Genomic DNA, 115,343 nt, shown 5'->3' with positions numbered 1-115,343 from the left:
CTGGCTGATGGAACAGCCCTGCCCCTCGTAGCTCACGTCCTTGATGGTGTCGCCGTCAAGCCGCACCCGCAGCGTGATCTCGTCGCCGCAGGTGGGGTTGGTGTGATGTACCTCTGCGTCGCCGTTCCTCAACCCCCGGCCATGGGGGTTCTTGTAGTGGTCCAGGATCACGTCCTGGTACATCGAATCCAGCTTCACGCGGCACGCCCCTACCCGAAGAAGTTCCGTACATGCTCCAGGCCCTCCACCAAGGCATCGACCTCGGCCGGCGTGGAGTACAGATAGAACGACGCTCGGGTGGTCGCCGGAATTCCGTAGCGCAGGCATACGGGGCGGGCGCAGTGGTGACCGACCCGGACCGCGATCCCCTGCTCGTCCAGCACCTGGCCCACATCGTGGGGGTGGATGTCACCGAGCGTGAAGGAGATCGTGGCACCGCGCTCCTCGGCCGTGGTGGGGCCGATGATGCGCAGGTCCGGCACCTCCAGGAGCCTGCCGACCGCGTACTGAGTAAGGGCGTGCTCATGGCGGGCGATGTTGTCCATGCCGATCGAGGTGAGGTAGTCCACGGCCGCGCCGAGGCCGACGGCCTGGGCGATCGGGGGCGTACCGGCCTCGAACTTGTGCGGCGCCGGGGCGTAGGTGGACGAGTGCATCGAGACGGTCTCGATCATCTCGCCGCCGCCGAGGAACGGAGGCAGGTCCTCCAGCAGCTCGTGGCGGCCCCACAGCACCCCGATACCGGTCGGCCCGCACATCTTGTGGCCGGTGAAGGCCACGAAGTCGGCCTGGAGCGCCTGTACGTCCAGCGCCATGTGCGGGGCGGCCTGGGAGGCGTCGATCACCACGAGGGCGCCGACGTCCTGGGCGCGGCGGACGATCGCCTCGACCGGGTTGACCGTGCCGAGGATGTTGGAGACCAGCACGAACGAGACGACCTTGGTCTTCTCGGTGATGATCTGCTCTATCTCCGACAGGTCGAGGCGGCCGTCCTCGGTGAGGCCGAACCACTTCAGCTTCGCTCCGGTGCGCTGCGAGAGCAGCTGCCACGGAACGATGTTGGAGTGGTGCTCCATCTCGGTGATGACGATCTCGGTGTCCTGGTCCACCCGGTAGGGCTCATCGGCCCAGCCGAGCATGTTGGCGACCAGGTTCAGCGACTCCGACGCGTTCTTGGTGAAGATCACCTCGTCGCGGCTGGGAGCGTTGATGAAGGCGGCGACCTTGTCGCGGGCGCCCTCGTACAGCGCCGTGGCCTCCTCGGCGAGCACATGGACGCCCCGGTGCACATTGGCGTTGGAGCGCTCGTAGTAGTCGTTCAGCACGTCCAGCACCTGGCGCGGCTTCTGCGAGGTCGCCGCGTTGTCCAGGTAGACGAGCCGCTGGCCGTCGTGGACGACCCGGTCCAGGATCGGGAAGTCCTTGCGGATCGCCTCGGTGTCGAGGAGGCCCGGCAACTGTGTCACTCGGACGCGCCTCCCTTCACGTACTCCTCGTAGCCCTCTTCCTCCAGCTTGTCGGCGAGCTCGGGACCGCCGGACTCGGCGATCCGGCCCGCCGCGAAGACGTGGACGTGGTCGGGCTTGATGTACCGCAGGATGCGGGTGTAGTGGGTGATCAGCAGGGTGCCCACCTGGCCGGACTCGCGGACCCGGTTGACGCCCTCGGAGACCACCCGCAGCGCGTCCACGTCGAGGCCGGAGTCGGTCTCGTCGAGGATCGCGATGGCCGGCTTCAGCAGCTCCAGCTGGAGGATCTCGTGGCGCTTCTTCTCACCGCCGGAGAAGCCCTCGTTCACATTCCGCTCGGCGAAGGAGGGGTCGATGTGGAGGCGCTCCATGGCCTCCTTGACCTCCTTCACCCAGGTGCGCAGCTTGGGCGCCTCGCCGCGGATCGCGGTCGCGGAGGTACGCAGGAAGTTGGAGACCGAGACGCCGGGGACCTCGACCGGGTACTGCATGGCGAGGAAGACACCGGCGCGGGCGCGCTCGTCGACGGACATCGCGAGCACGTCCTCGCCGTCCAGCGTCACGGTGCCGCCGGTGACCGTGTACTTCGGGTGACCGGCGAGCGAGTAGGCCAGGGTGGACTTGCCGGAGCCGTTGGGGCCCATGATGGCGTGCGTCTCGCCCTGCTTCACGGTCAGGTCGACACCGCGCAGGATCTCGCGGGGGCCGCCCTCGGCGTCGACGGAAACGTGCAGGTCGTGGATCTCAAGCGTGGCCATGGGTGCCTCAGGACTCCTGGGTGACGGAGACGAGCACATCGTCCCCTTCGATCTTTACGGGGTATACGGGGATCGGGCGCGTCGCGGGGAGGCCGGACGGCTTGCCGGAGCGCAGGTCGAAGCTGGAGCCGTGCAGCCAGCACTCGATCTGGCAGTCCTCCACCTCGCCCTCGGACAGCGAGACGTTCGCGTGCGAGCAGATGTCGTTGACCGCGAACACCTCGCCCTCGGTGCGCACAAGAGCGACGGGCACGCCCTCGAGCTCGACCCGCTTGGGGGTGTCTTCCTCGAGTTCGTCCAGCGCACAGACGCGTACGAAGGTCGGGGTCATCCTACGGACGCCTCCAGCTCGGCCTCGATCTTGTCGATGAGCCGCTCCTCCAGCTCGGGGATCCCGATCTGCTGGACGAGCTCGGCGAAGAAGCCGCGGACCACCAGACGGCGGGCCTCATCGGCCGGGATGCCGCGCGCCATCAGGTAGAACAGCTGCTCGTCCTCGAAGCGGCCGGTCGCGCTCGCGTGACCGGCGCCGACGATCTCACCGGTCTCGATCTCCAGGTTCGGCACCGAGTCGACGCGGGCGCCGTCGGTGAGGACCAGGTTGCGGTTGAGCTCGTAGGTGTCGGTGCCCTCCGCGGCGGCCCGGATCAGCACGTCGCCGATCCACACCGCGTGCGCCTCCGCGCCCTGCAGCGCGCCCTTGTAGGCCACGTTGCTGCGGCAGTGCGGGGTGTCGTGGTCGATGAAGAGCCGGTGCTCCTGGTGCTGGCCGTTGTCGGTGAAGTACAGGCCGTAGAGCTCGGCCTCACCGCCCGGGGCGCCGTAGACGACCCGCGGGTGGAGCCGCACCAGATCGCCGCCGAAGGTGACGACCACGGACTTGAAGGTGGCGTCCCGGCCGACCAGCGCGGTGTGCTGACCGGCGTGGACCGCGGTGTCGTCCCAGTCCTGGACCGAGACCACGGTGAGCTTGGCGCCGTCGCCGATCAGGTACTCCACATTGGCGGCGACCGTGGCGTCACCGGTGTGGTCGATGACCACGACCGCCTCGGCGAAGGCGCCGATCTCGACCACCTGGTGGCCGAAGGCGGTGCCACCCTCGCCGTGCACGGCGATCCGCACCGGCTCGGTGAGCACCGTCTCCTTGGGCACCGAGACGATCGACGCCTTCTCGAAGGAGCTGTACGCCTGGGCCGCCACCCGGTCCACCGGCTTGCCGGCCTTCCCCAGGCGCGCGTCGTCACGGCCCACGGTCTCGACCGTGACGCCCTCCGGGGCGGTCACCTCGACCCTGACACCGCCGTCGGCGACGGCCGTGCCGTCGTGGAGACCGCGCAGCCGCTCCAGGGGGGTGAACCGCCACTCCTCCTCGCGGCCAAGGGGCACCGGGAAGTCGGCCACGTCGTACGACGCGAGCGCGCTGACCCGGGCATCGGTGGGCTGGCCCACCTGGATGACGCCGTCCGTGGTGGATCCGGCCGGGATGGTTTCAGCCATGGCTGTCGTACTGCTCTCTTTCTGCCTGATGGGCCTGAATGGGGTGCCCGGACGGAGGACCTCGGCCCCCGCCGGGCGGGGAGGGGGGTGGCGTCAGCCGACCGCGCCCTCCATCTGCAGCTCGATCAGCCGGTTGAGCTCCAGCGCGTACTCCATGGGCAGCTCGCGCGCGATCGGCTCGACGAAGCCGCGCACGATCATCGCCATGGCCTCGTCCTCGGACAGACCGCGGCTCATCAGGTAGAAGAGCTGGTCGTCGCTGACCTTGGAGACGGTCGCCTCATGGCCCATGGACACGTCGTCCTCGCGGACGTCCACATACGGGTAGGTGTCCGAGCGGGAGATCGTGTCGACGAGCAGGGCGTCGCACAGCACATTGGACTTGGAGCCCTCGGCACCCTCGCCGATCTCGATCAGACCGCGGTAGGAGGTGCGGCCACCGCCGCGCGCCACCGACTTGGAGACGATGTTCGACGAGGTGTGCGGGGCCATGTGGACCATCTTGGCGCCGGCGTCCTGGTGCTGGCCCTCGCCCGCGAAGGCGATGGACAGGGTCTCGCCCTTGGCGTGCTCGCCCATCAGGTAGACGGCGGGGTACTTCATGGTCACCTTGGAGCCGATGTTGCCGTCGACCCACTCCATGGTCGCGCCCTCGTAGGCCACGGCGCGCTTGGTGACCAGGTTGTAGACGTTGTTCGACCAGTTCTGGATGGTCGTGTAGCGGCAGCGGGCGCCCTTCTTGACGATGATCTCGACGACCGCGGAGTGCAGCGAGTCCGACTTGTAGATCGGCGCGGTGCAGCCCTCGACGTAGTGGACGTAGGCGTCCTCGTCGACGATGATCAGCGTCCGCTCGAACTGGCCCATGTTCTCGGTGTTGATGCGGAAGTACGCCTGCAGCGGGATCTCCACGTGCACGCCCTTCGGCACGTAGATGAACGAGCCGCCGGACCAGACCGCCGTGTTCAGCGAGGCGAACTTGTTGTCGCCCGCCGGGATCACGGTGCCGAAGTACTCCTTGAAGAGCTCCGGGTGCTCCTTGAGCGCGGTGTCGGTGTCCAGGAAGATGACGCCCTGCTCCTCCAGGTCCTCACGGATCTGGTGGTAGACGACCTCGGACTCGTACTGGGCCGCGACACCCGCGACGAGGCGCTGCTTCTCGGCCTCCGGGATGCCCAGCTTGTCGTACGTGTTCTTGATGTCCTCGGGCAGGTCCTCCCAGGAGGCGGCCTGCTGCTCGGTGGAGCGGACGAAGTACTTGATGTTGTCGAAGTCGATACCCGACAGGTCCGAGCCCCAGGTGGGCATGGGCTTCTTGTCGAAGAGCCGCAGGCCCTTCAGACGGAGCTTGAGCATCCACTCCGGCTCGGACTTCTTCGCCGAGATGTCGCGTACGACCTCCTCGGAGAGGCCGCGCTTGGCCGAGGCGCCGGCCACGTCGGAGTCGGCCCAGCCGTACTCGTAGTTGCCCAGGCCCTCGAGCTCGGGGTGAGCGGTCTCCGTGGGGAGAGTCATTCGGGGTTCCTCCCGGCCGTGCTGGCAGATGCGGTGGTGGTCTTGGTGGTGCTGGTGTCGGTCTTCTCGACCTTGCCGGTCTTCGGAACGAACGTCGTGCACACCCCATCGCCATGGGCGATGGTGGCCAGACGCTGCACATGGGTTCCGAGCAGCTGGGAGAAGACCTCGGTCTCCGCCTCACACAGCTGCGGATATCGCTCGGCTGCGTGGGCGACCGGGCAGTGGTGCTGGCAGAGCTGTTCGCCGACCGGCGCGCTGCGCGCCGTAGCAGCGTACCCGTCCGCGGAGAGTGCTCCGGCGAGCGCTTCGGTGCGGCTGCCGGGGGCGGCGGCCTCGACGGCGCCGCGGTACCCCTCCGCCTGGGCGGCGAGCCTGGCGCGGGCGAACGCCGCGACCGCGGCACGCCCCGCCTCGCCGCCCCCGGCGCTCTGCTCGATCCAGCGGAGAGCGTCGACGGCGAGCTTGTCGTAGGCCTGGTCGAAGGCGTCACGACCGCAGTCGGTGAGCGCGAAGACCTTGGCCGGGCGGCCGCGCCCCCGCGCCCCGTACACCCTCTTCTCTCGGGGCTCGACGACGCCGTCGGCGACGAGGGTGTCCAGGTGACGGCGGACGGCCGCCTGGGTCAGCTCCAGCCGCAGGGCGAGCTCCGCCGCGGTGGAGGGACCGTGGTCGAGGATGGAGCGCGCCACCCGGTTGCGGGTGCCGTGCTGCTCTTCCGGAGCGGACGCGGGCGTGCCGGACCGCGCGGCCGCTTCGGCCGCGCGTTCGTTCGGAGCCTCGCTCGCGTATTTCACAACGCCATTGTTGCGTAATTCTCCGGCGATCCACAAGCGAGGAGTTCGCCGGTTCCGGTGGGTTACATCACTTAGGTCTGCCTAAGTCCGAGACCGGGGCTCACCTGCGGCGACGCGTCCGGGCCCGCATGGCGGGCGCCACGGCTTTCGGCCCTGCCGCCCACGGACGGCCCGGCGATTCGTAGACTGCCGGGCATGCGAGAAGAGCCCGCGGTCGACATCGTCGGCCTGGTCAAGCGGTACGGCCCGAAGACCGCGGTCGACGGGCTCGATCTGTCCGTCGGCCGGGGAACCGTGACCGCCGTACTGGGCCCCAACGGAGCCGGTAAGACCACCACCGTCGAGACCTGCGAGGGGTACCGCCGCCCCGACGCCGGGACGGTCCGGATATTCGGGCTCGACCCGGTCGCGGACGCCCCGGCGCTGCGCCCCCGGGTCGGGGTGATGCTCCAGTCCGGAGGCGTTTATTCCGGCGCACGCGCAGAAGAGATGCTGCGCCACACCGCCTCCCTGCACGCGCATCCGGTGGAGGTGACTCTGCTGATCGAGCGGCTCGGCCTCGGCTCCTGCGGCCGGACCACCTACCGGCGGCTCTCCGGGGGCCAGCAGCAGCGGCTCGCGCTCGCCATGGCCGTCGTCGGCCGCCCCGAGCTGGTCTTCCTCGACGAGCCGACCGCCGGACTCGATCCGCAGGCCCGCCGCGCCACCTGGGACCTCATCCGCGATCTGCGGGACGACGGGGTCACCGTGATGCTGACGACCCACTACATGGACGAGGCCGAGCAGCTCGCCGACGACGTGGCGATCATCGACGGCGGCAAGGTGATCGCCCGGGGCACCCCGGAGGAGCTGTGCCGGGGCGGCGCCGAGAACACCCTCCGCTTCGTCGGCCGCCCCGCGCTCGACCTGGCCTCGCTGCTCAAGGCGCTGCCCGCCGACTCAACGGCCGCCGAGCTGACGCCCGGCTCGTACCGCGTCACCGGCAAGGTCAACCCCCAGATGCTGGCCACCGTCACCTCGTGGTGCGCGCAGAACGGGGTGATGCCGGACCGGATCTCGGTCGAGCAGCACACCCTCGAGGACGTCTTCCTGGAGCTCACCGGTAAGGAGCTGCGAGCGTGACCGCCACGGGCACTTTTCTCCCCAAGCCGGGGGCGGCCCCGCTGCCGCGGATGATCCGGGCGCAGGCCGCGCTGGAGACCCGGATGCTGCTGCGCAACGGTGAGCAGCTGCTGCTGACCGTCGTCATCCCGTCCCTGGTGCTGGTGCTCTTCAGCACCGTCGACATCGTCGACACCGGTGCCGACGGCAGCACCGTGGACTTCCTGGCGCCCGGTGTGCTGGCGCTCGCCGTGCTGTCCACGGCGTTCACCGGACAGGCCATCGCCACCGGCTTCGAGCGGCGCTACGGCGTGCTCAAGCGGCTCGCGGTCTCACCGCTGCCGCGGTGGGGGCTGATGGCCGCCAAGACCTGCGCGGTGCTGGTCACCGAGGTGATGCAGATCGTGCTGCTGACCGCGATCGCGCTGGCGCTCGGCTGGTCGCCGCACGGCGACCCGCTCTCCGTGGCGCTGCTGCTGATCCTCGGCACCGCGGCGTTCTCCGGCCTCGGGCTGCTGATGGCGGGCACCCTGAAGGCCGAGGCGACCCTGGCCGCCGCCAATCTGGTCTTCCTGCTGCTGCTCGTGGCCGGTGGCGTCATCGTGTCGCTGGACAAGTTCCCGGGCGGCGTGCGGAGCGCGCTGGAGCTGCTGCCGATCTCGGCGCTCTCCGGCGGGCTGCGGAACGTCCTCCAGGACGGGGCCGGGATGCCGTGGCGGGATCTGGGGATCCTGGCGGTCTGGGCGGTGCTGGGGCTGGGCGCGGCGGCCCGCTTCTTCCGCTGGGAGTAACCGGTCGAGCCCCGGACCTGCGGCTTTACCGAAACACAACCCCTCGTGAAAAGCTGCACAAGCGGCGGCCTACGATGGGCGGGTGCCGAATTCGCTGAATCCGTTCGAGCTGATCGCCCGGCGCTGGCAGCCCTCCGCGCGCTTCGTGGAGCGGGCCGCGCTGGCCACCGTGGTGATGGCCGTGGTCATCGTGGTGACCGGGGGCGCGGTCCGGCTCACCCAGTCCGGCCTGGGCTGTGACACCTGGCCCAAGTGCACCCCGTCCAGCCTGACGCCCACCGCCGACATGGGCATCAACGGCGTCATCGAGTTCACCAACCGCATGCTGACGTACGTCCTGTGCGTCTTCGTCGGTGTGCTGATCATCGCCGCTCGGGCCCGCACGCCGGTCCGCCGCTCCCTCACCCGGCTGGGCTGGGCCCAGTTCTGGATCGTGATGGGCAACGCCGTCGTCGGGGGCATCGTGGTCCTCACCGGACTCAACCCGTACATCGTCAGCTCGCACTTCCTGCTGTCCTCCGCGCTCCTCACGGTCGCGATGGTGGTCTGGCAGCGGGCCCGCGAGGGTGACGGCGAGCCACGCGACCTCATCGCCCGACCGGTACGCCAGCTGACCTGGCTGCTGGTCGGCGCGGCCCTGGCGCTGATCCTGATCGGCACGGTGGTCACCGGCGCGGGCCCGCACGCCGGTGACGCCCGTAAGGTGCACCGCATCCCGCTGAACTGGCAGGAGATCACCCAGCTGCACGTGGACTTCGTCTACATCGTGCTGGGCCTCACCGTCGCCCTGTGGTTCACCCTGCGGGCCGTGAAGGCCCCCGCCGCCCAGCGCCGTACGGTCCTGGAGCTCCTGGTCGTGCTGCTCGCCCAGGGCGTGGTCGGGTACGTGCAGTACTTCACCCATCTGCCCGAGGTCGTCGTCGGCATCCATATGCTCGGCTCCTGCCTGGTGTGGATCGCGGTGCTGCGGGTGCTGCTCGCCCAGCGCGAGCGCGCCGCGCTCCCGGCGGCCGTGCCCGCCCCCAGCGGCGACCACGAGACCGTTCAGCCCGAGCCGGCCGCGTCCAGCCGGTAGACCCGGCGCGCGGTCCCGGCCGCGACCAGCCCGGCGATCCGCTGGGCCTCGGGCCGGGTGCAGATCCCCTCGCCGACCCACTCCTCCGCCAGCCGGGCCATGGCCTGGCCGAACAGCCGGGCCGCGGTCACATACAGCTCGGGCAGCGCCCGCGCGCCCGTCGAGAACAGCAGCTTGCCGAACGGCGCCTCGCCCAGGGTCTCCCCGGGCCGCGGCCCGGCGTCCGCGTAGACGTGCGGGAAGGCCGCGGCGAGCTGGGCCGCCCGCCGGTGGTGCGGCCGGTCCGGCAACAGCACCAAATCGGTGCCGAACCCCGCCGTGGCACGCAGGAAGCCGACGAGCGACTGCGGATCGGCGCAGTGCAGCTGCACCGGAAGGCCGGTCGCCACGGCGCTCCACAGCAGATGCTGGGCGAGCGCGGGGTCGGGGGCGCGGTCCCGGGCCGGGCGGACGGTGAGCGCGAGCCAGCGGGCGGCGGCGCGCCGCACCTCGCGCGGGTCGGGCGGGATCTCGTCGCAGAAGGCGATCCCCATGGCGAAGGCGGTCGCGTGCTGGGCCGCCGCGTACAGCGCCTCCGCGGTGTTGCCGATGAAGGCGTCGACCGTGCCGGAGGTGTCGGCGACCTGCTCGGCCAGCGGCTCCAGGCGTACCACCTCGAGGACCGTGCCGTCGGCGGCCGCGGCCAGTTCGTCCGGGGTGCTGAGGTCGTCCCGGGCGCCGGACTCCAGCAGGAAGGTGCCGATGCCGGCGCCGCGCAGCAGCAGCCGCGCGGCGCGGTAGGCGCCCAGCTCACGGCGGCGGGCGAGATAGCTGACGGGCGCGCAGTGGGGCTCCATGCCCAGCAGCGGGGGGCACCAGCGGCGTACCGCGAGGCCGGTCCAGCTGTCGAAGAAGGTGGTGCCGGCCGGGGCCGCGCCCGACCCGGCGGCCGCCGCCAGATGGGTCTCGAACGAGCCCACTCCCAGCTCGCCGTCCACCGTGCCGTGGCTGTGCTGGTCGACCAGCGGCGGCAGGGTGATCGGCCCCGCCGCCGCCGGCCCGTCACGGGGGACCGGGCCGGTCGGCGGGCCCACGGTGTCCGGGGAGTCCGTCGCCTCGTGCATCGCCGCCGCCCTCCTCGCCCTCCGGCATCGACGGGCTTAACGGACGGAAGGGGCACGAGGTGTCGCCGGACCCGTTCTCAGGCGTTCTACGAGGCGGCTGCCGGAGGGTTGCCGGGTCCGCCGAGCTGGATGCCCGCCATGCGCGTCCACTCGTAAGGACCGGTGCGGACCTTGGCGGCGAGCTCGCCGTCGAAGTCGTCCTGGAGGGTCAGCCCGGCGAGCTCGGCGGCGCGCCGCGCGCCGTCCCGGGAGGGGGCCACCAGGACGCCCCATTCGCCGTCGGCGCCGACGAGGGCGATCCGGACGGCGCCGCGCCCGATGTGGGCGATCTGCCCCTCGGCGCCGCCGTGGCTCCCGGCGAAGGCCGTGATCTGGCGGGCCAGCCGCTCGGCCCGCTTCTCGTCCTTGGAGGGCTTGGACGGCTTGGACGGCTTGGACGGCTTGGACGGCTTGGGTGGCTTGGACAGCTCGGACGGCTTCTCGGACGGCTTCGAGGATGCTTCCGGCGCGGAGGACTGGGCGGCCGACTCGCCGCTCTCGGGCGTCTCCGGCTGGGTGGTGTCTGCCATACGGCCGATGCTACCCGCCGGTAATCACCGCAGGAAGGGGTCCACGGCCACGGCGACGAACAGCAGCGACACATAGGTGATCGACCAGTGGAACAGCCGCATCTCCTTGAGCTTCGCGCCCGTGATCCCGGCCCTGGCGCGGGCCTGGAGACCGTGCGCCTCCTTGAGCCAGAACCCGCCCAGCACGGCCGCGACGACGGGGTAGAACCAGCCGGTGTAGCCCAGCGGCCACAGCAGCAGCGAGACGCCGACCATGGCCCAGCTGTAGAGGACGATCTGGCGCGCGACCACCTTGTTGCCCGCGATCACCGGCAGCATCGGCACACTGGCCCGCTCGTAGTCGTCCTTGACCTTCATCGACAGCGGCCAGTAGTGCGGCGGCGTCCAGAAGAAGATGACGAGGAAGAGGATGACGGCGGCCCAGGAGACCTCGTTGGTCACCGAGGACCAGCCGATGAGCACGGGCATGCAGCCGGCGATGCCGCCCCAGACGATGTTCTGCGAGGTGCGGCGCTTGAGCAACATCGTGTAGACGACGACGTAGAAGGCCAGCGCACCGAGCGACAGCATCGCGGACAGCGGGTTGACCAGCGCCCAGAACCAGGCCGTCGACCCCGCGGCGAGCGCGAAGGCGAAGACGAGGCATTCGCGCGGCGAGACCATGCCGGTCACGAGCGGGCGCTGCGCCGTGCGCTCCATCAGCGCGTCGATGTCCCGGTCGTAATACATGTTGAACGCGGCGGCGCCACCGGCCGACAGATAACCGCCGACGCAGGTGGCGACCACCAGCCACAGATCCGGGACGCCCTGGGCGGCCAGGAACATGACCGGCACTGTCGTCATCAGCAGCAGTTCGATGACGCGCGGCTTCGTCAGCGCCACGAACGCCCCGACACGGGCCCCGAACGGCCGGTGACCGGAGCTCGTTTCGCTCGTCTCGAGCACCCCCGCAGGACGGGATTCGACGGCCGTCACGCACACCCCTGGTGGAAGCAAGAACAAGCAAGCACCGGACATGAAGAGCCGGTAAAGACTTGCGCGTACCACGCCACTCTAGACGTAGCGGATACGCCGCCCGCCGCCGGGGTCCCTCGTGTTGTAGGGACGCGGCACGGCGCCCGTAAGGCGGCCACGCCCGGGGGACGGCGGGCCCGGCAGAGCCCGGAACGGCGCCTTCCGTAGGACTCGGGACGCCCTCCGGACGGGCCCCGGGGGGAATGCGGCAACCTCGGAATTCGTTCCTTATCCCGTTGAGTGGAACTCGAAAAGATGACCGTTGTAGCAGGGGTAGGCTCGACATCGCCGGTGTACATACGGTCACCGGATTTCGACATTGTGGAGAGGAGCCCTGACTCAGGGTGAGCACCAAGCCGACTACCACAGACCTCGAGTGGACCGATCTGGACCGGCGAGCCGTCGACACGGCCCGGGTCCTGGCCATGGACTCCGTACAGAAGGTCGGTAACGGCCACCCTGGCACGGCCATGAGCCTCGCGCCCGCCGCGTACCTGCTCTTCCAAAAGCTGATGCGGCACGACCCCTCCGACGCCGGCTGGGCGGGCCGCGACCGCTTCGTCCTCTCCCCCGGGCACACCAGCCTGACCCTCTACGTCCAGCTGTACCTGGCGGGCTTCGGTCTCGAACTCGACGATCTGCGGTCGTTCCGCACCTGGGGCAGCAAGACCCCGGGCCACCCCGAGTTCGGCCACACCACCGGTGTCGAGACCACCACCGGCCCGCTGGGCCAGGGCATCGCCAACGCGGTGGGCATGGCGATGGCCGCCCGCTACGAGCGTGGCCTGTTCGACCCGGAGGCGCCCGAGGGCGCCTCTCCGTTCGACCACACCATCTGGGCGATCGTCTCCGACGGCGACCTGGAGGAGGGCATCTCCGCCGAGGCGTCCTCGCTGGCCGGCCACCAGAGGCTGGGCAACATCGTCGCCCTGTACGACGACAACCACATCTCGATCGAGGGCGACACCGCCACCGCGCTCTCCGAGGACGTGCTGAAGCGCTACGAGGCGTACGGCTGGCACGTCCAGCGCATCGAGCAGGCCGAGAACGGTGACTTCGACGTCCACGCGCTGTACGCGGCGCTCAAGGCGGCGCAGGCCGAGACCGAGCGCCCCTCGATCATCGCGGCCCGCACGATCATCGCCTGGCCCGCCCCGAACGCGCAGAACACCGAGGCGTCCCACGGCTCTGCGCTCGGCGCCGACGAGGTCGCCGCCACCAAGCGCGTCCTCGGCTTCGACCCCGAGCAGCACTTCGCGATCGACACGGACGTCATCAACCACACCCGCGCCCTGGTCGAGCGCGGCCGCGAGGCCCACGCCGCCTGGGACAAGAAGCTCCAGGAGTGGCGGAACGCCAACGCCGAGCGGGCCGCCCTGTTCGACCGGATCACCGCGGGCGAGCTGCCCGAGGGCTGGGAGAGCACGGTGCCGGTCTTCGAGCCGGGCAAGGACGTCGCCACCCGTAAGGCGTCCGGCCAGGTGCTCAAGGCGCTCGGCGGGGTGCTCCCCGAGCTGTGGGGCGGCTCCGCCGACCTCGCGGGCTCCAACAACACCACGATCGACGCGTCCTCGTCCTTCCTCCCGAAGGGCAACCCGCTGCCGGAGGCCGACCCGTACGGCCGCACGATCCACTTCGGCATCCGCGAGCACGCCATGGGCTCGACCATGAACGGCATCGCGCTGCACGGCAACACCCGGGTCTACGGCGGTACCTTCCTGGTCTTCTCCGACTACATGCGGCCGGCCGTCCGGCTCGCCGCGCTGATGAAGCTGCCGGTCACCTACGTGTGGACGCACGACTCCATCGGCCTCGGCGAGGACGGCCCGACCCACCAGCCGGTGGAGCACCTGTCCGCGCTGCGCGCCATCCCGGGCCTGAACGTGGTCCGCCCGGCCGACGCCAACGAGACGGCCATCGCCTGGCGGGAGATCACCCGCCGCCACACCGCGAACCCGGCCCCGCACGGCCTGGCGCTGACCCGGCAGAACGTGCCGACCTACGAGGCCGACGAGAACGCCGCCAAGGGCGGCTACGTCCTCTTCGAGGCCGAGGGCGGCGAGCCGCGGGTGATCCTCATCGGCACCGGTTCCGAGGTGCACCTCGCCGTGGAGGCGCGCGAGCAGCTCCAGGCCGCCGGGATTCCCACCCGCGTTGTGTCGATGCCCTCGGTCGAGTGGTTCGAGGAGCAGGACAAGGGGTACCGGGAGACAGTGCTGCCGCCGTCCGTCAAGGCTCGTGTGGCCGTCGAGGCGGGTATCGGCCTGACCTGGTACCGCTTCGTCGGCGAGGCCGGCCGCATCGTCTCGCTGGAGCACTTCGGCGCCTCGGCCGACTACAAGGTGCTCTTCCGGGAGTTCGGCCTCACCGCCGAGGCCGTGGTCACCGCCGCCCGCGAGTCCCTCGACGCCGCCGGGCGCTGACCCCCACAGACGACGTAAGTGCGACGAGTAGGAGAACACACCCCATGACAGACGCACTCAAGCGGCTGGCCGACGAAGGCGTCGCGATCTGGCTCGACGACCTCTCCCGCAAGAGGATCACCTCCGGCAACCTGGCCGAGCTGATCGACCAGCAGCATGTCGTAGGCGTCACCACCAACCCGTCGATCTTCCAGAAGGCGATCTCCGGCGGCGACGGCTACCAGCAGCAGGTGGCCGACCTCGCGGTCCGCCGGCTCACCGTCGAGGAAGCCGTCCGCATGATCACCACGGCGGACGTCCGCGACGCGGCCGACATCCTCCGGCCGGTGTACGACGCGACAGGCGGCCAGGACGGCCGGGTCTCCATCGAGGTCGACCCGCGCCTGGCCCACAACACGGCGGCCACCATCGCCGAAGCCAAGCAGCTGGCCTGGCTGGTGGACCGGCCCAACACCTTCATCAAGATCCCGGCGACCGAGGCGGGGCTGCCCGCGATCACCGAGGTGATCGGCCTGGGCATCAGCGTCAATGTCACGCTGATCTTCTCCCTGGAGCGGTACCGCGCGGTCATGGACGCCTTCCTGGCGGGTCTGGAGAAGGCCAAGGCCGCGGGTCTCGACCTGCAGAAGATCCACTCGGTGGCGTCCTTCTTCGTCTCCCGCGTGGACACCGAGATCGACAAGCGCATCGACAAGATCGGCACCGATGAGGCCAAGGCGCTGCGCGGCAAGGCCGCCGTCGCCAACGCCCGCCTCGCCTACCAGGCGTACGAGGAGGTCTTCAGCTCCGACCGCTGGGCCGTCCTGGACCGGGCGAACGCCAACAAGCAGCGTCCGCTGTGGGCCTCGACCGGTGTGAAGGACCCGGCGTACAAGGACACCCTGTACGTCGTGGACCTGGTCGCCCCCGGCACCGTCAACACCATGCCGGAGGCCACCCTGGAGGCGGTCGCCGACCACGGCGAGATCAGCGGCGACACCGTGCGCGGCACGTACGAGCAGGCCAAGGCCGACCTCGACGCGCTGGCCGGAATCGGGATCTCCTACGACGACGTCGTCCGGGTGCTGGAGGACGAGGGCGTCGAGAAGTTCGAGTCCTCGTGGAACGACCTGCTGAAGTCCACCGAGGCGGAGCTCAAGCGCCTCGCACCCTCGGAGGCGTGAAACGTGAGCAGCAGCAATCCGCTGCGTGACCCACGAGACCGACGGCTCCCGCGCATCGCGGGGCCGTCCGGCCTCGTGATCTTCGGCGTCACGGGCGACCTGTCCCGTAAGAAGCTGATGCCGGCCATCTACGACCTGGCCAACCGCGGGCTGCTGCCCCCGGGCTTCTCGCTCGTCGGCTTCGCCCGCCGCGACTGGGAGAACGAGGACTTCGCCCAGGTCGTGCACGACGCGGTCAAGGAACACGCGCGGACCCCGTTCCGCGAGGAGGTCTGGCAGCAGCTGGCCGAGGGGTTCCGCTTCGTCTCCGGCGTGTTCGACGACGACGAGGCGTTCGTCCAGCTTCGGGCGACCATAGAGGAGCTCGACAAGGCCCGCGGCACCGGCGGCAACTTCGCCTTCTATCTGTCGGTCCCGCCGAAGTTCTTCCCCACCGTCGTCCAGCAGCTCAAGAAGCACGGGCTGTCGGACGGGCAGGGCGACTCCTGGCGGCGCGCGGTCATCGAGAAGCCCTTCGGGCACGACCTGAAGAGCGCCCAGGATCTCAACCAGGTCGTCCACGAGGTCTTCCGGCCCAGTGACGTCTTCCGGATCGACCACTACCTGGGCAAGGAGACGGTCCAGAACATCCTGGCGCTGCGCTTCGCCAACACGATGTTCGAGCCGATCTGGAACCGGTCGTACGTCGACCATGTACAGATCACCATGGCCGAGGACATCGGCATCGGCGGGCGCGCGGGCTACTACGACGGCATCGGCGCGGCCCGCGACGTCATCCAGAACCACCTGCTGCAGCTGCTCGCGCTGACCGCCATGGAGGAGCCCGCCTCCTTCGACGCGTCCTCCCTGGTCACCGAGAAGCTGAAGGCACTCAGGGCGGTCAGGCTGCCCAAGGACCTGGACAAGCACACGGTGCGCGCCCAGTACGCCTCCGGCTGGCAGGGCGGCGAGGAGGTGCACGGCTACCTCGAGGAGGAGGGCATCGACCCCCACTCGAAGACCGACACCTACGCCGCGATCAAGCTGGAGATCGACAACCGCCGCTGGGCGGGTGTCCCCTTCTATCTGCGCACCGGCAAGCGGCTGGGGCGGCGGGTCACCGAGATCGCGGTGGTCTTCCAGCGCGCCCCGCACTCCCCCTTCGACGCCACCGACACCCAGGAGCTGGGGCAGAACGCCCTGGTCATCCGGGTGCAGCCGGACGAGGGCGTCACCATCCGGTTCGGCTCCAAGGTGCCCGGCACCTCCATGGAGATCCGGGACGTGACGATGGACTTCCAGTACGGCGAGTCCTTCACCGAGTCCAGCCCCGAGGCGTACGAGCGGCTGCTGCTGGACGTCCTGCTCGGCGAGGCCAACCTCTTCCCCCGCCATGAGGAGGTCGAGCAGTCCTGGCGGATCCTGGACCCGATCGAGGAGTTCTGGGACCAGCACGGCAGGCCCGAGCAGTACACCTCCGGGACCTGGGGGCCGAAAGCCGCGGACGAGATGCTCGCACGAGACGGACGGAGCTGGCGGCGGCCATGAACATCGATCTCACGGACACCACGTCCAGCCGGATCAACTCCGCTCTGGTCCAGGCACGCCGGGCCACCGGTACCCCGGCCGTGGGCATGGTGCTCACCCTCGTCATCGTCACCGACGAGGGCAACCACTACGACGCGCTGCGGGCGGCGAGCGAGGCGTCCAAGGAGCACCCCTCGCGCACCCTGGTCGTCATCAAGCGTCCGGGCCGGTCGCCGCGCGACCGCAAGATGGCCCGGATGGACGCCGAGGTGCGGGTCGGCGGCGAGACCGGCACCGGCGAGACGGTGCTGCTGCGGCTGCACGGCGAGCTCGCCAACCACGCCTACTCGGTGGTCCTGCCGCTGCTGCTGCCGGACGCCCCGGTGGTGGTGTGGTGGCCGGAGGACGCCCCGGAGCACCCGGCCGAGGATCTGCTCGGGCAGCTGGCCCAGCGCCGGATCACCGACGCCCAGGCCACCGAGGACCCGGTGGCGGCCCTCGGGCTGCGGGCCGCCACGTACACCCCGGGCGACACCGATCTGGCGTGGACCCGGATCACCCCGTGGCGCAGCGTCCTGGCCGCGGCCCTGGACCAGCGGCACTCCCCGATCACCTCCGCGGTCGTCGAGGGCGAGGCGTACAACCCGAGCAGCGAACTGCTCGCGCTGTGGCTCGCCCAGCGGCTGGGGGTGCCGGTGGACCGGCAGGTCTCGGAGGGCCCCGGGCTGACCGCGGTGCGGCTGGAGACGGCCGACGGCGTGATCTGCCTGGACCGGGCGAACGGCTCACTGGCCGAGCTGGCCATGCCGGGCCAGCCCGACCGGCATGTGGCGCTGCAGCGGCGTGAGATGTCGGAGCTGATCGCCGAGGAACTGCGCCGGCTGGACCCCGACGAGAGCTACGAGTCGTCGGTGAAGTTCGGCGTCAGCAAGCTGGGCAAGGGCGGCGTGGGGACGCTGGAGCGGGACGCCAAGGCCGCCCCGGCGACCAAGGTGGTGCCGCCCGGGGCGGACCTGCCGCCGCTGCCGACCCGGGATCCGGAGACGCCGTCGGAGCACGCTCCGGGCGCGCCGAAGAACCCGCCGCAGGCACCGGCACAGCCGCCGGTTCCCAAGCCCCACCCCCCGAAGTCCCAGGAACAGAAGTCCCAGGGGCAGAAGGCGGACAGGAAGGCGGACACATGACCGCACCACAGGTGGTCGTCCACCGCGACAAGGAGCTGATGGCCCAGGCCGCGGCGGCACGGCTGATCACGAAGATCGTGGACGCCCAGGCCGCCCGTGGCTCGGCCTCGGTCGTCCTGACCGGCGGGCGCAACGGCAACGGCCTGCTGGCCGCGCTCGGCGCCTCCCCAGCGCGCGACGCGGTCGACTGGTCGCGGCTGGACCTGTGGTGGGGCGATGAGCGCTTCCTGCCCGACGGCCATGCGGACCGCAATGTCACCCAGGCCCGCGAGGCGCTGCTGGACGCGGTGGAGCTGGACCCGGCGCGGGTGCACGCGATGCCCGCGTCGGACGGGCCACACGGCGGCGATGTGGACGCGGCGGCCGAGGCGTACGCGGCCGAGCTGGCCGGGGCCGCGTGGCCGGAGAACCACGGCGCGGTGCCGTCGTTCGACGTGCTGCTGCTCGGCGTCGGCCCGGACACCCATGTGGCCTCGCTCTTCCCCGAGCTGCCCGCCGTCCGGGAGACCGAGCGGATGGTGGTCGGGGTGCGCGGCGCGCCCAAGCCGCCGCCGGTACGGATCTCGCTGACCCTGCCGGCGATCCGCGCGGCGCGGGAGGTGTGGCTGCTGGCGGCCGGTGAGGACAAGGCGAAGGCGGTCACGATAGCGCTGTCGGGCGCCGGGGAGCTGCAGGCTCCGGCGGCGGGCGCACGCGGCCGGAGCCGGACGCTGTGGCTGCTGGACCGGGCCGCGGCGGCGGGGCTGCCGCGCGAGCTGTACCCCCCGGCCTCGCCGTAACCCTCGTATCGCACAACCCTCGTATCGCACAGGAACGATCCCCCGGGCGCCCGAAGCGCCCGGGGGATCGTTCCTATGCGCGTCGAGGACCTCAGCGGCCGCGCAGCGAGCGGTAGGTGGCGACCAGGTGCTCGGTGGAGGCGTCCAGACCGGGCACCTCGGCGCCCTCGGTCAGGGCGGGCTCCACGCGCTTGGCGAGCACCTTGCCCAGCTCCACTCCCCACTGGTCGAAGGAGTCGATGTTCCACACCGCGCCCTGGACGAACACCTTGTGCTCATAGAGGGCGACCAGCTGGCCCAGCACCGACGGGGTCAGCTCATGGGCGAGGATCGTGGTGGTGGGGCGGTTGCCGTCGAAGGTCTTGTGCGGCACCAGCTCCTCGGGCACTCCCTCGGCGGCGACCTCCTCGGCGGTCTTGCCGAAGGCCAGCGCCTGGCCCTGGGCGAAGAGGTTGGCCATCAGCAGGTCGTGGTGGGACTCCAGGCCGGGCGGCAGATCCTTCACGGGCCGCGCGAAGCCGATCAGATCGGCCGGGACCAGCTTGGTGCCCTGGTGGAGCAGCTGGTAGTAGGCGTGCTGGCCGTTGGTGCCGGGGGTGCCCCAGACGATGGGGCCGGTCTGCCAGCCGACGCGATTGCCGTCCCGGTCCACATGCTTGCCGTTGGACTCCATGTCCAACTGCTGCAGATAGTCGGTGAACCGCGAGAGATAGTGGCTGTACGGCAGGACGGCATGCGCCTGGGCGCCATGGAAGTTGTCGTACCAGATGCCCAGCAGGCCCATCAGCAGCGGGACATTCCGCTCCGGCGGGGCGGTGGAGAAGTGCTCGTCGACCAGGTGGAAACCGGCCAGCATCTCGCGGAAGCAGTCCGGGCCGATGGCGACCATCAGGGAGAGGCCGATGGCCGAGTCGTAGGAGTAACGCCCGCCGACCCAGTCCCAGAACCCGAACATGTTGTCCGTGTCGATGCCGAACTCGGCGACCTTCTCGGCGTTGGTCGACACCGCCACGAAGTGCTTGGCGACGGCCTCCTGACCGGCCCGGAGCCCGGTCAGCAGCCAGTTGCGGGCGGAGACGGCGTTGGTGATGGTCTCGATGGTGGTGAAGGTCTTGGAGGCGACGATGAACAGCGTCTCGGCCGGGTCCAGGTCGCGCACCGCCTCGTGCAGATCCGCGCCGTCCACATTGGAGACGAACCGGAATGTCATCGAGCGGTCGCTGTAGGAACGCAGCGCCTCGTACGCCATCTTCGGGCCCAGATCGGAGCCGCCGATGCCGATGTTGACGACGTTCTTGATCTGCTTGCCGGTGTGGCCGGTCCAGTCGCCGGACCGGACGCGGTCGGCGAAGACGGCCATCTTGGCGAGCACGGCGTGCACTTCGCCGACGACGTCCTGGCCGTCCGCCTTGATCTCCGCGGAGTGCGGTGCGCGCAGCGCGATGTGCAGCACCGAGCGGTCCTCGGTGGTGTTGATCCGCTCGCCGCGGAACATGGCGTCGCGCAACTCGGCCACCTGGGTGACGCGCGCCAGTTCGCGCAGCAGCCGCAGGGTCTCGTCGGTCACCAGGTGCTTGGAGTAGTCGACGTGGAGATCGCCGACCTGAAGGGTGAGGCGGCTCCCGCGCTCCGGGTCGCCCGCGAACAGGTCGCGCAGATGCGCGTCGCCCAGCTCCTTGCGGTGTGCGGCCAGCGCATGCCATTCCGGCAGCTGGTCCAGCCTGGTGCGGCCTTCCATGTTCATCTCGGACATCAGCCCACTTCTCGTCGGTACCTGGCCCCCGTGGCCACCAACCTAATTGATGACGGACCGCATTCCCGGAACGAGGGCCACCACCCCGCAGACAAAGAGCGCGGCGGCCCCCAGCGCGGGGGTGTTGAGCCCCCATGCCTGGGCCATCACCCCGCCCAGCAGCGCGCCGAGCGGGGCGCCCGCGACCGACAGGGTGCGGAAGGCGGCGCTCACCCGCCCGAGCGCCCCGTCGGGGCTGCGCTGCTGCATCATCGTCACCTCGGTGACGTTCCAGACGATCCCCGCGAAGCCGAAGAGGCCCATGGCGGCGACCGCGACCGGCAGGCTCCGTATCGCCCCGAGGGCGGCCAGGGCGCCGATCTGCGCGGTGCCGCACACCACGAGGGCGCGGGCACGCCCCAGCTTCTCGGTGAGCCGGGCGGCCACCAGACCCCCGGCCACGCTGCCGATCCCGTAGACGGTGATGACGGCCGCGTAGCCGGTGTTCCCGGCGTCCAGCCAGCCGGTGATGTGCAGCACCAGGGTGGCGATGAGCGCGCCGATGCCGATGTTGCACAGCGTGGTGGAGGCGCACAGCGCCCGGAGCGTGCGGTCCCGCCACAGCACGGCCAGGCCCTCGGTGATATCGCGCCGCAGCGACCCGCCCGGCGGGCGCGGGGCCCGCTCGGGGGGTGCCGCCCCCAGCGAGGCGACCAGCACGGCGGCGGCGAGATAGGTGACCGCGTCCGCCGCGTACGGCATCGCGGCGCCGAGACCGAGCAGCACCGGCACCAGCGGGGCGCCCACGAACCGGCCCATGACCTCCTGCCCGGTCATCAGCCGGGCGTTGGCCCGGCCCAGCGCCTGCTGCCCCACCACGGACGGCAGCAGCGCCGTGGCCGCGTTGTCGAACAGGGTCTGCAGCGTGGTGAGGGCGAAGGCGAGGGCGAGCAGCAGCCCGATGGTGGCCAGGTCCAGCCACACCGCGACGGCGAACCCCGCCATCAGGGCCGCCCGCACGCCGTCCACCGCCCACATCGCCCGCCGCTGGTCCACCCGGTCCGCGATCGCCCCGCCGATCAGCCCGAACAGCAGCCAGGGCAGGAAGCCGCAGGCGGTCACGAGCGAGACCAGCACCGGCGAATCGGTCAGCGAGACGGCCAGCAGCGGCAGCGCCGCACCCCGCAGCGCGTCCCCGAACCGGGAGACGACCGCGGCCGCCCACAGCCGCCCGAACCCCCCGCGCCACGCGGGCCCCGCCGGTTTCCCGGCGCCCAGCTCACCGGCGTCCACCGCGGCCATGACGATCCCCCTCCGCCCCGTGCGCCGGCCCCCATCCGGCGGGACGGCTTCCCCCGGTGATCCAGCACCCCACGACCGTAGCCCGCACCACTGACAACGGCCCGGCCGCGCACCCCTCGCAGGAGGTGCCCGGCCGGGCCGTCGTACCGCGTTGTGTGTCTAGATCTCGCCCCGGAGCTTGGCGAGTGCCTCGGCGAGGATCGCCTCGCCGTCGGCGTCGCTGCGCCGCTCCCGTACGTACGCCAGGTGCGTCTTGTACGGCTCGGTGCGCGGCGGGTCCGGCGGGTTGTCCCGGTCCTTGCCGGCCGGGAAGCCGCAGCGGGGGCAGTCCCACGTGTCAGGGATCTGCGCGTCGCTGGCGAAGCTCGGCACGGTCTCATGCCCGTTCGAGCACCAGAAGGAGATGCGCAGGCGCGGCGCCGATTCGCCTCGCTCGGCTTCTCCCATCGGCCCCGCCCCGACCCGACTTCCACGGATCGCGTTGCCACTTGCCACGGTCGTAACTCCCTGCGTGATGGTGCCGCGAAGCCTCGATTGTCAGCTTCGCCGCCCGGCGCCCCAGTCTACGTAAGGCCCAACGCGCGTCCAGTGAGAGGAGTTACACCCGTCACCGAGGACGCCATGCCATCATAGGCCGCATATGGGCCCCGCTGACGACGGTACGTCAGTTATCGGGCGTCAGCCGGGCCCCGGACGGGCCCCGCCGGCGGACCCTCAGTCGAGCTTCATCAGCAGCCCGAGCACGACGATGCAGACGAACCACAGCAGCCCGACCACCACGGTGATGCGGTCCAGGTTGCGCTCGGCGACCGAGGAGCCGCCCACCGAGGACTGCATGCCGCCACCGAACATGTCGGACAGGCCGCCGCCCTTCCCCTTGTGCATGAGCACCAACATCATCAACAGGAGGCTGAAGATGATGAGGGCGATCGAGAACCCCATGATCACAGCTGGACCAACCTTCTCGGGCTTGTACGGACGTCGGGGGCCGGACGGTGCGATTTCCACCGCCCCGACCCCCGACAGGGTACGACGACGCGTGCGCTAGGGCCTACTCACTGGTCGCGAAAACGAACGATCTTGACGAATTCGTCCGCGTCCAGCGAGGCACCGCCGATCAGCGCGCCGTCCACATCCTGCTTGGCCATGATCGCGGCGACGTTCCCGGACTTCACCGAGCCGCCGTACTGGATCCTGACCTTGTCGGCGACCTCCTGGCCGTAGAGCTCGGCGAGCCGGCCGCGGATGGCCCCGCAGACCTCCTGGGCGTCCTCGGGGGTCGCCACCTCGCCGGTGCCGATCGCCCAGACCGGCTCGTAGGCGATCACGATGGTCTCGGCCTGCTCGGCCGGGACGTCCTTCAGGCCCCCGTCCACCTGGGCGAGGGTGTGCGCGACCTGGTTGCCCGCCTTACGGACGTCGAGGCCCTCGCCGACGCACAGGATCGGGGTGAGGTCGTTGCGGAAGGCCGCCTTGACCTTGGCGTTGCACAGCTCGTCGGTCTCGTCGTGGTACTGGCGCCGCTCCGAGTGCCCGACGACCACGTAGGCGCACCTGAGCTTGGCCAGCATCGGGCCGGAGATCTCGCCGGTGTAGGCCCCGGAGTCATGCGCCGAGATGTCCTGGGCGCCGTACTTGATCTTCAGCTTGTCGCCGTCGACCAGGGTCTGCACGGACCGCAGATCGATGAAGGGCGGCAGCACCGCGACCTCCACGGCCTCGTAGTCCTTGTCGGCGAGCCCGAAGGCGAGCTTCTGGACGTGGGCGATGGCCTCGAGGTGGTTGAGGTTCATCTTCCAGTTGCCCGCCATCAGCGGCATACGGTCACTCACGGTGTTCAGTCCTCCAGTGCGGCGAGGCCGGGGAGCGTCTTGCCCTCGAGGTATTCGAGGCTCGCTCCACCGCCGGTCGAGATGTGGCCGAAAGCGTTCTCGTCGAAGCCCAGGATGCGTACGGCCGCGGCGGAGTCGCCGCCGCCGACCACGGTGAAGGCCGGGCTGTCCAGCAGCGCCTGGGCCACGGCCCGGGTGCCCTCGGCGTAGTCGGGGTGCTCGAAGACGCCCATGGGGCCGTTCCAGAAGACGGTGGCCGCGTCGGCCAGCTTCGAGGCGTACAGCTTGCGGGTCTCCGGGCCGATGTCCAGGCCCTGGAGGTCGGCCGGGATCGCGTCCGCGGGGACGAGCCGCGGGTTCGTGGGGGCCTTGGCCTTCAGGTCCGGGAATTCGGGCGCGGCCGTGACATCGACCGGGAGCACGAACTCCACACCGCGCTCCTTGGCCCGGCGCAGATAGTCCTGGACCGCCGGGACCTGGTCCTCCTGCAGCAGCGAGCCGCCGACCTCGTGGCCCTGGGCCTTGAGGAAGGTATAGGCCATGCCGCCGCCGATCAGGATGCGGTCGGCCTTCTCCAGGAGGTGGTCGATCACGCCGAGCTTGTCGGAGACCTTGGCGCCGCCGAGGACCACCGCGTAGGGCCGCTTGACGTCCTCGGTGAGCTTCTTCAGGACGGTGAGCTCGGCGGCGATCAGGTCGCCCGCGGCGTGCGGCAGCCGCGCCGGGAGGTCGTACACGGAGGCGTGCTTGCGGTGGACCGCGCCGAAGCCGTCGCCCACGTAGAGGTCGGCGAGGGCGGCGAGCCGGTCGGCGAAGGCACCGCGCTCGGTGTCGTCCTTACTGGTCTCACCGGCGTTGAAGCGCAGGTTCTCCAGCAGCGCGAGCTCGCCGTCGCCGAGCCCCGCCACGGTGGCCCGGGCGTTCTCGTCCACGGTGTCGGTCGCGAAGACGACCTGCTTGCCGAGGAGTTCGCCGAGCCGCCGGGCGACCGGGGCGAGCGAGTACTGGGGCTCCGGGGCGCCCTTGGGACGGCCCAGGTGCGAGGCGACGATCACCTTGGCGCCCCGGTCCAGGAGCTTGGTGATCGTCGGCACGGCGGCGCGGATCCGGCCGTCGTCGGTGATCGTCTCGCCGTCGAGCGGGACGTTCAGATCGGCGCGGACGAAGACCCGCTGCCCGGCGACCTGAAGATCGTCAATCGTCTTCACAGGGATGACTCCTTGATCATGGATCGGGGCCCGTTACGACGGCGTCGTAGCGGGCCCCGTTTCCCAGCTCATCGGGACAGCGGTCAGAGCCGGCCGCCGACGAAGACGGTCAGGTCGACGAGGCGGTTGGAGTAGCCCCACTCGTTGTCGTACCAGCCGACGACCTTGACCTGCTTGCCCTGGACCATGGTCAGGGAGGAGTCGAAGGTGCAGGACGCGGGCCAGTTGACGATGTCGGAGGAGACGATCGGGTCCTCGGTGTACTCGAGGATGCCCTTGAGCTGACCCTCGGCGGCCTTCTGGAAGGCGGTGTTGATCTCGTCCTTGGTGACCTCGCGGTCGAGCTCCAGGACGAGGTCGGTGACCGAGCCGGTCGGGACCGGGACGCGCATCGCGATGCCGTCCAGCTTGCCCTTGAGCTGCGGGAGGACCAGCGCGGTGGCCTTGGCGGCACCGGTGGAGGTCGGGATGATGTTCTCGGCCGCCGCGCGGGCGCGACGCAGGTCCTTGTGCGGGAAGTCCAGGATGCGCTGGTCGTTGGTGTACGCGTGGACCGTCGTCATCATGCCCTTGACGATGCCGAAGCTCTCGTCGAGGACCTTGGCCATCGGCGCCACACAGTTGGTGGTGCAGGAGGCGTTGGAGATGACGTGGTGGTTCGCCGGGTCGTACTTGTCCTGGTTGACGCCCATCACGATGGTGATGTCCTCGTTCTTGGCGGGCGCGGAGATCAGGACCTTCTTGGCGCCGGCGGCGAGGTGCTTGGCGGCGTCCTCGCGCTTGGTGAAGATGCCGGTGGACTCCACCACGATGTCGGCGCCGAGCTCGCCCCACGGAAGGGCGGCCGGGTCGCGCTCGGCCATCGTCTTGAAGGTCTGGTTGCCCACCGTGATGGTGTCCTCGGTGTGGCTGACCTCATGCTTCAGCCGACCGAGGATGGAGTCGTACTTGAGCAGGTGGACCAAGGTGGCATTGTCGGTCAGGTCGTTGACACCGACGATCTCGATGTCCGCGCCCTGCTCAAGGAGCGCGCGGAAGTAGTTGCGACCGATGCGGCCGAAGCCGTTGATGCCTACGCGGATCGTCACGAACCGATCTCCTCGTTGGTGTGCCGGTCTGGACGCCGGCGAACGTGTATGGGATGTCCCCGACCGCCTCCGACCCTACCGCTATCACGGGGCGTACGTGACATTGGCATCGGCGGCCCATGACCACCGGAAAGTGGTACGGACCGCCGATTCAGTCACGATATGTCACGCACTGTCAACGACGCAGCGCACGGAGCGCGTCGCCCACCAGCCGAGCCCTCTGGGCGGCGTCCGGGACGTGCTCCAGTCCGAATCCCAGCAGCACGGTGTCCCGGGTGGTGACGCCCGCGACGGTGTGGAAGAGCTCCCGGGAGCGGGACCAGTCCCCGGCGTTCGCCGGGCTGCCCTCCGGCGCCCCCGGCACCGACCACGGGCCGAGCGCGGTCTCGAAGCCCTCGGAGTCCTTGGCGGCGCCGCCGACGGTGAGCTCGGTGCCGTCCACGAAGGCGCCCCGGCCGCCGGTGCCCGGGTCCGTGACGTAGGAGAGCGCCAGCTCGACCCTCTTGCCCGCGTAGCCGCTCAGGTCCAGCGAGACCGGCCGCCATCCCTCGGAGGAGCCCGTCAGGCTGTTCCAGGAGCCCGTGCCGCCCTTCGCCGTGCAGCCGTCGTCGCCCGGGGTCAGGTAGTGCTTGAGGAACGGGTGCAGATTGAGCAGGAAGCCCGCCTCGCACTCGGTGGGCACCTTGGTGGAGGAGCCGCCGTTGGCGTCGGGGAGCGTGGTCCAGTCGTCCTGGCCCGCGGTGTGCGCCTCGATGATCACATGGTCGTATCCGGGCTCGGTGTCATAGCTGAGCCGGAAGTCCAGGGCCGGTTCGTCGGCGGCGGACACACCGGTGAGGTCGACCGTGCGGGACAGCCGCATCCAGGAGCTGTCACGGTGGCCGGCGGCCGCCATCCAGTCGCCCTCATAAGGCTGGTACGGAGTACGCGTGTTCGGGTACCCCCCCGCGCCCGCGCTGCGGAACTGGGGGAAGTCCTCGGGCGGCAGCACATCGGAGGTGACGGTGTAGGCGCCCGCGGCGTCCAGCGGGTTGCCGGGGGCGTCGCCGAGGTTCGCGCCGGTGTCCGCGAGCGCGCCGGCGCCCTGGAAGGCGGTGGGCGACTTCAGGGTGAGCCGGCTGTCGGCACCCAGGTAGTACTGGCTGAAGTCGTCGGTGTCGGCCGGCCCCACCTCGGAGCTGCCGCCCGCCCGTTCACCGGTGGTGATCAGCTTGCCGCCCTCGTTGAGGAAGTCGCGCACCGCGAGCAGGGTGGGGCCGCCGGGCCGCTCGGCCCCGGTGTACCAGAGCACGGTCTTGAAGTGGCTCAGCACGCCGAGCGCGGACGGCGCCCCTTGGGTGGCCACGTCCCAGACGGCCGCCTTACGGTCGTTGTCGGCCAACGCCCGGGTGTACGCGGCGGTGTGCCGGGCCGGGGAGGTGCCACCCTCCTCGGCGATCACCAGCGTGTCGGCACGGGGCCGCTCGGCGACGGTGAAGGTGAACGACTCACTGGCGGTCCGCTTGCCGCTCTCCGTACGGCCGGTGAACCAGACCTCGACCTTCCGCCCCGGGTTCGCGCCCTTGACGGCGGCGCGGTACTGGTCGAAGCGGATGTTGTCCTCGCCGCCGTAGGTCTCGCCGCCCCGCCATGGCTTCAGCGTGGCGGTGCGGGTACGACCGCCGTCCACGCGGTAGTTGAGCTTCTTGTCGCGAACGCTCTTGCGGGCGGTCACCGAGACGTCCTGGTCGCCGCCGCGCGCGTACGACGTGCCGAAGGCGTCCGGGGTGAAGTCCCGCGCGCTCATACCGACCGACGACGAGGGCCGGTCGGGGTGTTCCGCGGTCTCGGCGACGGAGAGCGCGAACGGGATGTTCTTGGTGAACTCCTGTGCGATCAGCTTCTCGTCGTCCGGGAAGGTGAAGACGGACGCGCAGTCGCGCGGCTGCCAGGCGTCGTCCGGGTCGACGTTGGAGGCGGTCTGGCACGTCGACATCTCCGGGGTGAACATCATCATCCCGTTGACGTTCGCCGCGTGGCCGTCTGCCTCGCCGTTGGTGGTGTACAACTCGGAGGAGACCTGCGGGTGGTAGCCGGGGATCGCGGAGTGCTCCGGGGTGCCGGCGAGGGACTTGTAGAGGACGTCGTCGGGGGTCGGGGTGGCGACCTGCCAGCCGACGCCGTAGAGCAGCAGTTCGGCGGCCGAGTGGTAGTTGATGCCGTAGGTGAAGCCGATGCGCTTCTCGAAGGCGTCCAGCGCCCTGGTCTCCGGCTCGGAGGCGGGCGCCGGGCCCCGGTAGGTCTCATCGGCCGGGTCGGCGGACGAACCCTCGTTGTCGTAGCCCCACTTGTACCCGAAGTTGCGATTGAGGTCGACGCCGTCGCCCGAGGTGATCTTGCCGTCGCCGTTGTTGTCGCGCAGGTTCTTGCGCCACTGGCGGTTGGCCGGGCTCTGATGCGTGTAGTCGTAGCCGTCCGGGTTGGCCGACAGCACGAACCACAGCTCCGTACGGTCCACGATCCTGGTGACGCGGTCGTCCTTGCCGTAGTTGTCGAGGTAGTAGTGCATCAGCCGGCGGGTCATCTCGGGCGTGATCCACTCACGAGCGTGCTGATTGGACATGTAGAGCACCGACGGCTTGCTGCCGTCGCGGCTCTTCGCGGCGCCCTTGCTCAGCTTGAGGGCGAGGATGTCCTTGCCCTGGCCGGTTTTGCCGATGCTGACGACCTTGGTGAGGCCGGGGTGCGCCCGGCCGGTCTCGACGATCTCCTGCTTCAGCCCGCCGTCGCCGCTGTAGGGGCGGAAGACGCCGTCGCCCGCGGCCTTCAGCCGGTCGCGGCTCTGTGCGGAGATCTTCTTCTCGCCGAGCCGCACGCCCTTGCCGCGCAGCTCGGCGGCCTGCTTGGCGGTGAGGTAGAGCTCGACCGGGCCGGTGCCCTTCTCGGGGACCTGCCGCCCCAGTTCGGTGCCGTCCGCTCCGGCACGGAGCAGCAGCGGAATCTGATCCTTCGTGACCTGGGCGGTCCATACGGAGAGCCCGTCGCCGGCAGCGTCCGCCGGCGGTTGTGCGGTGGCCGCGGGTGCCGCGGCCAGTCCCCCCAGGAGCAGCGCGGCAAGTCCCACCACCGCGCCGCCCGATCTCACCGTGCGCCTGAATCTCACCGTGCGTCTGAGCTTCATGAGCCCCCCTGGCTGTCGTGTGCGGACACGCGCGGGTGCGCAGCGCTCCAGACTTGTCACGACACATGGCCATGTCAACAGCGGCGCGCGGAACCGCCGTCGCATGACCCGGGACGCACCACGCCCCCGGATCGCCCATGTGATCCGGGGGCGTGGGGGCGGCTCTCGTACGGCTTCTCGGGCCGTCAGCTGATGGGGGTCGTCAGCTGATGGGAGTCGTCAGCTCGCGAGGCGGTCGGCTCGTAGGACCGTCAGCTGATGGGCCCGTCAGTTCGCGGGGCCCGGCTCGTGCGGCCGTCAGCTCGTATGGCCGTCAGTTCGCGGGGCCCGGCTCGTGCGGCCGTCAGTTCGCGCGGCCATCAGTTCGTACGGCGGTGAGCTCGCGCCGCCGTCACGCGCCGCCGTCACGCGCCGCCGTCAGTTCGCGCCGCCGTCAGCCCGTAGGGCCGGTCAGCCGACCATGCCGTCGGCCATCTCCTCCGTAAGGCTGGACTCGGTGCCGGGGATGCCCAGGTCCTGGGCGCGCTTGTCGGCCATGGCCAGCAGCCGGCGGATACGGCCCGCGACCGCGTCCTTGGTCAGCGGCGGGTCGGCGAGGGCGCCCAGCTCCTCCAGGGACGCCTGCTTGTGCTCCATGCGCAGCCGCCCGGCCGCGGCGAGGTGCTCGGGCACCTCCTCGCCAAGGATCTCCAGGGCGCGCTGCACCCGGGCCCCGGCGGCGACGGCGGCGCGGGCCGAACGGCGCAGGTTGGCGTCGTCGAAGTTGGCGAGGCGGTTGGCGGTGGCCCGCACCTCGCGGCGCATCCGCCGCTCCTCCCAGGCGAGGACCGACTCATGCGCCCCCAGCCGCGTCAACAGCGCGCCGATGGCATCACCGTCCCGGACGACCACCCGGTCCACCCCGCGCACCTCGCGCGCCTTGGCGGCGATCTGCAGCCGGCGGGCGGCGCCGACCAGGGCGAGCGCGGCCTCCGGACCGGGGCAGGTCACCTCCAGGGAGGACGAGCGGCCGGGCTCGGTGAGCGAGCCATGGGCGAGGAAGGCCCCGCGCCAGGCGGCCTCGGCGTCGCAGGTGGCGCCGGAGACGACCTGCGGCGGCAGCCCGCGGATCGGCCGGCCGCGGCCGTCGACCAGGCCGGTCTGCCGCGCCAGCTGGTCACCGCCCGCCACCACCCGCACCACGTACCGGCTGCCGCGGCGCAGCCCGCCCGGGGCCATCACCACCAGATCCGAGGAGTGGCCGAAGATCTCCAGGATGTCCTTGCGGACTCTGCGTGCCGCGATCCCGGTGTCCAGCTCCGCCTCGATCACGATGCGCCCGCTGACCAGGTGCAGCCCGCCCGCGAACCGCAGGATCGCCGAGACCTCCGCTTTCCGGCAGCAGGTCCGGGTGACGGGGAGCCGGGAGATTTCGTCCTTCACCGCTGCCGTCATCGCCATGGGCCGATCCTTCCATGCATCCGAAAAATACGGTCGTACGCGGCCGCCAGAAGCTCCGGGTCATGCTTCGGGGCACCGTCGGTCGCGGCCACCGGCGCCAGCTCGACTGTGCCGCCCAGCCGCTTGGCGGCGTCGCACAGACTGCTCTGGTCGGGGACGGCGGCCTCGTCGGCCAGCACCACGTCGAAGGCGAGTTTAGGGGCGTGTCGGGCCAAAACCTCCAAATGACGCTGCGGGGAGAAGCCGTCGGTTTCTCCCGGCTGAGGGGCGAGGTTCAACGAGAGCACGCGCCGGGCCTTGGTCTCGGTGAGCGCCTTGAGCAGATCGGGGACCAGCAGATGGGGGATCACGGAGGAGAACCAGGAGCCGGGCCCCAGCACCACCCAGTCGGCGTCCATGACCGCCTCGACGGCCTCGGGGACGGCCGGCGGATCGTGCGGCACCAGATGGACCGACTGCACCTCGCCGCGGGTGAGCGCCACGGTGGCCTGCCCGGCGACGGTGGAGACCTCGTCCGGGCGCTCCGGGTCATGGCCCCGGACGTACGCCTGGAGCTCCAGGGGGACGGCCGACATGGGCAGCACCCGGCCGTGGGCGCCCAGCAGCTTGCCGACCAGGTCGAGCGCCTTCACATGGTCGCCCAGCTGCTCCCACAGGGCGACGATCAGCACATTGCCGACCGCATGGCCGTGCAGATCGCCCTCGCTGGCGAAGCGGTGCTGGATGACCCGCGCCCAGGTCTGGCCCCAGTCGTCGTCGCCGCACAGCGCGGCCAGGGCCTTGCGCAGATCGCCGGGCGGCAGCACGCCCAGCTCGTCGCGGAGGCGTCCGCTGGAGCCCCCGTCGTCGGCCACGGTGACGACGGCGGTCAGATCGCCGGTGATCCGGCGCAGCGCGGCGAGCGACGCCGACAGGCCCATGCCGCCGCCCAGCGCGACGACCTTGGGCTGTGCGCTCCGGTTCGCCCGCGCTCCGACCAGCCGTCGCAGCCGATTGGTACGAATGGTCACTCGCGCCCCATGTCCCGGTGGACGATGACGGTCTCCACTCCCTCGGCGGCCAGCCGCGGGGCGAGCCGCTCGGACATCGCGACGCTGCGGTGCTTGCCGCCGGTGCAGCCGACGGCGATGGTCACATAGCGCTTGCCCTCGCGGCGGTAGCCCGCGGCGATGAGCTGGAGCAGCTCCGCGTAGCGGTCGAGGAACTCCTTGGCGCCGGGCTGGTTGAAGACATAGCTGGAGACCTCCTCGTTGAGCCCGGTGAAGGGGCGCAGCTCGGGGACCCAGTGCGGATTGGGCAGGAAGCGGCAGTCCACCACCAGATCGGCGTCGACCGGCAGCCCGTACTTGTAGCCGAACGACATCACGGTGGCCCGCAGCTCGGGCTCCTCCTCGCCCGCGAACTGGGCGTCCATCTTGGCGCGCAGCTCATGGACGTTGAGGCTGGAGGTGTCGATCACCAGATCGGCGTCCCCGCGCAGCTCGCGCAGCAGATCGCGCTCGGCGGCGATGCCGTCCACGATCCGGCCGTCGCCCTGGAGGGGGTGCGGGCGGCGCACGGACTCGAAGCGGCGCACCAGCGCCTCGTCGGACGCCTCCAGGAACAGCACGCGCCGCTTGACGTTCTTGGCGGCCAGGTCGGCGAGGGACTCGCGGAGGTTGTCGAAGAAGCGGCGGCCCCGGACGTCCACCACCACGGCGATCCGGGCCACGTTGCCCTGGGAGCGGGCACCCAGGTCGACCATGGTGGGGATCAGCGCGGGTGGCAGGTTGTCCACGACGAACCAGCCGAGGTCCTCCAGACACTTGGCGGCGGTGCTGCGGCCCGCGCCCGACATTCCAGAGATGATCACCAGCTCGGGGATGGCCGCCGCCTCGGCGGGCTCGCCCGACGTGCCCGTATTCACCTGCGCTCCGTCTCCATGGTTCTCGTGCTCGGTCATGGTCTGGTCCCCCCGTTCGACGACGCCGCGCCGGCGGCCTCGTCCTCAATGATCTCTCCTGTGGCGGTGTTCACGGCGGGCGCGGCCGGGGCGGACCCGGCGAGCGCCGCGGCAACCGTCTCGGCCGTCTTACGGCCGACGCCGGGCACCTCGCAGATCTGCTCGACGGTGGCGGCGCGCAGCCGCTTGACCGAGCCGAAGTGCTTCAGCAGGGCCTGCTTACGGCTGTCGCCGAGGCCCGGAACGGTGTCCAGCGGCCCGGCCTTCAGCGACTTGGCGCGCTTGCCGCGCTGGTAGGTGATGGCGAAGCGGTGGGCCTCGTCGCGGACCCGCTGGAGGAGGTAGAGCCCCTCGCTGCTGCGGGGCAGCACCACCGGGTCCTCCTCGTCCGGCAGCCACACCTCCTCGAGCCGCTTGGCGAGGCCGCAGACGGCGACGTCGTCGACGCCGAGCTCTTCCAGGGCCCGTTTGGCGGCGGCCACCTGCGGCTTGCCGCCGTCGACCACGACGAGCTGGGGCGGGTAGGCGAACCGCTTCGGCCGGCCCTCCTCGTCGATCGGGCCGGAGGGCCCCTGATCGGATCCGTCGGATCCGTCGGCGCCGTCGGGGCCATCGGGTCCGACGGGTCCATCGGGTCCGACGGGTCCATCGGGTCCGACGGGTCCGTCGAGGGGCTGCCCGGCGGTTCCGGTGGACCTGGCGGTCCCGGTGGTCCCGGTGGTCCCGGTGGTCTCGGTAGTCTCGACGGCCCCGGGAGCCCCAGCGGGCTCGGAAGCCTCGACGGCCCCGGGAACCCCGGAGGCCCCGGTGGGTTCCTCCTGCCACTCCCCGGTCTTCTGCTTCTCCTGCAGATAGCGGCGGAAGCGGCGGCTCACGACCTCGTGCATGGAGCGGACATCGTCCTGCCCGGCGAAGCTCTTGATCTGGAAGCGGCGGTACTCACTCTTCCGGGGGAGCCCGTCCTCGAAGACCACCATGGAGGCCACCACGTCATCGCCCTGGAGATGGGAGATGTCGAAGCACTCCACGCGCAGCGGAGCGGAGTCCAGCCCCAGGGCCTCGGCGATCTCCTCCAGCGCCCGGGAGCGGGTGGTGAGGTCGGAGGCGCGCTTGGTCTTGTGCAGCGCGAGCGCCTGCTGGGCGTTGCGCTGGACGGTCTCCATGAGGTCCTTCTTGTCGCCGCGCTGCGGGATGCGCAGATCGACCCGGGAGCCGCGGCGCTCGGCGAGCCACTGGGTGACCGGCTCGGCCGGTTCCGGCACGGCGGGCACCAGGACCTCCTTGGGGACGGCGTCGCCGCGCTCCTCCCCGTACAACTGCTGGAGGGCGTGCTCGACCAGTCCGGCGGTGTCGACGGCCTCGACCTTGTCGGTGACCCAGCCGCGCTGACCGCGCACCCGGCCGCCGCGCACATGGAAGATCTGGACGGCCGCCTCCAGCTCGTCCTCGGCGACCGCTATCAGATCCGCGTCGGTGGCGTCGGCGAGCACCACCGCGTTCTTCTCCATGGCGCGCTTGAGCGCCCCTATGTCGTCACGGAGCCGGGCCGCCTTCTCGTACTCCATCTCCTCGGCGGCCTCGTGCATCCGCTCCTCCAGGCGGCGCAGATAAGTGCCGGTGCGCCCGGCCATGAAGTCGCAGAACTCCTCGGCCAGTTGACGGTGCTCCTCGGCGGTGACCCGGCCGACGCAGGGGGCCGAGCACTTGCCGATGTAGCCGAGCAGACAGGGGCGGCCGATCTGGGCGGAACGCTTGAACACCCCGGCGGAGCAGGTCCGGACGGGGAACACGCGCAGCATCAGGTCGACGGTCTCGCGGATGGCCCAGGCGTGGGCGTACGGGCCGAAGTAGCGCACGCCCTTCTTCTTGGCTCCGCGCATCACCTGGACCCGGGGGAACTCCTCGTTGAGGGTCACGGCGAGGGAGGGGTAGCTCTTGTCGTCGCGGTACTTGACGTTGAACCGGGGGTCGAACTCCTTGATCCAGGAGTACTCGAGCTGCAGGGCCTCGACCTCGGTGGAGACCACGGTCCACTCCACGGCGGCGGCCGTGGTGACCATGGTGCGGGTCCGCGGGTGGAGGTTCGCCAGGTCCTGGAAGTACGACGAGAGCCGCTGGCGCAGGCTCTTCGCCTTTCCGACGTAGATCACCCGGCCGTGCTCGTCACGGAACTTGTAGACCCCCGGCGAGTCGGGGATCTGTCCCGGCTTGGGGCGGTAGCTGCTCGGGTCGGCCATGGTCACCACCCTACTTGCGGGGAGTGACACATCCGGTGCCCTCGGGACGCGGTTCGGTGAGGTCCAGGGGATTTGGGGATTCCACGGCCCACCCGGGCGTACGCCGGGCAGCCGGGCGGACATCGTCCCTCCAGCAGCCCGCCCTGAAGTCCCCGACCCCGCCCGCTCGGATGCCGCCCGCCCGGATGCCGCCCGCCCGGATGCCGCCCGCCCGGATGTCGCCCGCTCAGGCGTCGGGGCCCGCGACGAGCCGTCCGCCCTTCGCGGTGACCGGGACCGACGGCAGCGGCCGCTCCGCGGGCCCCTGGACGACCTTGCCGGTGCGGGCGTCGAACTGGCTGCCGTGGCAGGGACAGTTGATCTTGCCGTCCTCGACCGTGTCGACGACGCATCCGGCGTGGGTGCACACCGCGCTGAACGCCGTGAACTCACCCTTGGCCGGCTGGACGACCACCACCCGCTGCTCGCGGTAGATCTTGGCGCCGCCGACCGGCACGACACCGGCCGAGCCGAGCTCGACGGGGGCGGTGGGCGTCGGGGACGCCTTCTTGCCCGAGCCGCCCGGGGAGCAGGCCGCCGCCCCGAGCCCGGCGGCTCCGGCCAGCGCGGCGCAGCACAGCACGGTTCGGCGGGAGGCGGGCTGGCTGGACATCTGCGGCTCCTGGAGGTGTGAGGGCCCTCCGACCATACCGGTACAGATCCTTCCGTTCGCCGCCACCCCCGGGGGAGGGCGTAAGCGCTTGCGCAAACGTTTACGTCCGACGGCCGATGCGATACGTTACGTGCTCCCGGCACGGCTCGGCAGCCCGACGGCCCCCAACGCCCCCTTGGGCCGACACCCCCTTGGGCCGACACCTCCTTGGGCCGACACCCCTTGGACCGGCTCACCCTCGGACCGACTCCCCCGACGATCTCGACGTTAAGGACCGCAGCGGATGGCAACCATGGTCGATGTCGCCCGTCGCGCCGGGGTGTCCGTGGCCACCGTCTCGCATGTGCTCAACGAGACCAGGCCGGTCCGCCCCGGCACCCGTAAGGCCGTGCTGGACGCCATCGACGACCTCGGGTACAGCCCCAATACGCTGGCGCGCTCCCTGGTGACCGCGCGCACCCGCTCGATCGGCCTGGCCGTCTCGGCGATCAGCAATCCGTACTTCACCGAGATCCTCCAGGGCGTCGAGGCCGGCGCCCTGGAGCGGGGCTACGGTCTGCTGATCGCCGATCCGCATGACGACCCCGCGCATGAGCTCACCGTCGTCCGGCTGCTGCATGAGCGGCGGGTGGACGGCGTGCTCGTCGCCCCGTCGGCCGAGCCCGCCGGGCTGCTGGAGTATCTGGCCCGCCGTAAGATCCCCGCCGTCTTCCTCGACCGGCTGGTCGGCGACGCCCATGACCAGGTGTGCGCCGAGAGCGCCCGCCCCGTCGAACAGCTGGTCGGCCATCTCGCCGACCTCGGCCACCTCCGCATCGGGCTGGTCGCGGGGCTGCCGGGGCTGAGCACCACCACCGAGCGGATCGCGGGCTACCGGGCCGGGCTGGAGCGGCACGGGCTGCCGTTCCGCCCCGGGCTGCTGGCCGAGGGCCACTCCGAGGCGCGGGGCGCGGAGGACGCCGTCCACCGGCTGCTGGCCTCGCCCGAGCCGCCCACCGCGATCATCACCGCGAACAACGCGATGACCATCGGTGCGCTGCGCGCCCTGCGGACGGCGGGGCTGAGCGTGCCGGACGATCTCGCGCTGGTCTGCTTCGACGACTTCTCCTGGGCGGATGTCTTCTCCCCCGGGCTCACCGCGATCTCCCAGCCCAGCAGGGAGGTCGGCGCCACCGCCGTCCGGTTGCTGCTCGAGCGGCTGGAGAACCCGGGACGGCCGCCGCGCACCGTACGGCTGCCCTGCGCCTTCGTCCACCGCACCTCGTGCGGCTGTGTGGCCGAAGCCCTCGACCGACCGCTCCCCGGAACCCCCGGACTCGCCGGAAAGGACCCCGTCTCGTGATCGTCGTCGCCGGAGAAGCCCTGATCGACCTCGTGCCCGAACGCACGTCGAGCGCCGCGGCGGGTGACCGGCTGCCCGCGCTGCGGCCGGCGCGCGGCGGCGGCCCGTACAACACCGCGCTGGCACTGGGTCGGCTCGGCGCGCCCACCGCGTTCTGCTCCCGGGTTTCCACCGACGGCTTCGGAGAGGCGCTGCTGGAGGGCCTGCGGAAGGACGGCGTGGACACCGCGCTGGTGCAGCGCGGTGCGGAGCCCACGACCCTGGCCGTGGCCTCCATCGGGGCCGATGGCTCGGCCGGGTACGGCTTCTACGTGCAGGGCACCGCGGACCGGCTCTTCACCCTGCCGCCGTCCCTTCCCGAGGGGGTGAGCGCGCTGTCGCTGGGCACCTGCTCGCTGGTGCTGGAGCCGGGCGCGAGCGCGTACGAGGAACTGCTGCGGCGGGAGGCCGCGCGCGGGGTCTTCACCACGCTGGACCCCAATATCCGCACCGGTCTGATCCCCGACGCCGATGCCTACCGGGCCCGCTTCCGCGGCTGGCTGCCCGATATCGGCCTGCTGAAGCTGTCCATAGAGGACGCGAGGTGGCTGGCCGACTCGGAGGACGCCGGGGATGTCGAGAGGGCCGTGGGCGAGTGGCTGGCGGCGGGCCCGGCGGCCGTGGTGCTCACCCATGGCGGGGAGGGGCTGAGCGTACGGCGGCAGGACGGCTCGGTGATCTCGGTGCCGGGCGAGCGGGTGGACACCGTGGACACCATCGGGGCGGGCGACACCGTGAACGCCGCGCTGCTGCACCGGCTGGCCGGGCACCAGGCGCTGTCGGCGCCGGCGCTGGCCAAACTGGACGAGACGGCCTGGCGGGATGTGCTGGGCTTCGCCGCCCGCGCCGCCGCGATCACCTGCTCCCGGGCGGGCGCCGAGCCGCCCTACGCGTCCGAACTGGCCTGAGCCCAGCGGTTACGCCCGCACTCGCGCCGCGCCCGGGTCGGTCCGGGCGCGGCGCGGGCGCGGGCGCTTGGAGCTACTTCGCGGCCGCCCGCTTGGAGGCGACCGTGGACTTGGCCGCCGCCTTCTTGGCCACGGTCTTCTTCGCCGCGGTCTTCTTGGCCGCCGTGGACTTGGTGACCGTGGACTTGGTGGCGGCCTTCTTGGCGGGCGCCTTCTTGGTGGTCGCGCCGCCCTTGCGCGCTGCGGGCACCGTGGCGTCGCTCACCCGGTCGCCCAGCATGTCCCGCAGGAACTTCCCGGTGTGGCTGACCGGGATCGAGGCCACGTCCTCCGGGGTGCCCTCGGCGATCACCAGACCGCCGCCGCTGCCGCCCTCGGGGCCCATGTCCACGACCCAGTCGGCCGTCTTGATCACATCGAGGTTGTGCTCGATGACGATCACCGTGTTGCCCTTGTCGACCAGGCCGGAGAGGACGCTGATCAGCTTGCTGATGTCCTCGAAGTGCAGACCGGTGGTCGGCTCGTCCAGCACATACACCGTGCGGCCGGTGGACCGCTTCTGGAGCTCGCTCGCCAGCTTGACGCGCTGGGCCTCACCGCCGGAGAGGGTCGGCGCGGGCTGCCCGAGCCGGACATAGCCCAGCCCGACCTCGTTGAGGGTGCGCAGATGGCGGGCGATGGTGGGCACCGCCTCGAAGAAGTCCAGGGCCTCCTCGATGGGCATGTCCAGCACCTCGGCGATGGACTTGCCCTTGTAGTGCACCTCCAGGGTCTCCCGGTTGTAGCGCGCTCCGTGGCAGACCTCGCACGGCACATACACATCCGGCAGGAAGTTCATCTCGATCTTGATGGTGCCGTCACCGGAGCAGTTCTCGCAGCGGCCGCCCTTGACGTTGAAGGAGAACCGCCCGGGCTGGTACCCGCGGACCTTGGCCTCCATCGTCTCCGCGAACAGCTTGCGCACATGGTCGAAGACGCCGGTGTACGTGGCCGGGTTCGAGCGCGGGGTGCGGCCGATGGGCGACTGGTCGACATGCACCACCTTGTCGACGAGATCGTCGCCGGCGACCCGGGTGTGCCGCCCCGGGACCGCCCGCGCACCGTTCAGCTCGCGGGCCAGATGGGTGTAGAGGATGTCGTTGACCAGCGTGGACTTACCCGATCCCGAGACACCGGTGACGGCGGTGAGCACCCCGAGCGGGAAGGACACGTCGATGTCCTGGAGGTTGTTCTCCCGGGCGCCGTGGACCGTAAGGCGCCGCTTGGGGTCCATGGGCCGGCGCACCGCCGGCAGCGGGATGGCCTTCTTGCCGGACAGATAGTGCCCGGTCACCGACTCCTGGTTGACCAGCAGCTCGCTCAGCGGCCCGCTGTGCACCACCTTGCCGCCGTGCTCGCCCGCGCCCGGGCCGATGTCCACCACCCAGTCCGAGGTCTTGATGGTGTCCTCGTCGTGCTCCACGACGATCAGGGTGTTGCCGAGGTCGCGCAGCCGCACCAGCGTCTCGATCAGCCGGTGGTTGTCGCGCTGGTGCAGGCCGATGGACGGCTCGTCCAGCACATAGAGCACACCGACCAGGCCGGAGCCGATCTGGGTGGCCAGCCGGATGCGCTGGGCCTCGCCGCCGGAGAGGGTGCCCGCGGCGCGGTTGAGCGAGAGATAGTCCAGGCCGACGTCGACCAGGAACCGCAGCCGCTCGTTGACCTCCTTGAGGACCCGCTCGGCGATGGTCTTCTCCCGCGCGCTCAGCTCCATGCCGCGCAGGAACTCGGCGCATTCGCTGATCGACATCGCCGAGACATCCGCGATGGACTTGTCCTGCACGGTGACGGCCAGGACGATCGGCTTCAGGCGGGTGCCCTCACAGGTGGGGCAGGGCACCTCGCGCATATAGCCCTCGAACCGCTCCCGGCTGGCGTCGCTCTCCGCCTCCGAGTGGCGCCGCTTCACATAGGGCAGCGCGCCCTCGAAGGCCGTGGTGTACGCCCGCTGGCGGCCGTAGCGATTGCGGTAGCGGACCTCGATCTGGGTCCGGTGCCCGTTGAGCAGCGCCTTCTTGGCACGCTGCGGAAGCCCGGCCCAGGGGATGTCCGTACGGAAGCCGAGCGCGTCGGCGAGCGCGCCGACCAGACGGCCGAAGTAGTCCTTGGTGTGGCCGTGGGACCAGGGGTGGATGGCGCCCTCGTCCAGCGACTTCTCCTCGTCCGGGACGATCAGCTCCGGGTCGACCTCCATCCGGGTGCCGATGCCGGTGCACTCCGGGCAGGCGCCGAAGGGCGAGTTGAAGGAGAAGGTGCGCGGCTCAAGCTCCTCGAAGGACAGGTCGTCGTACGGGCAGTAGAGATGCTCGGAGAACATCCGCTCCCGCTGCGGGTCGTCCTCCGCCAGGTCCACGAAGTCGAGGATCACCATGCCGCCGGAGAGGCCGAGCGCGGTCTCCACCGAGTCGGTCAGCCGGCGCTTGGCGCTGTCCTTGACGGTGAGGCGGTCCACGACCACCTCGATGGTGTGCTTCTCCTGCTTCTTCAGCTTCGGCGGGTCGGACAGCTGGATGGTGGCGCCGTCCACCCGGGCCCGGCTGTAGCCCTTGGTCTGGAGATCGGAGAAGAGGTCGACGAACTCCCCCTTGCGCTCGCGCACCAGCGGGGAGAGCACCTGGAAGCGGCTGCCCTCGGGCAGCTCCAGCACCCGGTCCACGATCGCCTGCGGCGACTGGCGGGCGATCGGACGGCCGCACTCGGGGCAGTGCGGCTTGCCGATACGGGCGAACAGCAGCCGGAGGTAGTCATAGACCTCGGTGATCGTGCCGACCGTCGAGCGCGGGTTCCGCGAGGTCGACTTCTGGTCGATCGACACCGCGGGGGACAGGCCCTCGATGAAGTCCACATCGGGCTTGTCCATCTGCCCCAGGAACTGGCGGGCGTAGGAGGAGAGCGACTCGACGTAGCGGCGCTGCCCCTCGGCGAAGATCGTGTCGAACGCGAGGGACGACTTGCCCGACCCGGACAGCCCGGTGAAGACGATGAGCGAGTCGCGAGGAAGGTCGAGTGAGACGTTCTTGAGGTTGTGCTCGCGAGCGCCACGAACGATGAGACGGTCGGCCACGCCGGTCGGCACCTTTCTTGAGAGAGTCGGGGTGCGCCGAGCCCGCTCGCGGGGCGGCCCTGCCGGTCGGAGCAGAGGCGGAGCGGAGCGAAACCCCCAACCCAGGGTATGGGGGCACGACGACGATGTCTTAAGGATGCAGCACACCGAGCCTATAGCACGCACATTCGATTTGCGGGACATGGGAGCGGACTTCACCCGATCGTGTGGTGCGCACTACGGTCGGGTCATGACCTACGCCGGGGCCGACTACGCCCGGGACGCCGCCGCCGTACAGGAGGCGACGGACCGGCTGCTGACCGCCGTCGCCGCCCTCGACGATGCCTCCCTCGCCCGTCCGTCGGAGCTCCCCGGCTGGACCCGCGGCCATGTCCTGGCCCACCTGGCCCGCAACGCGGACGCCCTGGTGAACCTCCTCACCTGGGCCCGGACCGGCGAAGAGACTCCGATGTACCCCGACGCCGGGGCACGCGGCGCCGACATCCGGCGGGATGCCGCCCGGCCGCTCGCCGTCCACCTGGACGATCTGCGCACCAGCGCCACCCGCTTCGACGCGGCGGTCGCCGCGCTGCCCCCGGAGCGCCTGCCGTACGAGGTGACCCCGCGCGATGGTGTCCGGGAACCGGCCGCCGGGCTGCCGCTGCGCCGCCTCGCCGAGGTCGAGCTGCACCATGTCGATCTCGGTATCGGCCGCACCGTGGCGGATCTGCCCGCCACGTTCGTCGAAAGCCAGCTCACCGTGCTCATTGATACAAGGTTCGCCGGGCGCCCGGATATTCCCCCGCTGCGGCTGGCCACCGGGCCCGGTGCGGCGGACGTCCGGCGCACCGGGCGCCCCGCGGCCCCGGGGGAGTCCCCGGTCACCGTCACCGGCTCCCCCGCCGCCCTGCTGGGCTGGCTCACCGGCCGTACGGACGGCGCCGGTCTCTCCTGCCCCGACGGTCCCTTGCCCGTCCTGCCCGCACTAGGCTGAGGCCATGACCTACAGCGGAGTGGTGACGGTCGGCGGACCGGCCGACGTGCATGAACTGCCCGATCTCATGATCTCGAAGGTCGCGGTCGGCCCCATGTCCAACAACGCCTATCTACTGCGCTGCCGGGCCACCGACGAGCAGTTGCTGATCGACGCCGCGGCGGAGCCGCACACCCTGCTCTCCCTCATCGGCGAGAGCGGGATCGCGTCCGTGGTCACCACCCACCGCCACCCCGACCACTGGGGCGCGCTGCGCGAGGTGATGGAGGCCACCGGCGCCCGTACCTACGCGGGCCGCTACGACGCGGAGGGCATCCCGGCACGCACCGATGTCCTGGTCGAGGACGGCGACACGCTGCGGGTCGGCCGGGTCGAGCTGACCGCCCGCCATCTGGTCGGCCACACCCCGGGCAGCATCGCCCTGATCTACGACGATCCGCACGGTCATCCGCACGTGTTCACCGGCGACTGCCTGTTCCCGGGCGGGGTCGGTAACACCCGTAAGGATCCCAAGGCGTTCGAGAGCCTGATCGACGACGTCGAGACCAAGCTCTTCGACCAGCTCTCCGACGAGACCTGGGTCTACCCCGGCCACGGCGACGACACCACCCTCGGCGCCGAGCGCCCGCACCTCGGGGAGTGGCGCGAGCGCGGCTGGTAGCGGCGCCCGCACGGCCCAGGAGCGCCGCGCGCCTCCGTACGCCCCGTGACCCCCGGCGGGCCGGGGCGGTTGTCGCGTCATGCAGCACGACCGCTCTCCGCAGCATGACCGCCCTCCGTCCATGGCCCGCCTCGCCGCCGCGTCCCTGGCCGGCACCGCGATCGAGTTCTACGACTTCTTCGTCTACGGCACGGCCGCGGCGCTCGTCCTCGGCCCGCTGTTCTTCCCGACCTTCTCGCCGCTGGCCGGCACCCTCGCCGCCTTCGGCACCTTCGCCGTCGGCTTCGTCTCCCGGCCGCTGGGCTCGATGCTCTTCGGGCCGCTCGGCGACCGCCACGGGCGCCGTCCGGTGCTCATCGCCTCACTGCTGCTGACCGGTCTCGCGACCGTCGCCGTGGGCTTCGTCCCGACCTACGACTCGATCGGCATCGCCGCCCCCGTCCTGCTGCTCGTGCTGCGCTTCTTGCAGGGGCTCGGGCTGGGCGGCGAATGGGGCGGCGCGGTACTGCTCACCGCCGAGCACGCGCCCGCCGCGCGGCGCGGGCTGTGGTCGGGCTTTCCGCAAGTGGGCCCGTCCATCGGCTTTCTGCTGGCCAACGGCACGATGGTGGCCCTGTCGGCCACGCTGAGCGACGGCGAGTTCCGGTCCTGGGGATGGCGGGTGCCGTTCTGGGGTGCGGGGCTGCTGGCGGGCGCCGGGCTGCTGCTGCGGGCCCAGGTGGCCGAGTCCCCGCGGTTCCGGGAGCTGGCCGAGCGCGGCGAGCAAGCCGCCGCGCCGCTGGCCGAGGTGGTGCGCGGCCACTGGCGGCTGGTCCTGCTGACCGCGGGCGGGCTGGCGGTGGGCTACGCCGTGTTCTACGCGGTCACGACCTGGTCGCTGGCGTACGGCACGGAGCGGCTCGGGGTGGCCCGCACCACTCTGCTGGGCTGCATCATGGCGGCCGTGGCGGTCCTGGGCGCCCTGACGCCCCTGGCGGCCCATCTGGGCGACCGCTTCGGGCGGCGTCCGATGTGCCTGGTGGGCTGCGTGGCCGTGGTGGTGTGGATGTTTCCGCTGGTGGCGCTGTTGCGCACCGGTGAGCCGCCGCTGATGTTCCTCGGCTTCCTGGGCGCGCTGCTCGCCTTCATCACCATGTTCGCCGTGACCTCGGCCTATCTGCCCGAGCTGTTCGAGGCGCGGGTGCGCTGCACGGGGGCGGCGCTCGGCTACAACCTCGCGGGCGTCCTGGGCGGGGCGCTCACCCCGATCGTCGCGACGGCGGTGTCCCACGGCGACGGTCCGCCCTGGGGCGTCGCCGCGTATCTGACCGCCGTGGCGCTGCTGAGCCTGGGCTGCTTCGTTCTGCTGCCGGAGACACGGCCGACGGCCGACCGTCCGGATGGTGGACGATCGGCCGTACGGCCTCTGGAGGCCGGGGAGGCGGCTGTGTGAGCCCGTCTCCCGGATCCGGGGTGGACGACAGCTGTCGTACGCCGTCGGGCGCTCTCGGGCGCCGTCAGGGCGGTGACGCCGCGGGCGCCGTCAGACGTCGACGCTGTCCTTGTCCCGGGTCCGGCCCTCCCCGCTCCCCGCCTCCGCCAGGGCCTGTTTCTTCGAGGCGTACAGACTGGTGACCGTGGTGACGGCGAGCACCGCGCAGATGACGCCGAGCGAGACCGGGATGCTGATCTCCGGGACATGCACCCCGGACTCGTGCAGCGCGTGCAGCACCAGCTTGACGCCGATGAAGCCGAGGATGATCGACAGCCCGTACGAGAGGTGGACCAGCTTCTTGAGCAGGCCGCCGATGAGGAAGTACAGCTGGCGCAGGCCCATCAGCGCGAAGGCGTTGGCGGTGAAGACGATGTACGGATCCTGGGTGAGGCCGAAGATCGCGGGTATCGAGTCCAGCGCGAAGAGGACGTCCGTGGTGCCGATCGCCAGCATGACGATCAGCATCGGGGTCATCAGCCGCTTGCCGTTCTCCACGATGAACAGCTTGGTGCCGTGGTACTGGTCGGTGGACGGGAACCGCTTCTCGACCGCCTTGAGCAGCCGGTTCTCCTCGAACTCCGCTTCCTCCTCATCCGCCCGCGCCTCCTGGATGAGCTTCCAGGCCGTCCAGATGAGGAACGCGCCGAAGATGTAGAAGACCCAGGCGAAGGTCGAGACGATCGCGGCGCCGGCGGCGATGAAGACCGCGCGCAGCACCAGGGCGATGAGCACACCCACCATCAGCACGCGCTGCTGGTAGATGGTGGGCACGGCGAACTTCGCCATGATCAGGACGAAGACGAAGAGGTTGTCGACGCTCAGCGACTTCTCGGTGATGAAGCCCGCGAAGAACTCCCCGGAGGGCTGGCCGCCCGCGAAGACCAGCAGCCCGAGCCCGAAGAGCCCGGCGAGGGCGACCCAGACGGCGGTCCAGATCCCGGCCTCCTTGAGGGAGACCTCATGCGGTTTGCGGCCGCCTATCAAGAAATCGACGGCGATCAGGGCGCAGAGGCCGATGATCGTCAGCCCCCACATGGTCACGGATACGTCCACGGTTCCTCCGGCATTCGTACGGCAGGCTCAGCGTCGTCGCTGCCGGAGGTCTCTTCCGCCCGTGGACCGCGCCATGGGCCGGTGCCCCGGGATTCCGTCCGGCCTCCTGGTGCCGGACGGAATCCGTGGTGACGGGAACACCGCTAAGGAGTACTCCCCTCCGCGTAAAAGAGAGTACAGGAATACCCATGAGATAGTAAAGAGAAAGACAAAAGCCCTGGTCAGGCTCTGGTTGACCTGAGTCAGCTGCCGTACGACTCGCGGGCCCGCGCGGCCCTCAGCGCCTGCGCGGCCCTCCCCACCTCCCCCAGCACCTGGCCCAGCACCTGGCTGCCCGGCGGCACCATCGGCGGCTCGTACGTCCAGGCGTGGCCCACCCAGGGGTCGGCGAGGTGGTCGTCGGCCACCGGCGTGAGCCGCAGCAGCGACCGCCACAGCGGGTCCAGCACCGGACCGTAGGCCCGCGCGTCCTCGCGGTCGGCGACCATCATCAGGTGCACGCCCACCGAGGGCCCCTCGTCCGCCAGATAGCGAAGCTGGGTGACGGCCCGGTCGTCGAAGCCGTGCGGGAAGTCATGGACGATCAGCAACCGCTCGGCGGTGTCCATATCCGGCGGCAGCGCGTCCGTGGCCCGGCTGCGGATCGCCATCTGCACCAGGTCGACACGCTGGGTCAGCGCGGCGAGCACCGCCGAGACCCCCTGGGCCCCGGCCGCCGGCGGCTCGGCCAGCACACCCGACCCCACCAGCGGCGCGAACGAGCCCGCGGCCGAACCCGCCGGGTCGATCACGTGCACCGCGAACTCCCCGGCCGGATAGACGGCCAGCATCCGTGCCGCGATCGCCACCGCCGTGTCCGCGGCCAGCCTGCGCAGCTCACCGGAGTCGGCCGGCCCGTCCAACGAGCCCGAACGCCCGGCGTCGATCCACAGCCCGCGCTCCAGCGGCAGCCGCACCAGCATGGGGATCCGCAGATCGGCGCGCTCCGGGAGGTGCAGATCGCCCAGCCGCAGGGCCATCGGGACCTCCATCGGCACCTGGTACGCCTGCCACACCGGGCTGTCCCAGCGGGCGTAGGCGTACGGCAGCGCGGGCTCCACCACCTCGGCCTCGGCGATGAGCTGCGCCAGATCGCGGTCGAGCGCGGTCCGGGCCTGCTCGACGAGGTCGGTGTGCTTGGCCCGCGCCTCGGCGCGGGCGGAGTCGGCGGCCGGGCCCACCCGGGTGCGCGGGTCGGAGAGCACCCGGTCCAGCTCCTGCTCCATGCGGGACTCGGCGAAGTCCACGGCACTGCGGTAGGCCGCGGTCGTCCGGGCCAGGTCTTCGAACATCCCCCAGACCTGGTTGTAGAGCCGCTCGTCCATGGACCAGCCGGAGGCGTCGCCCGCGACCGGCTGGGCGGGCTGTCCGGGCGCGGCGGGCGGCGCCGCGGGCGGGGGCGTGGGCGGCGCGGCCGTACGGCGGCCCGGGTGCTGGTAGCTGATGGGCCCTCCGGCGGCGGGCGCGCCCTGCGACTGCTGCGGCGGCGTCTGCGGCTGCTGTGGCGCGCCCTGCGACTGCTGTGGCGGGGTCTGCGGCTGGGCCGGAGCCGGGTCGGTGCCGCCGCCCGCGGCGGCCGTGCGCACCCGGCCGTCGCCCTCCGGGCGGGGCGGGGGCTGGGCGACCGAGCGGGCCATACCGCGGGCCACCGCCTCGTTGATCCGCGCCGCGAGGTCGGCGCCCTGCGCGAGCCCCTGGTCGTGCAGCATGGCGGCCAGCCCGCCCGCGTACCCCTGGCCGATGGCGCGCACCTTCCAGGCGCCCTGCCTGCGGTAGAGCTCCAGGGCCGCCACCGCGGACTCCGAGTCCAGGTCGGTGATGGTGTAGCTGGCGATCTCGGTGCCGTCCAGGCCGGTGACGGCGACGAACGGCGCGGCCATGGCGCCGAACCTGGCCGGGCCGCCGACGCCGGTCGGCAGCGCGAGCAGCACGGTGACCCGGTGGATGTGCTCGGGCATCGCGTCGAGGTCCACGGCGAGCCGGTGGGCGGCCGCCGCCTGTTTGGGCACCTCTATCCCGGCCAGCTGGGGCGAGGCCGGATGCGCGACCCATTCGGCGCCGTGCACCGTGCCCCGCTCATCGCCGAGTGTCGCCCCGGCCACGATCGGATTGCCCGCAGAGATCCGGATCTCCAAACGGGTCTGGGGCAGCGGGTGGTTCTGCCCTCGGACCAGCTCGGCCGTCATGGCTGCGTCCCCTCGTTGTGTTCCGCTGTGTGCCGTACGTGTGAGTGGTGGTGCGGTGGTGCGGTGAGCGCGTCGGCCCGGCGAGCTCTGCTCAACCGGGCCGACGCGCTCACCTGGGCGATACGCCTTGACAGATGCGGTACGCCTTTACAGATGCGGCAGGATGTGCGGCATCAGGTCCTGGAAGGTGCGGCCGTTGGCCGGCTCGCCGACCGCCTTCATCTGCCAGGCGCTGCCCGCACGCTGGACCGTGGCCATGATCTGGGCGGTGTACTGCCCGCCGCCGGTGAGGGTGTAGCGGGCGAGTTCCTGGCCGTTGGTCTCGTCCACCAGCCGGCAGAACGCGTTCTGCACCTCGGCGAAGGTCTGGCCGGTGAAGGAGTTCACCGTGAAGACGATCTGGTCGATGTGGACGGGCACCCGCTGGAGGTCGACCAGGATCGCCTCGTCGTCGCCGCCCTGTCCGGCGCCGCCCACGAGGTTGTCACCGGTGTGCCGGACCGAGCCGTCGTCGCTGACCAGGTGGCGGAAGAAGACGACATCGGTCGGCTGCTTGTCGGCGAAGAGGACGGCCGACGCGTCGAGGTCGATCTCCCGCGTACGGGAGCCGAACAGCCCGCGGCGGGGCGCCGCCTGCCAGCCCAGCCCCATCCGCACCGCGGTCAGGGTGCCCCCGTCGGCCTTCTGCAGGCTGATGGCCTGTCCCTTGGACATGTTGACCGTCACGCGCTGTCCCTACTCTCGTCTCTCGATTCCCCGTGGCCGCCGTGGGTGCGGCCGTGACCGCGCCGTACGCACGGCCCTTCCGAAAACCCTATGCACTGCCACCAGGGCCCCGGCCGGACGAGCGGACTTTTGTGTCGGTCTTGCAACACAGGGAACCCACGGGCGCCCCGGTGCGGACCCGGGGCGCCCGGTGATCAGGAAACTCCGGCCTCCCTCATCTGCCGCAGCTCCTTCTTCAACTCCGACACCTCGTCGCGCAGTCGGGCCGCCACCTCGAACTGGAGCTCCGCCGCCGCGGCCCGCATGCGGTCGGTCATCTCCTCGATCTGCTCGGCGAGCTCGGCCGCGGGCCGGTCGGTCAGCACCGCCTCCTTGGCCTTGCCCTTGGCGGCCTTGGCCTTGCCGCCCTTGGCCGCCTTGCCGCCGGCCGCCGGCTCGGCCGCCTTCGCGCCCTTGCCGTCCTTCGTCTTGCGGTAGCCGGTGCCGAGCAGTTCCTCGGTGTCCACGTCCTCGCGGGCGATCTGGGCCACGATGTCGTTGATCTTCTTCCGCAGCGGCTGCGGATCGATCTTGTTGGCCTTGTTGTACGCGACCTGCTTCTCGCGGCGGCGGTTGGTCTCGTCGATGGCCTTCTCCATCGCCGGGGTGACCTTGTCGGCGTACATATGCACCTGGCCCGAGACGTTACGGGCGGCACGGCCGATGGTCTGGATCAGCGAGGTGCCCGAACGCAGGAAGCCCTCCTTGTCGGCGTCGAGGATGGCGACCAGCGAGACCTCCGGAAGGTCGAGGCCCTCCCGCAGCAGGTTGATGCCGACCAGCACGTCGAACTCACCGGCGCGCAGCTCGCGCAGCAGCTCGACCCGGCGCAGGGTGTCCACGTCGCTGTGCAGATAGCGCACCTGGATGCCCAGCTCGAGCATGTAGTCGGTGAGGTCCTCGGCCATCTTCTTGGTGAGGGTGGTGACCAGGACGCGCTCGTCCTTCTCGGTGCGGATGCGGATCTCATGGATGAGATCGTCGATCTGGCCCTCGGTCGGCTTGACGACGACCTCCGGGTCGACCAGGCCGGTCGGGCGGATGATCTGCTCCACGAAGCCGTCGCCACGGGACATCTCGTACGTCCCCGGGGTGGCCGAGAGATAGACCGTCTGGCCGATGCGCTCCAGGAACTCCTCCCACTTCAGCGGGCGGTTGTCCAGTGCGGAGGGCAGCCGGAAGCCGTGCTCGATCAGGGTCCGCTTGCGGGAGGCGTCGCCCTCGTACATCGCGCCGATCTGCGGCACCGTGACATGCGACTCGTCGATGACCAGGAGGAAGTCCTCCGGGAAGTAGTCGAGCAGGGTGTGCGGCGGGGATCCGGTCTCACGGCCGTCGATGTGCAGCGAGTAGTTCTCGATGCCGGAGCAGGTGCCGATCTGCCGCATCATCTCGATGTCGTAGGTGGTGCGCATCCGCAGCCGCTGGGCCTCCAGCAGCTTGCCCTGCTTCTCCATCCGGGCCAGGGTCTCGGCGAGCTCGGCCTCGATCCCGGCGATGGCCCTCTCCATGCGCTCGGGTCCGGCCACATAGTGGGTGGCCGGGAACACATACAGCTCCTGGTCGTCGCTGATCACTTCGCCGGTGAGCGGGTGGAGGGTGGAGAGCGCCTCGATCTCGTCGCCGAACATCTCGATGCGGACCGCGAGCTCCTCGTAGACCGGGAAGATCTCGATGGTGTCGCCGCGGACCCGGAAGGTGCCCCGGGTGAACGCCATGTCGTTGCGGTTGTACTGAATATCGACAAAGCGACGCAGCAGCTGATCGCGGTCGATCTCCTCACCGACCTTGAGCGGCACCATGCGGTCCACGTACTCCTGCGGCGTACCGAGGCCGTAGATGCACGAGACGGAGGCCACCACGACCACATCACGCCGGGTGAGCAGCGAGTTCGTCGCCGAGTGGCGCAGCCGCTCCACCTCCTCGTTGATCGAGGAGTCCTTCTCGATGTAGGTGTCGGACTGCGGGACGTACGCCTCGGGCTGGTAGTAGTCGTAATACGAGACGAAGTACTCGACCGCGTTGTTCGGCAGCAGCTCGCGGAACTCATTGGCCAGCTGGGCGGCCAGCGTCTTGTTCGGAGCCATGACCAGCGTGGGCCGCTGAAGTTTCTCGATCATCCATGCGGTGGTCGCGGACTTGCCGGTGCCGGTCGCGCCGAGCAGGACGACGTCCCTCTCCCCCGCGCGGACGCGCCGGTCGAGGTCGGCGATGGCGGTGGGCTGGTCACCGCTTGGCTGATAGGGGCTGACGACCTCGAAGGGCGCCACCTTGCGTTCGAGCTGAGTTACGGGCCGCATGAGACCAACGGTACGACTCGCCACTGACAACGGCGGAGCGCTCGTCCGCGCCACCCCGCACCCCCGCCCTCCGGCCGGATTCGGACGACCGGACGCGTGATGTCGCCCGTGGCACGAATTTTCCGCCCATCCGATACCTATCCTCCACCCCCGCGCATCTGGGACCCTCTGCCCGTCCATGAGTCGGACCAGAATCAGACGACGCGAGGAGTCCGTATGCAGATCCGCCCGGCCGCCGCGTTAACCGGCGCACTCATCGGGATGTCCGCGCTCTTACTCCCCACGGCCACGGCCCAGGCCACCGGCCGGACGACGCACCACCACACGGTCACCGTGGCGCATCGCGGCGCCTCCGCGTACGCCCCCGAGAACACCCTGGCCGCCGTCGACGCCGCCGACGACCTGGGCATCGACTGGGTGGAGAACGACGTCCAGCGCACCAGGGACGGCGAGCTGATCGTCATGCACGACACCACGCTGAGCCGGACCACCGACGTCGAGCAGGTCTTCCCGGACCGCGCGCCCTGGAAGATCTCCGACTTCACCCTCGACGAGATCGAGAAGCTGGACGCCGGAAGCTGGTTCGGCCCCGAGTTCCAGGGCGAGGCGGTGCCCACCCTGGAGGAGTACATGGACCGGGTTTCGGACAACCACCAAAAGCTCCTGCTCGAGCTCAAGGCTCCCGAGCTCTATCCGGGGATCGAGCGCCAGACGCTGCGGGAGCTGAGAAGAGAGGGCTGGCTGGACCACCGGCACAAGCGCCGGCTGATCGTCCAGAGCTTCAACGCCGACGCCATGCGGACGGTCCACCGGCTGCGGCCGGACGTCAAGACCGGCTTCCTGGGCACCCCGGCCGTCGCCGACCTGCCGGAGTACGCCGAGTTCTCCGACCAGATCAACCCCAGCTACACGACCATCGACGCCGACTACGTGTCCGCGGTGCGGTCGGTGGACGGGGCGCACGGCAAGCCGCTCGAGGTCTACACCTGGACCGTCAACGACGGCCCGAAGGCGGTCTCGGTCGCGGGCATGGGTGTGAACGGCATCATCACCAACAAGCCCGATGTGATCCGGGACGCCCTCGACGACGCCTCGTGAGCCACGGCTCCCCCTGACGGGGCGCAGTGATGTGCCCCTGATGAGGCGCCCCGCCGGTCGGACGGCGGGGCGCTGTCGGGGGCGCTGTCGGCGGTTCTGTCAGTGGTGGGTTCTACGCTGAAGGCGTGACGATCGCAGAGCGGCAGACAGAGCCGGACCCGCGGGAGCGGCCGGAGCGGCGGGAGGGCCCGGCGGGGCCCGACACGCGCGCCTGGGCCTGGGCGGTCCTGACCACCCCCATCGGCCCGCTGCTGCTCGCGGCCACCGACGGGGGGCTGGCCCAGGTGGTCTTCCACGCTGAGGAGAAGACGGCGGCCGAGGCCGTCGCCAGGCTCACCCGCCGCCTCGGCGCCGAGCCCACCGCCGTGCCACCCGCGCCCCCCGGCACCGCAGGCACCCCGTCCACACCGAGCTGCGCCGGGCATCTCGCCGAGGCGATACGGCAGATGGAGAGCTATTTCGCCGGGAACACCAAGGCGTTCACCCTCTCCCTGGACTGGTCCCTGATCACCGGCTTCAACCGCCGGGTGCTGCGCGAGTTGGCCGCGCATGTGCCCTATGGCACGGTCGTCGGCTATCAGAACCTCGCCGACCGGGTGGGTGAGCCGGGCGCGGCCCGCGCCGTCGGCGTGGCCATGGGGAGCAATCCACTGCCGGTCGTGGTGCCGTGCCACCGGGTGGTGGAGAGCGGTGGGGGCATCGGCGGCTTCGGCGGCGGGCTGGAGACCAAGCGCATCCTGCTGGCGCTGGAAGGCGTTCTTCCGCAGCCGCTCTTCTGAATCGTTCTTCGGGCCCCGGACGGAAATATCTTGTCGCGGAATTCCGCGGCCGTCTTGTGGCGCTTGCCTATCACCCCTATCTTAAGAGCGCCCATCGCCCTGGCTTTCTGTCACCAGCCGGGCATGGGGCTCTCATTGCGTTCGGCCGTACGCACCGTACCGCGCGATAACGCTCTTCCGCTCTTCGGCACTTCCCGCTCCACCGATCGTGCGTGCCACCCGCTCCGCCGGTACTTCCCGCACGCCCCGCACCCCCGCACCCCCACACTTCCTCGCTCTTCCCCGCTCTTCCCGCTCATCGGAAATTCATCGCTCAACTACGTCCCCACAAGTGATCGAATTGGAGAGCCATGTCCGGTGTTCTGCTCGCGGGCGGCGCGGCCGCGGCGCTATTCGCCTCGGTCCTTTCCACCCAGGGTGTTTCCTCGGCCCCTGATGGGCCGCCGGAAAAGATCCAGATAAGCGTCAAGACGGTGAACGGCTCGGGCTGCCCCAAGGGCACCACGGCCGTGGCCGTCGCCGCCGACAACTCGGCGTTCACCGTGACCTACAGCGACTATCTCGCCCAGGTCGGCCCCGGCGCGGATCCGACCGACATCCGTAAGAACTGCCAGCTCAGCCTGGGCGTGCATGTGCCGCAGGGATTCACCTACGCCATCGCCCAGGTCGACTACCGGGGCTATGGCTACCTCGAAAAGGGCGCCAAGGGCACCGAGAAGGCGAGCTACTACTTCCAGGGCTCGGCGGACACCGCGTCGCGGACCCATGACTTCAGCGGTCCGTACAACGACAACTGGCAGACCACCGACAGCACCGACTACAGCGCCCTGGTGTGGGCCCCCTGCGGCCAGGACCGCAACTTCAACGTCAACACCGAGCTGCGGGTCAACGCCGGCACCTCTCCTGCGGGCACCACCAGCTTCATGGCCATGGACTCGACGGACGGCGGGGTCAACACGGTTTACCACCTCGCCTGGAAGGAATGCCCTTCCGCCGTCCGGTAGCCCGGTAAATCCACCATCGAATGGAGAATCATGCCCGGTGTTCTGTACGCAGGCGGCGTGGTCGCGGCGTTATTCGCCTCGACGCTCACTTCCCAGGCATATGCACAACCCCCGTTCGACACCGTGCCGCCCGACAAGATCGTGATCACGGTCGCCACCGTCAATGGGTCGGGCTGCCCGGCGGGCACCGCGGCGATCGCCGTCTCCCCGGACAACACGGCCTTCACCGTGACCTACAGCGAGTATCTCGCGCAGGTGGGCAAGGGATCCAAGCCGACGGACTTCAGAAAGAACTGTCAGCTGAGCCTGGTCATGCATGTGCCGCAGGGCTTCTCCTACGCCATCGCCAGTGTCGACTACCGCGGTTTCGCCCATCTGGAAAAGGGTGCGTCGGCCACGCAGAAAGCCTCGTACTACTTCCAGGGGCAGTCGCAGACCTCGTCGAACACGCATAACTACACCGGCGCCTACGACGACAACTGGCAGGCCACCGACATATCCGATATCGCCACCGTGGTGTGGTCGCCCTGTGGTGAACTCCGCAACTTCAACATCAACACCGAGTTGCGGGTCAACGCCGGAACGTCCAACACCCAGGAAACGACCAGCTTCATCGCCATGGACTCGACGGACGGCGATGTGAGCACCACTTATCATTTCGCCTGGAAGGAATGCCCGTCGGCCGAGAAGTGACCGCCACGGGATGACCGCCACCAGGTGACTCCTGCGCACCAACCCGGACCTGCCCCCCTGCGCACCGCCTCGAAACGTACCCGGCTACGGCTCCGGGCGGTGCCAGGCCGGATGCCGGGGGTCGTCCATCCGCACCACCACATCCGCCGCCTCACCGGGCCCCACCTCGTCCTCGTAGCGGGCGAAGGCGGGCAGGGTCCAGCGGTCGCCCTCGTCGGTGCGGCGGGCGAGGGCGGCCGGGGACAGCCGCAGATGCACCGAGAGGTCGAACGGGAACCAGTGCCCCAGCAGCAGCGCGCCGTGCAGCAACAGCACCCCGCCCGGCGGAAGTTCGGCGTACGGACTGCGCGTCGCCCGGTCGGTGTCCGGATCCCACAGGTCGGGCAGCACCCGCCCGGTGCCGCCCGGCCCCGGTTCCAGCGGGTCGAAGACCTCCCGCCACAGGGCGCCGGTGTCCAGCCAGCGGTCGTAGTACGCGTCGGGGTCCCGCTTCCCGTACTCGTAGCGCAGCGAGGCGGGCCGCCAGAACCCCGCCGCCGCGACCACCAGCGCCGGTCGGCCGAGGATGCGCAGCGCCTCCGCCAGATCCCGCGCCAGGTCGGCGGTGGGCGCCGCCGGTGCCCCGTCGACGGCCACTCTCAGCCAGGGGCTGCCGTCCGTCGCCGTCAGCGCGGCGATGCGGTCGGCGGTCGCGTCGGTCAGCCGTTCCCAGGTGATCGCTTCGAGCCGCACGCCCCCATCATGCCCTGGGACCGGGGGCTGTGGGCCGGGGGGCCGTGGGCCCGGGGGCTGTGGGCCGGGGGGGCCGGGTGTCGGGGACCGGGGCCCCAGGCGCCGGGGGCCCAGGGGCTCCGGGAGAGGTACCCTCCGGCCATGGCATCTCAGATAGCGCTGCTCCGCGGCATCAACGTGGGCGGGAACAGGAAGTTCCCCATGGCCCGGCAGCGTGAGCTGATGGCCGAGCTGGGCTTCGAGGACGTCACCGTCCACCTCCAGACCGGCAATATCGTCTTCGCCGACCCCGGCACCCCGCCCGAGCGGACGGCCCGCACGCTCGAGGACCACTTCGCCGCCGGTCTCGGCTTTCCCGTGGATGTCATGGTCCGTACCCGCGACGAGCTGGCCGCGGCGGTCGAGGCCAACCCCTATCCGGAAGCCGTGGCCGAGCCCAAGACCCTGCATGTGGTCTTCCTGGCGGACGCGCCCGCGAACCAGGACGCGCTGGCCACGCTGAACGCGCTGGACCCGGCCGCCTACGCCCCGGAGGCGTTCCGCCTCATCGGCCGCGAGATCTTCCTGCACTGCCCGGACGGGGTCGGCCGCTCCAAGCTGGCGGCGAAGATCACCAACGCCCGGCTCGGCGTGCCGGCCACCGCCCGCAACTGGAACACGGTCACCAAGCTGCTGGCGCTGGCCGACCGCTGAGACGTTTCCTCAGCCTCGGCCGGAGACACTCCGAGCCACGCTCAGCTCCAGCCGTACCGCTGCCGCAGCCGCATCACGACCAGGTCGAAGCGCGGCCGGTCGAGCGCGCACGCCTCGCGCCGCATCCCGTCCGGGTGCACCCGCAGCACCCGGTCCAGATCGACCCATGAGTCCCGCCCGGCCCGGTCCCACGGCCCGGAGCCGATCGGCACCCACTCGCGGTCGCCGTCGTGCCGCTTGCTCGACAGCTGCACGGCGAGGAGCGTCCCGGCCCGCTCCCGCGCGACCACCAGCACCGGCCGGTCCTTGCCGCGGCCGTCGTTCTCCTCGTACGGCACCCATGTCCAGACGATCTCGCCGGGGTCCGGGTCCCCGTCCGGATCGGGTGCGTACTCCGTCCGTACCCGCCCGACCTGGCGCGGATGAGCCTCGACGGTGGCGGCCGGGCCGGTGCTTCCGGGAAGCGCCGCGCCGTCCTCCGTCCCCTGCGTTCCGTTGAATGGGCTGATCACGCCCGACACGTTAACCCGTCCGCGAAACCCGATGACATGGCGGCCCCCTCGGCGTGGAAGGGGCATGTACGTGCCCGATGTTCTCGACCCACTGGCGGAACTCGTCAAACGACGCCATGACCCGGTCGTCGTTCAGACAGTGCGCTCCACGGCGGCCGCGACCATCGCCTACGTCGTCGCCCTCGAGCTCAGCAAGGAACCCGCCCCGCTCACCGCCCCGCTGACGGCCCTCCTCGTCGTCCAGGTCACCCTCTACGCGACCCTCACCAGAAGCCTGCGCCGGGTCGAGGCCGTGGTCGTGGGCGTCCTGATCGCCGTCGCCTTCAGCGTGCTGGTGGGGCTGACCTGGTGGAGTCTGTGCCTGATCATCCTCGCCGCCCAGACCGCCGGCTACCTTACGCGCGTGGGCGACTGGGTCCAGGAGGTGGCGATCAGCGCCATGCTGGTCCTGGGCGTGGCGCAGGTGACCACGTACGCCTGGGACCGGGTGCTGGAGACCCTGATCGGGGCCGGGGTCGGGATGGGCTTCAACTTCTTCCTCGCGCCTCCGGTGTGGGTCGAGACGGCCGGCAAGTCCATCGAGGACCTGGCCCGCCGGATGCGCCAGCTGATGCTGCACATCGGCGAGGAGCTGGGCAGTCAGATCGCCGTCGACCGCGCCGCCGCCCGGCTCCACGAGGCCCGTCGCCTCGACCACGACATCTCCCAGGTCGACGCCGCCCTCCGGCAGGCGGAGGACAGCGTGCGGCTCAACCCCCGCGTCAAGGAGGGCCTGCTCTACCGCGTGGTGCTCCGCACCGGCCTGGACACGCTGGAGATCTGCACCGTCATCCTGCGCGTCATGTCCCGCACCCTGACCGACCTCGCCAGGGCGCGGACGGACGAACCCCTCTTCCCCTCGGACGTGGCGGATGCCCTGAAGGACCTCTTCATCCATCTCGCCGCGGCCGTCGAGAGCTTCGCCGTCCTGGTCACCACCCAGGTCAGCGCCAACGCCGAGGAGGCCGAGTCCCGCCTCTCCAGCGAACTCGTCAAGGCCCACGCCAGCCGCGACCGCGGCGCCGACCTCCTGCTGCGCCGCGTCCAGGAGCACCCCCGCCAGTGGCAGCTGCACGGTGCCCTGCTCGCGGAGATCGACCGCGTCCTCGACGAACTCGACATGGAACAGCGCTCCAAGCGGCTCATGGAAGAGCTCGACCGCAGCACCCGCGAGAAGCGCGAGCGCTTCCCCTACCTCCACAAGCTCCAGCGCCGGCTCCGGCGCGACCGTACGGACGGCTCCGGAGCGGTCTGAGCCCGCGGGGCGGTCAGCTCAGCGGGTAGCGGTCGCGGGGGAAGACCACGTCGTCGTAGGGCTCGTACAGCTCAACCGAGCGGTGGAACTCGGAGGCGAAGTCGTCGGCGAGTTCGGCGATCGTGCCGCGGCCCTCGGTCAGGGCCAGCCAGGACGGCGGGAGGCGGAGGTCGCCGTGGTGGGCGCCGAGGATGTTGCCGCAGATCGAGCCCGTCGAGTCGCTGTCGCCCGAATGGTTGACGGAGAGCAGCAGGGCCGCCTGGACGGGGGTGCGCGGGGGCGCCGGGTCGTAGCTGATCTTGCCGCCGGGACCGTACAGGATCTGCTGGGCCGGGGTACGGGCCAGGGCGCTGTAGACCGCGATGGCCAGGGCCTCCTCGGCGACCCAGCCGCCGCCGAGCGATTCGGTCTTCTCGGGGGTCGGATCGCCATCGGCGGCCAGGTCGACCGCCTTACGGAGGGCGGTGGTGGTCTCCTCGTGGCCGGGGTAGCGGGCGAGGAGTTCCAGGGTGCGCAGGGTCGCGCCTTCGAGGGACTCGCCGTCGAGCAGGCAGGCGACCAGGGCGGCCAGGGCACCGGCCGCGTAGTAACCCGTCGGATGGCCATGGGTGATCTGGGCGCAGCGGGCGGCGAGTTCGAAGCAGTCACGGGGGTCGAGCCCGGTGAGGCCGAACGGCGCCGAGCGCATCACGGTGCCGCAGCCCTTGGAGCCGGTGTTCACCGGGCCGGGGGTGCCGTCGAGGGGGGCGCGCGGGGCGGGGACGTGCTTCGCGGTGAGGCCGGAGAGACAGGCGTTGCCGGGGGCGCGGCGGGCGTACAGCCAGGGCTGGGCGCGCAGCCAGCCGGAGCGGACCAGGTCACCGGTGCCCTCGGCGGGCGGCGGCCCGGGGTGGTTCTGGGTGTCCAGCCAGCGCAGATAGGCATGGCGGACGACGGCGGTCTCGGACCCTTCGAGGCCCTTGGCCGACGAGGTTCTGGCGTGGGCCCGTATCAGGCCCTCGGCCGTGAAGAGCGTCATCTGGGTGTCGTCGGTGACCCGGCCCACGACCCCGCTGCCGTCCGGGACCAGGGTGGTGACGCCCGCGGCGCCGTGGGTCTCGCGGATCGACCGCAGGGACAGGAACTCGATGGGGTTGCCGAGGGCGTCGCCGATCGCACCGCCCAGCAGGCAGCCGCGGATGCGGGCCCGCTTGGCGGCTGTCTCGTCCCATGACTGGCGGATCACTGGCAGCTCCTCATCGTCCTGGTCCCATGCCGTCCCGTGTGGATGCACACGACATGATCTCAGGTGTCGGTGGACGTCCCTCGGCGGTAGATTCGATAGGGCAGAAAGCGGGAGGAAACGGCCGAAAACGGGAGATGCGGTGCCATGCCGATGCGGCTGATCCGAACGGGCGATGAGCCGATCCACGCGCGCAGTCCGCTGCGGATGCGGCTGGGGCTGGCCACGTGGGGGCTGCTCTGGACGCTCGGCGGCGCGGTGGCCTTCGCGATCGCGGGCCGGCCGGGGTGGGCGGCCGCGTGCGGGGCGCTCGCCGTCGTCACGCTGATCGATCTGGTCCTGGTGATCCGGCACATCCGGCAGGGGCCGCACTATCAGCCGGGCCGGGATGTGCCGCCGTACGCACCGATCGCCGAGAACAGACGGAGCCACGAGCGGCGAAGGGCTCCGTAAGAGCGACGGCGGGCTCCGTAAGGGCGTCACCGCTGAAGCGTGGGCGCGGTAAGGCCGGCATGCCGCTCCCGCGGTGACGGGATATCGACGGCGGGGAGCGCCTCGTTCCGGGGGATACTGCCCAGTACCTGCTGAGTACCTGCCGGGACAGGGGGGCCGTCATGGGGGTGCTGGCGATCGGCATCGCGCTCTGTGCGCTCGGGCTGATGCTCTCCGGGACCGGAGAGCCGTACGGGCGGCGGAATACGCGGCGGGGACCGGAGGCCGACCCGTACGACCTCGCCCGTCAGCGCGGAGTGGCGCTCGGGCTCGGCGGGGTGGTGCTGCTGGGCGCGGTGGTCCTCGGCGGATTCGTCCTCTGGCGCTGACCGGGGACCTGGCGCTCACCGGGAACCTGGCGCGCACCGGGGACGCGGGCCCCCGCCGCGCACCGGCGCGTACGACGGCGTGCGGGCCCCGGCGAGCACCGCGGCCCCGGCGACGAGCACCGCGGCTCAGCCCGCGCCCCGCCTATCCGTCCCGGCCTATCCGTCCCGGCCGTCCTTCTCGCCGAACCGGGCCGCCTCCACGAAGTCCGGGCGCGGATCGAGCGCCGCGGCCAGCCGGAAGTGGCGGGTGGCCTCGGCCGGGCGGTTGGCCCGCTCCAGGGTGCGGGCCAGGGCGAAGTGGGCGAAGGCGTTGTCCGGCTCGCGCTCCAGGACGAGCTGGAACTCCAGCTCCGCCGAGCGCAGCTGGGCAGCGCCGAAGAACGCGCGGGCCCTGAGCAGCCGGGCCGCCGTGTTCTCGGGGTGGGCGCTGATGACCGAGTCGAGCAGCTTCACGGCGCCCCGTGGATCTCGGGCGGCCAGCAGGTGCTCCGCGGCGCGGAAGTCGATGACGTGGGTCTCGGGCGTGGGCTCGGGCACAGCCGTTTCCTTCCCCGGGTACGTACTCGGTGGTGAGGCGGTGGATGGGTGAGGGGATGGGATGAACCGTCACGAATGATCGTTCGTTACGGGGTGGACAACAATCACCCCGCACGCCGCATTCCCCGCCACGGACCGCCGCACGCGCCGCGCCGCGCCCGGCTCGGTCCCGGCACGCCTCGACTCGGTCCCGCCGCGCCCCGGCTCGGTCCCGGCCCGCCCCGTACGTACCGCGCCCCGGCTCAGCCCTCCGTGGCGGCCGCGCGCCGCACCAGGTCCGCCCAGACCTTTCCGACCTGCGGCTCCAGCGCCTCGATCGGGCCATTGTTGTCGATCACGACATCGGCGATCGCCAGCCGTTCCGCGCGGGTGGCCTGTGCCGCCATCCGGGCCCGCGCCTCGTCCTCGGCCATGCCGCGCAGCCGCACCAGCCGGTCCAGCTGGGTCTCGGGCGTGGCGTCCACGACCATGACCAGGTCGTAGAGCGGCGCCAGCTTGTTCTCGGCCAGGAGGGGGACGTCATGGACGACGACGGCGTCGGGCGCGGCCGCCGCCTGGAGTTCGGCGGAGCGGTCCCGGACCAGCGGGTGGACGATCGCGTTCAGCGCGCTCAGCCGCTCCGGGTCGGTGAAGACGATCCCGCCGAGCTTGGGCCGGTCCAGCCGGCCATCTGCGGTCAGCACCTCGGGGCCGAATTCGGCGACCACGGCGGCCAGTCCCGGCGTGTCCGGCTCGACCACCTCACGAGCGATCCGATCCGAGTCGATCAGCACCGCTCCCAATGAAGTCAGGATCTGTGAGACCTCGCTCTTGCCCGCGCCGATTCCGCCCGTGAGCCCCAGGTTCAGCATGGGGCCCACGCTATACGGCGCGCCGGTGGGGTCATCGGTCAGGCTCCGCCGTCGCCCTCGCGCTCGGCGAGGAACCGTTCGAACTCCGCGCCCAGTTCATCCGCCGAGGGCAGCTCGGCCGGCTCCGCGACCAGGTTGCCGCGGCTCTCGGCCCCGGCCACCGCGTCGTACTGGTGCTCCAGGCCCCGTACGAGCGCCACCAGTTCCTCGTCGCCCTCCGAGATCTGCCGCTCGATCTCCTCCTGCGTTCTGAGGGCCTCGTTGCGCAGCGCGTGCGTCGGCCCCGGCAGCACCAGACCGGTGGCCGCGGTGATGGCCTCCAGCGCGGTGAGCGCCGCGTCCGGATAGGCCGACCGGGCCAGATAGTGCGGCACGTGCGCGGCCACGCCGAGGACGTCGCGGCCCGCCTCGGCGAGCCGGTACTCGATCAGGGATTCGGCGCTGCCGGGCACTTGGGCCTCGTCGAAGTAGCCCCGGTGACCGGGCATAAGGTCGGTGCGATTGCCGTGCGGGGTGATGCCGACCGGCCGGGTGTGCGGCACACCCATCGGGATGCCGTGGAAGTTCACCGCGAGCCGCACGCCCAGCCGCTCGACCATCTGGCGCACGGCCGCCGCGAACCGCTCCCACTCCACATCCGGCTCCGGCCCGGTGAGCAGCAGGAACGGGGCCGCGGTCGCGTCGCGCACCAGATGCAGCTCGATCTTCGGGGTCTCGTACGCCGTCCACCGGTCGCGCTGGAAGGTCAACAGGGGCCGACGGGCCCGGTAGTCGACCAGCCGGTCATGGTCGAAACGCGCGACCACCTTGCGTGGCAGGCCGTCGAGCAGCCGCTCCACGATCTGGTCCCCGGTCTCGCCGGCGTCGATATAGCCGTCGAAGTGGTACAGCAGCACCAGCCCGGCCGAGTCCCGCGACGCTATCGCGTCGACCTCCGCCAGCCCGCTCGGTTCCCATGCGTACAACTCCTGCGGATCATGCACTGTGACCGCTCCTCCTCGTGTTCGCACCGAAGAACACCGAACGGGGGCGGGGGCATTCCCCGGGCGGGATCCTCGATGGCCGAACGGCCCCGAACCCCGTTTGCGAGGGACCCGTTCGGGCGAGGTGCCCGAGCGCTCACCGGGGCGAACGTGGGCGGCCCGATCTCGACGTCGGCGCACGTCGCGGGGTTGACGCACATATGCGGCACGCCTATCTTCGCCAGCCGTCAGCGGTTCATCATGTCATCCGGCGTTCACTGACCAGAACCCAGCGTGTTCACCTCTGGCCACGGCACAGGAAGGCAGCCTCCTATGCACTCCCCCGGCCGCACTCCCACCCGATTACGCACCCTCCTCACCGCCATCGCCGCCGGACTGATCGCCACCGGTGGGCTGATGGCGGCGGGCATGACCGGGCGGGACGCTCCCGCCGCCACCGCCGTCCCGATCTCCGTGGATGACACGGACGGGCTCCGGGAGGCCCTTGCCGGGGCCCGGCCCGGCGATACGATCCGGCTCGCCGACGGCAGGTACCACGGCGGATTCGAGATCACCGCCTCCGGCACCTCCGGCTCGCGGATCACCCTCACCGGCTCCTCGAAAGCGGTCCTCACCGCGAGCGGCGGCTATGGGCTGCGGCTGAACGGCGCCTCGTACTGGACGGTCAGGGGGATCACGGTCCGCGGCGGCAAGGAGGGCATCAGGATCGACGGCGCCCGCGGCGTGACCGTGGACTCCGTTTCGGTCAGTGTGCGGCGCCATGGGCATGCGTAAGGCCCGCTCCCCATGGGGAGCGGGCCTTACCTGCTCAGCTGGTGCCGGCTAGCGGCGGCTGGTCAGCTCTGGCCGCCGGCCAGCTTCTCGCGAAGCGCGGCCAGCGCCTCGTCCGAGGCCAGGGCGCCCGAGTTGTCGGCCGACTCCGAGGAGTACGAACCGCCACCGGCCGCCTGCCCGCCCGGCGCCGGGGCGGCGTTGCCCGCCTCGGCAGCGGCCTGCTCGTCGGCCTCGCGGGACTTGATGACCTGCGCCTGGTGCTGCTCGAAGCGCTGCTGCGCCTCGGCGTACTGGGTCTCCCAGGCCTCGCGCTGGGTCTCGAAGCCCTCGAGCCAGTCGTTGGTCTCGGGGTCGAAGCCCTCGGGGTAGATGTAGTTGCCCTGGTCGTCGTAGGACGCGGCCATGCCGTACAGGGTCGGGTCGAACTCGACCACGGACGGGTCGGCACCGAATGCCTCGTTGGCCTGCTTCAGCGAGAGGCTGATGCGGCGGCGCTCGAGGTCGATGTCGATGACCTTGACGAAGATCTCGTCGTTGACCTGGACGACCTGCTCCGGGATCTCCACGTGGCGCTCGGCCAGCTCGGAGATGTGGACCAGACCCTCGATGCCCTCGTCGACGCGGACGAACGCACCGAACGGCACGAGCTTGGTGACCTTACCCGGGACGACCTGACCGATCTGGTGGGTCCGGGCGAACTGCTGCCACGGGTCCTCCTGCGTCGCCTTGAGCGACAGGGAGACGCGCTCGCGGTCCATGTCGACGTCCAGGACCTCGACCGTGACCTCCTGGCCGACCTCGACGACCTCGGACGGGTGGTCGATGTGCTTCCAGGACAGCTCCGAGACGTGGACGAGACCGTCGACGCCGCCCAGGTCCACGAACGCACCGAAGTTGACGATGGAGGAGACGACGCCGGAGCGCACCTGGCCCTTCTGGAGGGTGGTGAGGAAGGTCTGGCGGACCTCGCTCTGGGTCTGCTCCAGCCAGGCGCGGCGGGACAGGACCACGTTGTTGCGGTTCTTGTCGAGCTCGATGATCTTCGCCTCGAGCTCCTTGCCCACGTAGGGCTGCAGGTCGCGAACGCGGCGCATCTCCACCAGGGAGGCGGGGAGGAAGCCACGGAGGCCGATGTCGAGGATGAGACCACCCTTGACGACCTCGATGACGGTACCGGTGACGATCCCGTCCTCTTCCTTGATCTTCTCGATGGTGCCCCAGGCGCGCTCGTACTGGGCGCGCTTCTTCGAGAGGATCAGTCGGCCTTCCTTGTCCTCCTTCTGGAGGACGAGGGCCTCGATCTCGTCGCCGACGGCGACGACCTCGTTGGGGTCGACGTCGTGCTTGATCGACAGTTCGCGAGAGGGGATGACGCCTTCGGTCTTGTAACCAATGTCGAGCAGGACCTCGTCCCGGTCGACCTTCACGATGACGCCGTCGACGATGTCGCCGTCGTTGAAGTACTTGATCGTCTCGTCGATCGCGGCGAGGAAGGCTTCCTCGGAACCGATGTCGTTGACCGCCACCTGCGGGGTGGTGCGGGTTGCCTCGGTGCTGCTCGTCATGTGGAAAAGGGCTCCGGTACGGACATGAAGTCGTAGGTACTGCTACGCCGGGACCCTTTATCGCACTGCCGAAGCCGGACAGCCTTGGAGACGCCGAATCTTTCCGATTTCAGGGATCGAAAAGCGCGAGCGCCTCGACAACCGAGGGGACATACAACAGATGCGAGCGCGGCCTGCTCCGTCCGAGGCGCACAGGCCCGCAGCGCAACTTGTAGCATACGGGGGCAGCCGGGCATGGTCAATGCACGAAGAGCACACGTGGGGATTAACGCCCCGAACCTGGCAAATTGCATGGTCCGTACTGCGACGCGGCTCTCACCGCGCCCCGCAGCCACAGGTCGATACAGAGAGTACGACGACGCGCGCGATGGTCCAAGAACACGAGCCCAGCACCCCCGGGGTGGCCGCCGAGCCGACGGCCACCCGCCGGATCGCCGACACGGCGGAGAGCAGCCGGGCGAACCGGGGGTGGTGGGACCGCAACGCGGACGAGTACCAGGAGGAGCACGGCGCCTTCCTGGGCGACGACCGGTTCATATGGGGCCCGGAGGGGCTGGACGAGGCGGAGGCGGGGCTGCTGGGCCCCGTCGAGGCGCTCAAGGGGCGCGATGTGCTGGAGGTGGGCGCGGGCGCCGCGCAGTGCGCCCGCTGGCTGGCCGCCCAGGGGGCACGGCCGGTGGCGCTGGACCTCTCCCACCGGCAGCTGCGGCACGCGCGGCGGATCGACGCGGAGGCGGCGGTCTCCGGGGCGTCAGGGGCCTCTGGGGCCTCTGGGGCGTCAGGGGCCTCCGGGGTCTCCGGGGCCTCCCGGGCTGGTGACCCGGCCGGGGTGGCGCTGGTGCAGGCCGACGCCACGGCCCTGCCCTTCCGGGACGGCTCGTTCGACCTGGCGTGCTCGGCGTACGGGGCGGTGCCGTTCGTGGCCGAGCCGGTGCGGGTGATGCGCGAGGTGCGCCGGGTGCTGCGGCCGGGCGGGCGGTGGGTCTTCTCGGTGACGCATCCGATCCGCTGGGCGTTCCCCGACGAACCGGGGCCCGAGGGGCTGTCCATCGCCGCCTCCTACTTCGACCGCACGCCCTATGTGGAGCAGGACGAATCGGGCCGGGCCGTCTATGTGGAGCACCACAGGACCCTCGGCGACCGGGTGCGGGACGTGGTGGCCGGGGGCTTCCGGCTGGTCGACCTGATCGAGCCGGAGTGGCCCGGGTGGAACCACCAGGAGTGGGGCGGCTGGTCCCCGCTGCGGGGGAACCTCATCCCGGGCACGGCGATCTTCGTGTGCGAGCGGGATTGAGGCGAGCGTTGACCGACCCCGCGGACCCGCGCGCCGAGGCCCTGGACCGCCTTCCCGTACGCGACGCCGTGCCCGAACTGCTGCGTGCGCTCGACGACCGCGGGGTCGCCGTGCTGTGCGCGCCCCCGGGGACCGGTAAGACGACGCTGGTGCCGCTGGTGCTCGCCGGGCTGGTGGGCGGCGGACCGGTGGGTGGCGGGCTGGTGGGCGGCGGAGCGGTGGGCGGCGGAGCGGTGCGGCGGGTGCTGGTGGCCGAGCCGCGGCGGATCGCGGCGCGGGCCGCCGCGCGGCGGATGGCGTGGCTGCTGGGCGAGCGGCCGGGCGGCAGGGTCGGCTTCACCGTGCGAGGGGAGCGGCAGGCCGGGCCGGGGACCGTGGTCGAGGTGGTCACGACCGGTGTGCTGTTGCAGCGGCTGCAACGCGATCAGGAGCTGGCCGGCGTCGATGTGGTCGTGCTCGACGAATGCCATGAGCGCCATCTGGACGCGGACACGGCCGCCGCCTTCCTGCTGGACGTCCGGGCCGCCCTGCGCCCCGACCTCCGGCTGATCGCCGCCTCGGCGACCACGGACGCGGAGGGCTGGGCGCGGCTGCTCGGCGACGGCGGGGATGGCGGCGACGGCGGGGATGGCGGCGACGGCGGGAGCGGCGACGGCGGGACGGGCGGCGGGGACGGCCCCGGGGACCCCGCGCCGGTCGTCTCGGCGCCGGGGGTCTCCCATCCGGTGGAGGTGGTGTGGGCGCCGCCGGAGCGCCCCGTGAGGCCGCCGCACGGGATGCGGGTGGACCCCGCCCTGCTGGACCATGTCGCGGCCGTGGTGCGGCGGGCGCTGCGCGAGCGGGAGGGCGATGTGCTGTGCTTCCTGCCGGGCGTCGGGGAGATCGCCCGGGTGGCCGGGAAGCTGGGCGGGCTCGCCGCCGCGGAGGTCCTCCAGGTGCACGGGCGGGCGCCGGCCGCCGTACAAGAGGCGGTGCTCGCGGGCGCGGGCGCGGACGGCGGCCGGCGGCGGGTGGTGCTGGCCACCTCGGTCGCCGAGTCGAGCCTGACCGTGCCGGGCGTGCGGATCGTCGTGGACTGCGGGCTGGCGCGTGAGCCCCGGATGGACCACGCACGCGGCCTGAGCGCGCTGACGACCGTAAGGGCGTCACGGGCCGCCGCCCGGCAGCGTGCGGGCCGTGCGGGGCGCGAGGCGCCCGGGGTGGTCTACCGCTGCTGGCCGGAGGCGGAGGACGCCCGGCTGCCGCGCTTCCCGTCCCCGGAGATCGCCGGTGCGGACCTTACGGCCTTCGCGCTCCAGACGGCGTGCTGGGGCGATCCGGACGCCTCGGGGCTGGCCCTGCTCGATCCGCCGCCCGCCGGGGCGATGGCGGCCGCACGCGAGACGCTCACCGCGATCGGCGCCGTGGACGCCGCGGGACGGGCCACCGAACGCGGCACCCGGATGGCCCGCCTCGGCCTCCACCCCCGCCTCGCGCGGGCGCTCATCGACGGCGCGAAGGAGGTCGGCGTGCGCCGGGCGGCCGAGGTGGTGGCCCTGCTGAGCGAGGAGCCCCCGAGGGAGTACGGCGACGACCTCGCCGCCGCCTGGCGTACCGCCCGCCACGGCGGCGACCCCTACGCCGCCCGCTGGCGCCAGGAGGCCCGGCGGCTGGAACACGCCCTGACCGCCGCGGGGACCGCGGGTCCGGACGGCGGGCGGGGCGGTGCCGGTCCGGTGCGCGGCGAGGACGCCGTGGCGGGGCTGATGGCCGCGCTGGCGTTCCCGGAGCGGGTGGCCCGGCGGCGCGGCGAGCGGGCGTACCTCATGGCCGCCGGGACGGGCGCGGAGCTGGGCGACGGCTCGCGGCTGGGCGGGGCGCCGTGGCTCGCGGTTGCCGTCGCGGACCGGCCGGTGGCCTCCGCGTCGGCGCGGGTGCGGCTAGCGGCGGTGACCGACGAGGACACCGCCCGGACGGCGGCCGCCGCGCTGGCCTCGGAGGGCGAGGAGGTGCGCTGGGCCGACGAGGACGTCCTGACGCGGCGGGTGGCCCGGCTCGGCGCGATCGAGTTGGTGTCCCGGCCGCTGGCCGACCCCGATCCGGAACTGGTGCGGCGGGCGCTGCTGGACGGGCTGCGCCGCGAGGGCACGGGGCTGCTGCGCTGGTCGGCACAGGCCACGGCGGTCCGGCAGCGGATGGCCTTCCTCCACCGCGAGCTGGGCGGGGCCTGGCCGGACGTCTCCGACGAGGCGCTGCTGGACCGCGCGGACGACTGGCTCGGGACGGAGCTGGCGCGGGCCCGCGGGCGCGCCGATCTGGGGCGGGTGGACGCCGGACAGGCGCTGGCCCGGCTGATGCCGTGGGCCACGGGCGAGGCGGCGCGCTTCGAGGAGCTGGCACCGGAGCGGATCGAGGTGCCGAGCGGCTCGCGAGTGCGGGTGGACTACGGCGCGGACCGGCCCGTGCTGGCGGTGAAGTTGCAGGAGCTGTTCGGCTGGCAGGAGGCCCCCCGGATCGCGGGCGGCCGGGTGCCACTGCTGATCCACCTGCTGTCCCCGGCGGGACGCCCGGCCGCGGTCACCGCCGATCTGGCGTCCTTCTGGACGGACGGCTACCGCTCGGTCCGCGCCGAACTGCGCGGCCGATACCCCAAACACCCCTGGCCCGAGGACCCGACCACAGCCGAACCGACCCGCCGCACCAACACCCGCCGCTGAGCGATGCGGCCGAGAGGCCGCGCAGTGAACCACGGGGCGCGGCGGGCCGCGCGGCGCGGTGGGACGTTGGGGCCCGGTGGGACGTTGGGCCGCGGTGGGATGTTGGGGCGGGCAGCAGGGCGTCGGAACAGCGGGACGCCGCAGGACGCGTGGCACCGGGGCACGCGCCCAAGCGGCCCGCACCGCACAGGAGACGCGCGACGCCGTGGGCCACGAGAGCCAGCGGGACGCCGCGACGCCTGGCTCTGAGGCACGCGCCCAAGCGGCCCGCACCACAGGGGAACCAGCAGCGCGGTGAGTCACGGGCCAGGGGAACAGCGGGACGCCGCAGGACGCGTGGCACCGGGGCACGCGCCCAAGCGGCCCGCACCGCACAGGAGACGCGCGACGCCGTGGGCCACGAGAGCCAGCGGGACGCCGCGACGCCTGGCTCTGAGGCACGCGCCCAAGCGGCCCGCACCACAGGGGAACCAGCAGCGCGGTGAGTCACGGGCCAGGGGAACAGCGGGACGCCGCAGGACGCGTGGCACCGGGGCACGCGCCCAAGCGGCCCGCACCGCACAGGAGACGCGCGACGCCGTGGGCCACGAGAGCCAGCGGGACGCCGCGACGCCTGGCTCTGAGGCACGCGCCCAAGCGGCCCGCACCGCAGGGGAACGCGCGGCGCGGTGGGGCACGGGGCCCTGTGAGCCACGGGAGGCAGCTGGCCACGCGGCGCGGCGGCCGAGCACGTGGCGCAGTAGACGGGAACGCCGTAGGCCGCGGGCGCGGAGGGCCGCGCGGCGCGGCAGGAAACCCGGGCGCAGTGAGCCTCGCGGCGCATCCCTCGGGCGTCAGTCGGCCCAGGCGCGCAATCTGCGGGCGGTTTCGCCGAGGCGGAAGCCGCTGATCTCCCGTATGTCGCGGACCAGTTCGACCATGGCGCCCGGTGGGGGCGCGATCGGCTCGCCGGACTCCTCCATGTACATCTGCGCGCAGGCCGCGCCGATCGTGGCGTTGTAGTCGGAGAACGGCTCGAGGATCAGTGAAGTATGCAGAAAGGTCGCGGCGCGGGCGGCGGCCTCCTCGTAGTAGGGCTCGCCCGCGAACCGCTCGTAGCGGTGGCGCTCGGCCATGCAGTGCAGCGCGCCCCAGTCCCGGACCGGGGTGTTCACCGGGGAGACCTCGACCTGGACGTTCAGCACCCAACCGGCATCGACGTACAGGATCACCGCATGCCGTGCGGGAACTCCCGCTCGAACTCGGCCTTGTAGGCCAGGGCGAACTTCACGGCACCCTCGACGAAGCGCTGTTTCTGACGCCGCCGCACCACATCCTCGGTCAGTATGTCGTGTGCCAGCCGCTTGATCTCGACGCCCTTCTCCCTCGCCTCGGCACGCAGCTCGGCCAGCTCCTGCTCGGTGAACTCAATCGTGATGCCAGGCATGGGCGGCATGCTAGCCACGCCCGCGCCCTGATCACTACCGGCTTGGCCACCACGGGCGAATCGCGAGGACGGAAGTTGACGCGACGCGACACACGACGCCCACGACGCTCAGCACTCCAGCCCACTCAATCAGGACCCCAGCCCGCTCAGCGCTCCAGCCGCTCAGCACTCCAGTCTCAGGGCGAACTGCTCCCCCGTCGGGAACGGCTCGTCCACCGGGTGCGGCCCGACCCATATGAGCGCCTGCTCGAAGGTCATGTACGAGCCGTTGTCGACGCATTGGCCGACCACCACCGCATTGCCGCCGCAGCGCCATGCCGCGTAGTTCCACGGGTGGTCGCCCTTCTCGTCCCGCACCACGGTCTCCGGCTCGCCCAGGCGCCCGCTGAAAGCGTCCACGGCGGCGCGCCACCGGCCGTCGAAGCCGGAGCGGTCGGCCTCGCGGTCGAAGACCCAGCCGGGGTCGCCGGAGTGGTACTCGGCGAGCCAGTCGACATTGCCGGTGAGCCCGTCGGCCTGCAGCTCCGCGTCGAAGTCGTCCGGTTCGTAGTAGTAACAGAACGGGATCATGCATTCGGTGTCCGCGTCGTCCGGCCCGCCGAACCACTCCGGGAGGACATAGTGCCCGGTGTTGGTGGCGTACGAGGACGTGCGGGAGCCGTCGGGCACCCAGCCGAAGCGCTTCGCGGCGGCCGCCGTGGCGCCCGGAGTCCATTCCAGGCGCGCCAAGTCGGCGATGTGGCCGATGAGTTCGGGACCGGGGACGCAGCTGTTCACTGGCATGGTCATACGCTACGGCCCGCCACTGACAACGCGGCCGGCGCCGACGGGGCGGACGGCGGGCGCGCCGCGCGTCCGCGCGCCTCCAGCAGCAGCGCGAGCGCGAGCAGGGCCAGCCCGAGGATCAGGAAGCCCCACGGCAGATAGGCGGTGAGCAGCAGGACCAGCTGGCGCTGGGACTTGACCATGTCCACCGTGTGCCGGATGTAGTCCTCGCGCATCTTCACATGGCCGGAGAAGACGGTCACCCGGTCGCGGTCGCCCAGCAGCGTGCCGCCGCGCAGCTCCTCCTTGTGGATCTCCTGCCCGTTGACCGGGGCGCCCGTGGTGGGCTCGACCCAGAACATCCGCTTGGTGCTGTACCAGCGGGTGGTGCCGGCCTTGCGGACGGTCTCGGGGGTGACGCCGTCGACCGGCATGGTCTTGGGCAGCGGCACCTTGGTCCAGGGGATGGTCTGCTCGAAGTAGTAGACCTCCAGACCGCGGAAGTTCCGGGTGCCCTTGTAGTGGATGGGGGCGGAGGTGCGGGTCTGGGCGTCGAAGTAACGGTAGTCGCGCTTCTCGGTGAGGAACGGCCACTTGTACTCGATGCCGTCGCGGCGCACCGCGTCCCCGTCGACATGTTCGCCGCCCGCGTGCACCGGGTCCTGGGAGTGGGCGTCGAAGACATAGCGCTCGGGGATCTTGGAGACCATCTTGCCGTCGGGCCCGGCCACATACGACAGGGTGTCCCAGACGACGACATCGCGCCCGGTCGCCTTGCCGACCTCCTTCGCGGCGGGCACATTGCCGCGCAGGGTCTGCACGATGCTGACCTTGGGGACGGTGCGGGGCTTCATCGTGCCGTAGTCGAGCAGCGTGGCCGGGCTGGCCTCCATCACGGCCGTCTGGTACTCGCTGGGCGGGATCTTGGCCAGCCGGGGATAGGCGTACCAGCGCAGCAGCGGCGCGAGGGCGGCGAAGAAGACGGCGAAGGCCAGCAGCACCAGGCTTGCTCTGCGGCGCATGGCGGATGTCCCTCCCTCATGGGTGCTTGGGGACGGTGGTGAGCAGGGGTTCCGGGGAGGTCTCACCGCTGGGGGCGCCGATGGCCGTCATCGTGAGGACGATGGCGAGGGCGGCGGCGAGTCCGATCGCGGCGGCGGCGAGGGCACGCATACGGGGCCTCCTCGTGGTCGGTACGAGGCGCTGCCTGACGCTTCGTCAGGGATGGGGCACCGTAGCAACAGGGGCCGCAGATGAGAACACGAAGGAGGGAAAGCGTCACACCGCCCCTGGGCCCGGTGGGGGCTCAGGGGCGGTGCGGTGAACCGTATGAGGGGCGGTTTACGAGGCGGGGGCCTGGGTGACCGTCAGCTCGATGTCCAGGACGGCGCCGCCCTCGGCGGTGAGGCGGAGCAGGAAGGTGCCCGCGTGGTCATCGGTCAGGATCTTCGGCAGGGTGAGCCGGCCGAGGCCGTCGGTCTTCAGGGCGGCCAGGGCGCGCACCGGCTTGCCCTTGTCGTCCAGGAAGTAGGGCCCCTTGTCGCTCGGCTTCGGGTCCTTCGCCGAGGTGATCATGGTGGCGGTCACCGGGACATCCGCCATGGCCTTGCCCTTGTTGGTGGCCTTGACGGTGAGCGTGTCGGCGAAGGAGGCGCCGGTGTGGGCCGTGAGCTTCTTGTCGTCGATCCGGGCCAGCGCGTCGGCCTGCGGCACGGGCCGGGCCTTGACGGTGGCGGTGAACTCGACCGGGGCGGCCTGCCGCCCCACGGCGGTGGCGCGCACGGTGAAGGTGCCGGTCTTCTCGCCCGCGAGCAGCTTCGGCGCGGTGGCGGTGCCATCGGCGGCGGTCAGCACGGTGGCGGACTTGACCAGGCCGAGGAAGCGCGTGTCGGTGTCGCCGAGGATCTCGTACCGCACCCGGGCGTCGGCCACCGGCTTGCCCGCGGTGTCCACGGCCTTGACGCGCGGCGACCGGTCGAACCCGGTGCCCGCGGTGGTGGACAGGTCCTTCGCGCCGACGGTGGTGAGCTTGCTGGTGCCGCTCGGGGTGGACGGCGGGGTCGTGGGGGGCTTCGGGGTCGGGCTCCCGGTGCCGGGGGTGCCGGGGTTGCCCGGGGTTGGGGTGCCGGGGCCGCCACCGGTCGGCGGGGTCGGGGTGGTGGTGTCGGGGTTGTCGTTGGGCTTGGGCAGGGTGTGGGCGTCGTTCTCCTTGCCCTTCCCGGGGTCCTTGCCCTTGCCGCCGTCCTTCCCCGGATTCCGGCCCGAGTCCTTGCCCTTGTCGCCCGAGCCGGAGTCGTTCCCCGAGGGGATCACACCGGTGCCGTCGGGGACCTCATGGGTGCCGCGCTTGTAGTACTCGAACCACGACAGGACGGTGTTCAGGTATTCCTGCGAGTGGTTGTAGCCGAGGATCGCGCGGTCCAGATCGGCCTTGACGGACAGATCCCGGCCGTCCGCGCAGAGGTAGCTGCCCGCGGCGAGAGCGGCGTCATAGATGTTGTTGGGGTCCTTCTCACCGTCACCGTTGCCGTCCCGGCCCCAGCTGGCCCAGGTGGACGGGATGAACTGCATGGGGCCGACCGCCCGGTCATGCGTACTGTCGCCGTCGTAGGCGCCGCCGTCGGTGTCCTTGATCAGGGCGAAGCCGTCGCCGTTGAGGACCGGGCCGAGGATGGGCGAGACGGTGGTGCCGTTGGCGTCCACATTGCCGCCGCCGGCCTGGCCGGACTCGACCTTGCCGATCGCGGCGAGCAGTTCCCAGGGCAGATTGCAGCCGGGGTTGGAATCCCGCAGAGTCGCTTCCGCCTTCTTGTAGGCGGCCAGGACGCTCGCGGGTATGCCCGCCTCCGGCTTGGTGCTGCTGCCCCCGGGGAGCCCGGGCAGATCGATCGAGGAGCCCGGCTTGTCGGGGGTGACCAGGGGCGGCAGATCGGTGTGGTACGAGGAACCACCGTCTATGGGGGTGTTGCCGTCCGGCGCCGGCGCCTCCTCCCCCGCCCGCTGCTCCCGGTTCTGGTCGCCATGGTCGGAATTGGCGAATCCGGGTGCCTGAGACGCGGTGAGGGCGGCCATCGCGGCCGCCGCCACCGCTGTCGTGGCCGCCCCCTTGCGCAGTCGTCGGCCGATAAGCGGTGCCATCCGTGTGTCCCTCCCGTCGAACACGATGCGCTCCCCCGGCGCGTCAACTCTGGTGACACTACGACAACTTATGGCCCGCAGCTACCGGTGCAAACACCCCATCGGGCGAACTCTCAGTGAGCCGCGGACTCCCAGTCCGCACCGGATCCTACCGATACGTCCAGTGGGGCGCTGAGTTGGAAGGCGCCCGTCATCTCCCGGCGCACCAATTCCTCGACCCGCTCCCGCTCACCGGGCGCGATCTCCAGCACGATTTCGTCGTGGACCTGCAACAGCATCCGCGACGAGAGTTTCTCCTTCGTCAAGGCCGCGTCCACCTTGAGCATCGCGATCTTGACGATGTCGGCGGCGGTGCCCTGGATCGGGGCGTTGAGCGCCATCCGCTCGGCCATCTCGCGGCGCTGGCGGTTGTCGCTGGTGAGGTCCGGCAGATAGCGGCGGCGGCCGAGCATGGTCTCCGTATAGCCGGTGGCACGGGCCTCCTCGACGACCCGCTGGAGATAGTCGCGCACGCCGCCGAACCGCTCGAAGAAGTTCTCCATCAGCTTGCGGGCCTCGTCGGGGGTGATGCCCAGCTGCTGGGAGAGGCCGAACGCCGAGAGGCCGTACGCCAGCCCGTAGGACATGGCCTTGATCTTGCGGCGCATCTCCGGGTCGACCGCCGACTTGTCGACGGAGAAGACCTGGGAGGCGACCGTGGTGTGCAGGTCCTCACCGGAGGTGAACGCCTCGATCAGGCCCTCGTCCTCGGAGAGATGGGCCATGACGCGCAGCTCGATCTGGCTGTAGTCGGCGGTCATCAGCGACTCGAAGCCGTCGCCGACGACGAAGCCGCGCCGGATCGCCCGGCCCTCGTCGGTGCGCACCGGGATGTTCTGCAGATTGGGGTCGGTGGAGGAGAGCCGGCCGGTGGCCGCCACGGTCTGGTTGAAGGTGGTGTGGATGCGGCCGCCGGGGGCGATGGTCTTGATCAGGCCCTCGACGGTGGAGCGCAGCCGCGCCTGCTCACGGTGGCGCAGCATGATCACCGGGAGCTCGTGGTCGGTCTGCGCGGCCAGCCAGGCCAGCGCGTCGGCGTCCGTGGTGTACCCGGTCTTGGTCTTCTTGGTCTTGGGCAGGCCAAGCTCGCCGAAGAGCACCTCCTGGAGCTGCTTGGGCGAGCCGAGGTTGAACTCGTGGCCCACCGCGTCGTGGGCCTCCTTCACGGCGTGCTGCACGGCGGCCGCGAACTGCTGCTCCATGCGCTCCAGCCAGTCGCGGTCGGCGGCGATGCCCGACCGCTCCATCCGGGCCAGCAGCTCGGAGACGGGCAGCTCCATGTCGTGCAGCAGCCCGGCGGCGCCCACGTCCTTGAGCCGGCCGCCGAAGGCCTCGCCCAGGTCCAGGATGGTCCGCGCCTTGATCATCAGGGCGTCCCGCTCCCCCTCCTCATCGGCGCCGAAGGCCAGCTGCCCACTGTCCGCGGCCGCCGCCGGGGACAGCTCACGGCCCAGGTACTCCACCGACAGGGCGTCCAGCTCGAAGGAGCGGCGGCCGGGCTTGACCAGATAGGCGGCGAGGGCGGTGTCCATGGTGACGCCCGCGACGGACCAGCCGTGCTCGGCGAAGACCCGCATGATCCCCTTGGCGTTGTGCAGCACCTTGGGGCGGTCCGGGTCCGCGAGCCACTCGGCGAACGCCCGCTCGTCGGCCTCGTCCAGCTGCGAGGGGTCGAAGAAGGCGGCGGGGCCGGAGCCGGTGGCCAGCGCGACCTCGCTGACGCTGCCGCTGCCCAGCGCCCAGGTGTCGACGGTGGCCAGGCCCAGTGGGGCGTCGCGGTGGCCCTCCAGCCAGGGGGCGAGCTCGCCCGCGCCCAGCGCCGCTCCGTCGACCGCGACGCCCGGCTCGGTGGCCGCGGGCTCGTCCGCCGCCGCGCCCGGGTCGACGGCCATGATCCGGTCGCGGAAGTTCTGGTGGCGGAACTCCAGCGCGTCCAGGATCACCCCGAGCGCCTCCCGGTCGTACGGGGCGCGCTCGAGCCCCTCGGGGCCCGCGGTCAGCTCCACGTCCCGCACCAGCTCGGTCAGCTGGCGGTTGAGCTTCACGGACTCCAGGTGTTCGCGGAGCTTCTCGCCGACCTTCCCCTTGACCTCCTCGACCCGCTCCACCAGCTCCTTGAAGGAGCCGAACTGATTGATCCACTTCGCCGCGGTCTTCTCGCCGACGCCCGGGATACCGGGGAGGTTGTCCGACGGGTCGCCGCGCAGGGCCGCGAAGTCGGGGTACTGGCTCGGGGTGAGGCCGTACTTCTCCTGCACCTTCTCCGGGGTGAACCGGGTCAGCTCGGAGACGCCCTTGGTGGGGTAGAGCACCGTGACATGGTCGGTGACCAGCTGGAAGGAGTCCCGGTCGCCGGTGACGATCAGGACGTCGAAGCCCTGCTCCTCGGCCTGGGTGGCGAGGGTGGCGATCACATCGTCGGCCTCGAAGCCGTCCACCGCGAAGCGCGTGATCTTCATGGCGTCGAGCAGCTCGCCGATCAGCTCGACCTGGCCCTTGAACTCGTCGGGGGACTTGGAGCGGTTCGCCTTGTACTCGGTGAACTGCTCGGAGCGCCAGGTCTTGCGCGAGACGTCGAACGCCACGGCGAGGTGCGTGGGCCGCTCATCACGGAGCGTGTTCGCCAGCATCGAGGTGAAGCCGTAGATCGCGTTGGTGGTCTGGCCGGTGGTCGTGTTGAAGTTCTCCGCCGGCAGCGCGAAGAACGCCCGGTATGCCAGGGAGTGCCCGTCCAGCAGGAGCAGGCGGGGCCGGTCATCCCCCGTGCGGTCGGGAGCGGGCGCTGCGGTCTTCTTCGATGCTTTCTCTGCCACGCCCCCGATCCTGCCACGCCCCACCGACAATGCCTCCCGCCCCGGCCACCGGACCGGGCCGGGCCGGGCCGGGCCGGGCACAAGATCGCACCGGGCCAGGCACAAGATCGCACCGAGCCGAGCCCAAGATTCGGACCGGGCCGCACGGCCGGAGCGGCCGTACCACCGCACCGGGCCGGACCGGGCCGCACCGAGCCAGGCCGAGCCGAGCCACCGACAGCCGAGTCGGGCCACCGACAGCCAAACCGGGCCGCCGCCCCGGCTGTCGGTGGCCCGTGACAGGATCGGACCCATAGGTCCACACACAGGTCCCGCAACGCTCGAGCCCAAGGGGAGCGACATGGCAGCCAGGCCGCCCGCAGGCGATCCGATCCAGGACGCGCCCGAGGTCACACCCCCACAACATGCCGCCGCCGGGCTGCCGGCCGTGGGGCATTCGCTGCGCATCGCCCACCAGCAGATGGGTGTGCGCCGCACCGCGCTCACCCTGCTGCGCGTCAACCAGAAGAACGGCTTCGACTGCCCCGGCTGCGCCTGGCCCGAGCCGGACAAGCGCCACGCCGCCGAGTTCTGTGAGAACGGCGCGAAGGCCGTCGCCGAGGAGGCCACCCTCCGCCGGGTCACCCCCGACTTCTTCGCCGCCCACCCGGTGGCCGACCTCGCCACCCGCAGCGGCTACTGGCTCGGGCAGCAGGGCCGGCTGACCCAGCCCATGTATCTGCCCGAGGGTGCCGAGCGGTACGAGCCGGTGACCTGGGACCGGGCCTTCGACATCATCGGCGACGAGCTGACCGCGCTCGACTCCCCCGACGAGGCGGTCTTCTACACCTCGGGCCGCACCAGCAACGAGGCGGCCTTCCTCTACCAGCTCTTCGCCCGCGAGTTCGGCACCAACAACCTGCCCGACTGCTCCAACATGTGCCATGAGTCGTCCGGCTCCGCGCTCACCGAGACCCTCGGCGTCGGTAAGGGCAGCGTGCTGCTGGAGGACCTCTACAAGGCCGACCTGATCATCGTGGCCGGGCAGAACCCGGGCACCAACCACCCGCGCATGCTCTCCGCCCTGGAGAAGGCGAAGGCCAACGGCGCGAAGATCATCTCCATCAACCCGCTGCCCGAAGCCGGTCTCGAACGGTTCAAGAACCCGCAGAACGCCCGCGGCATAGCCGGTGGCGGCACCGCGCTCACCGATCTCTTCCTGCAGATCCGGATCGGCGGCGACCAGGCCCTCTTCCGCCTCCTCAACAAGCTCATCCTGGAAGCGTCCGACAGCGCCTCCGGCGCGGCGGAGGGGGCCGTCGACGAGGAGTTCATCCGCGAGCACACCCACGGCTTCGACGAGTTCGCCGCCGCGGCCCGCGCCGCCGACTGGGACGAGACGCTGCGCGCCACCGGTCTCGACCGCGCCGACATCGACCGCGCGCTGCGCATGGTCCTGGACTCCAAGCGCACCATCGTGTGCTGGGCGATGGGCCTGACCCAGCACAAGCACTCGGTGCCCACCATCCGGGAGGTCGTCAACTTCCTGCTGCTGCGCGGCAACGTCGGCCGCCCCGGCGCCGGGGTCTGCCCGGTGCGCGGCCACAGCAATGTGCAGGGCGACCGCACCATGGGCATCTTCGAGCGCCCCGCCCCGGCCTTCCTGGACGCCCTGGAGCGCGAGTTCGGCTTCGCCCCGCCCCGCGAGCACGGCTTCGACGTCGTCCGGGCCATCCGTGCCCTGCGCGACGGCCAGGCCAAGGTCTTCTTCGCCATGGGCGGCAACTTCGTGGCGGCCTCCCCCGACACCGAGGTCACCGAGTCCGCGATGCGCACCGCGCGGCTGACCGTCCATGTCTCCACCAAGCTCAACCGCTCCCATGTGGTCACCGGCGCGCGGGCGCTGATCCTGCCCACCCTCGGCCGCACCGAGCGCGATGTCCAGGGCGGCGGCCCACAGTTCGTCACCGTCGAGGACTCCATGGGCATGGTGCACGCCTCCCGCGGGCGCCTGGAGCCCGCGAGTTCCCATCTGCTCTCCGAGCCGGCCATCGTCTGCCGAATGGCCCGCCGGGTGCTGGGCCCCGAGAGCCGCACCCCCTGGGAGGAGTTCGAACAGGACTACGCGCGCGTCCGCGACCGCATCGCCGCCGTCATCCCCGGCTTCGAGGACTTCAACGACCGGGTGAGCGACCCCTCCGGTTTCGCCCTGCCGCACGCCCCGCGCGACAGCCGCAGCTTCCCCACCGCCACCGGTAAGGCCAACTTCACGGCGGCCCCCATCGAGTACCCCGAGGCGCCCGAGGGCCGGCTGCTGCTGCAGACCCTGCGCTCCCACGACCAGTACAACACCACCATCTACGGCCTGGACGACCGCTACCGCGGGATCAAGAACGGCCGCCGGGTGGTGCTGGTGCACCCCGAGGACGCCAAGGAGCTCGGGCTGGCCGACGGCGCCTACGCCGACCTGGTCAGCGAGTGGAAGGACGGCGTCGAGCGGCGCGCCACCGGCTTCCGCGTGATCCACTACCCGACCGCGCGCGGCTGCGCCGCCTCGTACTACCCGGAGACCAACGTCCTGGTCCCGCTGGACGCCACCGCCGACACCAGCAACACCCCGGCGAGCAAGTCCGTGGTCGTCCGCCTGGAACAGACAACCCCGGCCTAAGCGTTTGCTCAGTTGCCTGGTAAGAAGGTGGCCACCACAACCAAAGGTGGCCACCACAGCAATCGAACGGAGCCTGTCCCGATGGGCGAGCAGACCAGCGTGAAGTTCCCGCAAGAGGTACTCGACGAGTACGCGGCGCTCGGCGTGGATCTTCCCGCGCTGTTCTCCGCCGGACATCTCGGGACCCGTATGGGCGTGCAGATCCTCGAGGCCTCGGCCGAGCGGGTCGTGGGCACGATGCCGGTGGAGGGCAACACCCAGCCGTACGGGCTGCTGCACGGCGGCGCCTCCGCCGTGCTGGCCGAGACCCTCGGCTCGGTCGGCTCGATGCTCCACGGCGGCAGCGGGCGGATCGCGGTCGGTGTGGACCTCAACTGCACCCACCACCGGGGCGCCCGCTCCGGCCTGGTCACCGGTGTCGCCACCCCCGTCCACCGGGGCCGCTCCACCGCCACCTACGAGATCGTCATCAGCGATGAGCAGGACCGGCGGGTGTGCACCGCCCGCCTCACCTGCCTGCTGCGCGAGGTCGACGACGCCGGACGGGCCCGGACGGTCGCCGACATCACCGAGGCGAAGGGGCGCGCCGAGGCGTGACGCCCGGCGCCATCGCCGTTGTCCCCCTGGGAGGCCGGGGTCTACCGTGACCGCCCATGGGGGCAACGACCCGGGCGGGCCTCCGGCCCGCCGCCATGGAGGCAACGCACCGCGCCGGCTTCCGGCCCGCCGTCGTCCATGGATGCGCTCTCGTACTCGCCGTGACGATGACCGGATGCGGCGGCTCCGGTTCCGGCCCCGCGGACGACTCCCGCGACTCCCGCGACTCCGGCAACTCCCGTAGCGCCCCGGCGTTCACGCCCGCCCCTCGCAGCCCCACACCACCGGCCGCCTCCCCCGTACGGCTGTGCGCCGACCTCATCTCCTACTGGGCCGAGCAGGACCTCGCGGGCAGCCAGTGGGCCGGGCTCGACTGGGAGCAGAAGGGGCTCTCCAACGAGCAGTACGAGATCTACGACGACATCGTCCGGGCCGCGCGCACCGAGCGGAGGCGGCATGCCACCCCGGCGGCCAAAGCGCTGATCAAGCGGCTGGCCGAGCGCCGCTGCGCGGCCGCGAACGGCGCCACCCACAGCTCCGAGAACTGGCGCCCGCCGACCTGAGCCGCACCGGCCGGACACCTGCCCGACACCATTCCGGAACGCGCCCACCACCCGGGACGGACCCCGGACCCGGACCGCCAGTCGTAACACTACGTAACACTGACGCAATATAAGATCACAATTTCAGCACTCTCGGCGACGCCGAAATCGATCTTCGCGCGCCCATCCGCGCACGCGCCTCCGCGCTTCGTTCACAAGCTCACCGCACTCCTTAGCGGAACTGCATCTTCTCAGGATCCGGACCTAATGATTGGTCCAAATGCGCCCCATTCATCCCTTCCGTTCCGCTACACGGACATCCCGGGGTGACGCGCGTCATAACAAGACAGTCACATCATCGTCTGGACCTCTGCCACCGGTCGCGCCCCGCGCTTAGAGTCACAGCCAGTCACGGCCCCGTGGGATGTACGCCGCACCCACACGGCCATTCCAGGTTCATCCGGCGAGGACACGGCACCCCCTGAACCCGGGGTGCCGGGCCAGGGAAAGGATTCCTCGTGCGACACCGCTCCTTGCTCATCATGACGACCGCCATCACCGCGGGCGCCCTCACTCTCAGCGCCTGCGGGTCGCGGGACGACAAAAACGACAGTGGCGGCAAGGACAGCAAGACGACCGTGGTCATCGGTGTCGACGCCCCGCTCACCGGCTCGCTGTCCGCTCTCGGCCAGGGCATCAAGAACTCCGTCGACCTCGCGGCGAAGATAGCCAACAAGAACAACGAGGTGGACGGGGTCACCTTCAAGGTCAAGTCCTTCGACGACCAGGCCGTGCCCTCCTCCGGCAAGCAGAACGCGACCTCGATGGTCGACGACGAGAACATCCTCGGCGCGGTGGGCCCGCTCAACTCGGGCGTCGCCCAGTCCATGCAGGGCGTCTTCGACAGAGGCGACCTCGCCCAGGTCTCCCCCGCCAACACCAACCCGGCCCTCAGCCAGGGCGACGACTGGGCCTCGGGCAAGAAGTCGCGCCCGTTCAAGACCTACTTCCGCACCGCGACCACCGACATCATCCAGGGCCGCTTCGCCGCGCAGTACTACTACAAGGACGCGAAGAAGCGGAAGGTCTTCGTCATCGACGACAAGCAGGCGTACGGCAACGGCCTCGCCACCATCTTCGCCGAGGAGTTCAAGCGCCTCGGCGGCAAGGTCGTCGGCCGGGACCACCTGACCGTCAAGGAGACCGACTTCTCCGGCATCGCCAACAAGGTGAAGTCCTCCGGCGCGGACTCGGTCTACTTCGGCGGCCAGTACCCCGAGGGCGGTCTGCTGTCCGACCAGGTCAAGCAGGCCGGCGCGCAGGTCCCGATCATGGGCGGCGACGGCATCTACGACCCCGCCTTCATCAAGGCGTCGGGCACCAGCAACGACGGTGACCTCGCCACCTCCGTCGGCTACCCGGTCGAGCAGCTCGACTCCGCCAAGACGTTCGTGAAGAACTACGCGGACCAGCACTACCCGGACCCGTACGCGGCCTACGGCGGCTACTCCTACGACGCCGGCTGGGCCATCATCCAGGCCGTCAAGGCCGTGGTAGAGGACAACGACGGCAAGCTCCCGGACGACGCCCGCGCCAAGGTCACCGAGGCGCTCGGCAAGGTCTCCTTCGACGGCGTCACCGGCAAGGTCTCCTTCGACCAGTACGGCGACACCACCAACAAGCAGCTGACCGTCTACAAGGTCACCAAGGGCGCCTGGAAGTCCGTGAAGAGCGAGACCTTCAAGGACTGACCCCCGGCAGCGATCGCACACCCACGAAAAGAATCCGCGCGAGGGCGTACCCATCGCCCTCGCGCGGCGTCATATCCGACACGCTCATCGGAGGCCCTGCGGTGCACGAACTGCCGCAAACGCTGGTCAACGGCCTGACCCTTGGCGCCCTCTACGGCTTGATCGCCATCGGGTACACCATGGTCTACGGCATCGTCCAGCTCATCAACTTCGCCCATGGCGAGATCTTCATGATCGGGGGCTTCGGGGCCCTCACCATCTACATCTGGCTGCCCAGCGGCACCGCGCTCTCCCTCGCCCTGCCCCTGATGCTGATCGGCGGCATCGTCGCCTCGGTCGCCATCGCCACCGCGGCGGAACGCTTCGCCTACCGGCCCCTGCGCGGCGGCCCCCGGCTCGCCCCCCTGATCACCGCGATCGGTCTCTCCATCGCACTGCAGCAGGCCGTCTGGGCCTTCTACCCCGACGCCAAGAAGCCCCGCAGCTTCCCGCAGTTCGAGGGATCGTCGTTCGAGATCCTCGACAATCTGCACATCCAGCGCGGTGACGCCTTCCTCCTCATCGCCGCCCCGCTGTGCATGCTCGCCCTGGGGCTGTTCGTCTCCAAGAGCCGGGCCGGCCGCGCCATGCAGGCCACCGCGCAGGACCCCGACACCGCCAAGCTCATGGGCATCAACACCGACCGCATCATCGTGATGGCCTTCGCCATCGGCGGTGCGTTCGCCGCCGTCGCCGCCCTCTCCCACGGGCTCAAGTACGGCCAGATCAACTTCGAGATGGGCTTCATCGCCGGCCTCAAGGCGTTCACCGCCGCCGTGCTCGGCGGCATCGGCAACATCTACGGCGCCATGCTCGGCGGCGTCGTCCTGGGCATCGTCGAGGCCCTGGCCATCAAGTACATCCAGGACATCCCCGGGATGGACCAACTCGGCGGCGGCGCCTGGAAGGACGTATGGGCCTTCACCCTGCTCATCGTCGTCCTGCTGGTCAGGCCACAGGGTCTGCTCGGCGAACGCGTAGCGGACCGGGCGTGAGGGAGTGAACCGATGACCACCGACAAGACCCAGCCCACCGCCGTGCGCAAGGCCGAGGCCGGCGCACCCGCCCCGCGCACCACCCTGCTCCGGGCCCTCACCGCGGCCGGCGGCGCCGCCGCCGTCGTCTCCACCTTCCTTGCCTGGACCTGGACCGCCGAATTCCCCGGCGATCTGACCGTCTACGGCTACCCCGGCGGACTGCAGCTCCTCACCCTCGTCCTCGCCATCGCCACCGGCGTCTTCGCGCTGGCCGCCCTCGACCTGAAGGGCCTGCGCTGGCTCACCCCCAGCGGCTCCACCCAGGCCCTGCGGATGCTGGCCCTCGGCACCTTCGCCGTCACCTGGTTCACCGTCATCGCCATCGCGGTGGATCTGGACGGCCTGGTCAACCTGGAACCCGGCGGCTGGATCGCCGCCGTGGTGACCGCCGTGCCCGTGGCCACCACCTTCCTGCTCCCGGACGACAGCCGACCGCTGTGCCGTCCCAAGGAACTGCCCTCCTGGGCCGAGATCCTGATCATCGCGGGGGTCTTCGCCGTCGGCCTCTACGTGGTCAACTACGGCATCCAGACCGACGCCGACCACCCCGAGCCGTTCCTCGGCTACCTCATCGCCGTCGGATTCGCCGCCGTCGCCCTGGTGAAGGCCGGGCTCATCAGCCGGATCAGCGAACTCACCAGCAACTACCGCTCCGTCACCCTGGTGGCGGCGCTGATCACCGCGATCGTCTTCCCCTTCTTCCAGGACAAGTCCAGCTTCACCGAACTGGGCGTCAACATCGCCATCTTCGCGACCGTCGCCCTCGGCCTGAACATCGTCGTCGGCCTCGCGGGCCTCCTGGACCTCGGATACGTCGCCTTCCTCGGCGTCGGCGCCTACACCGCCGCCCTGGTCTCCGGGTCCACCGCCTCGACCATCGACGTCAGGTTCCCGTTCTGGGCCGCCGTGATCACCGGCGGTGTGGTCTCCCTGATCTTCGGCGTGGTCATCGGCGCCCCCACCCTGCGGCTGCGCGGCGACTACCTGGCCATCGTGACCCTCGGCTTCGGAGAGATCTTCCGCCTCGCCATGCTGAACCTCGACGGCACCTCCGGCCCCTCCGTCACCAACGGCCCCGACGGCATCCCCAACATCCCCCCGCTGGAGATCTTCGGCTTCAACTTCAACGACGACCACAGCGTCGGTGGAGTCACCCTCGACTCCAACGGCAACTACTACCTGCTGATGCTGCTGGTCACGGTGGTCGTCGTGCTGATCTTCAGCCGCGCGGGCAACTCCCGTATCGGCCGCGCCTGGGTCGCCATCCGCGAGGACGAGACCGCCGCCACCGCCATGGGCATCAACGGATTCCGGGTCAAGCTCATCGCCTTCGCGCTCGGCGCCACCCTGGCCGGGGTCGCCGGTGCCGTATGGGCCCACTTCCAGTCCACGGTCGTCCCCGAGCAGTACGTCTTCGCCGGACCCGTCCCGCCCAACTCCACCTTCCTGGTGGCCGCCGTCATCCTCGGCGGCATGGGCACCATCGGCGGCCCGCTGCTCGGCGCCACCCTGCTCTATCTGATCCCCAAGAAGCTGGAGTTCCTCCAGGACTACCAGCTCCTCGCCTTCGGTATCGCGCTCATCCTGCTGATGCGCTTCCGCCCCGAGGGGATCGTCCCCAACCGGCGGCAGCAGCTCGAGTACCACGAGACCGGCCAGCTCGACGTCCCCGGCGCCACCGGACTCAAGGACAGTGCCGTCGGCGTCACCAAGGCGGAGGCATGACAGCGATGACCACCACCACGACCTCCCCCGTGCTCACCGCCACCGGCGTCACCATGCGCTTCGGCGGACTCACGGCCGTACAGGCGGTCGACCTCGACGTCCACCCCGGCGAGATCGTCGGCCTCATCGGGCCCAACGGCGCGGGCAAGACCACCTTCTTCAACTGCCTCACCGGTCTCTACGTCCCCACCGAGGGCAGCGTCGCCTACCGGGGCACCGTGCTGCCGCCCAAGCCCCACCTGGTCACCCAGGCGGGCATCGCGCGCACCTTCCAGAACATCCGGCTCTTCGCCAATATGACGGTCCTGGAGAACGTCCTCGTCGGCCGCCACACCCGCACCAAGGAGGGCCTGTGGTCGGCCCTGCTGCGCGGCCCCGGCTTCAAGCGCGCCGAGGCCGCCTCCAAGGCCCGTGCCATGGAACTCCTGGAGTTCACCGGCCTCGCCGACAAGGCCGACCACCTCTCCCGCAACCTCCCCTACGGCGAACAGCGCAAGCTGGAGATCGCCCGCGCCCTCGCCAGCGACCCCGGGCTGCTGCTGCTCGACGAGCCCACCGCCGGAATGAACCCCCAGGAGACCCGCGCCACCGAGGAACTGGTCTTCGCCATCCGGGACCTGGGCACCGCCGTGCTCGTCATCGAGCACGACATGCGCTTCATCTTCAACCTCTGCGACCGGGTCGCCGTGCTCGTCCAGGGCCAGAAGCTCGTGGAGGGCACCTCGGAGGTCGTCCAGAGCGATGAGCGCGTCATCGCCGCCTACCTCGGCACCCCCTTCGAGGGCGCGCCGGGCGCGGAGGAGGCCGCCGAGGTCGAGGCCGCGGAGGCCGGGGCCACGGCCGGAGCCACCGGCGGGACCACGACCGGAGCCACGGACGAGGCCCAGCGGGGCACCACAGCACGTACGGAGGACGGACAGTGACCGCACTGCTCGAGGTCGAGGACCTGCGGGTCGCCTACGGCAAGATCGAGGCCGTCAAGGGCATCTCGTTCAGCGTCGAGGCCGGACAGGTCGTCACCCTCATCGGTACCAACGGCGCGGGCAAGACCACCACGCTGCGCACCCTGTCCGGCCTGCTCGAGCCGCTCGGCGGGGAGATCCGCTTCGACGGCAAACCACTGCGGGGCGTCCCCGCGCACAAGATCGTCGCCCTGGGGCTGGCCCACTCGCCCGAGGGGCGGCATATCTTCCCGCGGCTGTCGATCGCCGAGAACCTCCAGCTCGGAGCGTTTCTCCGGAAGGACGCGGACGGCATAACCGCCGACATCCAACATGCCTACGAGCTCTTCCCCATCCTCGGCGAGCGTCGCAACCAGGCGGCGGGCACCCTCTCCGGCGGTGAGCAGCAGATGCTCGCGATGGGCCGGGCCCTGATGTCCCGCCCCAAGCTGCTGATGCTCGACGAGCCCTCGATGGGCCTCTCGCCGATCATGATGCAGAAGATCATGCAGACCATCGCCGAGCTCAAGTCCCAGGGCACGACGATTCTGCTGGTCGAGCAGAACGCCCAGGCGGCGCTGTCGCTGGCCGACCAGGGCCATGTGATGGAGATCGGCAAGATCGTGCTGTCGGGGACCGGCGAGACGCTGCTGCATGACGAGTCGGTGCGGAAGGCGTACCTCGGCGAGGACTGAGGGCCGACGGAAACGGTAGGGGGCCCGTACCGCCGACGCGGCGGTACGGGCCCCTTCCGCTCGTCCCCTACTGCTCCTTGGCCTTCTTCTCCGCCGCGTCCTCGATAACGGCCTCCGCCACCTGCTGCATCGACAGCCGGCGGTCCATCGAGGTCTTCTGGATCCAGCGGAAGGCGGCGGGCTCGGTCAGCCCGTACTGGGTCTGCAGGATGCTCTTGGCCCGGTCGACCAGCTTGCGGGTCTCCAGCCGCTGGGAGAGGTCGGCGACCTCCTGCTCCAGGGTCTTCAGCTCGGTGAAGCGGGAGACGGCCATCTCGATGGCCGGGACCACATCGCTCTTGCTGAACGGCTTCACGAGATACGCCATCGCCCCGGCGTCCCGGGCCCGCTCGACCAGTTCGCGCTGGGAGAAGGCGGTCAGCATCAGAACCGGGGCGATGCGGTCGGCCGCGATCCGCTCGGCGGCGGAGATGCCGTCGAGCACCGGCATCTTCACGTCGAGGATGACGAGGTCGGGGTGGTGCTCCTGGGCGAGCGCGACAGCCGTCTCCCCATCCCCGGCCTCGCCGACGACGGAGTACCCCTCCTCCTCGAGCATCTCCTTCAGGTCGAGGCGGATGAGTGCCTCGTCCTCGGCGATGACGACGCGGGTTGTCTGCGGTGGGACGTGCGACTGCGCGTCGGGGGCGTCAGCGGTGCTCACTGTGCTCCTCGTTTTCCTGGCAGGTGGGCACCACGAGCCTACCGATGTCCTGTATCTTTGACGCACGGAGGGGCTAGACTGACCTTCAGATTGCAGGGGCTCCGGTAGTCCAATCGGTAGAGACGATACCCTCAAAAGGTATTCAGTGTGGGTTCGAATCCCACCCGGGGCACTTTCCTTTGGTTCCAAGGTCACCAGTGGAATCCGGGATCTTCCTTCGATAAGGTGAACGGTCCTTCGAATGGACGCACAATGGCCTCACTGTGGCCAGGCTCGCATGCGTGTACGACCTTGAAACGCGTAAACGTGCTCTCGCCTTGGTTCGCCAAGGGCGCAGCTTAAACTCTGTAAGCAAGCAGACGGGAATTTCCCGATTCGCGATCCGCGCCTGGCAGGTTCGACTGGAGCCCATCTCCCGTACGACGTACTGCCCCAGATGCGCGCCTGACCCACGGCCACCGGAAGATACCGCCGCCTATGCCTATCTACTCGGGCTCTACCTCGGCGACGGCTGCATCAGCCCCCTCCAAAAGGGCCTTTACTTCCTGCGCATCGCATGTGCGGATGCCTGGCCTGGCCTCATCGACTCCTGCGCGGAGGCGATGCGCGCCGTTCGCCCCGACAACAGCGTTTGCCGCGTCCAGCGGCAGGGGTACGTCATGGTGACCGGCTACAGCAAGCACTGGCCGTGTCTGCTTCCGCAGCATGGGCCGGGCAAGAAGCACGAGCGTCCCATCATCCTGGAGCCCTGGCAGCAGGAGATCGTCATCGCCCGCCCTTGGGAGTTCGTCCGGGGGCTGGTGCACTCCGACGGCTGTCGGATCACCAACTGGACGGCGAAGATCGTCGCCGGTGAGCGCAAACGCTACGAATATCCCCGGTACTTCTTCACCAACAAGTCCGACGACATCCGCAAGCTCTTCACCGACACGCTCGATCAGCTCGGGGTCGCATGGCGGCAGACCAACGCATGGAACATCTCCGTCGCCCGCCGGGCTTCCGTCGCCCTCATGGACAAGCACGTCGGGCCGAAGTACTGAGCCCAGTACTTCGGCCCCAAGGAGCGAGGCTCGGTTACCGGAGGTCGTCCGCGCCGATGTGGTGGACGCGGACCAGATTGGTGGAGCCGGAGACGCCGGGCGGGGAACCGGCGGTGATGATGACCAGGTCGCCCTTCTTGCAGCGGCCGAGGCGCAGCAATTCCTCGTCCACCTGGGCCACCATCTCATCCGTGGAATCGACCATCGGACCGAGGAAGGTCTCCACGCCCCAGGTCAGATTGAGCTGGGAGCGGGTGCCCGGCTCCGGGGTGAAGGCCAGCAGCGGGATCGGGGAGCGGTAGCGGGAGAGGCGGCGCACGGTGTCGCCGGACTGGGTGAAGGCGACCAGGAACTTCGCGCCGAGGAAGTCGCCCATCTCGGCCGCCGCGCGGGCCACCGCGCCGCCCTGGGTGCGGGGCTTGCTGCGCTCGGTGAGCGGGGGCAGGCCCTTGGCGAGGATGTCCTCCTCGGCGGCGGCGACGATGCGGCCCATCGTCTTGACCGTGACGATCGGGTACTTGCCGACGCTGGTCTCGCCCGAGAGCATCACCGCGTCCGTGCCGTCGATCACCGCGTTGGCGACGTCGGACGCCTCGGCCCGGGTGGGGCGGGAGTTCTCGATCATCGAGTCCAGCATCTGGGTGGCGACGATCACCGGCTTGGCGTTCCGCTTGGCCAGCTTGATCGCGCGCTTCTGGACGATCGGCACCTGCTCCAGCGGCATCTCCACGCCGAGGTCGCCGCGGGCGACCATGATGCCGTCGAAGGCGTCGACGATCCCCTCGAGGTTCTCCACCGCCTGCGGCTTCTCGACCTTGGCGATGACGGGGAGCCGGCGGTCCTCCTCGTCCATCACCCGGTGGACGTCCACGACGTCGTCGCCGTTGCGGACGAAGGAGAGGGCGATGACATCGGCGCCGATGCGCAGGGCCCAGCGCAGGTCCTCGATGTCCTTCTTGGACAGCGCGGGGACGGAGACGGCCACACCGGGGAGGTTGAGCCCCTTGTGGTCGGAGATCATGCCGCCCTCGATGGCGATGGTGTGCACCCGGGGGCCGTCGATGTCGACGACCTCGAGGGTGACCCGGCCGTCGTCGACGAGGATCCGCTCCCCCTTGCTGACGTCGCCGGCCAGCCCCTCGTAGGTGGTGCCACAGCGGAACCGGTCGCCCTCGATGGGTTCGACGGTGATGATGAACTCATCCCCGCGTTCAAGGAGTACGGGCCCTTCACGGAAACGGCCGAGCCGAATCTTCGGACCTTGAAGGTCGGCGAGGATGCCGACGCTACGACCGGTTTCCAGCGAGGCTTTGCGCACTCGCCGATAACGCTCCTCGTGCTCGGCATAGGTGCCGTGGCTGAGGTTGAAGCGGGCCACGTCCATTCCGGCCTCGATGAGTGCCTTGATCTGCTCGTACGAGTCGGTGGCGGGTCCCAAAGTACAGACGATTTTTGCTCGGCGCATGATGCCGAGCCTATGACTTACCGGCGAGTAAAGAACCGGGAACTTCACACTCCCCCATGGCCTTTGAGTGGCAGGTTATTGACAACTAATGAAACGTGCAGTGGGCCGCTCCGATGAGCGTTTCGGAGGGTGGCTCCGGGGTTCCGGAGGAGGCGTTTCAGAGCTCGGGCGGGGTCATCGTGAAGCGCGCGTTGACGTGCGCGTACACCGTCTGGCGCTGCGGTTCCAGGTCGAGCGCGGCCACGGCGTCCCGGTCGGCGGGGCCGTCGTAGCCGGACCGGGCGCGCGGGGCGGCGACGGCCACGGGCTGGAACGGGCCCTCCTCCGACTCCAGGTCGGCGAGTTCGGTGAGCGCCACCAGCCGGGCGCCGAGCGCCCCGGCGTACTCGCGGGCCCGCTGCACCGCCTCGCGCACCGCCCGCTGCCGGGCCCGGCCGTACGCGGGCGAGTCGGGGCGCAGCCCCCACCAGGGGCCGTCGACGCGGGTGAGCTCGAGGTCGGCGAGGCGGGTGATGAGCTCGCCCAGCGCGGTGAAGTCGATCAGGGTCGCGGTGAGGTGCACCCGGCCGTGATAGGCCCGTACGCGCTCATGGCGGCTCTTGGGGTTGATCTCGGGGGTGACCGAGAAGGCGCCGGTCTCCAGCTTCTCGACCGCCTCGCCGTAGGACCGCACCAGCTCCCGGACCTGGTTGTTGCGGCGGGTGAGGTCCTCCAGCGCGGCGCGCCGGTCGGCGCCGCGGGCGCTGACCGTGATGGTGAGCCGGGCGATCTCGGGGTCGACCTCCAGGGTCGCCTCGCCGCGGACGGCGACGCGCGGGGTGTCGGGGGTGCCGTACGGCACGGGGGCGGCGGGCCGCGGCGGTTCGGCGGGCTGGTCCATGGCGGCTCCTGGGCTCGTGGTTCCGGTGTGCGAGGGGTGGTGCTCGGAGCGTACGGCGCCGGGCCCCGCGACGGGGTCCGGCACCTCAGCGGGTTGGCCTCTCAGCGAGGTCGCCGCTCAGCGGCGTCCGGCACCTCAGCGAGGCCCGGCGGCCCGGCCGTGCGGCGGGCGGCACCTCAGCGAGGCCCGGCGGCCCGGCCGTGCGGCGGGCGCTCGGTGTGCAGGGCGAGCGCGGTGTCCACCAGCGGTGCGCGGTCGAGGCCGGCCAGCCGGTCCAGCTCGATCCAGGCGGCCAGGTCGGTGGAGCCGTTCACCTCATGGCGCAGTTCGCCGCCGGTGACCCGGCCCGCGTAGACGACGCGCACCCCGTGGAAGTCCGCGTCGTGGGTCAGCCATCGGGGGTGACGCTGATGAAGGCTGTCGATGCCGAGCAGCCGTTCTATCTCGACGGTGTAGCCGGTCTCCTCCTCGACCTCGCGCACCGCCGCGTCATAGGGGTCCTCGCCGTGCTGGAGGCCGCCGCCGGGCAGCCCCCACTGCTTGCCGTCACCGCCGGTCCAACGGGCGAGGAGGATCCTTCCGCCCTCGACGCAGACGGCATACGCGGAGATGCGCAGATGTCGTTCGACCATCCCTCAAGGATGCCGGGCGGACGGCGGGGAGAGCCGGTCGGCAATCCGATCGCAACCTGCCGGGGGTGGTGCGGAACGGTGCGGCTGGGCCAGAATCTACGCGCGTTGTGCCCAATTCGCAGGTATCTCAGGGGAGATCAGCCATGCCGCTCAACCGTCGGAAGTTCCTCGGCCGCACCGCGGCGACCAGTGCGGGGGCCGCCCTCGCCTCCGCCGCTGCCGCCGTCCCGGCGGAGGCGCGGGACCACGGGCGGCCCCGGCGGCGGTACGCCTTCACCGTGATGGGCACGACCGATCTGCACGGCAACGTCTTCAACTGGGACTACTTCACCGACGCCGAGTTCGACGACGCGGCGCACAACGATGTGGGCCTGGCGAAGATCTCCACGCTGGTCGACCAGGTCCGTGCGGAGAAGGGCCGCCGCAATACGCTGCTGATCGACGCGGGCGACACCATCCAGGGCACCCAGCTGTCGTACTACTACGCCCGGGTGGACCCGATCACCGGGGAGAACGGCCCGGTGCACCCCATGGCGCAGGCCATGAACGCGATCGGCTATGACGCGGCGGCGCTGGGCAACCATGAGTTCAACTACGGCATCCCGGTGCTGCGGAAGTTCGAGGAGCAGTGCGACTTCCCGCTGCTTGGGGCGAACGCGCTGGACGCGAGGACGCTGCGGCCCGCCTTCCCGCCGTACTGGATGACGCGGCTGCGCACCCCGTGCGGACGGGATGTGAAGGTGGCGGTGCTGGGGCTGACCAACCCGGGCATCGCGATCTGGGACAAGGTCAATGTGCAGGGGAAGATGACCTTCCCGGGCCTGGAGGAGCAGGCCGCGAAGTGGGTGCCGCGGCTGCGCTCGATGGGTGCGGACGTGGTGATCGTCTCGGCGCATTCGGGCACCAGCGGCACCTCCAGCTACGGCGACCAGGTGCCGTACGTGGAGAACGCGGCGGCGCTGGTGGCCGAGAAGGTGGCGGGGATCGACGCGATCCTGGTGGGCCACGCACATCAGGAGATCCCCGAGTCGCGGGTGGTCAACAAGGAGACCGGACGCGAGGTCGTGCTGTCGGAGCCGCTCAAATGGGGTCAGCGGCTCACCCTCTTCGACTTCGAGCTGGAGTGGGAGCGCGGCCGCTGGCAGGTGGCGTCGGTGTCGGCGAAGGTGCTGAACTCCAAGACGGCCGAGGAGGACCCGCGGATCGTGCGGCTGCTCGACGCCGAGCACAAGAAGGTCGTCGGCTATGTGAACCAGGTCATCGGCACCTGCTCGGCGGCGATGACGGCCACCGAGGCGCCCTACAAGGACGCGCCGATCGTCGACTTCATCAACCATGTGCAGGCGGAGACGGTGCGGGCGGCGCTGGCGGGGACGGAGTACGCGGAGCTGCCGGTGCTCTCGCAGGCGTCCTGCTTCTCCCGTACGGCGGCGATCCCGGCCGGGGAGGTCACGATCCGGCAGGTGGCGGGGCTGTACCCGTTCGAGAACACCCTGGAGGCCCGGGTGCTGACGGGCGCCCAGCTCAAGGACTACCTGGAGTTCTCGGCGCGCTACTACGTCCAGACCCCGGCGGGCGGCGATGTGGACCCCGCGAAGCTGACGAACGCCTCGGACATCCCGGACTACAACTACGACGCGGTCGGCGGCCTCACCTACGAGATCGACATCGCGAAGGCGCCGGGCTCGCGGATCGCGAAGCTCAGCTTCGACGGCAAGCCGGTGGACGAGAAGGCGCGGTTCGTGCTGGCGGTCAACAACTACCGGGCGAGCGGGGGCGGCAACTTCCCGCATGTGGCCTCCGCGAAGCAGGTGTGGGCCAATTCGGAGGAGATCCGGAACACGATCATCGCCTGGGTTCAGGCGAAGGGGACGATCGATGTGTCGCGATTCGGGTCGGTGGACTGGAAGCTGACCCGGGACGGCGTTCCGGTGTTCTAGTGCCGCGTCAGTCAAGGTTTGCCCGGTAGCGAGGCGTCCTGGTGCGGTCAGCTGCAAGGCGCCGAATCGGCCTCGTAGTGGGCCTACTCGGTCGATTCGGCAACGCCGCCGGGGGCACCTCCCAGCGGTAGCTGGGGGCGGCCGTGCCAGGGCGGCGAGCGGGGCAAACCTTGGCTGACGCGGCACTAGGGCGCGCTCCGGGGTGTCGCCGCGCTCACGCTGTTCCGGCGGGCCGCCGCGCCGGAACAGCGTGAGCCGGCAGCGACACGGCGGTCACCCGGTCGTGATGATGAGCTTGCCGCCCTTGGGGATGCCGCGATCGAACTCCGTGAGCGCCGCGATCGCCCGGGTGAGCGGCACCGTGCGAGCGATCGGCAGCCGCAGTGTGCCCTGCCCGGCGGCTCGCGCGACCTCCTCGAGGTCCTTCGTGACGGCTTGGGCGATCAGCACCTTGAAGGGCCCCGGCAGGGCACTTCTCGCGAACTTCGCGGGAGTGGGGGTGATGTCGACGATGCGGCCGCCGGACTTCAGCAACGTCTGCGCCGCCTTGATCGGGAGCGTGCCCGCCGTGTCGAGGACGATGTCGAATCGCCCTCTGAGCGTCGTCGGGTCGAAGTCGAACTCGACGAGCGGGTCGACGCCGAGGTCGCGCGCGTCCTGCGTGGCGGTGGCGCGGCAGCTGCCCGCCACCGAGACGCCGTACATCGAGGCCAGCTGGACGGCGGATCGGCCCACTCCGCCGAGGCAGCCGTGGACGAAGACGGCTTGTCCGGGTTGCGGCTTCCTCGGGTTGGTCAGGGCCTGAAAGGCGGTGATCCCGACCGTCGGGATCGCGGCGGCATCCTCGAAGGAGAGATCCGCGGGCTTCTTCACGACCCCCTTCGCTTCGACGACGACCAGTTCGGCGAATGCTCCCGCCGTCTTGAGCGACGCCCCGCCGAGCACTTCGTCGCCGACGCCGAGCCGGGTGACGCCGTCGCCGACCGCCTCGACGACGCCGGCGAAGTCGTGGCCCAGCCCGCGCGGGAAGCTCCGGCCGGTCAGCATCTTCATGCCGCCATCGCGGATCTTCCAGTCCATCGGGTTGGCCGCCGCCGCCCGCACACGGACCAGAATCTCGCCGGTGCCGGGCCGGGCCGGCTCGAAGTCCTCGAGCCGCAAGACCTCGGGCCCGCCGTACTGGTGGTACTGGATGCGCTTCGCCGTTGTCATTCGGGGCCTCCACCGGCTATGTCATCAGATGACATCACCCTAGCACGCCGATGTCACCTGATGACATCACTGATGGCACCACGGTGTCATCGGGTGACATCCCATAAACTCGCCGCATGGGACGGTGGGAACCTGGGGCCAGGAGCCGACTGCGCGACGCCGCGCTGGCGCTGTATCTGGAACGTGGCTTCGAGCAGACCATGGTGGCCGATATCGCCGAACGGGCCGGTGTGACCGCCCGCACCTTCTTCCGGCACTTCGCCGACAAGCGCGAGGTTCTCTTCGACGGGTCGTCCGAGCTGGAGGAGAAGTCGGTTGCCGCCCTGGAGGCGGCGCCTGCCACGGCGTCGGCGCTGGACGCCGTCGCGGCCGCGCTCGACGCGGTGGCCGGGGTGATCGGCGCCGACCGTGAGTTCGCGCGGACGCGGCAGACGGTGATCATGGTCAACGCCGATCTCCGTGAACGTGAGTTGATCAAGTTCGCGTCCATGTCGGCCGCCCTGGCCGACAGGTTGCGACGGCGGGGTATCGGCGACACCGAGGCCAGTCTGGCCACCGAGACCGGCACCGCCGTGTTCCGCGTCGCCTATGAACGTTGGCTCAACGCCACCGAGGAGCGCGACTTGCGCGAGGTCATCCGCGAGACGCTGGCCCAACTGCGCACACTGACCGCCGCCGGCTGAGGTTCGATTCCCGCCGTCCGGGCGTGCCCGGCCCCGGCGCGGTCAGGTCCGCGTCGGGGTGAGGGGGGTGCGCTGGTCGGGGAGGTGCGGGTTGCCGATGACGGTGCCGCACCGCCCCGACGGCTGGAGGCCGAAGGCGGTGAACGCGGTGCGGGACGGCAGCCGGTAGGCGGGGTCCGCGAGCAGCGAGTTGAGGATGACGGCGGAGCGCCAGGCGGCGAGGCCGAGGTCGGGGGTGCCGACGCCATGGGTGTGTCGCTCGGCGTTCTGGACGTACACCGAGCCCTTGATCATGGGGTCGAGGACCAGACGGTGGTCGGCGTCGACGCGGGGGCGCTCGGAGGCGTCCCGGCGGATGTAGGGGTCGAGGGCGGCGAGGAGGGTGTCGACGCGGCGCTCGCGGTAGCCGGTGGCGAGGACGACGGCCTCGGTGATGTGGCGGGCCCGGGTGCCCTGTTCGGTGTGTTCCAGGTGGAGTTCGAGCTGGGCGGCGGCGATACGGCCGGCGGTGCGGACGGTGACACCGGGGGTGAGGACGGCGCCGGGCCAGCCGTCGGAGTGCAGGGCGCGGCGGTAGAGCTCATGGTGGATCGCGTCGAGCGTCTCGTGCGCGATGCCCTTGTAGAGCTGCCACTGGCGGGGCAGCAGCTGGTCGCGGACGGGCTCGGGCAGGGTGTGGAAGTAGCGGGTGTAGTCGGGGCTGAACTGCTCCAGGCCGAGCTTGCCGTACTCCATGGGCGCGAAGGCGGGGGTGCGGGCCATCCAGTGGAGCCCCTCGGCGCCGAGCGGGCGGTTGCGCAGCAGGTCGAGGAAGACCTCGGCGCCGGACTGGCCGGAGCCGATGACGGTGACATGGCCGGTGGCCAGGAGCCGCTCGCGGTGTTCGAGGTAGTCGGAGGAGTGGAGGACGGGGACGTTGGGGGCGTCGGCGAGCGGGCGCAGGGGTTCGGGCACGTACGGCTCGGTGCCGACGCCGAGGACGAGATTGCGGGCGTATACCCGGCCGAGGGCCCTGCCCTCCTCGTCGGTTCCGGCCGCGTCGGACGAGGGGGTGTCGGCGGCCGGGCCGAGCCGGGTGAAGTCGATTTCGAACAGCTCGTATTCGTGGTCCCAGCGGACGGCGTCGACGCGGTGGTCGAAGTGGAGTCCGGGGAGCCGTTCGCTGGCCCAGCGGCAGTAGGCGTCGTACTCGGCGCGCTCGATGTGGAAACGCTCGGCGACATAGAAGGGGAAGAGCCGCTCATGGGCCTTGAGGTACTGGAGGAAGGTCCAGGGGCTGCCGGGGTCGGCGAGGGTCACCAGGTCGGCGAGGAAGGGGACTTGGATGGTCGCGCCGTCGATGAGGAGGCCGGGGTGCCAGTGGAAGGCGGGCCGCTGCTCGTAGAAGGCGGTGCGCAGGGCGGGGACGCCGTGGGCGAGGGCGGCGAGGGAGAGGTTGAACGGGCCGATGCCGACACCGGCCAGGTCCACGGGCCGGTCGACGGCGGTGGCGGGATCGGCGGCGGGGTTGGGGGGTTGTGCGGTGCTCATGGGGTGGTGTCGCCTTCCACGAGTTCGAGCAGCCCGCGCAGATCGTCGGGCTGGATATGCGGGTTGAGAACGGTGGCCTTGAGCCACAGCCCCTCGGGGGTGGCGGCGCGGCCGAGGACGGCCGCCCCGTGGTGGAGCAGGCGGCGGCGCAGCGCGGCGACGGCGGCGGGCGGTGCCCCGGTGGGGCGGAAGAGAACGGTGCTGATGGTGGGGCGGGCGTGGAGCTCGAGCCCGGGGCGGGCCTCGACGAGGTCGGCGAGGTGCTGGGCGGCCGCGCAGACATGGTCCACGAGCTCGCCGAGACCGCGTCGGCCCAGCGCCCGCAGCGTGACGGCGATCTTGAAGATGTCGGGGCGGCGGGTGGTGCGGAGCGACCGGCCGAGCAGATCGGGCAGGCCCGCTTCGGTGTCGTCGTCGGCGTTGAGGTAGTCGGCGTGGTGGGCCAGCGCGTCGAGCGCGGCGCCGTCGGGCACCGCGAGCAGGCCCGCGGCCACCGGCTGCCAGCCGAGTTTGTGCAGGTCGAGGGCGACGGTACGGGCGCGGTCGAGCCCGTGGAGCCGCTTGTGGAGGGTGTCGCTGAAGAGGAGGGGCGCGCCGTAGGCGGCGTCGATGTGGAGGGTGGCGGCGTGGTGGTCGCAGACGTCGGCGATATCGGGGAGCGGGTCGATGGCCCCGGTGTCGGTGGTGCCGGCGGTGGCGACGACGAGGGTGGGGGCGTCGGACGGCCGGTCGAGGGCGGTGTGGAGGGCGACCGGGTCGAGGACGCCGCCGGGGGTGGGGAGGGTGAGGGGCTCGTCCAGCCCGAGCAGCCAGGCGGCGCGCTGGACGCTGTGGTGGGCGTTGGCGCCGCGGACGATACGGAGGGGAGCGCCCCGGGCGGCCTCGCGGGCGAGGAGCAGGCCGAGCTGGTTGGATTCGGTGCCGCCGGTGGTGACGAGGGCGTCGGGGGCGGGGCCGTGGGGGTGGACGAGTTCGGCCAGCGCGCGGCAGGTCAGCGCCTCCAGCGCACAGGCGGCGGGGGCCTGGTCCCAGGAGTCGAGGGAGGGGTTGAGCGCGGAGATCGCGAGGTCGGCGGCGGTGGCGACGGCCAGCGGCGGACAGTGCAGATGGGCGGTGCAGCGGGGGTCCGCGGGTTCGGCGGCGCCATGGGCGAGGGCGCGGACGAGGCTGCGCAGCGCGTGGTGGGGCCCCTCCCCCTCTTCGGGGATGAGCGGCCGGGCCGCACCGCGTATCCGCCGGGCCACCGCGGCCGGGCCACCGGCCGGGAGGGGCCCACCGCGGTCGGCGGCGCCGTGGGCGAGGGCGTCGAGAACGGTGTCGACCATCGGGCGGAGCACGCCCGGTCCGCTCTGGCCCCCGGCGAGGAGGCGGGCGGTTCCGGATGCGGGCACGGGCATGGGTGTGCCCCTAGGGGGTGTCTGGGCGGCGGTCAGGGCTGCCTAAATTACTTCGCGCGCCGGCGGTGGGATCCGGGGTCGGGGTCAAGTGCACCCGTACGTGGTACGGCCCGGCCCCGCGGATTGATCGGCGGGGCCGGGCCGTCGGGCGTCACCGCCTCAGCCGAACCTGGGACGGCTACTCGATGTGCCCCGTCGCGGGGTTCACCTGACCGAGGAAGTCCCGTGCGGAATCCCGCAGTTCCCGCTCGCTCAGGGAGCCGGCTCCGTGTACGCGGGTGGTGAAGCCGTATCCGGGGTCGGGCCCGGTCAGCCAGGTGAAGTCGTACGTCCCGGGTTCGTCGGGACGCTCAGCGACGTCGAACCGCTCCCCGTCGACCTTCAGCGTCCACTGGCTCGTTCCTCGGTCCATGCCGTCAGTCTGCCCCGTGCCCGGACGGAGGGGGCTGTGGTTCGGCGACTCCCGCGCGGGGGCGGCGGGGCGGTCGGGCGCCCCGCCGTCCGCGTCGGCACGGGACTACTCGCCCTGCTTCTCCTGTACGCGCAGGGCGCGGCGCAGGTCGTCGATCTGGTCGGCGAGGCGGCGGCGCAGGGCGGGTACCGCGTCGGGGGAGGTGAGGCAGTCCTCGCCCAGGCGCAGGGTTTCGGCGTCCACGGTGCTCGGGAAGCCGAAGCGGGCGACCGTGTCGGCGATGGCGGGGCCGCGGCGGGCGCCGAGCGCGACGGCGGCCGGGAAGTAGCGCGGCACGTAGTCGGCGAGGACGGCGTGGTGCTCGGGCTGCCAGAAGCCCGCGACGGTCGCGGTGACCAGGTAGTTGGAGAGCTCGGTCCCCTGGTCGTGGGCGCTCTGGCCGTCCCGGCCGTCCTCCTCCCCGCCGCCGAAGAGGGCCTGCCACGCGGCCTCCTTCGCGGCGGCGTCCGGCAGGGCGGCCCGGCAGCGGGCGGCGCCCTCCTGGCCGGTGGCGCTGGAGTCGCGGGCGAGTTCGGCGTCGATGTCGGCGGGGCCGACGGCGCCGAGGACGGCGAGGCGGCCGAGGATCTGCCAGCGCAGCTCGGGGTCGAGGGCGGGGCCGCCGGGGACGGTGTCGCCGTCGAGCCAGTCGCTGAGCTCGGCGGGGGCGGTGGCGCTGCCGATGAACGTACGGACGGCGGCGAGCCGCAGCCCGTCCCCGGAGCCGTCCTCGGTGCGGCGCAGCAGATCGCGGCAGGTGGCGCTGATGGTGGCCAGGGCGGCGGGGCGCCGGTCCGCGGGGAGGTAGCGGTCGGCGATCTGGGTGCGGGCGAAGGCGAGGACGCCCTGGACGATCGCTATGTCGGTCTCGTGCGGCAGATGGGCGCGGGCGGCCTCGAGGTAGTCGGTGGCGGGCAGGTCGCCGTCGCGCACCATGTCGCGGGCGGCGTTCCAGACCACGGCGCGGCTGACCGCGTCGGGGAGGCCGGACAGCGAGCGGTGGACGGCCTTCCAGGAGGCGGGGTCGAGCCGGATCTTGGTGTAGGTGAGGTCGCCGTCGTTCAGCAGCAGCAGATCGGGGCGGGGCCCGGTGAAGGAGAGGCTGAGGCCGGGCTCGGCGCCGTCGAACTCGGCCTCGACGCGCTCGCGCAGGACCAGCTGGTGCGGGGCGGCGGGCGCGTGGTCGTAGAGGCCGATGGCGATGCGGTGCGGGCGCCGGGTGGGGGCGTCTCCGTCCGGGCCGCCGCCCTGGTGGCGGATCTCGGCGCTCCAGCGGTCGCCGTTGGCGGTGACGACGGGGGCGAGGGTGTCGACGCCGGTGGTGCGCAGCCAGCGGTCGGCCCAGGCGTGGACGTCGCGGCCGGAGGAGCGGGCGAGGGAGTCGATGAAGTCGGCGAGGGTGGCGTTGCCGAAGCGGTGCCGGGTGAAGTGGTCGTTGATGCCGTCGAGGAAGGTCTTCTCGCCGAGCCAGGTGACGAGCTGGCGCAGCGCGGAGGCGCCCTTGGCGTACGAGATGCCGTCGAAGTTGAGGCGGGCGGCGGAGGTGTCGGGGACCAGCTCGGGCGCGGGCGCGACCGGGTGGGTGGAGGGGCGCTGGTCGGCGTCGTAGCCCCAGTTCTTGCGGCGGACGCCGAAGTCGGCCCAGGTGTCGGTGTAGCGGGTGGTCTCGGTGAGGATCTGGTAGCCCATGTACTCGGCGAAGGACTCGTTCAGCCAGATGTCGTCCCACCACTTCATGGTGACGAGGTCGCCGAACCACATATGGGCCATCTCATGGGCGATGACCATGGCGCGGGTCTGGCGCTCGGCGTCGGTGACGGCGGAGCGGAAGACGAATTCGTCGCGGAAGGTGACCAGGCCCGGGTTCTCCATGGCGCCCGAGTTGAACTCGGGGACGAACGCCTGGTCGTAGGAGTCGAAGGGGTACGGCTCCTCGAAGATCTCGTGGTAGCGGTCGAAGCAGCGCCGGGTGATGTCGAAGAGCTCGTCGGCGTCGGCCTCGAGGTGGGGCGCGAGGGAGCGGCGGACATGCAGCCCGAAGGGGAGTCCGGCGTGCTCGGTGCGCACCGAGTGATACGGGCCGGCGGCCAGGGCCATCAGATAGGTGCTGATGGGCGGGGTGGGCGCGAGCTGCCAGCGGCCCTCCTCGGGGGCGCCGACACGGGTGGCGATGCCGTTGCCGAGGACGGTCCACTCGGGCGGGGCGGTGACGCGGACGTCGAAGACGGCCTTGAGGTCGGGCTGGTCGAACCCGGTGAAGACGTCGTTCGCGTCCGACATGCAGCACATGGTGTAGAGGTACGTCTCGCCGTCGGCCGGGTCGGTGAAGCGGTGCATGCCCTCGCCGGTGTGGGAGTAGCGCATGTCGGTCTCGACGCGCAGCTCGTGCTCGCCCTCGCCGAGCCCGGTGAGCGGGAGCCGGCCGCCCGCGAGCGCCTCGGCGGTCTCGCCGGTGAGGTCGAGCTCCCGGCCGTCGAGCACGGCGCGGTGCAGGGCGGCCGGCTGGAGCTCGGCGAAGGTGTCCGCGCCCGCCTGGCGCACGCTGAAGCGGATGGTCGTGGTGGAGCCGAAGAGCTCCTCCCCGCGGGTGAGGTCGAGGTCGATCGTGTAGCGGTGGACCTCGATGAGGCGGGCTCGGTTCTGCGCTTCCTCGCGCGTCAGTACGGACATGGGGACATGCTGCCCTACCGGCGGCGGGCCGCACACGGGTGGGAAGTGGTTGCCCGGCGCGGACGGCCGCCCGGGGCGCACTACCGGAGTGCGCCCTCCGGCCCCCCGGTGCCGTTGTCGGAGCGCGCGATGGTCTCGTGGTGCCGGATGACCTCGGCGATGATGAAGTTGAGCAGCTTCTCGGCGAAGCCGGGGTCGAGCTTGGCGCTCTCGGCGAGCTGCCGCAGCCGGGTGATCTGGCGCGCCTCACGGGACGGGTCGGCCGGGGGGAGCCGGTGGGCGGCCTTGAGGTGGCCGACCTGCTGGGTGCATTTGAAGCGCTCGGCGAGCATATGGACCACGGCCGCGTCGATGTTGTCGATGCTGTCACGCAACCGGGTCAGCTCGTCGAGGACGGACGGGTCGATCCCCTCGGGGTCCCCCGGCGTCGCCGGCTGCCCGGCGGTGTGGTCGCTCATGCTGTGCGTCATGCCTCCCGAGAGTACTTTTCCCGGGGTTCCGGTTCCGCTCGGGGGCGCTTCGGCCCGCGTCGGCCGCGTCCGGGGTTCTGCCCTCCCGGCGGCCCCGGACCGCCCCGACCCCTGTGGGGGGTTTGGGGTCCGGCCCGCGAGGGGCGCGGAAGGGGGCGGGGCGGTCGTGGTGGAGGACCGCTCCCGGTACGGCGCCTCCACCGTGGAGGAGTCCCCTGGGCGGGGAGAGGTTCCACTTCCGGCCCGGCTTTCGCCCCTGCTTCCGGCCCGGCTCTCGCCGCCGCCCCCTCCGGAAGGAGCCGTTCCGGGCTAGGGTCCCCACATGATCGCGACGCTTCAGTGCACCGTCATCGACTGCCCCGACCCCGCCGCGCTGGCCGCCTTCTACGGCGAGATCCTGGGCTGGCGGGTGGACGACGGCGATCCCGAGTGGGCGACCCTGACGGCGGAGGACGGCCGTAAGCTGGCCTTCCAACTGGCGCCGGACCACCGGCCGCCGCGCTGGCCGGACCCGGCCCACCCGCAACAGATCCATCTGGACTTCGACGTGGCGACGCGCGAGGACGCGGAGCGGGCGCAGCAGGAGCTGATCGAGCTCGGGGCGACGTTCCTGCACGACAGCGGCGGGGAGCGTTCGGGGTTCCGGGTCTTCAACGATCCGGCCGGGCACCCGTTCTGCATCTGCTACGGGCAGACGGGACCGAGCTGACCGGGGCCGGCTCGGTGGCCGGGCCCCGGTCAGTTCCCGTCGAGGGCGATGCCGAGGAGGGGTCAGCCGCCGAGCTGGGTCGCGCCCGCCTTGATGTCCTTGGCGAAGGTGCTCACCTCGGTGTAGACGCCGGGCTTACCGGGCCGTGCGCAGCCCTCGCCCCAGCTGACGATGCCGACCTGGATCCACTGGCCGCTGTCGTCCTTGCGGAACATCGGGCCACCGGAGTCGCCCTGGCAGGTGTCCACGCCGCCCTGGGCCATCTTCCCGGCGCAGATCTCCTCGCCGGGGACGAGCTCGTCGTAGGCGGACTTGCAGGTGGCGTCGTCGACGAACGGCACGGTGGCCTTGAGCAGGTAGCGCTGCTGGCCGCCGCCCTCGACCGCGGCGCCCCAGCCCGCCACGGTGAAGTCGCCCTTGTTGTACGCCGTGGTCTCGGCGATCTTCAGAGTGGGCTGGTTGATCGGCTTGGCGAGCTTGATGAGCGCCCAGTCCTTGCCGGTGCCGTTGTAGCCGGGGGCCTGCAGCACCCGGGTGGACTTGACCTTGATGGCGCTCGAGCTCTGGAGGTCCACGACGCCCGCGGTGGCCGTGATGGAGGTGTTGGCGCCGGAGCCGTCCACACAGTGGGCGGCGGTGAGCACGATGTCCTGGGTGTAGAGGGCGCCACCACAGCCCATCGACAGCCGGACCATGAAGGGGAATTCGCCCTGCGCGGCACGGGTGCCGCCGACCACGGAGGGGCTCGGCTCGGGGCCGGTGGGCTGGGCGCCGGCGCTGCCGGGGGTGAGGCTGAAGGCGGCGAGGGCGACCGCTCCGAGGGCCGAGGCTCTCTTGATGTGCTTCAGCGTGTTCCGCAACGGACTGTCCTTTCGTGGGGGGTTCGAGGCGCATGTCAGGCTCATGCCAAACATGAACAAGCGGCTCCGCCACGTGACAAAAATCCGGAAACCTCTCCGAAATCCCGTGGATGAGCCGGTAAAACGCCTTGTGATTATGTGGACCGGGTCAACGGAGTGACAAGGGTCGGTTTTCAGCCAGCGCGGCCTACCCACTGCTCCGCCGAACGACCGTAAGGTTGACGTGAGACGAGGCGCACGGCTGGCGACGGGCACGGGGTGACGGCGTGGCGGCACCGGGCAGCGACATCGAGCACGGCTATCCCCACCTGGACACCGTCCGGGCCGCGATCACCGCGCTCTACCACCGCCTGTCCCGTGACACGGTGGACACCTTCGGACTCAGCGTGGTCCCCGGCGATGTGGCCTTCGCCGACCAGGACGACCTCTACCTGGGCGTACAGCGGGTGGCCCGGGTCATGGTGCAGCATCTGCGGCTGCCCGACGCCCGGATGATCGTGAGCTTCCGGGAGATGCGGCACGCGGGGAACGTGGAGCTGGCCGCGGGACCGGAGTACTTCATCGAGCTCAACTCCCGCTTCAAAACCCACCGTCGGGACATCGGCGCGGCCCTGGCCCACGAGGTCGCGCATGTGTATCTGCACCGCCTGGACCTGTCGTTCCCCGGCACACGCGACAACGAAATCCTCACCGACACCACCGCCGCGTATCTCGGCACGGGCTGGTTGCTGCTCGACGCCTACCGCCAGGACTCGGTTTCCAGCCAGAAACTGGGCTATCTGACGCCGGAGGAGTTCGGCTACGTCCTGGCCATGCGGGCGCTGCTCTTCAACGAGGACCCCTCCCCCTGGTTCACCTCTCCGCAGGCGTACGAGGCGTACGCCAAGGGGCTGGAGCTGGCCCGTCGCGAGCGGGCCCGGCCGCCGCTCACCGCCGCCGGCTGGACCGGCCGCCGCCGCTACGCCAAGGACCGCCGGGCGGCCCAGTCCGGCCACCCCTCCCCCACCGGAGGCGACTACGCCTTCGACACCGGCCCTCCGCTGAGCGTCTCCTTCCCCTGCCCGACCTGCCGTCAGCGCATCCGGGTCCCGGTGCGCGGGCGGCTCCGGGCCCGCTGCGGACTGTGCCGCACGGTGCTGGAGTGCGACACATGACGCGGCGCGTGCCCCGAAACCCGGCGCGGCGCCGGTCCGTGGCCGTACGGCCCTGGAGTGCGCTCGACGTCGTACGCTCGCCTGCATGAGCCCCTCCATCGCCACCAACACCCAAGTCGGCCTCGACGAACTGCTGGAGTTCGTACGCCCGCGCCACCGTGCGCTGCTGATGACCCGCCGGGCCGATGGCTCCCCCCAGGCATCCCCGCTGACCTGCGGAGTCGACGACTCCGGCCGGATCGTGATGTCCACCTACCCCGAGCGCGCCAAGGTGCGCAACGCCAAGCGCGACTCCGCCGTGAGCCTCGTCGTGCTGTCCGACGAATGGAACGGCCCGTGGGTGCAGATCGACGGCACCGCCGAGGTGATCGACACCCCGGAGTCCGTCGAGCCACTGGTCGAGTACTACCGCAACATCGCGGGCGAGCACCCGGACTGGGACGAGTACCGCGAGGCCATGCGCAAGCAGGGCAAGTCGCTGATCCGGATCACCCCCGAGCGCTGGGGCCCGGTGGCCACGGGCGGCTTCCCGGCCCGGCTGGTGGAGAACGAGGGCTGACGGCGCCCGGCGGCGCTCAGCACTCCCCCGCGCGCCACTTCCCCTTACGCCACTCCCCCGCGCGCCCGTAGAGCACGATCCGCATCCCGGTGACGTCCCTGACGGCGCATCGGTGGAAGTGCTCCGCGAGCACCGCCCGTTTCACCCGCTCCTGTGGGGTGTCGTCCAGCGGCCGGCCGGGCGGGTCGTTCACCGTGACGATCCGCCCGGCCGTCAGCATCCGGACCCGGATCAGCGGTGCGGGCAGCTCGATGCCGTGCAGCGTGCCCGAGGGGATCGCGTGCCGGGCCAGCGCCAGCTCCCGCAGACCCCGGAAGTCCCCCGGTCTTGACATGATCGGCTCCCGGCGCCGGGCGGGCAGGAACAGCACCCCGTCGCCGGGCCGGCTCAGCTCCCGTACGGCGCGGGCGGCCGCGAGGGGGCCGTCGAGCCGGCTCTGCGGGGTCCGCGGCTGGAGCGAGTACGGCAGCAGGGCCGCCACGGCGGCCACCGCCAGCCCCCCGGCGAGCGCCCGTGGGGTGGCGACGGTGCGCGACAGCGCGTCCAGCCGGGCCCCGACCAGCAGCGCGAGACCGACATAGGCGTAGAGCACATACCGGTCGACGTAGAGCGGATGGAGATACGACACCGCGAGCAGCGCGGCCGGCGGCAGGATCAGCAGCGCGAGCGCGAGGTCGCGCAGCGGGACGGGGCCGCGCGCGGGCAGCGGTCCCCGGGCACAGCCGAGGCCCGCCAGGGCGAGCGCGCCGAAGCCGAGCAGCTCGGCCGGGCCCGGCGGGGAGATCCAGCCCACCAGCGCGGCCTGCTGCTGACTGACGATCACCAGCGGCATCAGCACCAGGGCCACCACGGAGGCCGCCTGCCCCCACGCCCAGCCGAAGCGGGCGCCCACCCGGGCCCGGTACAGCGCGACGCCGTGCGCGGCGACGGCCAGGATGGCGAACTCGTGCAGCAGACAGGCCAGCGAGGCGACGGCGGCGTATCCGGCCCAGGTGCGCTTGCGGGGCCGGGCCACGGCGCTCAGCAGCAGATGCGTCGCCGCGACGACGGCGGCACAGACCAGGGCGTACGACCGCCCCTCCTGCGCGTACCGCTGCACCGCCGGGGCCAGCGGGAAGACCAGCCCGGCGGCGAGTCCGGCGCGGGGTCCCGCGAGCCGCTGCCCGAGCAGTCCGACCCCGGCCGCCGCGGCGGCCATGGCCAGCACCGAGGGCAGCCGGAGGGCGACGAGACCGCCGTCCCAGAGGGCGAAGACCCCGTGCATGAACAGGTAGTACAGACCGTGGGCGACATCGGCCTGGCCGAGCAGATGCCAGATGTCGGCGAGGCCGCGGTGGGCGATCTGATACGTCGTCGACTCGTCCCGCCACATGCTGTTCTCACGGCGGATCCCCCACAGCCCGAGCGCCAGCGCCAGCCCGGCCGGGGCGCGCCCGGCGGCGGCGCGCCCGGCGGCGGCGCGCCCGGTGCGCCCGGTGCGGCGGGACGCCGGGGCCGGGGGCGCCGGGCGGGCGAGCGGGGCGGCCCCGGCGGTGTCGAGGCGGGCGAGACGGCCATGGGAAGGGGAACTCCGATCGGAGCGGAAGGTGATGCCGTGGATGCCGGGGATGCCGGGGCGGGGTGAGGGGTGCGGGTCAGGCCCTTCTGCGGCCGATCCACCACACGCAGAGGGCGGCGAGCGCGGCGGCCGCGACCAGGCAGATCCCGGCCTGCATCCACTGCATGGGCCAGTAGTGGCTCGCCGGCTGCAGCTCCTCGTACCACCTCCCGGTGGCGCCGAGCCGGGCGAAGCAGCGTTCCCATCCGGCCCCGACGGCGGACGAGCAGCTGTCCAGGGGGATCTTCTCCCCGGACCGGGTCAGATAGCCGTTGCCCATGCCACGCCACGCGTCGACGTAGACCTGCGGAGGGGTTTCCGCGGACAGGGCGGAGCCGACCGTCCGCGGCGTCATCAGATGGGGGCGCAGGGTGTCCAGCCCGTACTGGGCACCGGCGGTGGCCCCCAGGGTGACCACCATGGCGGGCAGGGTGCGCCGCAACAGCAGCCCGGCCGCCGCGCCGAGGAGGAAGGACAGCGGGGCGAGGGCGACCGCCGCCGGGCCGGTCGCGTCGAACGGTACGGCGGTGCCCCAGGCGATGTCCTGGAACTGCGGCCGGGCCGCCCGCCACCACCAGGTGTAGAGCGCCGCGAGAACCGCGGTGCCGGCCGTGACGGCGACGAGCGGGACCGCGAGTTTGGCGATGAGCCAGCGGGTCCTGCCGACGGACTGGGTCCACACCACCTGGTGGGTGCCCGTCTCCAGCTCCCGGGCGAACAGCGGCGCGCCGATGAAGACGCCGATCAGCGCGGGCAGCGCGATGAGCAGCCGTCCGGTGTTGAGCAGCGGGGTGCGGTAGGTGTCGGTGAGGTGGCGGAACGCCTCGGCCGTCGGGTTGGTCCCCTCCTGGGGGCTGATCTCCTTGCCGTGGCAGAGCGCCCCCGCGTTCACGTCCGCGCAGCCCTGGATGTCGTGCGCCCCTACGTAGCCGACCATCCCGGCGCGCTGCCAGACGATGTACGCGCCGATCACCACGACCACGGCCAGGCCCGCCCACAGGGCGGCCCGGTGCTGGCGCGCCACCAGCCACACAAGGCCGCGGGCGCGGAGCCGTGCGCCGGGCACCCGGATCCGTATGCCGATCGAGCTCATGCCCCACCTCCGTGACGGTCGCCCGTGCTTCGGCCGTGAACATCGGCGGGGCGTCGGGGGCGCGCAGACAGCCGAGCAGGACGTCCTCGAGGGAGGGTTCGGTGACGATCCAGCGGTCCTCGGCCGGGGCGCCCTCCGGGCGTATCAGCGCGGTGATCTGGCGGCCGGTCGTGCGGGTCTCGACCACGGTGTGGCGGGTGAGCGCCTCCGGTGTTCCGTCCCCGGTCACGCGTGGTCCGGTGACGAGACGGTGAGCGGCCTGGATGGCGTCCGTCCCGCCCGCCAGGCGGATCCGGCCGCCGCCCATCAGCAGCAGGTAGTCGCAGACGCCGTCGAGTTCGGCGAGCACATGGGTGGAGATGACCACGCCGGTGCCGCGCTCGGCGGCCTCCGCCATCAGCGCGCCCATCATCCGGCGGCGGCGCAGCGGGTCCTGATCGGCCATCGGCTCGTCCAGGAGCAGCAGATCGGCGCGCTTGCCGAGGGCGAGGGCGAGGGCCACACAGGTGCGCTGGCCGCCGGAGAGCGAGCCGACGCGGGCGGACAGCGGCACATCGGCCTCCGCCACCACCCGTTCGGCGGCCCCCCGGTCCCAGCGGGGGTTGAGCTCCCGGCCCAGGCACAGGGTGTCGGCCACGGAGAAGCGCGGGTAGAGCGGCTTGTCCTGGGCGACGAAGGCGACGCGTTCGCGGACGCCGGGGTCGGCGGCGGACCGGCCGAAGGTCCGCAGGGTGCCGGTGGTCGGGGTCAGCAGCCCGGCGGCGAGGGACAGCAGGGTGCTCTTGCCGGAGCCGTTGGGGCCCACCAGGGCGCAGATCCGCCCGGCGGGGAGCCGGAAGGCGACGTCTCCCAGGGCCCAGCCGCGTCGGTACTTCTTGCCCAGCCCGGACGCCTCCAGTGCGCCGGACGCGTCGATCTCGTCGGTCACCCGTTCTCCTCGTGTCCACGCTCGCCGGGGGCGGCGGTCTCGCCGAAGCGCTCCTCGAGGACCGAGGCCACCAGCGCCGTCACGTCCTCGCGGCCGAGCCCGGCCGCGCGGGCCCGGTCGGTCCAGTCGGCCAGTTCGGCGCGCAGCGGTGAGTCCGCGGCGGCGCCGGGCCGGGCCAGCGACCGGCGGACGAAGGTGCCAAGACCCGGCCGGGGCTCGACCAGCCCCTCGCGCTCCAGCTCGCGGTACGCCTTCAGGACGGTGTTGGGGTTGATGGCGGTGGCCGCGACGACCTCCTTGGCCGTGGGCAGCCGGTCCCCGGGCTCCAGCAGTCCGAGGCGGAGCGCCTGTTTGGTCTGCTGGACGATCTGCAGACAGGTGGCGATACCGCTGCGCCGGTCGATGCGGTACTCGACCATCCGCCTGGTGGAGCGCGCCCGCGGGATTGTCAACCGGCCTGGTCAGCCGGTCCGGGAGAACGTCGGCCGAAACGCCACGCGGCGCCTTCCCCCGGTCGGGAGGGGGAAGGCGCCGCGCGGCCGGTCCGTACGCCGTTGTACGGGCGGAGATCCGGGAAGGCCGGAGGACCGGGTCAGACCATGAGGGCCCGGTCGGTGGGGCGGATCGGGGCGGGCAGCTCGCTGGCCCCGGCCAGATGGCGGTCCACCCCGCGCGCCGCGGAGCGGCCCTCGGCGATGGCCCAGACGATCAGCGACTGGCCGCGGCCCGCGTCACCGGCCACGAAGACACCCGGCACATTGGTGGCGAAGTCGGCGTCGCGCGCGATGTTGCCGCGCTCGTCCAGCTCCAGGCCGAACTGCTCGACCAGGCCGTTCTTCTGGTCGGTGCCGGTGAAGCCCATGGCGAGGGTGACCAGCTGGGCCGGGATCTTCCGCTCGGTGCCCGGCTTCTGCGCCGGCTTGCCGTCCTTGAACTCCACCTCGATCAGGTGCAGCCACTGGACATTGCCGTCCTCGTCGCCCTCGAAGTGGGTGGTGGAGACGGAGTAGATCCGCTCGCCGCCCTCCTCGTGCGCCGAGGTGACCTTGTAGAGCATCGGGAAGGTCGGCCAGGGCTGGCCCGGGTGCCGCTCCTCGCCGGGCCGCGGCATGATCTCCAGCTGGGTGACGGAGGCGGCGCCCTGCCGGTGGGCGGTGCCGACGCAGTCCGCGCCGGTGTCGCCGCCGCCGATGACCACGACGTGCTTGCCCTCGGCGGTGATGGGGGACGTGGTGAGATCGCCCTCCTGCACCTTGTTGGCGAGCGGCAGGTACTCCATCGCGAAGTGGATGCCGTTCAGCTCCCGGCCCGGGACCGGCAGATCGCGCGAGGTGGTGGCACCGGCCGCGATGACCACGGCGTCGTACCGCTTGCGCAGCTTGGCGGCGTCGATGTCGCGGCCGATCTCGGTCTCGGTGCGGAACTTGGTGCCCTCCGCGCGCATCTGCTCGATACGGCGGTTGATGTGCCGCTTCTCCATCTTGAACTCGGGGATGCCGTAGCGCAGCAGCCCGCCGATGCGGTCGGCCCGCTCATAGACGGCGACCGTGTGACCGGCCCGGGTCAGTTGCTGGGCGGCGGCCAGGCCCGCCGGGCCCGAGCCGATGACGGCGACGGTCTTGCCGCTGAGCCGCTCGGGCGGCTGCGGGGTGACATCACCCGCGTCCCACGCCTTGTCGATGATGGTGACCTCGACGTTCTTGATGGTCACCGCCGGCTGGTTGATGCCGAGCACACAGGCCGACTCGCACGGGGCGGGGCACAGCCGCCCGGTGAACTCCGGGAAGTTGTTGGTCGCGTGCAGCCGCTCGCTGGCCTCGCGCCAGTCCTCCCGGTAGGCGTAGTCGTTCCACTCGGGGATGAGGTTTCCGAGTGGACAGCCGTTGTGGCAGAACGGGATGCCGCAGTCCATGCACCGGCCGGCCTGCTTGCTGATGATCGGCAGCAGCGAGCCGGGGACGTAGACCTCGTTCCAGTCCTTGACGCGCGTCTCCACCGGGCGGGTCTCGGCGACCTCGCGGTCGGTGCTCAGGAAGCCCTTGGGGTCAGCCATTGATCGCCGCCTCCATCATCTTCTCGTGGGTCTCGGACTCGGAGAGTCCGGCCCGCTCGGCGGCGTCCTTGGCGGCGAGCACGGCCTGGTACGTAGCAGGGATGATCTTGCTGAAGCGGGTGCGGGCGGTCTCCCAGTCGTCGAGCAGCGTGCCCGCGACGGTGGATCCGGTCTCCTCGTGGTGGCGGCGCACGGCGTCGTGCAGCCACCGCTGGTCGGTGTCGTCCAGCGCGCCGACGGCGGCGCGGAGGTCGACGTTGACGTTGTCCGGGTCGAGGTCGATCACATACGCGATACCGCCGGACATCCCGGCCGCGAAGTTGCGCCCGGTGGGGCCGAGGACGACCGCGTGGCCGCCGGTCATGTACTCACAGCCGTGGTCGCCCACGCCCTCGGAGACGACCGTGGCACCGGAGTTGCGGACGCAGAACCGCTCGCCGACCCGGCCGCGCAGGAACATCTCGCCGCCGGTCGCGCCGTACGCGAGGGTGTTGCCCGCGATCGTCGAGTACTCGGCGAGGTGGTCCGCGCCCCGGTCCGGGCGGACGATCACGCGGCCGCCGGAGAGGCCCTTGCCGACGTAGTCGTTGGCGTCGCCCTCGAGCCGCAGCGTGACACCGCGGGGCAGGAACGCGCCGAAGGACTGACCGGCCGAACCGGTGAAGGTGATGTCGATGGTGTCCTCGGGCAGGCCCGCACCGCCGAACGTACGGGTCACCTCATGGCCGAGCATGGTGCCGACGGTCCGGTTGATGTTGCGGATCGCGACCTGGGCCCGGACCGGCTCTGCGGCCTCGGCGCTCTCGGCGTTCAGCGCGTCCGCCGCCAGCTTGATCAGCTGGTTGTCGAGCGCCTTGGCCAGGCCGTGGTCCTGCTCGACCGCCTGGTGGCGGACGGCGCCCCGGGGCAGCTCGGGCACGTACAGCAGCGGGGCGAGGTCCAGGCCCTGCGCCTTCCAGTGCTGGACGGCACGGGTGGTGTCCAGCAGCTCGGCATGGCCGATGGCCTCCTCCAGGGAGCGGAAGCCCAGCTCGGCGAGGAGCTCACGGACCTCCTCCGCGATGAACTGGAAGAAGTTCACCACGAACTCGGCCTTGCCGCTGTAGCGCTCGCGCAGCACCGGGTTCTGGGTGGCGATGCCGACCGGGCAGGTGTCCAGGTGGCAGACGCGCATCATGACGCAGCCGGAGACCACCAGCGGCGCGGTGGCGAAGCCGTACTCCTCGGCGCCGAGCAGTGCGGCGATCACCACGTCACGGCCGGTCTTCAGCTGGCCGTCGGTCTGCACCACGATGCGGTCGCGCAACCCGTTGAGCAGCAGCGTCTGCTGAGTCTCGGCGAGGCCGAGCTCCCAGGGGCCGCCCGCGTGCTTGAGCGAGGTGAGCGGCGAGGCGCCGGTCCCGCCGTCGTGGCCGGAGATCAGCACCACATCGGCGTGGGCCTTGGAGACGCCCGCGGCCACCGTGCCGACGCCGACCTCGGAGACCAGCTTGACGTGGATCCGGGCCCGCGGGTTGGCGTTCTTCAGGTCGTGGATCAGCTGGGCGAGATCCTCGATCGAGTAGATGTCGTGGTGCGGCGGCGGGGAGATCAGGCCGACGCCCGGGGTGGAGTGCCGGGTCTTGGCCACCCACGGATAGACCTTGTGGCCGGGCAGCTGGCCGCCCTCGCCGGGCTTGGCGCCCTGCGCCATCTTGATCTGGATGTCATCGGAGTTGACCAGGTATTCGCTGGTCACGCCGAAGCGTCCGGAGGCCACCTGCTTGATCGAGGAGCGCCGGGCCGGGTCGTGCAGCCGGTCGGAGTCCTCGCCGCCCTCACCGGTGTTGGACTTTCCGCCCAGCTGGTTCATGGCGATGGCGAGGGTCTCGTGCGCCTCCTGGGAGATGGAGCCGTACGACATCGCGCCGGTGGAGAACCGCTTGACGATCTCGCTGACCGGCTCGACCTCGTCGATCGGGATCGAGGGGCGCTCACCCTTGAAGGAGAACAGACCGCGCAGCGTCATCAGCCGCTCGGACTGCTCGTTCACCCGCTCGGTGTACTTCTTGAAGATGTCGTAGCGGCGCGAGCGGGTGGAGTGCTGGAGCCGGAAGACCGTCTCGGGGTCGAAGAGGTGCGGCTCGCCCTCGCGGCGCCACTGGTACTCGCCGCCGATCTCCAGCGCGCGGTGGGCGGAGGGGACGCCGGAGGCGGGGTACGCCTTGGCGTGGCGGGCGGCCACCTCCTTGGCGACGACGTCCAGGCCCGCGCCGCCGATCTTGGTGGCGGTGCCGTGGAAGTAGGTGTCCACGAAGGACTCGTCCAGGCCGACGGCCTCGAAGACCTGCGCGCCCCGGTAGGAGGCCACGGTCGAGATGCCCATCTTGGACATGACCTTCAGGACGCCCTTGCCGAGCGCCTTGATGAGGTTCTTGATCGCGGTCTCGGCCTCGACACCGGGCAGGAACGTCCCCGCCCGGACCAGGTCCTCGACCGACTCCATGGCCAGGTACGGGTTGACGGCCGCGGCGCCGTAGCCGATCAGCAGCGCGACATGGTGCACCTCGCGGACGTCGCCCGCCTCGACCAGCAGCCCCACCTGGCTGCGCTGCTTGGTGCCGATGAGGTGGTGGTGGACCGTGGAGGTGAGCAGCAGCGAGGGGATCGGGGCGTGCTCGGCGTCCGAATGCCGGTCGGAGAGCACGATCAGCCGGGCGCCGTCCTCGATGGCCCGGTCGGCCTCCGCGCAGATCTCGTCCAGCCGGGTGGCGAGCGCCTGACCGCCGCCACCGACCCGGTACAGACCCGAGAGGTTCGCCGCCTTGAGGCCGGGCATGTCCCCGTCGGCGTTGATGTGGATGAGCTTGGCCAGCTCATCGTTGTCGATCACCGGGAAGGGCAGGGTGACGCTGCGGCAGGAGGCCGAGGTCGGCTCCAGCAGATTGCCCTGCGGGCCCAGCGAGGAGATCAGCGAGGTGACCAGCTCCTCGCGGATCGCGTCCAGCGGCGGGTTGGTGACCTGCGCGAACAGCTGGGTGAAGTAGTCGAACAGCAGCCGCGGCCGCTCGGAGAGGGCGGCGATCGGCGAGTCGGTGCCCATCGAGCCGATCGGCTCGGCGCCGGCCTTGGCCATCGGCGCGAGCAGGACGCGCAGCTCCTCCTCGGTGTACCCGAAGGTCTGCTGACGGCGGGTGACCGAGGCGTGGGTGTGCACGATGTGCTCGCGCTCGGGAAGGTCGGCCAGGTCGATCAGACCGGCCTCCAGCCACTCGCCGTACGGCTCCTCGGCGGCCAGCTCGGCCTTGATCTCGTGGTCCTCGATGATGCGGTGCTCGGCGGTGTCCACCAGGAACATCCGGCCCGGCTGGAGCCGGCCCTTGCGGACCACCTTGGCCGGGTCGATGTCCAGGACGCCGACCTCGGAGGAGAGCACGACCAGACCGTCGTCGGTGACCCAGTAGCGCCCGGGCCGCAGACCGTTGCGGTCCAGCACGGCGCCGACCTGGGTGCCGTCGGTGAAGGTGACACAGGCCGGGCCGTCCCAGGGCTCCATCATCGTGGAGTGGTACTGGTAGAAGGCGCGCCGGGCCGGGTCCATGGAGGGGTGGTTCTCCCACGCCTCGGGGACCATCATCAGCACCGAGTGCGGCAGCGAGCGGCCGCCGAGGTGGAGCAGCTCCAGGACCTCGTCGAAGGTCGCCGAGTCGGAGGCGTCCGGGGTGCAGACGGGGAAGATCCGCTCCAGGCCCTGCTCCCCGAACAGGTCGCTGACCAGCTGGGACTCCCGGGCGCGCATCCAGTTGCGATTGCCCTGGACGGTGTTGATCTCACCGTTGTGGGCGACGAAGCGGTACGGGTGGGCCAGCGGCCAGCTCGGGAAGGTGTTGGTGGAGAACCGGGAGTGGACCAGCGCGACGGCCGTGGCGAAGCGGCGGTCGGAGAGGTCCGGGAAGAACGGCTCCAGCTGACCGGTGGTCAGCATGCCCTTGTAGACCAGGGTGCGCGCGGACAGCGAGGGGAAGTAGACCCCCGCCTCGCGCTCGGCGCGCTTGCGCAGCATGAACGCCTTGCGGTCCAGGGCCACGCCGGTGCTGGTGCCGTCGGCGACGAAGAGCTGGCGGAAGGCGGGCATGGTGGACCGGGCGCCGTTGCCCAGCAGCTCGGGGGCGACCGGCACCTCGCGCCAGCCGAGGACGGTCAGGCCCTCCTCGGCGGCGAGCCGCTCGATGTGCTCCGCGGCGGCCGCACCCTCGGTCTCGCCCTCCGGGAGGAACGCGATGCCCACCGCGTAGGCACCGGCCTCGGGCAGTTCGAAGCCGGTCACGTCGGCCCGCAGGAAGGCGTCCGGAACCTGGACGAGGATGCCCGCGCCATCGCCGGAGTCGGGCTCGGAACCGGTGGCGCCGCGGTGCTCGAGGTTCCTCAGCACGGTGAGAGCCTGCTCCACGAGCTCATGGCTGGCCTCGCCGGTGAGGGTCGCCACGAAGCCGACGCCACAGGCGTCGTGCTCATTGCGCGGGTCGTACATCCCTTGGCGGGCAGGGTGGGATGCGGAACGCATCGGCTCTCCCGTCGTCGTCATGGCATTTTGCGTGTGCCGAGGGACGACGTTGGCCCTCCGCGAGAATTTCGTGCAGGTTACATGATGGGGCGAATCTCGGGAAGCGGAAATTCCGTTCCATCATGCGGACACCCCAGGGGTGGGGTGAGGTGAGGCAGTACGGGCATTGGGGATGGGGCGACCGGCGTCGCCATGGCGCGGATCGGGCGACACTGCCCAAGCGCTTCGGGCTTATGCCCGCCCGTAAAAGGATCGAAACCGAGGAGTAACGGCGTGATGATCGCGGCTCGCCGTATGACTGTCATCCTACGGCCGTTCCGAAGAAAGCGCCCAGGGCATAGGTCACACCCGCCGCCGCGCCACCCAGCACCAGCTGCCGCAGCCCGCTGTACCACCAGCTCCGGGCGGTCACCCGCGCCACCACCGCACCGCAGCCGAACAGCCCGATCAGCGCCAGCACCAGGGCCGGCCACAGCGCCGCGGCGCCCAGCAGATACGGCAGCACCGGCAGCATCGCGCCCAGCGCGAAGGAGCCGAACGAGGACACCGCCGCGACCAGCGGCGACGGCAGATCGTCCGGGTCCACGCCCAGTTCCTCGCGGGCGTGTATCTCCAGCGCCTGCTCGGGGTCGCGGGAGAGCTGCTCGGCCACCTCACGGGCCAGGGCCGGCTCCACCCCGCGCGACTCGTAGAGCGCGGCCAGCTCCTCCAGCTCGTCCACCGGGTGCTTGCGCAGCTCGCGCCGCTCCACCTCCAGCTCGGCCTGGACCAGATCGCGCTGGGAGGCGACGGAGGTGTACTCACCGGCGGCCATCGAGAAGGCACCGGCCGCCAGGCCCGCAAGACCGGTGATCACGATGGTCTGCCGGTCCACCGCGCCACCGGCCA

The 115,343-nt window shown here is 71.1% G+C and carries 97 protein-coding genes, 1 tRNA gene and 1 pseudogene (2 of these 99 only partly in view); 39 read left to right on the top strand and 60 right to left on the bottom strand.

Annotated features, from left to right (window positions below; translation table 11 throughout):
* The 7 genes from sufU to NP777_RS12135 form a co-directional block, all read right to left on the bottom strand.
* Positions 1 to 198, bottom strand: the 5' portion of a protein-coding gene (gene sufU, locus NP777_RS12165; protein WP_256650130.1) for a Fe-S cluster assembly sulfur transfer protein SufU. Its footprint begins 267 nt before the window's first position; the window shows 198 of its 465 coding nt (coding positions 1–198); its start codon is at positions 196 to 198; the stop codon falls past the left edge of the window.
* 11 nt (positions 199 to 209) lie between these two features.
* Positions 210 to 1,466, bottom strand: a complete 1,257-nt coding sequence (locus tag NP777_RS12160) for a cysteine desulfurase (RefSeq protein WP_256650129.1) — start codon at positions 1,464 to 1,466, stop codon at positions 210 to 212.
* Positions 1,463 to 2,227, bottom strand: a complete 765-nt coding sequence (gene sufC, locus NP777_RS12155) for a Fe-S cluster assembly ATPase SufC (RefSeq protein WP_037949644.1) — start codon at positions 2,225 to 2,227, stop codon at positions 1,463 to 1,465. Before sufC ends, NP777_RS12160 begins: the two co-directional genes overlap by 4 nt.
* A 7-nt stretch (positions 2,228 to 2,234) precedes the next feature.
* A complete protein-coding gene (locus NP777_RS12150) occupies positions 2,235 to 2,558 on the bottom strand; it encodes a non-heme iron oxygenase ferredoxin subunit (RefSeq protein WP_256650128.1) in 324 nt (107 codons plus the stop codon).
* The gene (sufD, locus tag NP777_RS12145; RefSeq protein ID WP_256650127.1) at positions 2,555 to 3,724 is read right to left on the bottom strand and encodes a Fe-S cluster assembly protein SufD; all 1,170 of its coding nucleotides are present in this window, start codon (positions 3,722 to 3,724) and stop codon (positions 2,555 to 2,557) included. Before sufD ends, NP777_RS12150 begins: the two co-directional genes overlap by 4 nt.
* Before the next feature lie 93 nt (positions 3,725 to 3,817).
* Positions 3,818 to 5,239, bottom strand: a complete 1,422-nt coding sequence (sufB, locus tag NP777_RS12140) for a Fe-S cluster assembly protein SufB (protein ID WP_037949650.1) — start codon at positions 5,237 to 5,239, stop codon at positions 3,818 to 3,820.
* Positions 5,236 to 6,036, bottom strand: coding sequence for a helix-turn-helix transcriptional regulator (locus NP777_RS12135; RefSeq protein ID WP_256650126.1), 801 nt, complete (start codon positions 6,034 to 6,036; stop codon positions 5,236 to 5,238). The genes sufB and NP777_RS12135 overlap by 4 nt, the downstream gene beginning before the upstream one ends.
* A gap of 195 nt (positions 6,037 to 6,231) precedes the next feature.
* Between NP777_RS12135 and NP777_RS12130 the strand changes: the two genes are divergently transcribed.
* The 3 genes from NP777_RS12130 (at position 6,232) to NP777_RS12120 (ending at position 9,003) form a co-directional block, all read left to right on the top strand.
* Positions 6,232 to 7,158, top strand: a complete 927-nt coding sequence (locus tag NP777_RS12130) for an ABC transporter ATP-binding protein (RefSeq protein WP_256650125.1) — start codon at positions 6,232 to 6,234, stop codon at positions 7,156 to 7,158.
* Positions 7,155 to 7,928, top strand: a complete 774-nt coding sequence (locus tag NP777_RS12125) for an ABC transporter permease (RefSeq protein ID WP_256650124.1) — start codon at positions 7,155 to 7,157, stop codon at positions 7,926 to 7,928. The genes NP777_RS12130 and NP777_RS12125 overlap by 4 nt, the downstream gene beginning before the upstream one ends.
* Positions 7,929 to 8,010: 82 nt before the next feature.
* Positions 8,011 to 9,003: a COX15/CtaA family protein gene (locus tag NP777_RS12120; RefSeq protein WP_256650123.1), complete on the top strand. Its 993-nt coding sequence runs from the start codon at positions 8,011 to 8,013 to the stop codon at positions 9,001 to 9,003.
* Here the strand turns inward: NP777_RS12120 and NP777_RS12115 are convergent.
* From NP777_RS12115 to NP777_RS12105, 3 genes are all read right to left on the bottom strand, one after another.
* Positions 8,973 to 10,106, bottom strand: coding sequence for an amidohydrolase (locus tag NP777_RS12115; protein ID WP_256650122.1), 1,134 nt, complete (start codon positions 10,104 to 10,106; stop codon positions 8,973 to 8,975). The two genes, NP777_RS12120 and NP777_RS12115, sit on opposite strands and share 31 nt — an antisense overlap.
* A gap of 86 nt (positions 10,107 to 10,192) precedes the next feature.
* Positions 10,193 to 10,675: a hypothetical protein gene (locus NP777_RS12110; protein WP_308405096.1), complete on the bottom strand. Its 483-nt coding sequence runs from the start codon at positions 10,673 to 10,675 to the stop codon at positions 10,193 to 10,195.
* 24 nt (positions 10,676 to 10,699) lie between these two features.
* Complete coding sequence (locus NP777_RS12105; RefSeq protein ID WP_256650121.1) at positions 10,700 to 11,650, bottom strand: heme o synthase; 951 nt, start codon at positions 11,648 to 11,650, stop codon at positions 10,700 to 10,702.
* Between the two features lie 383 nt (positions 11,651 to 12,033).
* Between NP777_RS12105 and tkt the strand changes: the two genes are divergently transcribed.
* Genes tkt through pgl form a run of 5 tightly spaced genes read left to right on the top strand, consistent with a single transcriptional unit; the run spans position 12,034 to position 18,744 of the window.
* Complete coding sequence (gene tkt / locus NP777_RS12100; RefSeq protein WP_256650120.1) at positions 12,034 to 14,112, top strand: transketolase; 2,079 nt, start codon at positions 12,034 to 12,036, stop codon at positions 14,110 to 14,112.
* A 44-nt stretch (positions 14,113 to 14,156) separates the two neighbouring features.
* Complete coding sequence (tal, locus tag NP777_RS12095) at positions 14,157 to 15,275, top strand: transaldolase (RefSeq protein WP_256650119.1); 1,119 nt, start codon at positions 14,157 to 14,159, stop codon at positions 15,273 to 15,275.
* 3 nt (positions 15,276 to 15,278) lie between these two features.
* A complete protein-coding gene (gene zwf, locus NP777_RS12090) occupies positions 15,279 to 16,802 on the top strand; it encodes a glucose-6-phosphate dehydrogenase (protein ID WP_256650118.1) in 1,524 nt (507 codons plus the stop codon).
* Positions 16,799 to 17,965 carry a glucose-6-phosphate dehydrogenase assembly protein OpcA gene (opcA, locus tag NP777_RS12085; protein ID WP_256650117.1) on the top strand — a complete coding sequence of 389 codons (1,167 nt, stop codon included), beginning with the start codon at positions 16,799 to 16,801 and terminating at the stop codon, positions 17,963 to 17,965. Before zwf ends, opcA begins: the two co-directional genes overlap by 4 nt.
* Entirely contained in the window at positions 17,962 to 18,744 is a 783-nt protein-coding gene (pgl, locus tag NP777_RS12080) for a 6-phosphogluconolactonase (protein ID WP_256650116.1), read from the top strand. The genes opcA and pgl overlap by 4 nt, the downstream gene beginning before the upstream one ends.
* A gap of 91 nt (positions 18,745 to 18,835) precedes the next feature.
* Here pgl and pgi read toward each other — a convergent pair whose 3' ends face one another.
* The 13 genes from pgi to NP777_RS12015 all read right to left on the bottom strand — a co-directional run bounded on the left by pgi (position 18,836) and on the right by NP777_RS12015 (position 35,337).
* Entirely contained in the window at positions 18,836 to 20,488 is a 1,653-nt protein-coding gene (pgi, locus tag NP777_RS12075) for a glucose-6-phosphate isomerase (protein ID WP_256650203.1), read from the bottom strand.
* 51 nt (positions 20,489 to 20,539) lie between these two features.
* Entirely contained in the window at positions 20,540 to 21,778 is a 1,239-nt protein-coding gene (locus tag NP777_RS12070) for an MFS transporter (protein WP_256650115.1), read from the bottom strand.
* Between the two features lie 159 nt (positions 21,779 to 21,937).
* Positions 21,938 to 22,273, bottom strand: a complete 336-nt coding sequence (locus tag NP777_RS12065) for an RNA polymerase-binding protein RbpA (RefSeq protein WP_009718803.1) — start codon at positions 22,271 to 22,273, stop codon at positions 21,938 to 21,940.
* A 219-nt stretch (positions 22,274 to 22,492) separates the two neighbouring features.
* The gene (gene secG / locus NP777_RS12060; protein WP_014059875.1) at positions 22,493 to 22,720 is read right to left on the bottom strand and encodes a preprotein translocase subunit SecG; all 228 of its coding nucleotides are present in this window, start codon (positions 22,718 to 22,720) and stop codon (positions 22,493 to 22,495) included.
* 113 nt (positions 22,721 to 22,833) lie between these two features.
* The gene (tpiA, locus tag NP777_RS12055) at positions 22,834 to 23,610 is read right to left on the bottom strand and encodes a triose-phosphate isomerase (protein ID WP_256650114.1); all 777 of its coding nucleotides are present in this window, start codon (positions 23,608 to 23,610) and stop codon (positions 22,834 to 22,836) included.
* Positions 23,611 to 23,615: 5 nt separating this feature from the next.
* Positions 23,616 to 24,818, bottom strand: a complete 1,203-nt coding sequence (locus NP777_RS12050) for a phosphoglycerate kinase (RefSeq protein ID WP_256650113.1) — start codon at positions 24,816 to 24,818, stop codon at positions 23,616 to 23,618.
* Positions 24,819 to 24,901: 83 nt separating this feature from the next.
* Complete coding sequence (gene gap / locus NP777_RS12045; RefSeq protein ID WP_037949670.1) at positions 24,902 to 25,906, bottom strand: type I glyceraldehyde-3-phosphate dehydrogenase; 1,005 nt, start codon at positions 25,904 to 25,906, stop codon at positions 24,902 to 24,904.
* A gap of 175 nt (positions 25,907 to 26,081) precedes the next feature.
* Positions 26,082 to 29,066 carry a M14 family metallopeptidase gene (locus tag NP777_RS12040; RefSeq protein WP_256650112.1) on the bottom strand — a complete coding sequence of 995 codons (2,985 nt, stop codon included), beginning with the start codon at positions 29,064 to 29,066 and terminating at the stop codon, positions 26,082 to 26,084.
* Positions 29,067 to 29,516: 450 nt separating this feature from the next.
* Positions 29,517 to 30,506, bottom strand: coding sequence for a DNA-binding protein WhiA (gene whiA, locus NP777_RS12035; protein ID WP_030840944.1), 990 nt, complete (start codon positions 30,504 to 30,506; stop codon positions 29,517 to 29,519).
* The gene (locus NP777_RS12030; RefSeq protein WP_256650111.1) at positions 30,497 to 31,516 is read right to left on the bottom strand and encodes a gluconeogenesis factor YvcK family protein; all 1,020 of its coding nucleotides are present in this window, start codon (positions 31,514 to 31,516) and stop codon (positions 30,497 to 30,499) included. Before NP777_RS12030 ends, whiA begins: the two co-directional genes overlap by 10 nt.
* Positions 31,513 to 32,448, bottom strand: a complete 936-nt coding sequence (rapZ, locus tag NP777_RS12025; RefSeq protein WP_020872202.1) for an RNase adapter RapZ — start codon at positions 32,446 to 32,448, stop codon at positions 31,513 to 31,515. The genes NP777_RS12030 and rapZ overlap by 4 nt, the downstream gene beginning before the upstream one ends.
* On the bottom strand, positions 32,445 to 34,685 hold the full coding sequence (uvrC, locus tag NP777_RS12020; protein ID WP_256650110.1) for an excinuclease ABC subunit UvrC: 2,241 nt from the start codon (positions 34,683 to 34,685) through the stop codon (positions 32,445 to 32,447). The genes rapZ and uvrC overlap by 4 nt, the downstream gene beginning before the upstream one ends.
* A gap of 226 nt (positions 34,686 to 34,911) precedes the next feature.
* Positions 34,912 to 35,337, bottom strand: coding sequence for a Rieske (2Fe-2S) protein (locus NP777_RS12015; protein WP_256650109.1), 426 nt, complete (start codon positions 35,335 to 35,337; stop codon positions 34,912 to 34,914).
* Between the two features lie 283 nt (positions 35,338 to 35,620).
* On the opposite strand from NP777_RS12015, the gene NP777_RS12010 reads away from it, so the two are divergent.
* Both NP777_RS12010 and NP777_RS12005 read left to right on the top strand, forming a co-directional pair.
* Positions 35,621 to 36,679 (top strand): LacI family DNA-binding transcriptional regulator, encoded by a 1,059-nt coding sequence (locus NP777_RS12010; RefSeq protein ID WP_256650108.1) that lies wholly within the window; start codon positions 35,621 to 35,623, stop codon positions 36,677 to 36,679.
* Positions 36,676 to 37,626 (top strand): carbohydrate kinase family protein, encoded by a 951-nt coding sequence (locus NP777_RS12005; RefSeq protein WP_256650107.1) that lies wholly within the window; start codon positions 36,676 to 36,678, stop codon positions 37,624 to 37,626. The genes NP777_RS12010 and NP777_RS12005 overlap by 4 nt, the downstream gene beginning before the upstream one ends.
* Before the next feature lie 73 nt (positions 37,627 to 37,699).
* On the opposite strand, the gene uvrA is transcribed toward NP777_RS12005, so the two are convergent.
* Positions 37,700 to 40,732 (bottom strand): excinuclease ABC subunit UvrA, encoded by a 3,033-nt coding sequence (uvrA, locus tag NP777_RS12000; RefSeq protein ID WP_256650106.1) that lies wholly within the window; start codon positions 40,730 to 40,732, stop codon positions 37,700 to 37,702.
* 229 nt (positions 40,733 to 40,961) lie between these two features.
* On the opposite strand from uvrA, the gene NP777_RS11995 reads away from it, so the two are divergent.
* From NP777_RS11995 to NP777_RS11985, 3 genes are all read left to right on the top strand, one after another.
* On the top strand, positions 40,962 to 41,705 hold the full coding sequence (locus NP777_RS11995; RefSeq protein ID WP_256650105.1) for a maleylpyruvate isomerase family mycothiol-dependent enzyme: 744 nt from the start codon (positions 40,962 to 40,964) through the stop codon (positions 41,703 to 41,705).
* A 4-nt stretch (positions 41,706 to 41,709) separates the two neighbouring features.
* Positions 41,710 to 42,366, top strand: a complete 657-nt coding sequence (locus NP777_RS11990) for an MBL fold metallo-hydrolase (protein ID WP_256650104.1) — start codon at positions 41,710 to 41,712, stop codon at positions 42,364 to 42,366.
* A gap of 121 nt (positions 42,367 to 42,487) precedes the next feature.
* A complete protein-coding gene (locus NP777_RS11985) occupies positions 42,488 to 43,798 on the top strand; it encodes an MFS transporter (protein WP_256650103.1) in 1,311 nt (436 codons plus the stop codon).
* 90 nt (positions 43,799 to 43,888) lie between these two features.
* Here NP777_RS11985 and NP777_RS11980 read toward each other — a convergent pair whose 3' ends face one another.
* The 4 genes from NP777_RS11980 to uvrB all read right to left on the bottom strand — a co-directional run bounded on the left by NP777_RS11980 (position 43,889) and on the right by uvrB (position 50,183).
* Positions 43,889 to 44,893: a TerC family protein gene (locus NP777_RS11980; RefSeq protein ID WP_256650102.1), complete on the bottom strand. Its 1,005-nt coding sequence runs from the start codon at positions 44,891 to 44,893 to the stop codon at positions 43,889 to 43,891.
* A gap of 242 nt (positions 44,894 to 45,135) precedes the next feature.
* Positions 45,136 to 47,118, bottom strand: a complete 1,983-nt coding sequence (locus tag NP777_RS11975) for a TerD family protein (RefSeq protein WP_256650101.1) — start codon at positions 47,116 to 47,118, stop codon at positions 45,136 to 45,138.
* A 147-nt stretch (positions 47,119 to 47,265) separates the two neighbouring features.
* The gene (locus tag NP777_RS11970) at positions 47,266 to 47,844 is read right to left on the bottom strand and encodes a TerD family protein (protein ID WP_037949693.1); all 579 of its coding nucleotides are present in this window, start codon (positions 47,842 to 47,844) and stop codon (positions 47,266 to 47,268) included.
* A 194-nt stretch (positions 47,845 to 48,038) separates the two neighbouring features.
* Entirely contained in the window at positions 48,039 to 50,183 is a 2,145-nt protein-coding gene (gene uvrB, locus NP777_RS11965; RefSeq protein ID WP_256650100.1) for an excinuclease ABC subunit UvrB, read from the bottom strand.
* Positions 50,184 to 50,399: 216 nt separating this feature from the next.
* Here uvrB and NP777_RS11960 point away from each other — a divergent pair, with 216 nt between their 5' ends.
* The 4 genes from NP777_RS11960 (at position 50,400) to NP777_RS11945 (ending at position 53,757) form a co-directional block, all read left to right on the top strand.
* Complete coding sequence (locus tag NP777_RS11960; protein ID WP_256650099.1) at positions 50,400 to 51,281, top strand: glycerophosphodiester phosphodiesterase; 882 nt, start codon at positions 50,400 to 50,402, stop codon at positions 51,279 to 51,281.
* 125 nt (positions 51,282 to 51,406) lie between these two features.
* Positions 51,407 to 52,060 carry a methylated-DNA--[protein]-cysteine S-methyltransferase gene (locus tag NP777_RS11955; protein WP_391858484.1) on the top strand — a complete coding sequence of 218 codons (654 nt, stop codon included), beginning with the start codon at positions 51,407 to 51,409 and terminating at the stop codon, positions 52,058 to 52,060.
* A gap of 350 nt (positions 52,061 to 52,410) precedes the next feature.
* Positions 52,411 to 53,064: a DUF4360 domain-containing protein gene (locus NP777_RS11950; protein WP_256650098.1), complete on the top strand. Its 654-nt coding sequence runs from the start codon at positions 52,411 to 52,413 to the stop codon at positions 53,062 to 53,064.
* A 30-nt stretch (positions 53,065 to 53,094) separates the two neighbouring features.
* The gene (locus tag NP777_RS11945; protein ID WP_256650097.1) at positions 53,095 to 53,757 is read left to right on the top strand and encodes a DUF4360 domain-containing protein; all 663 of its coding nucleotides are present in this window, start codon (positions 53,095 to 53,097) and stop codon (positions 53,755 to 53,757) included.
* An 84-nt stretch (positions 53,758 to 53,841) separates the two neighbouring features.
* On the opposite strand, the gene NP777_RS11940 is transcribed toward NP777_RS11945, so the two are convergent.
* On the bottom strand, positions 53,842 to 54,489 hold the full coding sequence (locus NP777_RS11940; protein WP_256650096.1) for a uridine kinase: 648 nt from the start codon (positions 54,487 to 54,489) through the stop codon (positions 53,842 to 53,844).
* Positions 54,490 to 54,630: 141 nt separating this feature from the next.
* Between NP777_RS11940 and NP777_RS11935 the strand changes: the two genes are divergently transcribed.
* Entirely contained in the window at positions 54,631 to 55,182 is a 552-nt protein-coding gene (locus NP777_RS11935; RefSeq protein WP_256650095.1) for a DUF1697 domain-containing protein, read from the top strand.
* A gap of 41 nt (positions 55,183 to 55,223) precedes the next feature.
* Here NP777_RS11935 and NP777_RS11930 read toward each other — a convergent pair whose 3' ends face one another.
* Positions 55,224 to 55,703 (bottom strand): type II toxin-antitoxin system PemK/MazF family toxin, encoded by a 480-nt coding sequence (locus tag NP777_RS11930; RefSeq protein ID WP_391858483.1) that lies wholly within the window; start codon positions 55,701 to 55,703, stop codon positions 55,224 to 55,226.
* Between the two features lie 61 nt (positions 55,704 to 55,764).
* Here NP777_RS11930 and NP777_RS11925 point away from each other — a divergent pair, with 61 nt between their 5' ends.
* Positions 55,765 to 56,988: an FUSC family protein gene (locus NP777_RS11925; protein WP_256650093.1), complete on the top strand. Its 1,224-nt coding sequence runs from the start codon at positions 55,765 to 55,767 to the stop codon at positions 56,986 to 56,988.
* Positions 56,989 to 57,001: 13 nt separating this feature from the next.
* Here the strand turns inward: NP777_RS11925 and NP777_RS11920 are convergent, their stop codons facing one another.
* Positions 57,002 to 58,213, bottom strand: a complete 1,212-nt coding sequence (locus NP777_RS11920; protein WP_256650092.1) for an ADP-ribosylglycohydrolase family protein — start codon at positions 58,211 to 58,213, stop codon at positions 57,002 to 57,004.
* 144 nt (positions 58,214 to 58,357) lie between these two features.
* Here NP777_RS11920 and NP777_RS11915 point away from each other — a divergent pair, with 144 nt between their 5' ends.
* Both NP777_RS11915 and NP777_RS11910 read left to right on the top strand, forming a co-directional pair.
* Positions 58,358 to 58,663, top strand: coding sequence for a DUF6343 family protein (locus NP777_RS11915; RefSeq protein ID WP_256650091.1), 306 nt, complete (start codon positions 58,358 to 58,360; stop codon positions 58,661 to 58,663).
* Between the two features lie 161 nt (positions 58,664 to 58,824).
* Positions 58,825 to 59,031 (top strand): hypothetical protein, encoded by a 207-nt coding sequence (locus NP777_RS11910; RefSeq protein WP_256650090.1) that lies wholly within the window; start codon positions 58,825 to 58,827, stop codon positions 59,029 to 59,031.
* Between the two features lie 156 nt (positions 59,032 to 59,187).
* Here the strand turns inward: NP777_RS11910 and NP777_RS11905 are convergent, their stop codons facing one another.
* The 3 genes from NP777_RS11905 to NP777_RS11895 form a co-directional block, all read right to left on the bottom strand.
* Entirely contained in the window at positions 59,188 to 59,568 is a 381-nt protein-coding gene (locus NP777_RS11905) for a tetratricopeptide repeat protein (protein ID WP_256650089.1), read from the bottom strand.
* Positions 59,569 to 59,810: 242 nt separating this feature from the next.
* Positions 59,811 to 60,419: a dephospho-CoA kinase gene (gene coaE, locus NP777_RS11900; RefSeq protein WP_256650088.1), complete on the bottom strand. Its 609-nt coding sequence runs from the start codon at positions 60,417 to 60,419 to the stop codon at positions 59,811 to 59,813.
* Between the two features lie 38 nt (positions 60,420 to 60,457).
* Positions 60,458 to 61,402, bottom strand: coding sequence for a PAC2 family protein (locus NP777_RS11895; RefSeq protein WP_210948706.1), 945 nt, complete (start codon positions 61,400 to 61,402; stop codon positions 60,458 to 60,460).
* A gap of 312 nt (positions 61,403 to 61,714) precedes the next feature.
* Here NP777_RS11895 and NP777_RS11890 point away from each other — a divergent pair, with 312 nt between their 5' ends.
* Positions 61,715 to 62,176 carry a hypothetical protein gene (locus NP777_RS11890; RefSeq protein WP_256650087.1) on the top strand — a complete coding sequence of 154 codons (462 nt, stop codon included), beginning with the start codon at positions 61,715 to 61,717 and terminating at the stop codon, positions 62,174 to 62,176.
* Positions 62,177 to 62,238: 62 nt separating this feature from the next.
* On the opposite strand, the gene rpsA is transcribed toward NP777_RS11890, so the two are convergent.
* Positions 62,239 to 63,741: a 30S ribosomal protein S1 gene (gene rpsA / locus NP777_RS11885; protein WP_256650086.1), complete on the bottom strand. Its 1,503-nt coding sequence runs from the start codon at positions 63,739 to 63,741 to the stop codon at positions 62,239 to 62,241.
* Between the two features lie 367 nt (positions 63,742 to 64,108).
* Here rpsA and NP777_RS11880 point away from each other — a divergent pair, with 367 nt between their 5' ends.
* Together NP777_RS11880 and hrpB are read left to right on the top strand one after the other, a co-directional pair.
* Positions 64,109 to 65,035: a class I SAM-dependent methyltransferase gene (locus NP777_RS11880; RefSeq protein ID WP_256650085.1), complete on the top strand. Its 927-nt coding sequence runs from the start codon at positions 64,109 to 64,111 to the stop codon at positions 65,033 to 65,035.
* Positions 65,036 to 65,043: 8 nt separating this feature from the next.
* Positions 65,044 to 67,731, top strand: coding sequence for an ATP-dependent helicase HrpB (gene hrpB, locus NP777_RS11875; RefSeq protein WP_256650084.1), 2,688 nt, complete (start codon positions 65,044 to 65,046; stop codon positions 67,729 to 67,731).
* An 833-nt stretch (positions 67,732 to 68,564) separates the two neighbouring features.
* On the opposite strand, the gene NP777_RS11870 is transcribed toward hrpB, so the two are convergent.
* From NP777_RS11870 to polA, 7 genes are all read right to left on the bottom strand, one after another.
* Positions 68,565 to 68,915 (bottom strand): hypothetical protein, encoded by a 351-nt coding sequence (locus NP777_RS11870; protein WP_256650083.1) that lies wholly within the window; start codon positions 68,913 to 68,915, stop codon positions 68,565 to 68,567.
* A gap of 23 nt (positions 68,916 to 68,938) precedes the next feature.
* Entirely contained in the window at positions 68,939 to 69,157 is a 219-nt protein-coding gene (locus NP777_RS11865; protein ID WP_037949729.1) for a hypothetical protein, read from the bottom strand.
* 162 nt (positions 69,158 to 69,319) lie between these two features.
* A complete protein-coding gene (locus NP777_RS11860; protein WP_256650082.1) occupies positions 69,320 to 69,940 on the bottom strand; it encodes a hypothetical protein in 621 nt (206 codons plus the stop codon).
* Positions 69,941 to 69,942: 2 nt separating this feature from the next.
* Positions 69,943 to 70,944, bottom strand: a complete 1,002-nt coding sequence (locus tag NP777_RS11855; protein WP_256650081.1) for a DUF3068 domain-containing protein — start codon at positions 70,942 to 70,944, stop codon at positions 69,943 to 69,945.
* A 16-nt stretch (positions 70,945 to 70,960) separates the two neighbouring features.
* Positions 70,961 to 71,095, bottom strand: coding sequence for an SPW_0924 family protein (locus tag NP777_RS11850; protein ID WP_107417375.1), 135 nt, complete (start codon positions 71,093 to 71,095; stop codon positions 70,961 to 70,963).
* 168 nt (positions 71,096 to 71,263) lie between these two features.
* Entirely contained in the window at positions 71,264 to 73,060 is a 1,797-nt protein-coding gene (locus NP777_RS11845; RefSeq protein WP_256650080.1) for a lytic transglycosylase domain-containing protein, read from the bottom strand.
* Between the two features lie 113 nt (positions 73,061 to 73,173).
* Positions 73,174 to 75,912, bottom strand: coding sequence for a DNA polymerase I (gene polA / locus NP777_RS11840; RefSeq protein ID WP_256650079.1), 2,739 nt, complete (start codon positions 75,910 to 75,912; stop codon positions 73,174 to 73,176).
* A 340-nt stretch (positions 75,913 to 76,252) separates the two neighbouring features.
* Between polA and NP777_RS11835 the strand changes: the two genes are divergently transcribed.
* From NP777_RS11835 to NP777_RS11800, 8 genes are all read left to right on the top strand, one after another.
* Positions 76,253 to 78,559 (top strand): FdhF/YdeP family oxidoreductase, encoded by a 2,307-nt coding sequence (locus NP777_RS11835; protein ID WP_256650078.1) that lies wholly within the window; start codon positions 76,253 to 76,255, stop codon positions 78,557 to 78,559.
* Between the two features lie 81 nt (positions 78,560 to 78,640).
* Positions 78,641 to 79,156 carry a hotdog fold thioesterase gene (locus NP777_RS11830; RefSeq protein ID WP_256650077.1) on the top strand — a complete coding sequence of 172 codons (516 nt, stop codon included), beginning with the start codon at positions 78,641 to 78,643 and terminating at the stop codon, positions 79,154 to 79,156.
* 56 nt (positions 79,157 to 79,212) lie between these two features.
* A complete protein-coding gene (locus tag NP777_RS11825; RefSeq protein ID WP_256650076.1) occupies positions 79,213 to 79,719 on the top strand; it encodes a hypothetical protein in 507 nt (168 codons plus the stop codon).
* A 497-nt stretch (positions 79,720 to 80,216) separates the two neighbouring features.
* Positions 80,217 to 81,449, top strand: coding sequence for a branched-chain amino acid ABC transporter substrate-binding protein (locus NP777_RS11820; RefSeq protein ID WP_256650075.1), 1,233 nt, complete (start codon positions 80,217 to 80,219; stop codon positions 81,447 to 81,449).
* 101 nt (positions 81,450 to 81,550) lie between these two features.
* Entirely contained in the window at positions 81,551 to 82,483 is a 933-nt protein-coding gene (locus NP777_RS11815) for a branched-chain amino acid ABC transporter permease (RefSeq protein ID WP_037948794.1), read from the top strand.
* Positions 82,484 to 82,495: 12 nt separating this feature from the next.
* Positions 82,496 to 84,250 carry a branched-chain amino acid ABC transporter permease gene (locus NP777_RS11810; protein ID WP_256650074.1) on the top strand — a complete coding sequence of 585 codons (1,755 nt, stop codon included), beginning with the start codon at positions 82,496 to 82,498 and terminating at the stop codon, positions 84,248 to 84,250.
* On the top strand, positions 84,247 to 85,173 hold the full coding sequence (locus NP777_RS11805; protein ID WP_256650073.1) for an ABC transporter ATP-binding protein: 927 nt from the start codon (positions 84,247 to 84,249) through the stop codon (positions 85,171 to 85,173). Before NP777_RS11810 ends, NP777_RS11805 begins: the two co-directional genes overlap by 4 nt.
* Complete coding sequence (locus NP777_RS11800; RefSeq protein WP_256650072.1) at positions 85,170 to 85,886, top strand: ABC transporter ATP-binding protein; 717 nt, start codon at positions 85,170 to 85,172, stop codon at positions 85,884 to 85,886. The genes NP777_RS11805 and NP777_RS11800 overlap by 4 nt, the downstream gene beginning before the upstream one ends.
* A gap of 67 nt (positions 85,887 to 85,953) precedes the next feature.
* Here the strand turns inward: NP777_RS11800 and NP777_RS11795 are convergent, their stop codons facing one another.
* Entirely contained in the window at positions 85,954 to 86,589 is a 636-nt protein-coding gene (locus NP777_RS11795) for an ANTAR domain-containing response regulator (RefSeq protein WP_256650071.1), read from the bottom strand.
* Between the two features lie 98 nt (positions 86,590 to 86,687).
* Here NP777_RS11795 and NP777_RS11790 point away from each other — a divergent pair.
* Both NP777_RS11790 and NP777_RS11785 read left to right on the top strand, forming a co-directional pair.
* Positions 86,688 to 86,761: transfer RNA gene (locus tag NP777_RS11790), tRNA-Leu, on the top strand.
* 109 nt (positions 86,762 to 86,870) lie between these two features.
* Entirely contained in the window at positions 86,871 to 87,629 is a 759-nt protein-coding gene (locus NP777_RS11785) for a helix-turn-helix domain containing protein (RefSeq protein WP_256650070.1), read from the top strand.
* Positions 87,630 to 87,663: 34 nt separating this feature from the next.
* On the opposite strand, the gene pyk is transcribed toward NP777_RS11785, so the two are convergent.
* The 3 genes from pyk to NP777_RS11770 all read right to left on the bottom strand — a co-directional run bounded on the left by pyk (position 87,664) and on the right by NP777_RS11770 (position 90,606).
* Positions 87,664 to 89,094 (bottom strand): pyruvate kinase, encoded by a 1,431-nt coding sequence (pyk, locus tag NP777_RS11780; RefSeq protein ID WP_256650069.1) that lies wholly within the window; start codon positions 89,092 to 89,094, stop codon positions 87,664 to 87,666.
* A gap of 157 nt (positions 89,095 to 89,251) precedes the next feature.
* The gene (locus NP777_RS11775) at positions 89,252 to 89,974 is read right to left on the bottom strand and encodes an SIMPL domain-containing protein (protein ID WP_256650068.1); all 723 of its coding nucleotides are present in this window, start codon (positions 89,972 to 89,974) and stop codon (positions 89,252 to 89,254) included.
* A gap of 176 nt (positions 89,975 to 90,150) precedes the next feature.
* A complete protein-coding gene (locus NP777_RS11770) occupies positions 90,151 to 90,606 on the bottom strand; it encodes an NUDIX hydrolase (protein WP_256650067.1) in 456 nt (151 codons plus the stop codon).
* Positions 90,607 to 90,749: 143 nt separating this feature from the next.
* Here NP777_RS11770 and NP777_RS11765 point away from each other — a divergent pair, with 143 nt between their 5' ends.
* On the top strand, positions 90,750 to 92,546 hold the full coding sequence (locus NP777_RS11765) for a bifunctional metallophosphatase/5'-nucleotidase (protein ID WP_256650066.1): 1,797 nt from the start codon (positions 90,750 to 90,752) through the stop codon (positions 92,544 to 92,546).
* Positions 92,547 to 92,819: 273 nt separating this feature from the next.
* On the opposite strand, the gene NP777_RS11760 is transcribed toward NP777_RS11765, so the two are convergent.
* Complete coding sequence (locus NP777_RS11760; protein WP_256650065.1) at positions 92,820 to 93,758, bottom strand: NADP-dependent oxidoreductase; 939 nt, start codon at positions 93,756 to 93,758, stop codon at positions 92,820 to 92,822.
* A gap of 116 nt (positions 93,759 to 93,874) precedes the next feature.
* On the opposite strand from NP777_RS11760, the gene NP777_RS11755 reads away from it, so the two are divergent.
* On the top strand, positions 93,875 to 94,441 hold the full coding sequence (locus NP777_RS11755; protein WP_256650064.1) for a TetR family transcriptional regulator: 567 nt from the start codon (positions 93,875 to 93,877) through the stop codon (positions 94,439 to 94,441).
* A 42-nt stretch (positions 94,442 to 94,483) separates the two neighbouring features.
* On the opposite strand, the gene NP777_RS11750 is transcribed toward NP777_RS11755, so the two are convergent.
* The 5 genes from NP777_RS11750 to NP777_RS11730 all read right to left on the bottom strand — a co-directional run bounded on the left by NP777_RS11750 (position 94,484) and on the right by NP777_RS11730 (position 100,959).
* Positions 94,484 to 95,971, bottom strand: a complete 1,488-nt coding sequence (locus NP777_RS11750) for a lysine N(6)-hydroxylase/L-ornithine N(5)-oxygenase family protein (RefSeq protein ID WP_256650063.1) — start codon at positions 95,969 to 95,971, stop codon at positions 94,484 to 94,486.
* Positions 95,968 to 97,368, bottom strand: a complete 1,401-nt coding sequence (locus NP777_RS11745; RefSeq protein WP_256650062.1) for a pyridoxal phosphate-dependent decarboxylase family protein — start codon at positions 97,366 to 97,368, stop codon at positions 95,968 to 95,970. The genes NP777_RS11750 and NP777_RS11745 overlap by 4 nt, the downstream gene beginning before the upstream one ends.
* A gap of 178 nt (positions 97,369 to 97,546) precedes the next feature.
* Positions 97,547 to 97,780: a hypothetical protein gene (locus NP777_RS11740; RefSeq protein ID WP_256650061.1), complete on the bottom strand. Its 234-nt coding sequence runs from the start codon at positions 97,778 to 97,780 to the stop codon at positions 97,547 to 97,549.
* A 105-nt stretch (positions 97,781 to 97,885) separates the two neighbouring features.
* On the bottom strand, positions 97,886 to 100,489 hold the full coding sequence (pepN, locus tag NP777_RS11735; RefSeq protein ID WP_256650060.1) for an aminopeptidase N: 2,604 nt from the start codon (positions 100,487 to 100,489) through the stop codon (positions 97,886 to 97,888).
* A gap of 80 nt (positions 100,490 to 100,569) precedes the next feature.
* Entirely contained in the window at positions 100,570 to 100,959 is a 390-nt protein-coding gene (locus NP777_RS11730; RefSeq protein ID WP_391858482.1) for a chorismate mutase, read from the bottom strand.
* Between the two features lie 322 nt (positions 100,960 to 101,281).
* On the opposite strand from NP777_RS11730, the gene NP777_RS11725 reads away from it, so the two are divergent.
* Positions 101,282 to 101,668: a VOC family protein gene (locus NP777_RS11725; protein WP_256650059.1), complete on the top strand. Its 387-nt coding sequence runs from the start codon at positions 101,282 to 101,284 to the stop codon at positions 101,666 to 101,668.
* 62 nt (positions 101,669 to 101,730) lie between these two features.
* Here NP777_RS11725 and NP777_RS11720 read toward each other — a convergent pair whose 3' ends face one another.
* Positions 101,731 to 102,528: a S1 family peptidase gene (locus NP777_RS11720; RefSeq protein ID WP_256650058.1), complete on the bottom strand. Its 798-nt coding sequence runs from the start codon at positions 102,526 to 102,528 to the stop codon at positions 101,731 to 101,733.
* 266 nt (positions 102,529 to 102,794) lie between these two features.
* Here NP777_RS11720 and NP777_RS11715 point away from each other — a divergent pair, with 266 nt between their 5' ends.
* Entirely contained in the window at positions 102,795 to 103,682 is an 888-nt protein-coding gene (locus NP777_RS11715) for a hypothetical protein (protein WP_256650057.1), read from the top strand.
* Positions 103,683 to 103,767: 85 nt separating this feature from the next.
* Positions 103,768 to 104,241 carry a PPOX class F420-dependent oxidoreductase gene (locus NP777_RS11710; RefSeq protein ID WP_256650056.1) on the top strand — a complete coding sequence of 158 codons (474 nt, stop codon included), beginning with the start codon at positions 103,768 to 103,770 and terminating at the stop codon, positions 104,239 to 104,241.
* 16 nt (positions 104,242 to 104,257) lie between these two features.
* Here the strand turns inward: NP777_RS11710 and NP777_RS11705 are convergent, their stop codons facing one another.
* The 7 genes and pseudogenes from NP777_RS11705 to NP777_RS11675 all read right to left on the bottom strand — a co-directional run.
* Positions 104,258 to 105,613 carry a glycosyltransferase family 39 protein gene (locus tag NP777_RS11705; protein WP_256650055.1) on the bottom strand — a complete coding sequence of 452 codons (1,356 nt, stop codon included), beginning with the start codon at positions 105,611 to 105,613 and terminating at the stop codon, positions 104,258 to 104,260.
* Positions 105,614 to 105,875: 262 nt separating this feature from the next.
* Entirely contained in the window at positions 105,876 to 106,931 is a 1,056-nt protein-coding gene (locus tag NP777_RS11700) for a translation initiation factor IF-2 (protein ID WP_256650054.1), read from the bottom strand.
* A gap of 7 nt (positions 106,932 to 106,938) precedes the next feature.
* Positions 106,939 to 107,859, bottom strand: a pseudogene (locus tag NP777_RS11695) (ABC transporter ATP-binding protein); the annotation flags it as partial.
* Positions 107,856 to 108,278 (bottom strand): GntR family transcriptional regulator, encoded by a 423-nt coding sequence (locus NP777_RS11690; RefSeq protein WP_256650053.1) that lies wholly within the window; start codon positions 108,276 to 108,278, stop codon positions 107,856 to 107,858. The gene NP777_RS11690 and the pseudogene NP777_RS11695, both read right to left, overlap by 4 nt.
* A 173-nt stretch (positions 108,279 to 108,451) precedes the next feature.
* Complete coding sequence (locus NP777_RS11685) at positions 108,452 to 109,912, bottom strand: glutamate synthase subunit beta (protein WP_256650052.1); 1,461 nt, start codon at positions 109,910 to 109,912, stop codon at positions 108,452 to 108,454.
* Positions 109,905 to 114,455: a glutamate synthase large subunit gene (gene gltB / locus NP777_RS11680; RefSeq protein WP_256650051.1), complete on the bottom strand. Its 4,551-nt coding sequence runs from the start codon at positions 114,453 to 114,455 to the stop codon at positions 109,905 to 109,907. The genes NP777_RS11685 and gltB overlap by 8 nt, the downstream gene beginning before the upstream one ends.
* Positions 114,456 to 114,756: 301 nt before the next feature.
* A protein-coding gene (locus NP777_RS11675) for a VIT1/CCC1 transporter family protein (RefSeq protein ID WP_256650050.1) crosses the window boundary here: on the bottom strand, positions 114,757 to 115,343 show its 3' portion. 145 nt of this gene lie beyond the right edge of the window; only the last 587 of its 732 coding nucleotides appear in the window; the start codon falls outside the window, past its right edge — the gene reads right to left on this strand; its stop codon occupies positions 114,757 to 114,759.

It is taken from the genome of Streptomyces rugosispiralis (genome assembly GCF_024505145.1).
Classification (GTDB): domain Bacteria; phylum Actinomycetota; class Actinomycetes; order Streptomycetales; family Streptomycetaceae; genus Streptomyces; species Streptomyces rugosispiralis.
Note: the sequence above shows the minus strand (reverse complement) of the source record. Positions and strands in the feature narration are given on the sequence as shown.

Bases quoted from the DNA above. Each gene is read 5' to 3' on its own strand.
- NP777_RS11685 (WP_256650052.1), bottom strand. From the start codon at position 109,912: ATGGCTGACCCCAAGGGCTTCCTGAGCACCGACCGCGAGGTCGCCGAG.
- NP777_RS11825 (WP_256650076.1), top strand. From the start codon at position 79,213: ATGGGGGCAACGACCCGGGCGGGCCTCCGGCCCGCCGCCATGGAGGCA.
- NP777_RS12010 (WP_256650108.1), top strand. From the start codon at position 35,621: ATGGCAACCATGGTCGATGTCGCCCGTCGCGCCGGGGTGTCCGTGGCC.
- NP777_RS11775 (WP_256650068.1), bottom strand. From the start codon at position 89,974: ATGGACCAGCCCGCCGAACCGCCGCGGCCCGCCGCCCCCGTGCCGTAC.
- NP777_RS12115 (WP_256650122.1), bottom strand. From the start codon at position 10,106: ATGCACGAGGCGACGGACTCCCCGGACACCGTGGGCCCGCCGACCGGC.
- rpsA (WP_256650086.1), bottom strand. From the start codon at position 63,741: ATGACGAGCAGCACCGAGGCAACCCGCACCACCCCGCAGGTGGCGGTC.
- NP777_RS11835 (WP_256650078.1), top strand. From the start codon at position 76,253: ATGGCAGCCAGGCCGCCCGCAGGCGATCCGATCCAGGACGCGCCCGAG.
- NP777_RS11730 (WP_391858482.1), bottom strand. From the start codon at position 100,959: ATGACGCACAGCATGAGCGACCACACCGCCGGGCAGCCGGCGACGCCG.
- NP777_RS11710 (WP_256650056.1), top strand. From the start codon at position 103,768: ATGAGCCCCTCCATCGCCACCAACACCCAAGTCGGCCTCGACGAACTG.
- NP777_RS11765 (WP_256650066.1), top strand. From the start codon at position 90,750: ATGCCGCTCAACCGTCGGAAGTTCCTCGGCCGCACCGCGGCGACCAGT.
- NP777_RS11810 (WP_256650074.1), top strand. From the start codon at position 82,496: ATGACCACCGACAAGACCCAGCCCACCGCCGTGCGCAAGGCCGAGGCC.
- NP777_RS11990 (WP_256650104.1), top strand. From the start codon at position 41,710: ATGACCTACAGCGGAGTGGTGACGGTCGGCGGACCGGCCGACGTGCAT.
- pgl (WP_256650116.1), top strand. From the start codon at position 17,962: ATGACCGCACCACAGGTGGTCGTCCACCGCGACAAGGAGCTGATGGCC.
- NP777_RS11960 (WP_256650099.1), top strand. From the start codon at position 50,400: ATGCAGATCCGCCCGGCCGCCGCGTTAACCGGCGCACTCATCGGGATG.
- NP777_RS11855 (WP_256650081.1), bottom strand. From the start codon at position 70,944: ATGCGCCGCAGAGCAAGCCTGGTGCTGCTGGCCTTCGCCGTCTTCTTC.
- NP777_RS11750 (WP_256650063.1), bottom strand. From the start codon at position 95,971: ATGAGCACCGCACAACCCCCCAACCCCGCCGCCGATCCCGCCACCGCC.
- NP777_RS12130 (WP_256650125.1), top strand. From the start codon at position 6,232: ATGCGAGAAGAGCCCGCGGTCGACATCGTCGGCCTGGTCAAGCGGTAC.
- NP777_RS11850 (WP_107417375.1), bottom strand. From the start codon at position 71,095: ATGCGTGCCCTCGCCGCCGCCGCGATCGGACTCGCCGCCGCCCTCGCC.
- NP777_RS11725 (WP_256650059.1), top strand. From the start codon at position 101,282: ATGATCGCGACGCTTCAGTGCACCGTCATCGACTGCCCCGACCCCGCC.
- NP777_RS11740 (WP_256650061.1), bottom strand. From the start codon at position 97,780: ATGGACCGAGGAACGAGCCAGTGGACGCTGAAGGTCGACGGGGAGCGG.
- pgi (WP_256650203.1), bottom strand. From the start codon at position 20,488: ATGAACATGGAAGGCCGCACCAGGCTGGACCAGCTGCCGGAATGGCAT.
- NP777_RS11745 (WP_256650062.1), bottom strand. From the start codon at position 97,368: ATGCCCGTGCCCGCATCCGGAACCGCCCGCCTCCTCGCCGGGGGCCAG.
- sufC (WP_037949644.1), bottom strand. From the start codon at position 2,227: ATGGCCACGCTTGAGATCCACGACCTGCACGTTTCCGTCGACGCCGAG.
- NP777_RS11760 (WP_256650065.1), bottom strand. From the start codon at position 93,758: ATGACAACGGCGAAGCGCATCCAGTACCACCAGTACGGCGGGCCCGAG.
- NP777_RS12110 (WP_308405096.1), bottom strand. From the start codon at position 10,675: ATGGCAGACACCACCCAGCCGGAGACGCCCGAGAGCGGCGAGTCGGCC.
- NP777_RS12015 (WP_256650109.1), bottom strand. From the start codon at position 35,337: ATGTCCAGCCAGCCCGCCTCCCGCCGAACCGTGCTGTGCTGCGCCGCG.
- NP777_RS11700 (WP_256650054.1), bottom strand. From the start codon at position 106,931: ATGAGCTCGATCGGCATACGGATCCGGGTGCCCGGCGCACGGCTCCGC.
- sufB (WP_037949650.1), bottom strand. From the start codon at position 5,239: ATGACTCTCCCCACGGAGACCGCTCACCCCGAGCTCGAGGGCCTGGGC.
- NP777_RS11915 (WP_256650091.1), top strand. From the start codon at position 58,358: ATGCCGATGCGGCTGATCCGAACGGGCGATGAGCCGATCCACGCGCGC.
- NP777_RS11985 (WP_256650103.1), top strand. From the start codon at position 42,488: ATGGCCCGCCTCGCCGCCGCGTCCCTGGCCGGCACCGCGATCGAGTTC.
- coaE (WP_256650088.1), bottom strand. From the start codon at position 60,419: ATGCTGAACCTGGGGCTCACGGGCGGAATCGGCGCGGGCAAGAGCGAG.
- NP777_RS11845 (WP_256650080.1), bottom strand. From the start codon at position 73,060: ATGGCACCGCTTATCGGCCGACGACTGCGCAAGGGGGCGGCCACGACA.
- NP777_RS12150 (WP_256650128.1), bottom strand. From the start codon at position 2,558: ATGACCCCGACCTTCGTACGCGTCTGTGCGCTGGACGAACTCGAGGAA.
- NP777_RS11890 (WP_256650087.1), top strand. From the start codon at position 61,715: ATGCACTCCCCCGGCCGCACTCCCACCCGATTACGCACCCTCCTCACC.
- NP777_RS11945 (WP_256650097.1), top strand. From the start codon at position 53,095: ATGCCCGGTGTTCTGTACGCAGGCGGCGTGGTCGCGGCGTTATTCGCC.
- NP777_RS11950 (WP_256650098.1), top strand. From the start codon at position 52,411: ATGTCCGGTGTTCTGCTCGCGGGCGGCGCGGCCGCGGCGCTATTCGCC.
- uvrC (WP_256650110.1), bottom strand. From the start codon at position 34,685: ATGGCCGACCCGAGCAGCTACCGCCCCAAGCCGGGACAGATCCCCGAC.
- NP777_RS12040 (WP_256650112.1), bottom strand. From the start codon at position 29,066: ATGAAGCTCAGACGCACGGTGAGATTCAGGCGCACGGTGAGATCGGGC.
- NP777_RS11690 (WP_256650053.1), bottom strand. From the start codon at position 108,278: ATGGTCGAGTACCGCATCGACCGGCGCAGCGGTATCGCCACCTGTCTG.
- secG (WP_014059875.1), bottom strand. From the start codon at position 22,720: ATGGGGTTCTCGATCGCCCTCATCATCTTCAGCCTCCTGTTGATGATG.
- NP777_RS11830 (WP_256650077.1), top strand. From the start codon at position 78,641: ATGGGCGAGCAGACCAGCGTGAAGTTCCCGCAAGAGGTACTCGACGAG.
- uvrB (WP_256650100.1), bottom strand. From the start codon at position 50,183: ATGCGGCCCGTAACTCAGCTCGAACGCAAGGTGGCGCCCTTCGAGGTC.
- NP777_RS11865 (WP_037949729.1), bottom strand. From the start codon at position 69,157: ATGCCTGGCATCACGATTGAGTTCACCGAGCAGGAGCTGGCCGAGCTG.
- NP777_RS11880 (WP_256650085.1), top strand. From the start codon at position 64,109: ATGGTCCAAGAACACGAGCCCAGCACCCCCGGGGTGGCCGCCGAGCCG.
- NP777_RS11755 (WP_256650064.1), top strand. From the start codon at position 93,875: ATGGGACGGTGGGAACCTGGGGCCAGGAGCCGACTGCGCGACGCCGCG.
- sufD (WP_256650127.1), bottom strand. From the start codon at position 3,724: ATGGCTGAAACCATCCCGGCCGGATCCACCACGGACGGCGTCATCCAG.
- pepN (WP_256650060.1), bottom strand. From the start codon at position 100,489: ATGTCCGTACTGACGCGCGAGGAAGCGCAGAACCGAGCCCGCCTCATC.
- NP777_RS11935 (WP_256650095.1), top strand. From the start codon at position 54,631: ATGGCATCTCAGATAGCGCTGCTCCGCGGCATCAACGTGGGCGGGAAC.
- NP777_RS12070 (WP_256650115.1), bottom strand. From the start codon at position 21,778: ATGGCCGCGGTGGACGCCGGTGAGCTGGGCGCCGGGAAACCGGCGGGG.
- NP777_RS11910 (WP_256650090.1), top strand. From the start codon at position 58,825: ATGGGGGTGCTGGCGATCGGCATCGCGCTCTGTGCGCTCGGGCTGATG.
- NP777_RS11860 (WP_256650082.1), bottom strand. From the start codon at position 69,940: ATGCCAGTGAACAGCTGCGTCCCCGGTCCCGAACTCATCGGCCACATC.
- tal (WP_256650119.1), top strand. From the start codon at position 14,157: ATGACAGACGCACTCAAGCGGCTGGCCGACGAAGGCGTCGCGATCTGG.
- pyk (WP_256650069.1), bottom strand. From the start codon at position 89,094: ATGCGCCGAGCAAAAATCGTCTGTACTTTGGGACCCGCCACCGACTCG.
- NP777_RS11995 (WP_256650105.1), top strand. From the start codon at position 40,962: ATGACCTACGCCGGGGCCGACTACGCCCGGGACGCCGCCGCCGTACAG.
- NP777_RS11705 (WP_256650055.1), bottom strand. From the start codon at position 105,613: ATGTGGCGGGACGAGTCGACGACGTATCAGATCGCCCACCGCGGCCTC.
- NP777_RS11975 (WP_256650101.1), bottom strand. From the start codon at position 47,118: ATGACGGCCGAGCTGGTCCGAGGGCAGAACCACCCGCTGCCCCAGACC.
- whiA (WP_030840944.1), bottom strand. From the start codon at position 30,506: ATGGCGATGACGGCAGCGGTGAAGGACGAAATCTCCCGGCTCCCCGTC.
- gltB (WP_256650051.1), bottom strand. From the start codon at position 114,455: ATGCGTTCCGCATCCCACCCTGCCCGCCAAGGGATGTACGACCCGCGC.
- opcA (WP_256650117.1), top strand. From the start codon at position 16,799: ATGAACATCGATCTCACGGACACCACGTCCAGCCGGATCAACTCCGCT.
- NP777_RS11770 (WP_256650067.1), bottom strand. From the start codon at position 90,606: ATGGTCGAACGACATCTGCGCATCTCCGCGTATGCCGTCTGCGTCGAG.
- rapZ (WP_020872202.1), bottom strand. From the start codon at position 32,448: ATGACCGAGCACGAGAACCATGGAGACGGAGCGCAGGTGAATACGGGC.
- NP777_RS11805 (WP_256650073.1), top strand. From the start codon at position 84,247: ATGACAGCGATGACCACCACCACGACCTCCCCCGTGCTCACCGCCACC.